Origin of the sequence: Kitasatospora humi (assembly GCF_020907985.1) — a bacterium.
Lineage (GTDB): Bacteria > Actinomycetota > Actinomycetes > Streptomycetales > Streptomycetaceae > Kitasatospora > Kitasatospora humi.
The window spans coordinates 1-113,298 of the sequence record NZ_JAJJPA010000021.1; the positions used below are offsets into that span (position 1 = coordinate 1).

General features: G+C 72.6%; 103 protein-coding genes, 5 tRNA genes, 1 pseudogene and 1 riboswitch (1 of these 110 only partly in view). Of the genes and pseudogenes, 63 read left to right on the forward strand and 46 right to left on the reverse strand.

Annotated features, from left to right (window positions below):
• Positions 1-196 (reverse strand): hypothetical protein (locus LN042_RS20250; protein WP_372495778.1); only part of this gene is annotated, 196 nt, incomplete at its 3' end.
• Between the two features lie 305 nt (positions 197-501).
• Positions 502-750, reverse strand: a complete 249-nt coding sequence (locus tag LN042_RS20255; RefSeq protein ID WP_230052692.1) for a hypothetical protein — start codon at positions 748-750, stop codon at positions 502-504.
• Positions 751-1,072: 322 nt separating this feature from the next.
• Between LN042_RS20255 and LN042_RS20260 the strand changes: the two genes are divergently transcribed.
• From LN042_RS20260 to LN042_RS20280, 5 genes are all read left to right on the forward strand, one after another.
• Entirely contained in the window at positions 1,073-1,900 is an 828-nt protein-coding gene (locus LN042_RS20260) for a helix-turn-helix domain-containing protein (protein ID WP_230052693.1), read from the forward strand.
• Positions 1,897-2,091, forward strand: coding sequence for a DUF397 domain-containing protein (locus tag LN042_RS20265; protein ID WP_230052694.1), 195 nt, complete (start codon positions 1,897-1,899; stop codon positions 2,089-2,091). The genes LN042_RS20260 and LN042_RS20265 overlap by 4 nt, the downstream gene beginning before the upstream one ends.
• A 130-nt stretch (positions 2,092-2,221) precedes the next feature.
• Positions 2,222-2,416, forward strand: coding sequence for a DUF397 domain-containing protein (locus tag LN042_RS20270; RefSeq protein WP_230052695.1), 195 nt, complete (start codon positions 2,222-2,224; stop codon positions 2,414-2,416).
• Positions 2,417-2,681: 265 nt separating this feature from the next.
• On the forward strand, positions 2,682-2,939 hold the full coding sequence (locus tag LN042_RS20275; protein WP_230052696.1) for a type II toxin-antitoxin system Phd/YefM family antitoxin: 258 nt from the start codon (positions 2,682-2,684) through the stop codon (positions 2,937-2,939).
• Positions 2,936-3,187, forward strand: coding sequence for a type II toxin-antitoxin system RelE family toxin (locus LN042_RS20280; RefSeq protein WP_230052697.1), 252 nt, complete (start codon positions 2,936-2,938; stop codon positions 3,185-3,187). The genes LN042_RS20275 and LN042_RS20280 overlap by 4 nt, the downstream gene beginning before the upstream one ends.
• Positions 3,188-3,566: 379 nt before the next feature.
• On the opposite strand, the gene LN042_RS20285 is transcribed toward LN042_RS20280, so the two are convergent.
• Positions 3,567-5,507: a galactose oxidase early set domain-containing protein gene (locus LN042_RS20285; protein WP_230052698.1), complete on the reverse strand. Its 1,941-nt coding sequence runs from the start codon at positions 5,505-5,507 to the stop codon at positions 3,567-3,569.
• 287 nt (positions 5,508-5,794) lie between these two features.
• Between LN042_RS20285 and LN042_RS20290 the strand changes: the two genes are divergently transcribed.
• The 4 genes from LN042_RS20290 to LN042_RS20305 all read left to right on the forward strand — a co-directional run bounded on the left by LN042_RS20290 (position 5,795) and on the right by LN042_RS20305 (position 10,323).
• Complete coding sequence (locus tag LN042_RS20290; RefSeq protein WP_230052699.1) at positions 5,795-8,053, forward strand: Dyp-type peroxidase; 2,259 nt, start codon at positions 5,795-5,797, stop codon at positions 8,051-8,053.
• Between the two features lie 264 nt (positions 8,054-8,317).
• Positions 8,318-9,073: a hypothetical protein gene (locus LN042_RS20295; RefSeq protein ID WP_230052700.1), complete on the forward strand. Its 756-nt coding sequence runs from the start codon at positions 8,318-8,320 to the stop codon at positions 9,071-9,073.
• A gap of 91 nt (positions 9,074-9,164) precedes the next feature.
• Positions 9,165-9,800 carry an NUDIX hydrolase gene (locus LN042_RS20300; protein ID WP_230052701.1) on the forward strand — a complete coding sequence of 212 codons (636 nt, stop codon included), beginning with the start codon at positions 9,165-9,167 and terminating at the stop codon, positions 9,798-9,800.
• On the forward strand, positions 9,775-10,323 hold the full coding sequence (locus LN042_RS20305; protein WP_230052702.1) for an NUDIX hydrolase: 549 nt from the start codon (positions 9,775-9,777) through the stop codon (positions 10,321-10,323). Before LN042_RS20300 ends, LN042_RS20305 begins: the two co-directional genes overlap by 26 nt.
• A 4-nt stretch (positions 10,324-10,327) precedes the next feature.
• Here the strand turns inward: LN042_RS20305 and LN042_RS20310 are convergent, their stop codons facing one another.
• Positions 10,328-11,311 (reverse strand): sigma-70 family RNA polymerase sigma factor, encoded by a 984-nt coding sequence (locus LN042_RS20310; protein ID WP_230052703.1) that lies wholly within the window; start codon positions 11,309-11,311, stop codon positions 10,328-10,330.
• A gap of 83 nt (positions 11,312-11,394) precedes the next feature.
• On the opposite strand from LN042_RS20310, the gene LN042_RS20315 reads away from it, so the two are divergent.
• From LN042_RS20315 to LN042_RS20365, 11 genes are all read left to right on the forward strand, one after another.
• Positions 11,395-12,717: a CoA transferase gene (locus LN042_RS20315; RefSeq protein WP_230052704.1), complete on the forward strand. Its 1,323-nt coding sequence runs from the start codon at positions 11,395-11,397 to the stop codon at positions 12,715-12,717.
• A 49-nt stretch (positions 12,718-12,766) separates the two neighbouring features.
• The gene (locus LN042_RS20320) at positions 12,767-13,297 is read left to right on the forward strand and encodes a GNAT family N-acetyltransferase (RefSeq protein ID WP_230052705.1); all 531 of its coding nucleotides are present in this window, start codon (positions 12,767-12,769) and stop codon (positions 13,295-13,297) included.
• A gap of 242 nt (positions 13,298-13,539) precedes the next feature.
• On the forward strand, positions 13,540-15,666 hold the full coding sequence (locus LN042_RS20325) for a hypothetical protein (protein WP_230052706.1): 2,127 nt from the start codon (positions 13,540-13,542) through the stop codon (positions 15,664-15,666).
• Positions 15,667-15,762: 96 nt separating this feature from the next.
• Positions 15,763-16,671, forward strand: a complete 909-nt coding sequence (locus LN042_RS20330) for a carbohydrate ABC transporter permease (protein ID WP_230052707.1) — start codon at positions 15,763-15,765, stop codon at positions 16,669-16,671.
• Complete coding sequence (locus tag LN042_RS20335; RefSeq protein ID WP_230052708.1) at positions 16,668-17,501, forward strand: carbohydrate ABC transporter permease; 834 nt, start codon at positions 16,668-16,670, stop codon at positions 17,499-17,501. The genes LN042_RS20330 and LN042_RS20335 overlap by 4 nt, the downstream gene beginning before the upstream one ends.
• A 42-nt stretch (positions 17,502-17,543) precedes the next feature.
• Positions 17,544-18,920, forward strand: a complete 1,377-nt coding sequence (locus LN042_RS20340; protein ID WP_230052709.1) for an ABC transporter substrate-binding protein — start codon at positions 17,544-17,546, stop codon at positions 18,918-18,920.
• 152 nt (positions 18,921-19,072) lie between these two features.
• On the forward strand, positions 19,073-20,434 hold the full coding sequence (locus LN042_RS20345; RefSeq protein WP_372495780.1) for a hypothetical protein: 1,362 nt from the start codon (positions 19,073-19,075) through the stop codon (positions 20,432-20,434).
• Between the two features lie 76 nt (positions 20,435-20,510).
• Positions 20,511-21,287 carry a MerR family transcriptional regulator gene (locus LN042_RS20350; RefSeq protein ID WP_230052710.1) on the forward strand — a complete coding sequence of 259 codons (777 nt, stop codon included), beginning with the start codon at positions 20,511-20,513 and terminating at the stop codon, positions 21,285-21,287.
• Positions 21,288-21,467: 180 nt separating this feature from the next.
• The gene (locus LN042_RS20355) at positions 21,468-22,829 is read left to right on the forward strand and encodes a hypothetical protein (RefSeq protein WP_230052711.1); all 1,362 of its coding nucleotides are present in this window, start codon (positions 21,468-21,470) and stop codon (positions 22,827-22,829) included.
• 88 nt (positions 22,830-22,917) lie between these two features.
• On the forward strand, positions 22,918-23,604 hold the full coding sequence (locus LN042_RS20360; protein ID WP_230052712.1) for an RNA polymerase sigma factor: 687 nt from the start codon (positions 22,918-22,920) through the stop codon (positions 23,602-23,604).
• Positions 23,601-25,004, forward strand: a complete 1,404-nt coding sequence (locus tag LN042_RS20365) for a hypothetical protein (RefSeq protein ID WP_230052713.1) — start codon at positions 23,601-23,603, stop codon at positions 25,002-25,004. The genes LN042_RS20360 and LN042_RS20365 overlap by 4 nt, the downstream gene beginning before the upstream one ends.
• Before the next feature lie 73 nt (positions 25,005-25,077).
• On the opposite strand, the gene LN042_RS20370 is transcribed toward LN042_RS20365, so the two are convergent.
• The 3 genes from LN042_RS20370 to LN042_RS20380 form a co-directional block, all read right to left on the reverse strand.
• On the reverse strand, positions 25,078-26,574 hold the full coding sequence (locus tag LN042_RS20370; RefSeq protein ID WP_372495781.1) for an aminopeptidase P family protein: 1,497 nt from the start codon (positions 26,572-26,574) through the stop codon (positions 25,078-25,080).
• Between the two features lie 143 nt (positions 26,575-26,717).
• Positions 26,718-27,629, reverse strand: coding sequence for a hypothetical protein (locus LN042_RS20375; protein WP_230052714.1), 912 nt, complete (start codon positions 27,627-27,629; stop codon positions 26,718-26,720).
• A 106-nt stretch (positions 27,630-27,735) separates the two neighbouring features.
• Complete coding sequence (locus tag LN042_RS20380) at positions 27,736-29,247, reverse strand: PP2C family protein-serine/threonine phosphatase (RefSeq protein WP_230052715.1); 1,512 nt, start codon at positions 29,245-29,247, stop codon at positions 27,736-27,738.
• A gap of 502 nt (positions 29,248-29,749) precedes the next feature.
• Here LN042_RS20380 and LN042_RS20385 point away from each other — a divergent pair.
• On the forward strand, positions 29,750-30,463 hold the full coding sequence (locus LN042_RS20385) for a bifunctional DNA primase/polymerase (protein WP_230052716.1): 714 nt from the start codon (positions 29,750-29,752) through the stop codon (positions 30,461-30,463).
• Positions 30,464-30,827: 364 nt separating this feature from the next.
• Here LN042_RS20385 and LN042_RS20390 read toward each other — a convergent pair whose 3' ends face one another.
• The 4 genes from LN042_RS20390 to LN042_RS20410 all read right to left on the reverse strand — a co-directional run bounded on the left by LN042_RS20390 (position 30,828) and on the right by LN042_RS20410 (position 34,948).
• Complete coding sequence (locus LN042_RS20390; protein ID WP_283843835.1) at positions 30,828-31,802, reverse strand: DUF5926 family protein; 975 nt, start codon at positions 31,800-31,802, stop codon at positions 30,828-30,830.
• Positions 31,803-31,902: 100 nt separating this feature from the next.
• A complete protein-coding gene (locus tag LN042_RS20400) occupies positions 31,903-32,448 on the reverse strand; it encodes an ATP-binding protein (protein ID WP_249801287.1) in 546 nt (181 codons plus the stop codon).
• Positions 32,449-32,674: 226 nt separating this feature from the next.
• A complete protein-coding gene (locus tag LN042_RS20405) occupies positions 32,675-33,517 on the reverse strand; it encodes a glycerophosphodiester phosphodiesterase family protein (RefSeq protein WP_230052718.1) in 843 nt (280 codons plus the stop codon).
• 60 nt (positions 33,518-33,577) lie between these two features.
• Positions 33,578-34,948, reverse strand: coding sequence for a purine-cytosine permease family protein (locus LN042_RS20410; RefSeq protein WP_230052719.1), 1,371 nt, complete (start codon positions 34,946-34,948; stop codon positions 33,578-33,580).
• A riboswitch (TPP riboswitch) is annotated at positions 34,940-35,087 on the reverse strand. (Overlaps the previous gene by 9 nt.)
• Before the next feature lie 237 nt (positions 35,088-35,324).
• Here LN042_RS20410 and LN042_RS20415 point away from each other — a divergent pair.
• Together LN042_RS20415 and LN042_RS20420 are read left to right on the forward strand one after the other, a co-directional pair.
• Entirely contained in the window at positions 35,325-37,250 is a 1,926-nt protein-coding gene (locus LN042_RS20415) for a trypsin-like peptidase domain-containing protein (RefSeq protein WP_230052720.1), read from the forward strand.
• 75 nt (positions 37,251-37,325) lie between these two features.
• Positions 37,326-37,413, forward strand: a tRNA-Ser gene (locus tag LN042_RS20420).
• 123 nt (positions 37,414-37,536) lie between these two features.
• On the opposite strand, the gene LN042_RS20425 is transcribed toward LN042_RS20420, so the two are convergent.
• Both LN042_RS20425 and LN042_RS20430 read right to left on the reverse strand, forming a co-directional pair.
• Positions 37,537-38,004, reverse strand: coding sequence for an NUDIX domain-containing protein (locus LN042_RS20425; protein WP_230052721.1), 468 nt, complete (start codon positions 38,002-38,004; stop codon positions 37,537-37,539).
• A complete protein-coding gene (locus tag LN042_RS20430) occupies positions 37,991-38,713 on the reverse strand; it encodes a DUF5919 domain-containing protein (RefSeq protein WP_230052722.1) in 723 nt (240 codons plus the stop codon). The genes LN042_RS20425 and LN042_RS20430 overlap by 14 nt, the downstream gene beginning before the upstream one ends.
• Before the next feature lie 159 nt (positions 38,714-38,872).
• Between LN042_RS20430 and LN042_RS20435 the strand changes: the two genes are divergently transcribed.
• Positions 38,873-39,493, forward strand: coding sequence for an ATP-binding protein (locus LN042_RS20435; RefSeq protein WP_230052723.1), 621 nt, complete (start codon positions 38,873-38,875; stop codon positions 39,491-39,493).
• 567 nt (positions 39,494-40,060) lie between these two features.
• Here the strand turns inward: LN042_RS20435 and LN042_RS20440 are convergent.
• Both LN042_RS20440 and LN042_RS20445 read right to left on the reverse strand, forming a co-directional pair.
• Positions 40,061-40,399: a hypothetical protein gene (locus tag LN042_RS20440; protein ID WP_230052724.1), complete on the reverse strand. Its 339-nt coding sequence runs from the start codon at positions 40,397-40,399 to the stop codon at positions 40,061-40,063.
• A gap of 91 nt (positions 40,400-40,490) precedes the next feature.
• Entirely contained in the window at positions 40,491-41,003 is a 513-nt protein-coding gene (locus tag LN042_RS20445) for a hypothetical protein (protein ID WP_230052725.1), read from the reverse strand.
• Between the two features lie 369 nt (positions 41,004-41,372).
• Between LN042_RS20445 and LN042_RS20450 the strand changes: the two genes are divergently transcribed.
• The gene (locus tag LN042_RS20450) at positions 41,373-42,164 is read left to right on the forward strand and encodes a COG4705 family protein (RefSeq protein WP_230052726.1); all 792 of its coding nucleotides are present in this window, start codon (positions 41,373-41,375) and stop codon (positions 42,162-42,164) included.
• 75 nt (positions 42,165-42,239) lie between these two features.
• Positions 42,240-43,604: an FAD-binding oxidoreductase gene (locus LN042_RS20455; RefSeq protein WP_230052727.1), complete on the forward strand. Its 1,365-nt coding sequence runs from the start codon at positions 42,240-42,242 to the stop codon at positions 43,602-43,604.
• A gap of 12 nt (positions 43,605-43,616) precedes the next feature.
• On the opposite strand, the gene LN042_RS37755 is transcribed toward LN042_RS20455, so the two are convergent.
• On the reverse strand, positions 43,617-44,561 hold the full coding sequence (locus LN042_RS37755; RefSeq protein WP_230052728.1) for an EamA family transporter: 945 nt from the start codon (positions 44,559-44,561) through the stop codon (positions 43,617-43,619).
• Positions 44,562-44,744: 183 nt separating this feature from the next.
• Here LN042_RS37755 and LN042_RS20465 point away from each other — a divergent pair, with 183 nt between their 5' ends.
• The gene (locus LN042_RS20465; RefSeq protein ID WP_230052729.1) at positions 44,745-45,668 is read left to right on the forward strand and encodes a glycoside hydrolase domain-containing protein; all 924 of its coding nucleotides are present in this window, start codon (positions 44,745-44,747) and stop codon (positions 45,666-45,668) included.
• Here LN042_RS20465 and LN042_RS20470 read toward each other — a convergent pair.
• Positions 45,665-46,078: a nuclear transport factor 2 family protein gene (locus LN042_RS20470; RefSeq protein ID WP_230052730.1), complete on the reverse strand. Its 414-nt coding sequence runs from the start codon at positions 46,076-46,078 to the stop codon at positions 45,665-45,667. The two genes, LN042_RS20465 and LN042_RS20470, sit on opposite strands and share 4 nt — an antisense overlap.
• A 37-nt stretch (positions 46,079-46,115) precedes the next feature.
• On the reverse strand, positions 46,116-47,051 hold the full coding sequence (locus tag LN042_RS20475) for a zinc-binding dehydrogenase (protein WP_230052731.1): 936 nt from the start codon (positions 47,049-47,051) through the stop codon (positions 46,116-46,118).
• 114 nt (positions 47,052-47,165) lie between these two features.
• Here LN042_RS20475 and LN042_RS20480 point away from each other — a divergent pair, with 114 nt between their 5' ends.
• Positions 47,166-48,119, forward strand: a complete 954-nt coding sequence (locus tag LN042_RS20480; RefSeq protein WP_230052732.1) for a LysR family transcriptional regulator — start codon at positions 47,166-47,168, stop codon at positions 48,117-48,119.
• A gap of 155 nt (positions 48,120-48,274) precedes the next feature.
• Positions 48,275-49,951: a long-chain fatty acid--CoA ligase gene (locus tag LN042_RS20485; protein ID WP_230052733.1), complete on the forward strand. Its 1,677-nt coding sequence runs from the start codon at positions 48,275-48,277 to the stop codon at positions 49,949-49,951.
• A 71-nt stretch (positions 49,952-50,022) separates the two neighbouring features.
• Here LN042_RS20485 and LN042_RS20490 read toward each other — a convergent pair whose 3' ends face one another.
• Positions 50,023-53,250: a hybrid sensor histidine kinase/response regulator gene (locus tag LN042_RS20490; protein ID WP_230052734.1), complete on the reverse strand. Its 3,228-nt coding sequence runs from the start codon at positions 53,248-53,250 to the stop codon at positions 50,023-50,025.
• Positions 53,251-53,450: 200 nt separating this feature from the next.
• Here LN042_RS20490 and LN042_RS20495 point away from each other — a divergent pair.
• From LN042_RS20495 to LN042_RS20515, 5 genes are all read left to right on the forward strand, one after another.
• Positions 53,451-53,544: transfer RNA gene (locus LN042_RS20495), tRNA-Ser, on the forward strand.
• Between the two features lie 165 nt (positions 53,545-53,709).
• Positions 53,710-53,785, forward strand: a tRNA-Arg gene (locus LN042_RS20500).
• Positions 53,786-53,816: 31 nt separating this feature from the next.
• Positions 53,817-53,892, forward strand: a tRNA-Arg gene (locus LN042_RS20505).
• 345 nt (positions 53,893-54,237) lie between these two features.
• Entirely contained in the window at positions 54,238-57,273 is a 3,036-nt protein-coding gene (locus LN042_RS20510; protein ID WP_230052735.1) for an Ig-like domain-containing protein, read from the forward strand.
• 248 nt (positions 57,274-57,521) lie between these two features.
• Positions 57,522-58,724 carry an SPFH domain-containing protein gene (locus LN042_RS20515; protein WP_230052736.1) on the forward strand — a complete coding sequence of 401 codons (1,203 nt, stop codon included), beginning with the start codon at positions 57,522-57,524 and terminating at the stop codon, positions 58,722-58,724.
• 45 nt (positions 58,725-58,769) lie between these two features.
• Here the strand turns inward: LN042_RS20515 and LN042_RS20520 are convergent, their stop codons facing one another.
• Complete coding sequence (locus LN042_RS20520; RefSeq protein ID WP_230052737.1) at positions 58,770-59,054, reverse strand: hypothetical protein; 285 nt, start codon at positions 59,052-59,054, stop codon at positions 58,770-58,772.
• A gap of 330 nt (positions 59,055-59,384) precedes the next feature.
• Between LN042_RS20520 and LN042_RS20525 the strand changes: the two genes are divergently transcribed.
• Together LN042_RS20525 and LN042_RS20530 are read left to right on the forward strand one after the other, a co-directional pair.
• Positions 59,385-59,582, forward strand: coding sequence for a hypothetical protein (locus LN042_RS20525; protein ID WP_230052738.1), 198 nt, complete (start codon positions 59,385-59,387; stop codon positions 59,580-59,582).
• Positions 59,583-59,736: 154 nt separating this feature from the next.
• Entirely contained in the window at positions 59,737-60,669 is a 933-nt protein-coding gene (locus LN042_RS20530) for a tyrosine-protein phosphatase (protein ID WP_230052739.1), read from the forward strand.
• A 106-nt stretch (positions 60,670-60,775) separates the two neighbouring features.
• On the opposite strand, the gene LN042_RS20535 is transcribed toward LN042_RS20530, so the two are convergent.
• The 10 genes from LN042_RS20535 to LN042_RS20580 all read right to left on the reverse strand — a co-directional run bounded on the left by LN042_RS20535 (position 60,776) and on the right by LN042_RS20580 (position 69,756).
• Entirely contained in the window at positions 60,776-61,633 is an 858-nt protein-coding gene (locus LN042_RS20535) for an RNA polymerase sigma factor SigF (RefSeq protein WP_230052740.1), read from the reverse strand.
• A 165-nt stretch (positions 61,634-61,798) separates the two neighbouring features.
• Positions 61,799-62,722 (reverse strand): RNA polymerase sigma factor SigF, encoded by a 924-nt coding sequence (locus LN042_RS20540; RefSeq protein WP_230052741.1) that lies wholly within the window; start codon positions 62,720-62,722, stop codon positions 61,799-61,801.
• 99 nt (positions 62,723-62,821) lie between these two features.
• Positions 62,822-63,115: a Dabb family protein gene (locus tag LN042_RS20545; protein WP_230052742.1), complete on the reverse strand. Its 294-nt coding sequence runs from the start codon at positions 63,113-63,115 to the stop codon at positions 62,822-62,824.
• A gap of 78 nt (positions 63,116-63,193) precedes the next feature.
• Positions 63,194-63,358, reverse strand: coding sequence for a hypothetical protein (locus LN042_RS20550; RefSeq protein WP_230052743.1), 165 nt, complete (start codon positions 63,356-63,358; stop codon positions 63,194-63,196).
• A 418-nt stretch (positions 63,359-63,776) separates the two neighbouring features.
• The gene (locus LN042_RS20555; RefSeq protein WP_230052744.1) at positions 63,777-64,202 is read right to left on the reverse strand and encodes a DUF6917 domain-containing protein; all 426 of its coding nucleotides are present in this window, start codon (positions 64,200-64,202) and stop codon (positions 63,777-63,779) included.
• The gene (locus LN042_RS20560) at positions 64,199-65,194 is read right to left on the reverse strand and encodes a Gfo/Idh/MocA family protein (RefSeq protein WP_230052745.1); all 996 of its coding nucleotides are present in this window, start codon (positions 65,192-65,194) and stop codon (positions 64,199-64,201) included. Before LN042_RS20560 ends, LN042_RS20555 begins: the two co-directional genes overlap by 4 nt.
• On the reverse strand, positions 65,191-66,396 hold the full coding sequence (locus LN042_RS20565; RefSeq protein WP_230052746.1) for an Ldh family oxidoreductase: 1,206 nt from the start codon (positions 66,394-66,396) through the stop codon (positions 65,191-65,193). Before LN042_RS20565 ends, LN042_RS20560 begins: the two co-directional genes overlap by 4 nt.
• A gap of 21 nt (positions 66,397-66,417) precedes the next feature.
• A complete protein-coding gene (locus tag LN042_RS20570) occupies positions 66,418-67,746 on the reverse strand; it encodes a M20/M25/M40 family metallo-hydrolase (protein ID WP_230052747.1) in 1,329 nt (442 codons plus the stop codon).
• Entirely contained in the window at positions 67,740-68,729 is a 990-nt protein-coding gene (locus LN042_RS20575) for a sugar phosphate isomerase/epimerase family protein (RefSeq protein WP_230052748.1), read from the reverse strand. The genes LN042_RS20570 and LN042_RS20575 overlap by 7 nt, the downstream gene beginning before the upstream one ends.
• Positions 68,719-69,756, reverse strand: coding sequence for a Gfo/Idh/MocA family oxidoreductase (locus tag LN042_RS20580; RefSeq protein ID WP_230052749.1), 1,038 nt, complete (start codon positions 69,754-69,756; stop codon positions 68,719-68,721). The genes LN042_RS20575 and LN042_RS20580 overlap by 11 nt, the downstream gene beginning before the upstream one ends.
• Before the next feature lie 301 nt (positions 69,757-70,057).
• On the opposite strand from LN042_RS20580, the gene LN042_RS20585 reads away from it, so the two are divergent.
• The 7 genes from LN042_RS20585 to LN042_RS20615 all read left to right on the forward strand — a co-directional run bounded on the left by LN042_RS20585 (position 70,058) and on the right by LN042_RS20615 (position 78,102).
• Positions 70,058-71,341, forward strand: a complete 1,284-nt coding sequence (locus LN042_RS20585; RefSeq protein WP_230052750.1) for a DegT/DnrJ/EryC1/StrS family aminotransferase — start codon at positions 70,058-70,060, stop codon at positions 71,339-71,341.
• Complete coding sequence (locus LN042_RS20590) at positions 71,338-72,474, forward strand: DegT/DnrJ/EryC1/StrS family aminotransferase (RefSeq protein WP_230052751.1); 1,137 nt, start codon at positions 71,338-71,340, stop codon at positions 72,472-72,474. Before LN042_RS20585 ends, LN042_RS20590 begins: the two co-directional genes overlap by 4 nt.
• 290 nt (positions 72,475-72,764) lie before the next feature.
• Positions 72,765-73,262: a hypothetical protein gene (locus LN042_RS20595; protein ID WP_230052752.1), complete on the forward strand. Its 498-nt coding sequence runs from the start codon at positions 72,765-72,767 to the stop codon at positions 73,260-73,262.
• Between the two features lie 89 nt (positions 73,263-73,351).
• The gene (locus LN042_RS20600) at positions 73,352-74,146 is read left to right on the forward strand and encodes a class I SAM-dependent methyltransferase (RefSeq protein WP_230052753.1); all 795 of its coding nucleotides are present in this window, start codon (positions 73,352-73,354) and stop codon (positions 74,144-74,146) included.
• A 39-nt stretch (positions 74,147-74,185) separates the two neighbouring features.
• A complete protein-coding gene (locus tag LN042_RS20605; RefSeq protein ID WP_230052754.1) occupies positions 74,186-75,151 on the forward strand; it encodes a UbiA family prenyltransferase in 966 nt (321 codons plus the stop codon).
• The gene (locus LN042_RS20610) at positions 75,148-76,740 is read left to right on the forward strand and encodes a class I adenylate-forming enzyme family protein (protein ID WP_230052755.1); all 1,593 of its coding nucleotides are present in this window, start codon (positions 75,148-75,150) and stop codon (positions 76,738-76,740) included. Before LN042_RS20605 ends, LN042_RS20610 begins: the two co-directional genes overlap by 4 nt.
• Positions 76,741-76,770: 30 nt before the next feature.
• Positions 76,771-78,102, forward strand: a complete 1,332-nt coding sequence (locus LN042_RS20615; RefSeq protein WP_230052756.1) for a protoporphyrinogen/coproporphyrinogen oxidase — start codon at positions 76,771-76,773, stop codon at positions 78,100-78,102.
• A 13-nt stretch (positions 78,103-78,115) separates the two neighbouring features.
• On the opposite strand, the gene LN042_RS20620 is transcribed toward LN042_RS20615, so the two are convergent.
• The 5 genes from LN042_RS20620 to LN042_RS20640 all read right to left on the reverse strand — a co-directional run bounded on the left by LN042_RS20620 (position 78,116) and on the right by LN042_RS20640 (position 80,543).
• Positions 78,116-78,736 (reverse strand): histone deacetylase, encoded by a 621-nt coding sequence (locus tag LN042_RS20620; RefSeq protein ID WP_230052757.1) that lies wholly within the window; start codon positions 78,734-78,736, stop codon positions 78,116-78,118.
• A 70-nt stretch (positions 78,737-78,806) separates the two neighbouring features.
• Positions 78,807-78,896: transfer RNA gene (locus tag LN042_RS20625), tRNA-Ser, on the reverse strand.
• Positions 78,897-78,954: 58 nt separating this feature from the next.
• The gene (gene tadA, locus LN042_RS20630) at positions 78,955-79,464 is read right to left on the reverse strand and encodes a tRNA adenosine(34) deaminase TadA (RefSeq protein WP_230052758.1); all 510 of its coding nucleotides are present in this window, start codon (positions 79,462-79,464) and stop codon (positions 78,955-78,957) included.
• Positions 79,465-79,511: 47 nt separating this feature from the next.
• Entirely contained in the window at positions 79,512-80,075 is a 564-nt protein-coding gene (locus LN042_RS20635) for a tRNA adenosine deaminase-associated protein (protein WP_308191838.1), read from the reverse strand.
• A gap of 261 nt (positions 80,076-80,336) precedes the next feature.
• Positions 80,337-80,543: a hypothetical protein gene (locus LN042_RS20640; protein ID WP_230052760.1), complete on the reverse strand. Its 207-nt coding sequence runs from the start codon at positions 80,541-80,543 to the stop codon at positions 80,337-80,339.
• A gap of 155 nt (positions 80,544-80,698) precedes the next feature.
• On the opposite strand from LN042_RS20640, the gene upp (LN042_RS20645) reads away from it, so the two are divergent.
• Entirely contained in the window at positions 80,699-81,334 is a 636-nt protein-coding gene (gene upp / locus LN042_RS20645) for a uracil phosphoribosyltransferase (RefSeq protein ID WP_230052761.1), read from the forward strand.
• A gap of 25 nt (positions 81,335-81,359) precedes the next feature.
• On the opposite strand, the gene LN042_RS20650 is transcribed toward upp (LN042_RS20645), so the two are convergent.
• Both LN042_RS20650 and LN042_RS20655 read right to left on the reverse strand, forming a co-directional pair.
• Positions 81,360-82,079, reverse strand: a complete 720-nt coding sequence (locus LN042_RS20650; protein WP_230052762.1) for a LytR C-terminal domain-containing protein — start codon at positions 82,077-82,079, stop codon at positions 81,360-81,362.
• A 305-nt stretch (positions 82,080-82,384) separates the two neighbouring features.
• The gene (locus LN042_RS20655; RefSeq protein ID WP_101380881.1) at positions 82,385-82,681 is read right to left on the reverse strand and encodes a type II toxin-antitoxin system VapB family antitoxin; all 297 of its coding nucleotides are present in this window, start codon (positions 82,679-82,681) and stop codon (positions 82,385-82,387) included.
• A gap of 253 nt (positions 82,682-82,934) precedes the next feature.
• Between LN042_RS20655 and LN042_RS20660 the strand changes: the two genes are divergently transcribed.
• Entirely contained in the window at positions 82,935-85,694 is a 2,760-nt protein-coding gene (locus LN042_RS20660; RefSeq protein WP_230052763.1) for a lectin, read from the forward strand.
• Between the two features lie 60 nt (positions 85,695-85,754).
• Here the strand turns inward: LN042_RS20660 and LN042_RS20665 are convergent, their stop codons facing one another.
• A complete protein-coding gene (locus tag LN042_RS20665) occupies positions 85,755-86,348 on the reverse strand; it encodes an HhH-GPD-type base excision DNA repair protein (RefSeq protein WP_230052764.1) in 594 nt (197 codons plus the stop codon).
• 593 nt (positions 86,349-86,941) lie between these two features.
• On the opposite strand from LN042_RS20665, the gene LN042_RS20670 reads away from it, so the two are divergent.
• On the forward strand, positions 86,942-87,133 hold the full coding sequence (locus LN042_RS20670) for a hypothetical protein (RefSeq protein WP_230052765.1): 192 nt from the start codon (positions 86,942-86,944) through the stop codon (positions 87,131-87,133).
• 336 nt (positions 87,134-87,469) lie between these two features.
• A complete protein-coding gene (locus tag LN042_RS20675; protein WP_230052766.1) occupies positions 87,470-88,903 on the forward strand; it encodes an amino acid permease in 1,434 nt (477 codons plus the stop codon).
• A 127-nt stretch (positions 88,904-89,030) separates the two neighbouring features.
• Here LN042_RS20675 and LN042_RS20680 read toward each other — a convergent pair whose 3' ends face one another.
• A complete protein-coding gene (locus LN042_RS20680; RefSeq protein ID WP_230052767.1) occupies positions 89,031-89,630 on the reverse strand; it encodes an NADPH-dependent FMN reductase in 600 nt (199 codons plus the stop codon).
• Between the two features lie 365 nt (positions 89,631-89,995).
• Here LN042_RS20680 and LN042_RS20685 point away from each other — a divergent pair, with 365 nt between their 5' ends.
• Together LN042_RS20685 and LN042_RS20690 are read left to right on the forward strand one after the other, a co-directional pair.
• Entirely contained in the window at positions 89,996-90,673 is a 678-nt protein-coding gene (locus tag LN042_RS20685; RefSeq protein WP_230052768.1) for a TetR/AcrR family transcriptional regulator, read from the forward strand.
• A 225-nt stretch (positions 90,674-90,898) separates the two neighbouring features.
• Positions 90,899-91,366 (forward strand): SRPBCC family protein, encoded by a 468-nt coding sequence (locus tag LN042_RS20690; protein WP_230052769.1) that lies wholly within the window; start codon positions 90,899-90,901, stop codon positions 91,364-91,366.
• A gap of 104 nt (positions 91,367-91,470) precedes the next feature.
• Here LN042_RS20690 and LN042_RS20695 read toward each other — a convergent pair.
• A pseudogene (locus LN042_RS20695) lies at positions 91,471-92,304 on the reverse strand (methyltransferase domain-containing protein).
• Positions 92,305-92,449: 145 nt separating this feature from the next.
• On the opposite strand from LN042_RS20695, the gene LN042_RS20700 reads away from it, so the two are divergent.
• Both LN042_RS20700 and LN042_RS20705 read left to right on the forward strand, forming a co-directional pair.
• Positions 92,450-93,700, forward strand: coding sequence for an FAD-dependent monooxygenase (locus tag LN042_RS20700; RefSeq protein ID WP_230052770.1), 1,251 nt, complete (start codon positions 92,450-92,452; stop codon positions 93,698-93,700).
• 294 nt (positions 93,701-93,994) lie between these two features.
• Positions 93,995-94,873, forward strand: coding sequence for an EamA family transporter (locus LN042_RS20705; RefSeq protein WP_230052771.1), 879 nt, complete (start codon positions 93,995-93,997; stop codon positions 94,871-94,873).
• Between the two features lie 216 nt (positions 94,874-95,089).
• Here the strand turns inward: LN042_RS20705 and LN042_RS20710 are convergent, their stop codons facing one another.
• Positions 95,090-97,465: an ABC transporter permease gene (locus LN042_RS20710; RefSeq protein ID WP_230052772.1), complete on the reverse strand. Its 2,376-nt coding sequence runs from the start codon at positions 97,463-97,465 to the stop codon at positions 95,090-95,092.
• Positions 97,462-98,151, reverse strand: a complete 690-nt coding sequence (locus LN042_RS20715) for an ABC transporter ATP-binding protein (RefSeq protein WP_230052773.1) — start codon at positions 98,149-98,151, stop codon at positions 97,462-97,464. Before LN042_RS20715 ends, LN042_RS20710 begins: the two co-directional genes overlap by 4 nt.
• Before the next feature lie 326 nt (positions 98,152-98,477).
• Between LN042_RS20715 and LN042_RS20720 the strand changes: the two genes are divergently transcribed.
• Together LN042_RS20720 and LN042_RS20725 are read left to right on the forward strand one after the other, a co-directional pair.
• Positions 98,478-99,935, forward strand: coding sequence for a sensor histidine kinase (locus tag LN042_RS20720; RefSeq protein WP_230052774.1), 1,458 nt, complete (start codon positions 98,478-98,480; stop codon positions 99,933-99,935).
• The gene (locus LN042_RS20725) at positions 99,899-100,543 is read left to right on the forward strand and encodes a response regulator transcription factor (protein ID WP_230052775.1); all 645 of its coding nucleotides are present in this window, start codon (positions 99,899-99,901) and stop codon (positions 100,541-100,543) included. The genes LN042_RS20720 and LN042_RS20725 overlap by 37 nt, the downstream gene beginning before the upstream one ends.
• A gap of 420 nt (positions 100,544-100,963) precedes the next feature.
• On the opposite strand, the gene LN042_RS20730 is transcribed toward LN042_RS20725, so the two are convergent.
• Positions 100,964-102,145: an EamA family transporter gene (locus LN042_RS20730; RefSeq protein WP_230052776.1), complete on the reverse strand. Its 1,182-nt coding sequence runs from the start codon at positions 102,143-102,145 to the stop codon at positions 100,964-100,966.
• Positions 102,146-102,305: 160 nt separating this feature from the next.
• On the opposite strand from LN042_RS20730, the gene LN042_RS20735 reads away from it, so the two are divergent.
• Both LN042_RS20735 and kilB read left to right on the forward strand, forming a co-directional pair.
• Positions 102,306-102,821: a MarR family winged helix-turn-helix transcriptional regulator gene (locus LN042_RS20735; protein ID WP_230052777.1), complete on the forward strand. Its 516-nt coding sequence runs from the start codon at positions 102,306-102,308 to the stop codon at positions 102,819-102,821.
• Positions 102,822-102,871: 50 nt separating this feature from the next.
• A complete protein-coding gene (gene kilB, locus LN042_RS20740) occupies positions 102,872-103,348 on the forward strand; it encodes a plasmid transfer protein KilB (RefSeq protein WP_230052778.1) in 477 nt (158 codons plus the stop codon).
• Between the two features lie 11 nt (positions 103,349-103,359).
• Here the strand turns inward: kilB and pdxR are convergent, their stop codons facing one another.
• Positions 103,360-104,793 (reverse strand): MocR-like pyridoxine biosynthesis transcription factor PdxR, encoded by a 1,434-nt coding sequence (gene pdxR / locus LN042_RS20745; protein WP_230052779.1) that lies wholly within the window; start codon positions 104,791-104,793, stop codon positions 103,360-103,362.
• A 47-nt stretch (positions 104,794-104,840) separates the two neighbouring features.
• On the opposite strand from pdxR, the gene LN042_RS20750 reads away from it, so the two are divergent.
• Positions 104,841-105,392: a carboxymuconolactone decarboxylase family protein gene (locus LN042_RS20750; protein WP_230052780.1), complete on the forward strand. Its 552-nt coding sequence runs from the start codon at positions 104,841-104,843 to the stop codon at positions 105,390-105,392.
• Positions 105,393-105,396: 4 nt separating this feature from the next.
• Here LN042_RS20750 and LN042_RS20755 read toward each other — a convergent pair whose 3' ends face one another.
• On the reverse strand, positions 105,397-106,491 hold the full coding sequence (locus LN042_RS20755; RefSeq protein ID WP_230052781.1) for a helix-turn-helix transcriptional regulator: 1,095 nt from the start codon (positions 106,489-106,491) through the stop codon (positions 105,397-105,399).
• 99 nt (positions 106,492-106,590) lie between these two features.
• On the opposite strand from LN042_RS20755, the gene LN042_RS20760 reads away from it, so the two are divergent.
• The 7 genes from LN042_RS20760 (at position 106,591) to LN042_RS20790 (ending at position 112,941) form a co-directional block, all read left to right on the forward strand.
• On the forward strand, positions 106,591-107,124 hold the full coding sequence (locus LN042_RS20760) for a DinB family protein (RefSeq protein WP_230052782.1): 534 nt from the start codon (positions 106,591-106,593) through the stop codon (positions 107,122-107,124).
• 445 nt (positions 107,125-107,569) lie between these two features.
• The gene (locus LN042_RS20765) at positions 107,570-108,253 is read left to right on the forward strand and encodes a phosphoribosylanthranilate isomerase (RefSeq protein ID WP_230052783.1); all 684 of its coding nucleotides are present in this window, start codon (positions 107,570-107,572) and stop codon (positions 108,251-108,253) included.
• Between the two features lie 123 nt (positions 108,254-108,376).
• Positions 108,377-108,988 carry a uracil phosphoribosyltransferase gene (gene upp / locus LN042_RS20770; RefSeq protein WP_230052804.1) on the forward strand — a complete coding sequence of 204 codons (612 nt, stop codon included), beginning with the start codon at positions 108,377-108,379 and terminating at the stop codon, positions 108,986-108,988.
• Positions 108,985-109,947: an EamA family transporter gene (locus tag LN042_RS20775; protein ID WP_230052784.1), complete on the forward strand. Its 963-nt coding sequence runs from the start codon at positions 108,985-108,987 to the stop codon at positions 109,945-109,947. Before upp (LN042_RS20770) ends, LN042_RS20775 begins: the two co-directional genes overlap by 4 nt.
• Positions 109,944-110,876, forward strand: a complete 933-nt coding sequence (locus LN042_RS20780) for a pseudouridine-5'-phosphate glycosidase (protein WP_230052785.1) — start codon at positions 109,944-109,946, stop codon at positions 110,874-110,876. The genes LN042_RS20775 and LN042_RS20780 overlap by 4 nt, the downstream gene beginning before the upstream one ends.
• A 26-nt stretch (positions 110,877-110,902) precedes the next feature.
• Positions 110,903-111,973, forward strand: coding sequence for an alkene reductase (locus LN042_RS20785; protein ID WP_230052786.1), 1,071 nt, complete (start codon positions 110,903-110,905; stop codon positions 111,971-111,973).
• On the forward strand, positions 111,970-112,941 hold the full coding sequence (locus tag LN042_RS20790) for a ribose-phosphate diphosphokinase (protein WP_230052787.1): 972 nt from the start codon (positions 111,970-111,972) through the stop codon (positions 112,939-112,941). Before LN042_RS20785 ends, LN042_RS20790 begins: the two co-directional genes overlap by 4 nt.
• 81 nt (positions 112,942-113,022) lie before the next feature.
• Here the strand turns inward: LN042_RS20790 and LN042_RS20795 are convergent, their stop codons facing one another.
• Positions 113,023-113,298 carry the 3' portion of an alpha/beta fold hydrolase domain-containing protein gene (locus LN042_RS20795; protein WP_230052788.1) on the reverse strand. The gene runs 9 nt beyond the window's last position, so only the last 276 of its 285 coding nucleotides appear in the window; its start codon lies off the right edge, out of view — the gene reads right to left on this strand; its stop codon occupies positions 113,023-113,025.

The window sequence follows — 113,298 nt, forward strand, 5'->3', positions numbered from 1 at the left end:
GCGCGTTGCCGACCAGCTCCGAGAGCACCAGACAGGCGTCATCGGGGTCCAGGCCGTGAGCGGTGAGGTGGTCGCGCAGGCGGTGGCGCGCGGTTCGCAGGGTGGAGCGGACGACCAGCGCGAGGAGGTCGAAGGAATCGGAGGAGGCATCCGGGTGCCCGTCGTGGGACGGGCTCGGCAGCGGAACAAGACGCATGAAGGTCTCCAGTCCTGTGGGATCACCCCCCCGGTGCCCCGTGTGCGGTGGCCCGCCCGCGCCGGCCGGTGTGCGCGTGACGGCCGACGGGGGCGGGCGGCCCGCGCGGCCGCTTCCCCAAGCCCAGCTGCGCGGGAGTCGTGCGGTGGCGAGCGGTCCCGCCCGCGGCGACGGGGGCGCCTGGCGGGCGGGACCGGTTCCTGTGTCAGCCAACGCCCTTTGGTCGACACAGGGTTGGCCCCTCCTCACCACTTGGGGGGCCGGGCCCGCAGAGGCACCAAGCTCTGCGGGCGTCTTCGGGGGCGCTAGGCGGCGAGTTCGGCGGCCCGAGCCCTGGCCCGGAGCGAGTGGTGGACGACGGACGACAGGCTCGCACTCAGGGACAGCTCGACCTGGCTGTGCAAGTGCTTCATCAGGCGGAGCGTGGCGTCCAGCTCGGGTGCGGTGGCGCCGGTCCGCTCGGTCACCTGGAGGTCCAGCGCACGGCCGAGGGTGCGCAGTTCGGAGAGGGCGGCGGCCTGGTCGAACGACGGGGGCGGGGTGGCGGCGTTCACGGGGGTGCCTTCCGGTCGGGGAGTTGATTGCTCAGGGTCGGGGCTGGACCCAACTTGGCTGAGCAGTGGAGTTGGTGGTGGCCGGTCACCTTTTGGTCTCACACTTTCGGGTGAAGTTGGGACCTGCCGGGCATGGAGCCCAGAGCATTGCTGCTGCCCAAATAGGGCCTCGTGCCAATGGTTTGGGAATCGATCGGGGTGCCGGGGCTCGGTCTGCCGTTGCCCGGCCACTCCTTTCCGAAGCACTCTGCTACCGGTCGCTCACACTGTGCTCTAGGCTCGAAGTGCTTTCAAACTGGCCGCTCGGAAAGAAAAGTCAGCCTTGAACATCAAGCAGCTCAATCCAGATGCCTCACCGCGTGCCGCATTCGGCGCTGAACTCCGGCGCGTGCGCGAGGAGTTGGGCATGACGCAAGATCAGCTCGCGGAGCGGACGGGCTACTCGCCGGGCCACATCTCGTCGCTGGAAACTGGCCGGAAATCCCCGACCTTGCGATTCGCCCGGAAGGCCGATCGTGCGTTCGGCACCGGTAGCAAGTTCGAGAACTTGTTCTTCGACCTGCGGGCGACCTCCCTGCTGCAGGGTTTCGGCGACTACATGGCTCATGAGGCGCGCGCGGTAGAGCTGCGCCTCTTCGACCTCGGCATCATTCCCGGCTTGCTCCAGACCCCGGAGTACGCGGAGGCGATCACGCGCGGGGCCGTGCGCCGGGGCAGCATCACCCAAATCCAGGCCAACGAGCGGCTGGAAGTCCTGGCCGGTCGTCAGGCCAAGGTCTTCCGCCAGCCCCCGCCGCTGCTCTTCGCCGTGCTTGATGAGAGCTGCCTCTGGCGGCCCGTCGGCGGGCCCAAGGTGATGCGCGCGCAACTCGACCGCCTGGTTGAAGTCTCCGAACTGCCGAACGTCACGATTCAGATCGCGCCCTATGCGATGGCCGAGAGCAGGGCGTTCGACCTTCCGATCTACCTGCTGACATTGCCGGATCACTCGGTTGCCGCCTACTCGGAATCGTCGCAGCGCGGGCACTTCGAGCGTGATCCGGACGCGGTGCGGCCGCTTCTCACCGACTACCATCACCTGCAGGTAGAGGCTCTGTCGCAGGCCGCGTCCGTGGCGCTGATCCGCAAGGCACGAGAGGAACTCCAGTGATCAACCCCGAGTGGTTCAAGTCCAGCTACAGCAGCAATGGCGGTGCCTGCGTCGAGGTGGCCGCCAACATCCCCGGTGCCGTCCCCGTCCGTGACTCCAAGGACCCCGAGGGCCCGGCCCTGACCTTCACCCCCGCCGGCTTCGCCGCCTTCGTGGCGGGCGTGAAGGGTGGCGAGTTCGGCGCTGTCTGACGAACTCCTCAACACAAGCCCCTGTGTGGCCGGTTCATGGCTTCACAGGGGCCCTGTTGGGCTGACGGCCTATCAACCTCCCTGAGCAGCACCCATCCTGGCTGAGCATTGCGACCTGAGAGGAGATCCCGTGATCAACCCCGACTGGTTCAAGTCCAGCTACAGCAGCAACGGCGGCGAGTGCGTCGAGGTGGCCGCCAACGTCCCCGGTGCCGTCCCCGTCCGTGACTCCAAGGACCCCGAGGGCCCGGCCCTGACCTTCACCCCCGCCGGCTTCGCCGCCTTCGTGGCGGGCGTGAAGGGCGGCGAGCTCGGCGCAGTCTGACGCCTCGCCATCGCGCAATCTCCTGTGTGGCCGCTCGTTGTTGCACAGGGGCTTCCGGTGCGCCGTCCTGGATGCGGGTGGCGGCCTCGGTCAGCGCCGGCGCCGTCCGTTCCTCGTCCGTGAGAACGGTGTCTCGCGCCACGCCGCCGCTTTCTGCAGCGCTCGTCCTCCCCTTCGGATGCGGCCGCCGCCGGTGTGGATGGCCGTGCCGGTTCTGCCGGCGAGGAGCCTGTAAAGAACAGGCGGGAAGTGTACAGTTTGGTACATGAGTGACACCTTGCCGATTACAGAGGCGCGGGCCTGCTTGGGGTCGCTGGTCCGGCGTGCCTCCCACGCCCGTGAGCGCATCACCATCACCGACCACGGACAGCCCGCCGCCGTCCTCATAAACCCACAGGAGCTGGCCGACCTCGAGGACGCTCTCGCGCTGGCCCAGTACCGGGTCAGGCAGGCGGCCGGCGAGACCACGGCCGTGCCGCATGAGCAGGTCCGCGCCCAGCTCGGCCTGGGACCCGCCGCTTGAGCCACGCGATCATCTGGGACGAGCCGGCCATCAATGCCGCCGCCCGGTTCCTCAAGGACGACCCCGAGGGGCTGCGCCAGGTCATGGACGCCGTCGACCTGCTCGCCGACTCCCCGCGCCCGCAGGGCACCGCGGAGTACGGCTCCCCGAACCTGCGCCGGATGCACGTCGGCCGCTACCGCATCATGTACGAGATCACCGAGGCCACCGTCACCATCGTCGTGATCCACCTCGGCCGGATCGGCTGATCACCAACACCAAGTACCAGGATGGCCGGGCCCCTTGAGCGTGAGGGGCGCGGCCATCAGCGTTGGCTGAGCCGGCAGCCACTCGGCGCCGCTTAAGCCCGCCCGGTGCCGAGACGGACCAGGACGACGTTCGGCCGTGACCGTTCGCCCGCTGAAGGATCAGCTGCCACGCCGAGGTGAAGCCGCCCGATCAGGTGAAGTGGAGGCGATCGGCCGCGGGCGAGCGGGCGGTGTGCCACGAGCGCCGGGGTCGCCTGGCGCCTGCCGCGGATCTGCGAGGGGAAGGCCATCCCGCAAGGTCCGGGCGGGTCGGTCGAATGCCAGAGCCTGCGGCGGCCCGGGGCGCGAACCCCGGGCCGCCGCACACTCGTTCACAGGGTTACGGCAGCGAGCCTGCGGAAGTCGCGTCCAGCTTCACCCACTTCGCCTCGCTCGGCACGCCCTTGGCGTCCAGCAGGAAGAGCATGTAGTACCCGGGCGGAGCGGCGTTGGCGCTGGGCGGGCTCTGCAGCGTGAGCTGGTTGCCCTGGCGCTTGGTGATCTGCAGCTCCACGTGGCGCTGGGCGGTGTCCACCGCGTGCGTCGAGGTGATCGGCGACATCAGCACCGCGCGGGTCACCTGCTTCTCGGTGGACGAGGTGACGTTGAAGCTGCGGTTGTACCGCACCCCGTTGCCCGGCACCGAGTCCAGCTTGGGCCGGGCACCGCTGTGCAGGTACCACGGTTCGTAGATCTCGATGGTGCCGCCGTTCTCCGTCTTGATGTTCGGATTGTTGGCGATCTGCTGCAGCTCGTCACCGGTGATCATCACCCGGCCGTCCGGCAGGATGACGGCGTTGGAGTGGTAGCCGCGCGGCAGCCGCTGCACCGGGCCGAGCTTCCAGGTGCCCTCCTTGTCGCGCATCTCGACCTGGCGGTACTTCAGGTCCGCGTTGGGGTTGTACAGCCCGTTGCCGTAGTCGCGGATGTCGTAGGAGCCGTTGATGGTGAAGAGGTTGCCGTCGGGGAAGATCAGGGTGTCGTCCTGGGTGCGGCCGAAGGCGCGCGGGGTGTCCTTGCTCCACTTGCCGCCGGAGAGCTTGTAGGTGTTGGGGTCGGCGTTGTTGCCGCCGAGGATCAGCACCGAGTCGGGCCCCTTGGGGCCGTTGGGCAGCGCCACCGCCGAGCCGTAGTTGCGGTTCATCACGCCGGGGGCCAGGTTGTCCGGGCGGGTGGGCAGGTCGGCGCGGGTCTCGGTCTTGGGGTCGAACACCCACTGCTGGTTGGGCACCCGGCCGAGGCCGTAGATCTTGCCGTCGTTGAGCGAGAAGAGCTGCGGGTAGTCGGTGGTGAACGGGGCGTCCGCGCCGAACCGGTCGACCGGGCCCTTCGGCACCTTCTTGGAGTCGAAGACCACCGGGTCCTTCTTGGCCGGGAACCGCTCCACGATCGGGGTCGGGGTGCCCCAGCCGATCTCGGACTGGCCGGACATGATCAGCTGCCGTCCGTCCGCGCCGGTGACCACCGACGGGTACCAGCGGCCGACGGACATGTCCGGGTTGCGGGTCCAGGACTCCGTCCACGGGTCGAAGATCAGCGACAGCTTGGCGCCCGCACCGCCGTTGCCGCCCAGGTTGCCGCCGAAGATGCCGACCATCCCGTTGGCCAGGTAGGAGTGCCCGGCGCAGAAGAACGGCGCGGGCCGGTTGGCCGCGGTGCCGTCGTCGAGCGTCACGTTGGGCGGCGGCACCGGCTTGAAGGCGCCCGGCCCGGTGCCCTGCGACGGGTCCCAGAGGTAGGCGCGGCCCTTGTTGGCCGAGCCGATGATGTTGGTGGGCGCGGGCTCCTGGGTCGGGTCGGTCTCCACCGGCTCGAACGAGAAGAGCAGCACCTTGCCGGTCGGCAGCAGCGCGACGTGGTCGCCGTACTCGGGGGAGGTGAAGTAGTCGGTGAACTTGCCGAAGACGGACGGGTCGAACTTCTTGTTGATCTCAGCCTGGGTCTTGGTGAGCATCTCCAGCCGGTGCACCCGGATCGGGAGGGGGTATCCGTTGTCCGGCCCGCCCTCGGCCCTGGTGTGGGCGGCCTCCCGGAGGGCCGCCCGGCGCTCCAGGCGCTGCCAGGCCAGGTAGCCGGCCTCCTCCGGGCCGAACGCGCGCACCTCGTCGGCGCGGGTCTCGGCCCGCACCTGGGCGGCGGTGATGGGCTGATCGTCGGGGGTGGTGGCGGCGCCGGCGCTGAGCGGGACGGCCAAGGCGGTGGAGGCGGCCACGGCGGCCACGGTGCAGGCGCGCAGCAGCGCGGCCAGCCGGCGTCCGGGCGGCACGGTGGTACGGGACATGGAGTTCCTTCGCAGTGAGGGGTGAATGGCGGTCCTGGCTACGGTCGGTGATCGGCGAGTAGGGGTGGCGCCGACGTCCTCGGGCGACCTGACGAGCCGGCGGCGGTGCGGTGACGCGGCCGTTAGCGAACCGGTTTCAGTCTTATGAGCGAACCGAGTTGCTGTCGCGTCAGGTGCCGCCAACCCGGTGGCTCCACCACCCGGATGACGGCCACCGAATCACATCGTTCGCATGCGTCGCATACGGTCATGACTACTGACCGCTATCGAGTAATCATGGAGGCCCCATGGCCGTCGACCTGCCGCTGCGGGAGAACGAGAACATCCAGGGCGATGTGCTCGCCGGTTTCAAGAAGGACCAGATGGTGCTGCTGATGCTCACCTTCGAGGACGGCATCAGGGCCCGCAGCTGGCTGCGGCGGGTCATCCCGCGGATCGCGACCACCAGGCAAGTGGCCGAGTTCAACCGGGCGTTCAGCGCGGCCCGCAAACTGTCCGGCGGCGACCCCACCGCGCTCAAGGCGACCTGGATGGGCCTCAGCTTCACCTACTCCGGCCTGGAGAGGCTGCTCGGCAAGGCGCCGTACCCGTCCGCCGACCCGACCACCACGCTGGGCGCCTTCCAGCAGGGCCCGGTGCCCCGGGCCAACGACCTCGGCGACCGGGACGACAGCAACCCCAGTCACTGGCTGTTCGGCAACAACAAGACCGAGGGGCAGCTCCACGCGGTGCTCACCATCGCCTCCGACACCGCCAAGGACCTGGAGAACACCGTCACCGAGCAGCGCGAGCTGGCGGCCCAGTACGGCATCTCGATCGCGTTCCAGCAGGTCGGCGCCACCCTGGAGGGCTCCCGGCGCGGCAAGGAGCACTTCGGCTTCAAGGACGGCGTCAGCGAGCCGGGGGTGCGCGGCTTCGACGAGCCCGACCCGCTGCGCCCGGAGTGGGTCAAGGACCACCCCGGCACCCGGCTGATTCCGGCCGGCGAGTTCGTGGTCGGCCACCAGCGGGTCGGCAACGCCCCCAATCCGCTGCCCGCCTGGGCGTTCGAGGGCTCGTTCCAGGTGGTCCGCCGGCTCGCCCAGGACGTGCCCGGCTGGTGGGCGCAGATCGCCCGGCAACTGCCGGTCCTCAAGGAGGCCAAGGCGATTCCGGCGGACGCCACGATGGAGTGGGTGGCCGCCCGGGTGGTCGGCCGCTGGCGCTCCGGCACCCCGGTGGCCAAGTGCCCGCACGCCGACCAGCCGTTCAACACCGTGGCCGCCAACGACAACGACATCAGCTTCCTGAACGACCTGGAGGGCCACACCACCCCGCTCTTCTCGCACCTGCGCAAGACCAACCCGCGCGACGGGCTGCAGGAGCGGCCGGGCGCCGATCCGTTCCCCGAGGACCCGGTCATGGACCGGCGCCGGATCATGCGCCGCGGCAGCCCCTACGGTGCGCCGTTCGACCCCACCTCCGAGGGGCCGGGCGGGCCGGACGCGGCGCGCGGGCTGCTCTTCGTCTGCTACCAGAGCGACCTCGTCCAGCAGTTCGAGTTCATCCAGAAGGCGTGGATCGACAGCCCCGCGTTCCCGCCGAACCGGCCGGAGCAACCGGGGCCGGACGCCATGGTGGGGTTCACCGGCGCGGTCAACTGGGAGCACGAAGGCGGTGAGCCGGTCAACCTGAGCTTCCAGCGGTTCGTCCGCACCGAGGGCGCGGTCTACGCGTTCCTGCCGTCGATCACCATGCTCAAGGCGCTCGCCGACGGGCGGCTGCCGGGGGAGGAGCCGGCGACCGGGCAGCCGGTGGACACCTTCCTGCCGGTGCCCGACCGCCAGCCCAAGGATGGCAAGAGCTGGTACTGGGCGTTCCGCACGGTCGCCGGCGAACAGCGGTACCGGGCGATCTCGATCGCCCACGGCAACGATCACACCGACCGCAAGGAGACGGACGACCAACCGGTCGACACCTGGGACTCGTTCACCGGGGTCACCCAGGTGGACTGCCTGCTGCCGTTCCCGGACCGGCAGAACGTCGACGGCAAGACGTTCTACTGGCTGTTCCACAGCACCGCCACCCAGCAGCGCTACCGGGTGGTCTCGATCGCCAACGGCGACGACCACCGGGACGCCAAGGAGCACGACGACGCCCCCCTGAGCACCTGGCCCGCGCTCGACGGGGTGGCCCGGGTCGACTTCGTGCTGCCGGTGCCCGACCGGCAGCGGGTGAACGGGGTCAGCCTCTACTGGGTGTTCCACACCCTGAACGGCGTGCAGCGGCACCGCGTGATCAGCATCGCCGACGGTGAGCAGCACGCCAACGGGATCGTCCGCGGCGACCGCCGGCTGGCCGCCTGGAGCTCCTTCGCCGGGATCGACAAGGTCACCGCGGTGCTGCCGATCCCGGACATGAAGCAGGTGGGGGGCAGGTCCTGGTACTGGGTCTTCCACCGGGACCGCTACCGGGTGGTCTCGATGCTGAACTCCGGCGACCACGACGACCAGATCGAGGTGCCGGACCGGCCGACCGGTCTGTGGACCTCGCTGACCGTCAACTGACCTGCGTCCGGCGGGAAGCGCGCCCAGCGCCGAGGGCGACGGAGGCCCGGCTCCCCGAGCCCTCGGCGGTGGCGCGCCGGAATGCGCTGACCAGCAGTACGAAACGGGACATTCACGGCCCATCAGGAGCTTTTCCGCCGGCCCTCGGTGTCGATTCGGCAGCGGGGGCCCGGGGCTGTTCGATATGTCATCCGGGCCTGTTAGTGTCTGCCTCTTTCCGCCGCATCAGCGCTGGCGCACAAGACGGGGTAAGAGGGAAAGAACATGGCAATCCGCCGGGCAAAGCAGAAGGCACAGGTCATCGAGAAGCTCTCCCAGATGGCACCGCCCGGAGAGCAGTTCATCGCGTGCGTGCACGTGGAGACCGGCCCGAGCCCCTGGCTCAACGCAGTCTTCGAGGAGATCCCGGGCCTCGTCCTGATCATCGCGCTGACCCGGAACCAGTACTTCCTGACGCTGACCAACACCTCGGTGGTGGTCAACGCCGCCAGCCGCTGGACCAACCGGCCCGGCGACGTGCTCGCGGTCTTCCCCCGTCACGCCTTCCCGATCAGCCGGGTCAAGCGCCGCAGCATCTGGAGCTCGGCGTACCTGCAGCTGCCCACCGACAGCAAGCCGAAGCGCATCAACATCCACCGCTACTGGCGCAACGAGCTGGACATGCTGAGCGCGGCGTTCCCGCCCGGAGCGATCGACCCGAGCTCGCAGCCGTTCGAGAACGTCCCGCAGGACCAGCCGTTCCCGCCGCAGGGCGCGCCGATGGGCCAGCCGTTCCCGCCGCAGGGCGCGCCGATGGGTCAGCCGCCGTTCCCGCCGCAGGGCGCGCCGATGCCGCCGATGGGCGCGCCGCAGGGCCAGCCGCCGTTCCCGCCCCAGGGTGCCCCGGTGCCGCCGCCGTTCCCGCAGCAGGGTGCCCCGGTGCCCCCGCCGATGGGCGCGCCGATGCCGCCGCAGGGCGCCAACCCGTACGCCGGGCAGCCGGGCCAGCCGGGGTACGCGCCGCACCCGGACCAGATGTGACACGGCACCGCTGACACCCACCGTCGGGCCCGCACCCTTCCCAGGGGCGGGCCCGACGGCTTCTGTCAGGGTGTGTTGGGACGATGCGCGGATGAGTTCAACGCACGCGCAATCGCGCAGCACCCTCCTGGAGTCGGTCGGCGCCGTCCAACCGTGGGACGAACTGGAGCGGGCCCACCTGACCGCGGTCACGGAGTGGATCGCCGGCGGCGCCCCGCTGTACCGGGTGCGCAAGCCGGACGGGCCGCCGATGCACCTGGTGAGCTACTTCGTGGTGCGTGACGAGGCACGCGGGCAACTGCTGCTGGTCGACCACCGCAAGGCGGGCCTGTGGCTGCCGGCCGGCGGGCACGTCGAGCCGGGGGAGGACCCGTGGGCGACCGTGGTCCGGGAGTGCCACGAGGAGTTGGGCATCACGGCCGTGGCCTCGCCCCTCACCGGCGAGCGGCCCTTCTTCGTCACCGTCACCCGCACCCGGGGGCAGGGCGCGCACACCGATGTCTCGCTGTGGTTCCTCCTCGACGCCGACGCCGACTCCGTGACCTCCTACGACGAGGGCGAGTTCAGTGCCGTCCGCTGGCTCACCGAGGCCCAGGTGCTCGCGGAACCGACAGAGCTGCTCGACCCCCACATGCACCGCTTCATCCGCAAGCTGCAGCGCGCCGGAGGCAGTGCGCCGGCGGACGCGGATACTGGGGCTCATGACCGAGCCGGAATCTCCGCCTGACTTCAGCCGCATCAAGATCCGTGTCGGCGCGCTCGTCCTCTGCGGTGACGAGGTGGCCCTCATCCGTCGTGAACGCGCCGGTGGCGTGCGGTTCTTCACCCCGCCCGGCGGCAACGTCGAGCCGGGCGAGGACCTGGAAGCCGCGCTGTGGCGCGAGCTGGCGGAGGAGTTGGGCCTCAGCCGCGGGCAAGTGGCAGGCCACCCCGAGCTGTTGTGGGTGGTCGACCAGCGCGTCAACCGCCCGGGGCCGACTCCGCCGCCGCGCAAGCTGCACCTGCTCTACCGGTTGCACATCGGCGAGGCGGTCCGCGGGCGGCTCGCCGCCGAGGAGTACGACGAACTCCCCGACGGCACCCACGAGGTGGGCCACATCGACTGGCTCGACTACCGCAGTACCGCCGAGCTGCCGATCTTCCCGCCGGTCGGCCGCGCCCTCGCCGCCCTCCCCGCCGCCGACGCCCCGGTCGGCAACGCCGCCCTGCCCGCCGTCACCGACGCCGACTACACCTGGATCGAGCGGTGAGCGGTCAGTCCAGCAGCGTCAGGTCCAGCTGCGCCAGCCTGGCCCGGTCGGCCAGGATGTTGAGCTCGACCACGCGGTCGTCCGCGACCGTGAACGACAGCAGCGACACCACCTTCTCGCCATCGCTCGACACCATGCCGTAGGCGCCGTTGATCAGCGCCGGCCGGCTCTGGTGGGCGAACTGGCGGAAGAACAGCGCCTGCGAGGCCACGGCCGCCGCGCCGCGGACCAGGCGGCCGCCCACGCCCACGTCGGCGCGGAGCAGGACGTCGGGGTCGAGCACGGCGACCAGGGCGTCGAAGTCGCCGGCCTGGGAGGCGGCCATGAAGGCGTCGACCACCGCGCGCTGACGGCCGGCGTCGGGCTCCTGGGCCGGGGCCGAGCCCTGGACACGGCGGCGTGCGCGGCTCGCGAGTTGGCGGGTGGCGGCCGGGGACTTGCCGACGATCGGGGCGATCTCCTCGAACGGCACGGCGAACATGTCGTGCAGCACGAAGGCGAGCCGCTCCGCGGGGGTCAGGTGCTCCAGCACCACCAGCAGGGCCAGTCCGACCGAGTCGGCCATCAGGGCCTGCTGCTCCGGGTCGGCGGTGTCGGAGGCGGCGGAGGTGACGACCGGGTCCGGCACGAAGGTGTCGTCGAGGGTGTCCTCCCGGCGGGCCTTGCGGGAGCGCAGCAGGTCCAGGCAGACCCGGCCGACCACGGTGGTGAGCCAGGCGCTCAGGTTGTCGATCCGCCCGGCGTCGGAGCGGCTCAGCCGCAGCCAGGCCTCCTGCACCGCGTCCTCGGCCTCGGAGACCGAGCCGAGCATCCGGTACGCCACCGCGCGCAGCTGCCCCCGGTCGGCCTCGAAGCGGTCGGCCAGCCAGTCGTGCCCGCCCGCGCCGTGCCCGCCCGCGCCGGGCCAGCCGGTGCCCTGCCCGCCGGTGCCGTGCCCGCCCGTCTCGTGCCCGTCCGTGCCGTGCGCGTTCGTGTCGTGTCCGTCCATGATGATCTCTCCTCCCCGTCGGGTCGTTCCTATCACCGACGAACGCCGGCCGGGAGATGTGACGGGCGAGGAGAATGTGGCAGATGACGACTGACGAGTTCACCGCCGCCGCCTGGTCCGCCCTCGGCGGCGAACCAGGGCCCGCCGCCGCCGTGGAGTACCGCGAGGTGCCCGGCGCCCTGCCCAGCGTGCTGCCCGTCCGGCAGCTGGCCCGCGCCACCGTGGCCGCCTGCTCGCTGGCCGCCGCCGAGCTGCTGGCCGAGCGCAACGGCACCGGGGCTCCCCGGGTGCGGATCGACGAGGGGGCGGTGGCCACCGCGTTCACCAGTGAGCGGCAGCTGCGGATCGACGGCCGGGCGCTGACCACCTTCGCCCCGCACTCGGGCTTCTGGCCGACCGCGGACGGCTGGGTGCGCACCCACGCCAACTACCCGCACCACCGGGCCCGGTTGCTGGCCGCGCTGGGGCTGCCCGAGGACGCGTCGGCGGAGCAGCTGGCCGAGCTGCTGACCACCCGGACGGCCACCGAGGTGCAGGAGACCGCCTACGCGGCCGGTGCCCTCGCGGTGGCGGTCGCCGACCCGGCGCCCGCCGACCACCCGCTCGTCGAGCACCTCCCGTCCACTCCCAGCGACCGCGGGCTGGCCCCCGACCGGCTGCCCGCCGCCGGGGTGCGGGTGCTCGACCTGACCCGGGTGATCGCCGGCCCGGTCGCCACCCGCACGCTCGGCCTGCTCGGCGCGGACGTGCTGCGGATCGACTCGCCGCGGCTGCCGGAGAGCGAGGACGCGCACGCCGACACCGGTTTCGGCAAGCGCTCGGCGCGGCTCGACCTGGCCGACCCGGCCGACCTCACCGTGCTGCGCGAGCTGGCCGCGACCGCCGACGTGGTGGTGACCGGCTACCGGCCCGGTGCGCTCGACCGCTTCGGACTGGCACCCGAGGCCCTGCCGGGCACGATCGTGGTGCAGCTCAACGCCTGGGGCTGGCACGGGCCGTGGGCCGGGCGGCGGGGCTTCGACAGCCTGGTGCAGGCGGCCTGCGGAATCGCCCGGCTGACGGCGGACGACAACGGACCGGGCGTGCTCCCAGCCCAGGCACTGGACCACGGCACCGGTTACCTCATCGCGGCCGGCGTGCTGCGCGCGCTGACCGGGCGCCAGCGCGACGGCCGGGCGGCACGGCTGCGCTACTCGCTCGCCGGCACCGCGCACTGGCTGCTCGGCACCTCCGCCGGAGCCACCGACCAGGTGCCCTTCGACCCGACCCCGTACCTGGTGGACACCCCCTCGCCCTACGGCCTGCTGCGCCACGCCCGCCCGCCGCTCGGCCACCAGGGCGCCCCGGCCACCTGGGTGCACGGCCCGACCCGCTGGGGCACCGACCGCCCGCAGTGGCGCGGCTGACTCCGCGATCCGCCGGCCGCTCCCGCGCCACCGTGCCTACACTCCCCGGATGAGCCCGAATCGCGACCTCACCCGACTCGCCACCGCCCGCCTGGACCTGCGGGCGGTGGCGCCGGCCGACCTCGACGCGCTGTACGAGATCAACTCCGATCCCCGGGTGTGGGAGCACCGCCCGCAGGGGCGCCATGCCGGCCCGGTCACCACCCGGGAGTGGATCGCGCGGGCGGTGGCCGGTTGGGAGGACGGCCTCGGTTACTGGACCGCGCGGCTGGTCGGCACCGACACGGTGGTCGGGGTCGGCGGAGTGCAGTTGCAGGGCCGCGGTCACTGGAACCTCTACTACCGGTTGGCACCCGCCCGTTGGGGCCGCGGCTATGCCACCGAGCTGGCCAGGGCGGCCCTCGGGGCCGCCCTGGAGCGCCACCCCGAGGTGCCGGTGTTCGCCTGGATCCATGCCGGCAACACCGCCTCCCGGGCCGTGGCGACCAGGCTCGGCCTGATCGACCACGGCCTGCGTCTGGACCCTTTCTACCGCGAGCAGTTGCACGTCTACGCGGACAGCCGGATGCCCGGTCTCTGAATCCGGCGCTCAAACCTGCCGGATCGAAAGAGAACTGACTTTCGGTCAATCTCCACTCGTTCACTCCCGCGTAACCAGCCGACCGCGCACGCCTCCTGTTGCGTTCAGGTCGGCTGTGGCAGCCTGTGGCACGCGTGGCGGGGGGTGGCTGGTGCTGCCCTCCGCTCGGCGATCTACGCGCGTTCCCGTCGTGGACCAGCGGGCGCGCGAACGTGCCCGCAGGTGCCCAGAGAGGGAGCAGGATGCGCAGGAGCAAATGGCTGGCGCTGTCGCTGACGGCAGGACTGGGGCTGGGGATGGTGACCGCCGGTGCGGCGACCGCCGATCCGGGCCACCGCCCGCCTCAGCCGAACGGCTGTCAGATCTCGGCCGACGGCCGGAACGTGCAGCACGTGATCTACCTCCAGTTCGACAACGTGCACTTCACCCGGGACAACCCGAACGTGCCTTCCGACCTCGAGCAGATGCCCCACCTGCTCGACTTCCTCAAGGACAACGGCACCCTCGACACCGACCACCACACGCCGCTGATCGCCCACACCGGGGACGACATCCTCACGTCGATCACCGGCCTCTACGGTGACAAGCACGGCCAGTCGGTCTCCAACTCGTACCGGTACTACAACCCGGACGGCACCACCAACTCGGCCAGCACCTTCGCCTACTGGACCGACGGCGTGGCCGACACCTCGGTGGCGCAGCCGTCCGACAGCGCCCCGACCATGGTGGGCCCGGACGGCAAGATGGCGCCGGCGCCGTGGGCCGCCTACACCAAGGCGGGCTGCGACTTCGGCTCGGTCTCCACGGCCAACACCGTGCTGGAGAACACCACCGTCGACATCAACAAGGTGTTCGGCACCGACGGCCCGCAGTACGCCGAGGCCAAGGCCGACCCGGCCAAGGCGCAGGCCGACTACGTGGGCATCGGCGTGCACTGCGCCCAGGACTCCAAGATCTGCGCCAAGGGCAACCCCAGCCCCGACCTGCTGCCGGACGAGCCGGGCGGCTACAACGGCTACCAGGCGCTGTTCGGCGCCAAGTACGTGGATCCGGCGATCAGTTCGGACGGCGTGGTGCGCAGCACCGCCGGCACCCCGATCACCGACCCCAAGGGCAACCCGGGCTTCCCGGGCTTCGACGCGATGACTGCCGACAACTCGCTCGGCTACGTCGCGCAGATGCAGGAGGCCGGTGTGCCGGTCACCTACGCCTACATCTCCGACGCGCACGACCAGCACGGCGCCGGCGCCGGCGCGATGGGCCCGGGCGCGGCCAACTACACGGCGCAGCTGAAGTCGTACGACAACGCCTTCGCGAACTTCTTCGCCCGGCTCGGCAAGGACGGCATCAACAAGAGCAACACGCTCTTCGTCGTCACCTCGGACGAGAACGACCACTTCGTGGGCGGCCAGCCGACCCCGGCGAACTGCGACGGCGTCACCGTGCCGTGCAGCTACCAGCAGATCGGCGAGGTGAACGCCAACGCCCGCGGCCTGCTGGCCACCCAGCAGGGCGTCACCACCCCCTTCCAGGTGCACGCCGACTCGGCGCCGAACTTCTACCTGAACGGCCGGCCCGGCCCGAACGACCCGACCACCAGGGCGTTCGAGCAGGCCTGGTCCAAGGTGACGGCGGTCAACCCGATCACCGGCAAGACCGACGTGGTCTCCAACTACCTGGCCGACCAGGCGGAGCAGAAGATCCTGCACATGCAGACCGGCGACCCGCTGCGGACGCCGACCTTCACCTCGTTCGCCGACCCGGACTACTTCGTCTACGCGGCCGGCAGCAGCTGCACCCCGACCTGTGTGGCGCTCGGCCCGGCGTACGCCTGGAACCACGGTGACTTCTCGCCCGACATCAACACCACCTGGCTGGGCCTGGTCGGTCCGGGCGTGCGGCACGACGGGGAGACCGGCAAGGTCTGGTCGGACCACACCGACATCCGGCCGACCATGTTCGCGCTGCTCGGCCTGACCGACCCGTACACCCACGACGGCCGGGTGCTCACCGAGTTCCTCGACAACAACGCGCGCCCGGGCAACCTGCGCGGGCAGCACGGTCAGGACTACCAGAAGCTCGCCGCGGCCTACAAGCAGCTGAACGCGGGCGTCGGCGCCTTCGACTCGGCGACCCTGAAGGCCTCCACCCGCAACATCGAGTCGACCAGTGCCGGTGACCAGCAGTACCAGCAGGGCACCGCGCAGCTGACCGCGCTCGGCAACCAGCGCGACGCGCTGGCCGGGCAGATCGCCAAGGTGCTGGACCAGGACGCCTTCGGAGGGAAGCGGCTGGACGCACCGCAGGCCGACCGGCTGACCGCCCAGGCGAACGCCCTGGTCAAGCAGGCCCAGCAGCTGGCCGGTTGACCCCAGCCGCCTGATCGACCGGCAACCTGCCGTCCTGGGGCTCCTGTTCCCAGGGCGGCAGGTTCGCATCCGAGTGGTTGTGGGCATGACATTCAGGTGCCGACCTCGCCTCGACCACCTTCGTCCGCCCGGCCCGCCGAGAAGGCGCTGGCCTGGGCCTTCCTGCTGCCCTCGGTGGCCGTCTTCGCGCTCTTCCTGGGCTATCCTCTCTACCGCACCTGCTACCTGAGCACCCACGCCAACGACCTGTTCGGGGCGCCCACCCGGTACGTCGGGTTACAGCACTACGCGGACCTGCTGGGCTCCGCCGAGTTCGCCCGCACCCTGGCCACCACCGGGCTGTTCGTGCTCCTCACCGTGGTGCCGGGGGTGCTGGGCGCGCTGCTGCTGGTGCTGCTGCTGGAGGGCCGGATCCGCGGGGTGCGGCTGCTCCGGTCGGCGTTCGCGCTGCCGTTCGCCTTCTCGGTGGCCGGCGCCTCGGTCGTGTTCGGAGTCTTCTACAACCCGGCCACCGGAGTGATCAACGGGCTGCTCTCGCACGTCGGCGCGGGCCCGGTGAACTGGCTGACCGACTCCGGGGTCGCGCTGGTCTCGGTCTCGCTGGTGACGATCTGGCTGAACCTCGGCTACAACGTGCTGGTGCTCTCGGCCGGAATCGGCTCGATACCGCCGGAGATCAGCGAGGCGGCCCGGCTGGACGGCGCCGGCGGGTGGCGGCTGGCCCGCTCGATCACCGTGCCGCTGCTCGGACCGCACCTCTTCTTCCTCGTCGTGGTCTCCACCATCAACGCCCTGCAGACCCTGGGGCAGATCAACATCCTCACCAAGGGCGGCCCGGACCACTCCACCACCACCCTCAACTACTCGATCTACCAGAAGGCCTTCGCCTTCGGCTCCAGCGACTTCGGAACGGCCAGCGCCCAGGCCGTGGTGCTGCTGCTGGTCGTGCTCGCCTGCACCGCCGTGCAGTTCGGGGTCATCGAGCGGAAGGTGCACTACGCATGACCAGGGCGCCGCTGACCAGGGTGCTGGGCCGTGCCGCGGCCCACCTGCTGCTGGCGTCGGCCGCGCTGGCGGTCTGCTTCCCGGTCTACTACGTGCTGGTCGGCTCCTTCATGACCAACGCCGACCTGGCCGTCTACCCGCCCGCGCTGGTGCCGCACCACCTGACGCTGGGCAACTTCGCCGGGGCGGCCCGCTCGGTGCCGCTGGCCCGGCAGTACCTCAACTCCGCGCTGGTGGCCGGCGTGATCACCACCGCCCAGCTGCTCACCTCCATCCTGGCCGCCTACGCCCTGGTCTTCCTGCCGCTGCGGTTCCGCGGCGCCGTCTTCGGGGTCTTCCTGGCCACCCTGATGGTGCCGGGAGAGGCCGTGATCATCCCCAACTACCTGACCCTGTCCGGCTGGGGGCTGGCCGACAGCTACCCCGCGCTGGTCCTGCCGTTCCTGGCCTCGGCGTTCGGCACCTTCATGCTGCGCCAGGCGTTCCGGCAGTTCCCGCAGGAGCTGCGGGACGCGGCCCGGCTCGACGGCGCGGGGCACTGGCGGTTCCTCTGGCGGATCCTGGTGCCGCTCAACAAGCCGACGCTGGCGGCGGTCGCCGTCTACGTCTTCCTGTCGGCCTGGAACCAGTACTTCTGGCCGCTGATCATCACCCGCAGCGCGCAGATGCAGACCCTGCAGATCGGCCTGGCCGGTCTGCACGACGCCGATGTGGCCGATCCCGGGCTGATCCTGGCCGGCGTGCTCCTCTCGGTGCTGCCGACGCTGCTGCTGGTGGTCTTCGGGCAGCGCTTCATCGTCCGCGGACTGACTGCCGGTGCGGTCCGCTGATCCACCGAACCGGGCTCCCTGGGCCCAGAAGGAGACAGTGACGTGCGCAAGCTGCTGGCAGCGACGGTGGTGGCGGGCCTCGCCCTGACCGCGTGCAGCTCGTCGACGGGGAGCGGCGCCGGCCCGGCCGGTTCGGCGCCGGGCGCCCAGGCGCTCACCGATGCCAAGGGGGTGACCACCGTCACCTTCTGGCACGCCATGACCGGGCAGAACGCCACCGTGCTGAACGGGCTGGTCGACGAGTTCAACCAGGAGCACCAGGGCAAGGTCCAGGTCAAGGCGGTCTTCCAGGGCACCTACGACGACCTGATCGCCAAGTACAAGGCGTCGGTGCAGCAGAAGGGCACCCCGTCGCTGGTGCAGGTCTACGACATAGGCACCCGATTCATGATCGATTCCAAGCAGACCGTGCCGGTCCAGGCGTTCGCCGACAAGGACGGCTACTCGCTGGACGACATCCAGCCGGCCATCCGCAGCTACTACACCGCCGGCGGCACCCTGGAGTCGATGCCGTTCAACTCCTCCATGCCACTGCTCTACCTGAACGCCGACGCGTTCCACGCGGCCGGGCTGGACCCGAGCAAGCCGCCGCGGACCCTGGCCGAGCTCGGCGAGGACGCCAAGAAGCTGACCGTCAAGGACGCCAACGGGCAGACCACCCGGTACGGCTTCGGCGCGGCCGTCTACGGCTGGTTCGTCGAGGAGCTGCTGGCCGAGTCCGGCACCCTCTACTGCGACCGGGACAACGGCCGGGACGGCAAGGCGAGCAAGGTGGTCTACGACTCGGCGCAGGGCGCCCAGGCCCTGCAGTGGTGGGCCGACCTGGTCAGGAACGGCTACGCGGTCAACACCGGCCGGGTCACCGCGGACGCCCAGGCGGCCTTCAAGTCGGGCCGGGTGGCGATGAACCTGGAGTCCACCGGCGTGCTCGGCAGCTACGTCAAGGCGGCGAAGTTCCAGGTCGCCACCGCGCCCTACCCGAAGATCGACGACGGTGACCCGGGCGGCCCGGCGATCGGCGGCGCCTCGCTCTGGATCGACGGCCCCGGCCACTCGGCGGCCGAGCAGCGCGCCGCCTGGGAGTTCGTCCGGTTCCTCGCCGATCCGGCCCAGCAGGTCGCCTGGCACACCGGCACCGGCTACTTCCCGATCGTCAAGAAGGCCCTGGACGACCCGACCGACCAGGCCTGGGTGGCCAAGAACCCGCAGTTCCGGACGGCGATCGACGAACTGACCGCCACCAAGCCGTCGACCGCCGACTCGGGCTGCCTGCTCGGCGTGATGCCGCAGGCGCGCCAGGGCGTGGAGGACGCCATCGAACAGACCATCAGCGGCGCCAAGACCGCCCAGCAGGCGCTCGCGGACGCCGCCAGGGCGATCCAGCCGGCCATCGACGACTACAACAACTCGGTGGGCTGACTTCCCGCGCCCGTTCGGACCGCCCTCAGCCGGCCATCGGCAGGGCTCTGACCTGCGGTGTCACCCAATGGTCCCGGATGTTTGGTTCGGTGTTCCCACTGATCGCATAGGATGTCCGGCCAGTAGGGCACGGTCCGGGGAAGAGGAACCAGGTGCGCGGAGCAAGCGCAGAGCAGGGTGCGACTGACTACGGGTCGACGACCGGCCGGATCGGGGGTTTCCCGGTCCGGCGGCACCACGTGCTGCTGTTCGCCTGGACGGTGCTCTGGTTCGTGATCGTCGAGCCGAGCGGCGGCTTCTCCTGGCACTACCTGCGGCAGGGCGAGCAGCTGCTGTTCAGCCACGCCGGCGACGGCGGGCTCTCGCTCTACGCGCACCACCCGGAGCTGCAGATCGGCCCGGTCAGCCTGGCGGTCGCCCGGCTCTTCGGTTCGCCCTGGCCGGCGCACCTCGGGCAGGTGCTGGCCGAGGGCTTCATGTCCATCCTCGGCCTGATCATGCTGGTCATGGTCGGGCGCACGGCCGCCTGGTACTACCGGGGCACCGGCACCAACCACCGCCGGCTGCAGCAGCGGATCCTGATCGCCGGCCTGGCCTTCATCCCCATGTGGGTCGAGGTCTCGGTGCGCTTCGGCCACATGGACGACGTGCTGGCGCTCTTCTTCACGGTGCTGGCCGTGCACGCGATGGTCCGCAACCAGGCGGCCGCGACCGGCATCTACCTGGCGCTGGCGGTGGACTCCAAGCCCTGGGCGGTCGCCTTCCTGCCGCTGATCCTGGCGTTGCCCAAGGCGGACTGGAAGCGCGCCGCCATGTGGTGCGTCGGCCTGGTGGCGATCGCCTGGCTGCCGTTCTACCTGAGCAACCTGGGGTCGCTGTCGGCGGCCAAGTTCACCATCCCCAACCAGCCGGCCTCCTCGCTGCGCTGGCTGGGCGTCTCCGACCCGTCCACCCCGGTGTGGGACCGGCCGGCCCAGTTCGCCATCGGCATGGGCCTGGGCGCCCTGGCGGTCTGGCGCGGGCGCTGGCCGGCCGTGGTGCTGGTCGGGTGCAACGCCCGGATCCTGCTCGACCCGAGCGTCTACACCTACTACACCGCCTCGATCCTGCTCGGCACCCTGCTCTGGGACGCGGTCGGGCAGCGCCGGCTGGTGCCGTGGTGGAGCTGGATCGCGCTGGTCACGCTCTACGGCAGCGCGCTGGCCGTGCCCTCCGACTCGGCCAAGGGCATGATCCGGTTGGCCTTCGTGGTGGTCTCCACCGCCTACGTGCTGCTCTGGCCGACCAAGCGGCCCCGCCGGCGCGGCGGCAGCGGCGGCTCCCGCTCCCGGCGCCCGGTCGGCGCGGAGCGGCCCACCCTGGCGCTCACCCCGATCACGGCCCCGATCGGCGGCGGCAGCGCCGCGGCCGGCGGTCCCGGGCCCAGCGGCGGCGGCCGCCGGGGCAGGGGACGCGGCGGGGTGCCCCGCCAGCCGGGCGGCGAGTACCGCACCCCGGCCACCTCGCGCGGCTGACGCCTCCCGCGGTCGGCTTGACCCTCCCGCTACGTCAGGCTCCAGGGTGGTGCCCAAGCGAGGAGGGGAGACCCCGATGAGCGGTGGGACCGACGGCTACTCGGTCGGCGACGTGGCCAGGATCGCCAAGGTGACGGTGCGCACCCTGCACCACTACGACCGGATCGGCCTGCTGTCGCCGGTCGGCCGCACCCCGGCCGGCTACCGGCTGTACCAGGACCGCGATCTGGACCGGCTGCAGCGGATCCTGTTCTACCGCGCGCTCGGGTTCTCCCTGGACGAGGTCGCGGCCATTCTCGACGACCCGCAGAGCAGTCCGCGTGACCATCTGCGTCGCCAGCACGCCCTGCTCAAGGAGCGGATCCGGCAGCTGGAGGAGTTGGCCGAGGCCGTGGAGCACGCCATGGAGGCGGAGAAGATGGGCATACAGCTGACGCCCGAGGAGAAGTTCGAGCTCTTCGGTCCGGACTACGACGAGGCCTGGGAGCAGGAGGCCGAGCAGCGCTGGGGCGACACCGACGCCTGGAAGGAGTCGCAGCGCCGCACCGGCTCCTACTCCAAGGAGGACTGGCGGCGGATCCAGCTCGAGGCCGACGCGCTGAACGAGCGGATCGCCGCCGCCATGGCGGCCGGCGAGGCGCCCGACGGGGAGGCCGGCATGGACCTCGCCGAGCAGCACCGGCAGCACATCTGCGAGAACTTCTACGACTGCACCTTCGAGATCCACCGGGGGATCGCCTCGCTCTACGTCGGCGACCCGCGGTTCACCGCCAACCTGGACAAGGTCGCCCCCGGTCTGGCCCAGTGGCTGCACGACGCGATGCTGGCCAACGCCACCCGGGCCGGTCACTGACCCTCGGCGCCACGGGCCGAACGGGGCTCGAAAAGTTTTTTGAAGACACCTGCAACCCCCCTCGGGGATGGACGTCTATCAGGGTGAGAGCAAGGGGAACGGGACCGGCCGAGTGGCCAGCACCGCTCGGTCGAAGGCTCTCGAACACCGGAGACTTCTGTGCCCTTGGGGGGTTGCGCCATGCGTGCGTCCGTTATCAACCGAATTGCGAAGATTGCCACCCCGGCCGCGCGCCGTGCCGACACCGCCTGGGTCCGCCGACTGGCCGCCACCGTTCCGCTGGCGGCCGTGGTGGCGGTCGGCGTGGCCGGCTGCAACGGCCCGCAGAGCGGCGGCAGCACGCCGGCCGCCGCCGCCAAGGCAGCCACCCCGTCCGCCGCCACCCCGTCCGCCGCCATCCCGGGTGCCGGGGTCGCGGTCACCCCCACGGCCGCCGCCACGCCCACGGCGCCGAGCACCTCGGCCGCCCCGGCGGACCCGGCGAGCCAGGTGGCTCCCGCCGCCCCGGCCGACAACGGCGGCGCGGGCACCCCGGCGGCGCCGCGCGGCACCGCCGACCAGCCCAAGGCCCCGGCCGCTCCCGCGCCGCAGAGCAAGGCCCCGGCTGTTGCCCCCGGCGCGCCGGCCGGCGGCACCTCGGGTGACCCGGTCGCCGTGCAGTTCGACGGATTGCCGGAGGGCGGCAAGCTGACCGCCGGCGGCGACCAGGTCGACTTCTCGGTGACCTTCACCAACGTCTCCGGCCACCGCCTCGACGGCGTCGCGCCGGTGACCACCGCCCAGCCCTTCGGGGGTGCCCGCTGCCGGATGATCGCCTCGGCGCTCGAGGGCACCATGCAGCGCAAGGACGGGAACGGCTGGACCGACACCCCGATCGCCGAGGGCACCGGCATGGACTACGCCCTCAGCGGCAACGGCGCGGCCTTCCCGCTTGCGCCGAACGAGAGCCGCACGGTGCAGTACCGGATCAAGCTCGGCGCGGACAACGGCCCGGCCCCGCTGGTCCTGGATGCCGAGGCGTTCGTCCCGTCGAACACCTCCTTCGTGCGGCTCGGCAAGGGGCTGCGGCACCTCGCCGTGGTCGACCCGCACCGGCCGACGGCGAGCATGCCATCGATGACCCCGATCCCGACCAAGGTGACGGCAGGCGGCCCGGCCGTCGAGGTGGAGGTGTCGCCCGGGAACTTCACCAACGCGCCGTTCGCCTCGCTCGCCCCGCAGCTGACCCTGGGCGTCACCCAGGAGAACGCCTACACCTTCGAGGGGCTGAACCCCGAGGACGTCACCGCGGAGGTGTTCACCGGCGGCGCCTGGAAGAAGCTCCCGGTCAGCCAGGACTGCGGCAAGGTGACCGTGGGCACCAGCTCGCTGGCGGCAGCGCTGCAGAACGGCCCGGACGGGCACGTGGTCAACTACCTCTTCCGCTTCTCGGTGGCCAAGAACCTGCCGTCGGACATCACCTCCCTGGACGTTTCCGCCGGTGCGGTCGGCGACGGCCACTACGCGGCGCCGGTGACCGTCCCGGTGACCGTGGTCCGCTGACCGAACGCCAACTGCCACAATCGCTCTTCCAAGATCAAATAGCCTGGACGGCGGCCTGCCGCCGTCCCTGGGGGAAGGCAGTACGCACATGTCACTGGCAGTCGGCCTGCCGTCCGCTGTGCTCCCGCACCGCGGACGGCGGGCCTGGGCACCTGCGGGTGTGCTGAAGGCGTTCTTCGGCGCACTGAGCCCCGCCGCGAGCCTGAGGGAGGCGCCCGAGGAGGCGGTCGCCACCCGCCGCTCCAGGTTCCGGCTGCTGCGCGGCGGCCAGGAGCCCGAGCAGGAGTCCCGCCCGACCCTGACCGAGCTCTACCACGCCCAGCGGCTCGGCCTGGTCCGGCTGGCGGTGCTGCTGGTGGACCGCCAGGACGTCGCCGAGGACGTGGTGCAGGACGCGTTCACCGCGCTCTTCCAGAAGCACGGCGAGCGGCTGGACGACCTCGACAACGCGCTCGGCTACCTGCGCACCTCGGTGGTCAACGGCGCCCGCTCGGTGCTGCGCCGGCGCAAGACCGCGCGCGAGTACGTGCCGCCGCACGAGACCGACGCCCCGTCGGCCGAGGAGCACGCCGTGCTCAACGACGAGCACCGCCGGGTGGTGGCCGCCCTGCAGCAGCTGACCGAGCGCCAGCGCGAGGTGCTGGTGCTGCGCTACTGGTCCGATCTGTCGGAGGCGCAGATCGCAGAGACCCTCGGACTCTCCCGAGGAGCCGTGAAGTCCACCGCGAGCCGGGCCCTGGACGCCCTGGAGAAGCAGCTGGAGAAGACCCGATGACGACTGATCAGAAGCATCCGGACGGTGACGGGGCCGGTGGTGGCCCGCTGGAGCAGCTGGTGCGCGAGGCGCTGGCCGCCCGGGCCCAGCAGATCGGCGTGCACGACCTGCGCCCGGCCGCGCCCCCGAACCGCCGGCCGCGCCGGCTGAAGCCGGTCTACGCGGCGGTGCTGCCGCTCGGCCTGGCCGCCGCCGTCACCATCGGGTTCGTGGGCTTCCGGTCCAGCACGGTGGCCGACCGCGCCAAGCCGGTTCCCGCCGCCTCGATCACCGAGAGCAGCAGTGCCAAGGCGACGCCGAGTTCGAGCCCGAGCCCGAGCCCGAGCGGCAGCACGTCGCCGAGCTCCAGCACCTCGACGAGCGCGAGCCCTGACGCGGCGGGCGGCCCGCCCAGCGGCACGGCGAGCGGGTCGTCCTCGGCGACGGCGACGTCGTCCGCCGGCGACGCACCGGCGCAGGTTCCGGTCAGCCTCGGTGCGGTGCAGTCCTACCGCGGCGTCAAGTTCCAACCGCCGAGCGGCTGGACGGTCCATGCCGGGAGCGCGGGGGGCAACAGCGTCTGCCTGGCGGCACCCGATCCCCGTGCCGCCGCCGGCCTCGGCGGCTGCGGCCCCGACGGCATCGCGCTCACCGTCTACACCACCACGGACGAGGCCGGCCAGGCCTACTACCCGCGGATCGACTCCGTGGGCAGCAGCCAGGGGTGGGACCAGCAGTCGTACTGCTACGACCCGCAGAACCCGCACGACGACTCGGTGACCGTGGAGTCCCACGACACGTCGTCGGTCAGCCTGCCGGCCGGCTCGGCCGAACAGGCCACCTGGAAGCTCGACTGCTCCAGCGGCGCGAAGTTCACGGCGCAGATGTGGGGCTTCCGCCAGGCACAGGTGCTGGTCGCCGCCCGGGGCCTGGACCAGAAGTACCAGGGCACCCTCCAGGCGTTCTTGAACAGCCTCGACCTCGGCGGCCACCAGGCGCCGGTCTCCTCCAGCGCGGTCGCTTTCACCGTCTCGGGCCTGGGCCAGCCGGTCCCGTTGGACGGCACCAAGGTGCCGTTCTCGGTGACCTTCACCAACGGCGGCAGCGTGGCGCTGCCACAGGTGTCGCCACAGGTCGGTCTCGTCCAGAACACGGGCTCGCTGGAGGAGCAGCTGGACGACGGCTCCTGGATCAGCCTGCCGGCGCCGACCGACTTCGCCGGGTTCACCCCGAACCCGGCGGTCCCGGTCTTCCCGCTCGCCGCCGGAGCCGGCAAGACGGTCAACTACCGTGTCGCGCTCGGCCAGTCCACCAACGGCAGCCAGCCGAGCCTGGTCGAGCGGGCCTGGCTGGTGTTCCCGGAAGGCAACTACAGCAAGCTGGGCACCACCACCGTGCCGGTGCCCACCGCCGCCAAGTGAGGCGTGGCTCGGCACGCCGCAGGGGGCCCCGGACTTCCGGGTGCCCCCTGCGCGCGTCGAGCCACCGGCCGGATCAGCCGTTCAGCGACGCCATCCACGCCTCGACGTCCGCCGAGGTGCGCGGCAGGGCGGCCGAGAGGTTCTCGTTGCCGGTCTCGGTGACCAGGATGTCGTCCTCGATCCGGACGCCGATGCCCCGGTACTCCTCGGGCACCGTCAGGTCGTCGAGCTGGAAGTACAGGCCCGGCTCGACGGTCAGGCACATGCCCGGCACCAGCTCGGCGTCCACGTACTGCTCGCGGCGGGCGTGGGCGCAGTCGTGCACGTCCATGCCGAGCATGTGGCCGGTGCCGTGCAGGGTCCAGCGGCGCTGCAGGCCCAGCTCCAGCACCTTCTCGACGTCGTAGGCCGCGGGGTCGAGCAGGCCCCAGGCGAGCAGGTGCTCGGCCAGCACCCGCTGGGCGGCGTCGTGGAAGTCGCGGAACCGGGCGCCCGGCTTCACCGCGGCGATGCCGGCCTGCTGGGCCTCGTAGACCGCGTCGTAGATCTTGCGCTGCAGCGGGGTGAAGGTCCCGTTGATCGGCAGCGTGCGGGTGACGTCGGCGGTGTAGAGGGTGCTGGTCTCCACGCCGGCGTCGAGCAGCAGCAGCTCGCCCGGGCGGACGTCGCCGTCGTTGCGCACCCAGTGCAGGGTGGTCGCGTGCGGACCGGCGGCGGCGATGGTGCCGTAGCCCACGTCGTTGCCCTCGACCCGGGCGCGGCGCCAGAAGGTGCCCTCGATCCAGCGCTCCGAGGTGGCCCGGGCGCGGTCCAGCTCGCGCACCACGTCGGTGAAGCCCTTGACGGTGGCGTCGCAGGCGGCCCGCAGCTGCTCGACCTCCCAGGCGTCCTTGACCAGGCGCAGACCGCTCAGGAAGACCCGCAGCTCCTCGTCGCGCTCCGGGTCGGTGCCGAGCGCGCCCTCCAGCGCGGCGTCGTAGCCGCGCACCAGGCGGGTCGGCACGTCGGTGTCGGCCGTCAGCTCCTCGACGGCCTTGCGCACGTCGCGGGCCGGCAGGCCGAGCAGCCGCTCCGACTCGGCCAGGCTGTGGCGGCGGCCGACCCAGAGCTCGCCCTGGCCGTCCAGCCAGAACTCGCCGTTCTCCCGGTCGGAGCGCGGCAGCAGGTAGAGCACCGCGTCATGGCCGCCGGCGGCGAGCGGGTTCAGCACCAGCACGGCGTCCTGGGTCTGGTCGCCGGTGAGGTGGACGTACTCGCTGGCCGCGCGGAACGCGTACTCGGTGTCGTTGGCCCGGGTGCGCAGGTTGCCGGCCGGGACCACCAGGCGCTCGCCGGGGAAGGCGGCGGACAGCGCGGCGCGCCGGGTGACGGTGTAGGAGGCCTGCTCGACGGGCTCCAGGTCGCGCAGCTCGGTGTCGGCCCAGCCGGACTTCATCGAGTCGGCAAGCTCGTCGGACACGCCGTCGTACAGGCCGTTCTTGCGGGCCTTGATCGGCTGCTCCGCGGCTTCCTCGTCGGTGCCGGTGCCCTCGGGGTTCTCCGCCACTGCCGGGGTGCGGTCCTCGGTCACGTTCGTCGCCTCCTTGCGATTCCCTCCGCCTCGGGACGCGTCGGATCGCGACACGACACGGGCGGCTGTGGGTCCCATGGTACGGAGACTCCCCAGGTCACCCGCCCGGCAGGGGCGCCGGGCCGCTGCCGGGCGGGGTGGGCTCAGCCCTGCCCGTAGGTGCCGGTGGCCCACAGGGCGCCGCCGCCGGGCCCGTAGACCACCGCGTTGGCGTCGTCCTGGACCAGCAGGTGCGCGCCGGGCTGGTTCCAGGTCCCGGAGGACCACAGCGCGCCGCCGCCGGGCCCGTAGACCACCAGGTTGCCGTCCTGCTGCTGGACGGCGTAGGCGCCCGGATTGCCCCAGGTGCGGCTGGACCAGAGCGCGGCGCCGTCCCGCTTGCGGTGGACGACCAGGTTGCCGTCCGGCTGCATGACCAGCCAGACCGACCCGGAGGCCAGCCACTGGCCGGGCAGCAGCCGCATGCCGGGGTCGAGCCGGTCGGTGACCGCCTGGGAGCCGTTGTCCGGGTTGCCGCCGCCGCTGCTCCAGACGTCGCGGTACCACGTCCCGTTGGTGTAGACCTCGAACTGGCCCAGGCAGTTCACCACGGCGCCGGTGCCGGCGGGGGCGCGCCAGGTGCCGGTGGCCCAGAGGGCGCCGGCCGGCCCGCTGCGGCCCTTCTCGTAGACCACGAAGTTGCCGTCGGTCTGCATGACGGCGTAGGCACCGAGGTGGCCCCAGGTGCCGGAGGACCAGAGCACCGGGCCGGTCGGGGTCCGCGGGTCGGTCAGGTAGAGCACCAGGTTGCCGTCACCCTGCATGACCAGCTTCTCGTTGCCGTAGGCGCCGCCGCCGTAGGTGGTGTCCGGCTCGATGACGGTTCCGGGAGGGATGTCGGCGCTGAACCCGCTCGGGTCGCTGTGGTTCATGCAGAGGTAGGGGATCACCTTCGGCGGCGCCGCGCCCGCCGGGGCCGCCGCCGCCAGGGCGGAGCCGGCCAGCAGGCCGGCGGTGAGCAGGGCGGCCGCGAGCCGGCCGGGCGTCCTGGTGCTGCGTGGTCCTGCGCTGTGCATCGTCCCCCCAGAGGAGCGTCCGCGGAAGCCGGTCTGATGGATCGTCGGCTGCTCCCAGTCTGCGGCCCCCGCGCGGCGGCGTCACCCCCGGCGGGGCGTGGGCCTCCTACTCGAAGCGGGCGGCGAGCATGACGAGGTCGTCCCTCGGCCGGGTGAGGTCACCCGCGCACGTCGACAGCAGGTAGGCGCACAACTGGTCCGGATCGTGCCGCAGTTCAGCGGGCGCGTCGGCGGCGGCCTTGCGCAGGCGGGCCTGGCCGGCGTGCAGGGTGGCGCCGCAGCGGCGGGCCAGGCCCTCGGTGTAGAGCAGCAGCAGGTCACCGCGCTCGGCGTTCAGCTCCACGCCGGGCGCCTCCCAGCAGCTCAACATGCCGAGCGGCGCGGAGAGCGAGGTCTCCACGAAGTTGGCGCCGTACCGGGTGACCAGGACCGGCGGGCAGTGGCCGGCCCCGGCCAGGGCGATCTGCCGCTCCACCGGGTCCACGCAGGCGTAGACGGCGGTCGCGGTGCGGGTCGGCTCGGTTGTCTTGAGCAGCAGCTCCAGGTCGCCCAGCACGGCCACCGGATCCTCGCCCTCCAGCACCGCGTAGGCGCGCAGCGCGGCCCGGATCCGGCCCATCGCGCTGGCCGCCCCGGAGGCGGAGCCGGGCCCGGCGCCCGGACCGTCACCGGTGACCGAGCCGACGGTCAGCCCGACCGAGCCGTCCGGCAGCCCGATCGCGTCGTACCAGTCGCTGCCGCCCGCCTGCTCGAGACCGGCCGGCACCCAGCGGGCGGCCAGCCGCAGGCCGGCCAGTCGGGGCAGGTGGTCCGGGAGCAACCCGCGGCGCAGCGCCTCGGCGGCGCGCCGCCCGCGCTCGGCGGCCGCCCGGCCGGCCAGCAGCGGGGCGGCGAAGGCGGCGTAGCGGCGGGCCAGCTCCTGGCGGTCGGCGGCGGGGCGGGTCGGCTCCGGGAAGAACCAGGCGGCGGCGGCCAGCGGCCCGTCCTCCTCGGTGGCCAGCGGCAGCGCGTAGCTGGCGGCCAGTCCCAGGCCGGCCGCCACCTCGCGGAACCGGGGGGCCACCTCGTGGCCGTCGGCAAGGTCGGGGTGGACCAGCTGGTCCGGGCGGTCGGCCGGGTCGAGCAGCCCGGCGAACGGGCCCTGGCGGACCGGCACCGTCTCCAGCGCGCCGATCGCCGCCCGGTCCAGCGCCAGGCCGACCATCGGGCCGTGGCCCGCGTGGTCCTGCCAGCCGGCGTCGGCCGGGCCGCGCAGCCCGCAGGGGTCGTCCGGCTCGCAGCCGTCGGCGCCGCGGGCCAGGGTGACCAGCAGTCCGCAGCGGGCGCCGAGCAGTTCGGCGCCGGAGTCGAGCAGGGCGGTGAGGGCCGCGGGCAGGTCGCGGGCCCGGGCCAGCCGCTCGGTGTGGTGCTGCAGCCAGTCGAGCGCGGCCGGCGGTTCCAGCGGGCCGAGCGCCGCGGGGGCCGGCCAGGAGCCGACGGCGGGGCGCTGGGGCAGGTCGAGCAGGCTGGTCAGGCGTCCGCCAGGCGTTGACGGCCCGTCGGTCGGCTGGTCGCCGCCGGTGCCGTCCTCCCGCTCGGGCGTGGTTCCACTGGCACCGGACGGACGCTTGTCACTCATGCCGCGACTCCCAGCGCGGTGGCCCGGACCGCCCGGACCCCCATGGCCCAGGCCCGGCCAAACCACTCTTTAATGCCCCGTTTCTACACAGGTCGGTCGGCACGTGTCCAGGATCGGGCCAGAGCCGGATGGCTGGTTCTTCCTCGGCGCTCCTCCGCGTTCGGCGCGGCCACCGGGGCTTCCCGGGATCCGCCGCGGGAGTGGAGCGCCCCGGGAGCGGGCAGAAGCTGACCAGGAGGCTGCCGGAACCCTGCCCGGAGCGTAGGGGCCCGCCCACCCGGCAACCGCGCTGACCAGAAGTCACTCACTCGTACGGTGGAACCGGACGGCACCGAACGGCGTCCATCCGGTCGCATCAGGGATTCTCGAAGCATGACCCCGGCCGATGACGTTCGGCCGCGGCCCCTTCCCCGAACACCTCCTGCGGCTGTCCGGCCGCGCGTCAGGTCGTGATCCACCCGCTCGCCTTGATCCACCCGGTCACGGAGAGGAACGAGTGCCCATGCGTGAGACGCGGGAGTCGTCCGGCAGACACCGCCGGACCAGGCAGGCCCTGCTGCAGGCGGCGTTGACCTGCACCCAGCGGTGGCGCTGGCCGGTGGTGCCCGGCGCGGTGCCGGTGCTGCGGGGCGGTGCCGGCACCGGTTCCCCCCTGTGCTGCGGCTGCGCCGATCCGCACTGCCCGGTGCCGGCCGCGCACCCGTACGGCCAGTCGCTGCTGGCCGCCACCACCGACGCCCGGATGGTGCGCTGGTGGTGGGAGCGGCACAGCCCGCAGGCCCCGGTGCTGGTGGCCACCGGCACCGCGGTGGCGGCGGTCAGCCTGCCCGCGGCGGCGGGTGCCCGGCTGCTCGGCTACCTGGACGCGCTGCGGATCCCCTGCGGACCGGTGCTGGTCGGGCCGACCAGGTGCGCGCTGCTGGTCGCGCCGTACGGCTACCCGGAGTTGGGCGAGCTGCTGGCCGCCCAGGAGGCGACGCTGCGCCCCGGTGGTGCGCCCGGGCAGGTGCCGAGCTGCGTGCGCTACCACGGGCCGGGCGGGTTCCTGGTGCTGCCGCCCTCGCGGGTCGGGCTGGGGCAGGCGGCGGTGCGCTGGGTGCGGCGGCCGGTGCCGCGGCCCGGTGGCGGGGTGCTACTGCCGCCGGTGGCACAGCTGTTGGAGGGGCTGCTGGCGGCGGGTTCGGCGGTGCCGGACGGCAGCCGGCCGGCCCACTGACAGCGGGTCGGCCTTCGCGCCCGGGGGCTACTCCGGCGTGGCGCCCGGCCTTCGGTGGCCGCGCTGACTCCGGCCTGACGCCCCGACTTCGGTGTGGCCGCGCTGACTCCGGCGTGGCGCCCGGGCTCTGGCCCGACACGCCCCAACTCCGGCCCGGCGCAGCAACGTTGGCCCGGACATAGAAAAGTCCGGCCGCTGGCGACGGGGGATGCACCAGCGACCGGACTTTTCAACAGTAACAAGGATTGGCGCCATAGCCAAAGCCCCTGGCGGGTTTGGTCCCGAGATTTCCCCGACCGAGCAGCTGGATGTGACCGGTTTCACGCCCTTTGGGTCGGATGCGATCACATGGCGCCAGCTCCGGTCAGTTGAGCGTGACCTGACGGCTCACCAGGTTGGCCCGGGCCCGGCGCTCCTCGGCGCTGAGCGGCGCCTCCTCGGCCAGTGCGCCGGCCAGTCGCTCGGCGAAGGTGGCGGCCGGCTTCTCGCAGTCGGCGGCCGACATCTCCACCGGCAGGTCCCAGACCGGCACGGTCAGGCCGTGCGCGCGGAACGAGCCGACCAGCTTGGTGCCCTCGCCCAGCGAGGCGTTGCCGGCCGCGGCGAGCCGCGCCAGCGCGTCCAGCAGCTGCTCCTCCGGCACCGTCATGACCCAGCGCAGGTGGTTCTTGTCCGGGGTGCCGCACCAGTAGGCGCTGTCCACGCCGGACAGCTTCTCGGTCGGGATCGCCGAGGCGTTGGCCCGCTCCAGCGACGCGGCCACCTCACCGGAGGCCGACTCGGCGTCCTCCAGCCAGAATTCGAAACCGGTGTGCACGGTCGGCGCGAACGGCGCGTCCAGGTCCAGCAGGTCCTGCAGGCGCGGGCCGTCGGCCGGCGCCCGGCGGGTCGGCACCGGGGTGCCCGGCTCGATGGTGAGCGCCTGGGTGAGCGCGTCGGCCAGGTCCCGGCTCAGGTCACCGGAGGAGGACTGGGTCTGCAGGCCGAGCAGGATCGAACCGTCCGGGCGGCGCAGCGCGGGCCAGGCCAGCGGCAGCACGGTGGCCAGGGTGACCGACGGGACCTCGCCGGCGGCACCGGCGGCCGCCGCGGCGGTCAGGGCCAGCGGGGCGGTGGCGGCCGGCACCAGCTCGCGCAGTGCCACCCAGTCCGCCTCGCCGGGCAGTCCCTCGAACGGGCGCTGCACCAGCTCCTGCTCGGCGTGCGCGGCCTGCCGGCCGTGGCAGGCCTTGTAGCGGCGGCCGGAACCGCACGGGCAGGCCTCGCGGGCGCCGACCACGGGGACGGTGCCGGTCGCGGTGGTGGACTGGGCGGACTTCTTGGCGGCCTTCTTGGCCATGGCGCGGCTCTCCCGGAGGTGGTGGTCAGTGTCTCCGGGGCAGCCTACTGAGATTCCGCGGTCGGCTACCGGTGCCCGCCCGGGGTGGCCGCGGCCCGCGCTACGGCTGCACCCGCTGCGGCTCCGGAGCGGGGTCGTGGGCGGGCAGTGCGGCCCACACCGTCACCTCGCCCGGCGCGTCGCGCACCCCCCAGTCGGCGGCCAGCCGGCCCACGATGCTCAGCCCGCGCCCGCCCCTGGCGGTCAGCGAGGGCCGGGCCGGCAGCGGCCGGGTGGTCGCGCCACCGTCGGTGACCTCCAGGGTCAGGGTGCCGTCGCCGTGCATCTGCCAGCGCACCAGGATGCCGCCGAGATCTTCGGTCGCGGAATCCGTGACTTCTTGGCGCCACGTCAAATTGCTGCCATTGCCCGGGAATTCCGCGGCGATGTCCCGTTCCGTGAGGTCCAGCAATGGACCGAGAGGCCGGGCGTAGCGACAGGAATTGCTGAGCAGTTCGGAAAGGATCAGTACCGCGTCATCGATGACGGTGTCGGGCACCTCGTGGTCGCCCAGATCACGGCGCAACCGGCGCCGGGCTGCCCCGACGCTGGCCGGACCGTGCGGCACCGCCATGGTCGATGAAGTCGGCACTTCACGTGCCACCATCAACGCCACCCCCGGACCTCCTTCAGCGTTTGCCGAGGGATGGATGCCCCGGTGGAATGCGACGGAAACGGATGCGGGTGCACGGGGTGCGTCAATTGTGAAGTCGACGCGACACTCATCAAGTTTCGCGACCCAGCGTACGCAAAAGGTGATTATCTGCTCACGCTGCGTCGACCGGGGAGTGGGATTCCGTCAGCACCGGTAATGCTTTGCGCCCGGCGCACGCTCAGCGCCCGAGCTGGTCCAGCACCGCGCGGGGGCGGTTGGTGATGATCGCCGAGACGCCGAGTTCCAGGCACAGCTCGACGTCGGCCGGCTCGTCCACCGTCCACACGTGCACCCGGTGCCCGGCCGCCCGCAGTGCCCGGACCAGGTCCGGACGGCGCCGGACCAGCTCGATGCCCGGCCCCGCCACCACCGAGCCGCCGGGCAGCCCCGCGCCCGGCCAGAGCCGCAGCGTCGCCGGGTGCTCGAAGAGGAAGACCCGGGGGAACTCCGGCGCGGCCTTGCGCACCCGGGCCAGCGCCATCCCGGAGAAGCTCATGATCCGGGCGTGCGGCCGCCCCGCGGCGCGGTCGCCGTCGGCGTCGTACGGCCCGACCGCGCCGGCGATCCCGAACCGGCGCAACATCGCCACCAGCTCGTTCTCCACCCGGCCCCGGAACCGCACCGGATGCTTGGTCTCGATCGCCAGGTCGACCCGGCGGCCGGCGTCGGCGACCAGCTCCAGCAGGCTCTCCAGGGTCAGCACCGGGTGCGGCTGGGGCTGGTCGGGGTGCTTCCAGGAGCCGAAGTCGTACGTCTGCAGCTGCTCCAGGGTGAGCGTGGAGACCACCCGGCGGCCGCCGTCGGAGACCCGGGCGATGGTCCGGTCGTGCACGCAGACCAGCTGCCCGTCGGCGGTCACCCGCACGTCGCACTCCAGCGCGTCCGCGCCCTCGGTCAGGGCGCGCTGGTAGGCCGCCAGGGTGTGCTCGGGCAGGGCGGCGGAGGAGCCGCGGTGGGCCACCACCTGCACCGCCCGGGTGTCCCGGGCGGCGTCGGGGGCCGTCAGATCGGTGGTCGTCACGCATTCCACCCTAGAGCCGGCAGGTGACGCCAACACGGCGGCCACCCCAACAGAGGACTCTCACGCCTTGGGAACGGCCCTGCTCAGCGCCCAGGTGGCGAGCCCGGCGACCAGGAACGAGTAGAGCGAGGCCGAGGTCCACTCGCCCGGGACGAAGTGCAGCAGCGACTGCAGCTTCGTCCAGAACGCCGTCCAGCCGGCGGTGATCGGGGTGGGCGACAGGTACTGGTAGGCCGCGAAGCCCAGCGCCCAGGGGAGCAGCAGCAGCGGCCGGGACGGCGCGTCCTGGTCGAGCGCCCAGCCCTGCCGGCGGCCGCGGCCGAGGAAGAAGTCCACCGCCAGCACCGCCAGCAGCGGCACGAAGACCGAGCCGATCAGGTAGAGGAAGTTGGAGTACCAGTCGGCGAACTGGTTGATCCGGATCGCGATCGCGGTCACCAGCACGCCGATGCCGCCGGTGAGCCAGCGCCGGTCCACCCTCGGGAAGAGGTTGTGCAGCGACATCGCGGTCGAGTAGACGTTGGCGAACGACTGGTCCGCCTCGCGCAGCACCAGCACCAGCAGGAACGCCCAGCCGGCCGCCACCCCGGTGAACGAGGTCAGCAGGTTGTCCACGTCGCCCTTCGCCTGCAGCAGCGCGACCAGGCCCAGCAGGTAGCACCAGATCTGGGCGATGGTGTAGCCCGAGAAGGTGCCCCAGAACGAGGCGCGCGGGGTGCGCGCGTGCCGGGTGTAGTCGGCGGCCATCGGCACGAAGGAGACCGAGACGGCGATGATCGCGTCGGTGGCCTTCGGGAAGCCGTGCCAGTTGCCCGCGCCCGGGTCCGGGACGTGGTGCCGGCCGAGCTGCACGGTGAAGTAGACCATCGCCACGGCCACGGCGACCGCCACGTACTTGCGCAGCGCCGTGATCGAGCCGAGCGGCCAGATCGTCAGCACCGTGGTCAGCGCCCCGGCCACCAGCACGAAGAGCCAGTGCCAGCCCTGGGTGCCGACCACGGTCTGGGCGCCGCTGGAGATCACCAGCAGCTCGTAGATGCCCCAGCCGACGCACTGCAGCACGTTGAGCACGGTCGGCAGGTAGGAGAGCCGGGTGCCGAACAGGCCGCGCAGCACCGCCATCGCCGGCGCGCCGGTGCGGGCGCCGATCAGCGCGGCCACCGCCAGCATCGCGGTGCCGATCACGGTGCCCAGCACGATCGCCGTGGTCGCCGCGGTGATCGACAGCTGCTGCCCGGGGGCGCCCAGCACGGTGGCCGCGCTGGTGAAGCCGATCAGGCTGATCCCGAGGTTGGCCCAGAGCGCGAACTGGTCCCGGAACCCCAGCGTGCGCGGCGGCGCGGTGTCCAGCACCAGCGGCGCCTCGGCGCGGACGGGCGGTGCGTCCTGCGGCACCGCGGTGGTGGCAGGGGAGGGTGAAGCAGCCGTCATGGCGAAACTCCCTACGCCGGCATTACCCGGACAGGTTCCGGCGGTCTGCGCTCCCTCGCCGCGCCGGCGGAATCGCCATGGCGTACGGTCGACCAGCGCACTCTCAGCCTGGTGGGTCCAAGCTCCCGCGTGTCAGTTTTGGCCCGGAAAGGGTAGCCCGGCGCACGGAATACGCCAAGGATGGGGGAATGCGCCGTCCGGATCGCGGGACACCACGTTCGGTCGAGGCCGATCGAGTGGTCCCGGGGGCGGACGATCGCGGGCCGTCGGGCACGCCTAAGGATTCTTAGCAGTTCTTCAGGCAGGCCCTTACGGCAACCAGATCGGGCATGGGAAAAACTATGGGCCAAGGTCCTGTCAGCGATGGAGGTCGTCCGTGAGCACCGAGCACGAGAGTGGTTCCACCGGACCGCAGGGGGAGCAGCTCTCCAGCGGTCACGGCGAGCCGGGGGGCACTCCGGCGGTCGGTGGGGCGACGGTGTCGGCCCTGGAGGCAACTCCCAGCGGCCGGGCCGGCGAGTCGGCACCGACGGTGTCGTTCGGCAAGGTGCCGGCTCAGGCGGCGGAGCCGGCCGCGCCGGCCGACAGGACCATGGCGTTCGGCCGGGTGCCGGCCCCTGGGGCGGCTGCCGCCGACACCCCGGCCGCCGAGGTCCCCGCTGCCGAGCCCACCATCGCCGAGGCCTTGGGCAGGCCCGAGTACGTCGACGCGCCGCCGCCGCTGCTGCCGTCCACCGCGCCGGCCGCCGGTTCCGGCTACGTCGACGCGCCGCCGCCGGTGCTGCCGTCCACCGCGCCGGCGCCCGAGCCCGTCGCCGAGGCCACGGCCGTCGAGCTGCCGGTCATCGAGCTGCCGGCGGTGGAGTCCCCGGCCGTGGAGCCCCAGGTCAACCCGTACGCGGCCCCGACGACCGCCGTCGACCCCCGGATCGCCCAGCAGATCACCGCCGGGGTGCCGGCCGGCCCGCCGCAGGAGCCGCACCACCCGTTCGGCGCCGGCCAGCCGGCCGGTTCCCCGCAGGAGCCGCACCACCCGTTCGGCGCCGGCCAGCCGGCCGGCGAGGGCTGGGGCGGCGCGCCCACCGCGCCGGGCGGTCCCGGCTACCCCGGCGACCCCGGTCACCCCGGCGGCCCGGGCGCCGAGTACCCCGGTGGCTACGGCCAGCCGGCGCCGCGGAAGAAGGGCAAGGGCGGGCTGGTCGCGCTGATCGCCGCGATCGCCCTGGTGGCGGGCGTGGCCGGCGGCGTGGCGGGTGCCGCGTTCCAGGGCGGTTCGTCGAGCGCCGCGGGCAGCAGCCACAACAGCACCACGGTCTCGCTGAACAGCGGCAGCCAGGCGTCCAACCGGGCGCCCGACTCGGTCGCCGGGATCGCCAACAAGGCGCTGCCCAGCACCGTCACCATCAAGGCGGAGGGCAGCAGCGAGTCCGGCACCGGCACCGGCTTCGTCTTCGACACCGAGGGCCACATCCTGACCAACAACCACGTGGTCGCCCCGGCCCAGGGCGGCGGCAAGCTGACCGTCAAGTTCTCCGACGGCACCACCTACCCCGCCTCCGTGGTCGGCCAGGCCAAGGGCTACGACATCGCCGTGGTCAAGCTGGACAACCCGCCGGCCGGCAAGCTGGTCCCGCTCCCGCTGGGCGACTCCGACCAGGTGCAGGTGGGCGACCCGACCATCGCCATCGGCGCCCCCTACGACCTGGAGGGCACCGTCACCTCCGGCATCGTCAGCGCCAAGAACCGCCCGGTGCAGTCCGGTGACCAGGCCAGCAACCAGACCTCGTACATGATGGCGCTGCAGACCGACGCCTCGATCAACCCCGGCAACTCCGGCGGCCCGCTGCTCAACGGCCAGGGCGCGGTGATCGGCGTCAACTCGGCGATCCAGTCCAACTCCAGCGGCAGCGGCCAGGCCGGCAGCATCGGGCTCGGCTTCGCCATCCCGATCAACCAGGCCAAGCGGGTCGCCCAGATGCTGATCAAGACCGGCACCCCGGTCTACGCCACCCTCGGCATCCTGCGCAACGACGACTACCAGAACGGCGACGGCGCCCAGGTGCAGACCCAGTCCATCCAGGGCACCCCGCCGGTCACCCCCGGCGGCCCCGCCGACCAGGCCGGCATCAAGCCGGGCGACGTGATCACCAAGCTCGGCGGCGTGCAGATCGACGGCAGCCCGGCGCTGGTCGCCACCATCTGGACGCACTCCCCGGGTGACAAGGTCCAGGTGGAGTACACCCGCAACGGCCAGACCAGCACCACCACCGTCACCCTCGGCAGCCGCTCCGGCGACAACTGACCCCATCCGGCGCACCGGGTCCCGCAAACCCGGTGCACCACACCCCCTCGGACCCGTTAGGCTGACCTCCGCCTGGGAGAGCTGCCCGAGCGGCCTAAGGGAACAGTCTTGAAAACTGTCGTGCGGTGACCCCGTACCGTGGGTTCGAATCCCACGCTCTCCGCATCGAACGGCCCCTGACCTGCACGTCGGGTCAGGGGCCGTCGGCATTTCGGGTGGCCGCCACGATCCGTGAGTGCCGCCCGTGGACCACACGTTCCGGCATGGCCCACGGCATCCGGTCCAACTAACGGATGACTGGTCCCTTCCCGGCTCGCCAGTCGTTGATCCGCTTTCGGATGCTCGGGACCATGGGCAAGCCGTCCACGTCGGCCGGCTCGAACCACGCGACCTCGAACGACTCGTCGGACACACGAAGGTCTCCACCCACGGGCCGGGCCAGTAGGCAGATGGAGAACTCCTGGCGCACTTCACCGTCGTCGTAGGCGAAGACGTGGCTGGGGTTGGTGTAGGTCCCCACGATGCCCGTGATCTCCACCTCGATGCCGGTCTCTTCGAGGGTCTCCCGGATGCCGCACCCCGCCAGTGATTCGCCCAGCTCCATCTTCCCGCCGGGTAGCGCCCACATCCCGTTGTCGGTGCGCCGCTGGAGCAGGATGCGGCCGGACTCGTCCGCGACGACCACCGAAGCGGCCGGGACGAGGCTGTTGGGCTTCGGTGCCTTCGGGTCGTCCTCGTAGTCACGCCTGGCCATGCTGCGCTGCCTCCCGGATGTTGCGCCCACGGCTCCAGAGTTCTTCGACGTGATCGGCGAACCGGTCGAACATGCCGTCGTCCTGGGCGCGCCTCAAGTGCATCATCGGCGAGTCATGACCGACTCTGCGGGCAAGGATCGGCGTCACGATCATCTCGTCGTCGAAGCGGAACACGGACAGGTTGACGTGGCCGGTTTCGAAGCGTCCCTCGATGTCCCCGACGTCCCGCAGCCGTTGCAGTTCACTCATCGTCACGGCGATGCGGGTGGACAGGGTGAGTGGGACGCCTTCCTCGGCCTCGCGGGCCCGGGTGACCGGGCTGTCCGGATCGCCGATCAGGAACCTGACCCGGCACCCGGTCTGAGCCTTCCGGCGGAGCGCGCCGGCCAGGTTCGCCTGCTCCAGCCACAGGAAGTAGTTGGTGTATCCCGCGAAGGTCAGCTCGCGCTGCGCCTTGGTGATGAGCGACCGCCAGAGCGAGGCCGGTGCCGCTGATCGATAGGGGAACACCTGGATGACCTCGCGGTCAGGTCCTGTCTTGAGTGCCGAGCGGACGGCAGTTGGCCACAAGGTGGATTCCTCCTCTCCCAGCGCCTCGCAGGCCGCCCATCGGTGTCGAGCGTGGGGGATGCGGGTGGGGGTGGCGATCCATCGGCCAACCGTTTTGGCGTCAACGCCACATGCCTCTGCGAGCTGCGCTTCGGTCATCCCTTGGGGGACGGGACGAACCGTATCGGGGAAGCGTCCCAAACGTCCCGCAAACGCGGTAGCAACACCCCGGCGCCCAGCGGGAACATCGGAGCATTACAGGGCGTTGACTCTCCGTGATCACCGATAGTGCCAACGTGCTCGAAAGAGGGCTCGGCTATGTCAGACACCGCGTCATTCCCGATCCCGCAGGAGTGGGATGTCGGGCCGGACGTGGCAGCTGTTCCGGCGGCTCGGCGCCTGGTGATCGACATCGCGCGGTTCTGGCGGGTGCCGCTCTCGGACGACGCCTTGAGCGATGTCGAGTTGTGCGCGGGCGAGTTGCTGGCGAACGCGATGGAGCACACGAAGGCGCGGTGCCGGGTTACGGTGCGCTGGACGGGTCTTCGGCTGCGGGTGGAGGTCGCGGACAGCAGTCCCTACCCGCCGGACCCGGCCATAGCGGAGGACACCGTGATGGGTGGCCGGGGCCTGATGGTGGTCGCGGGCCTGGCGCACTCGTGGGGCTGGGGCCTGGCGCACTCGTGGGGCTGGGAACCCTCCGAGGTCGGGAAGGTCGTGTGGTTCGAGTACGCCGCCGACCAACTTCCGGGCAGCGATGATCGGTTGACCGTTCGGATGACCGGCACGTCGTTTGAGTTCGCAAGCCGTTTGGGTGCGTCGGCACCACGCGCGCCGGCACGGTCGAGATCGAACTCGTCGACGACCTCGACGACCTGGCGGAGTCCACGAAGTGCTCGTGCAACGCCGGTGACGACAACCCGTACTGATCCTGAGTGACCACAAAGCCGCAGGCCCCGACCGTATTTCACGTCGGGGTCTGCGGCACCTGGCGCCCCTGGGTAGGGTGCCGTCATGCGACTGCGCTGGGACTGGCTGAGCCCTGTGGTGTCCGTGCCCTACGTGCCGACCATCGGTCCCGTTCACCCTGACGTGTTCGGCCCTGAGCTGTTCGCCGACGTGCTCGCGGTGGCCTGCACCGGCCGGTTCCTGCCGTACGACAAGGACCAGCGCTGGGCGGCCACCAAGGACGAGACCGTCCTCGTGGACGGGATCGACCACCGGCCCGGCCGCACGGTGATCCCGACGCTCACCAGGCGCGGTCGCCGCACGGTCAAGCTGCACCACTACGCGTCCACTGCACCAGACCTCGCGGAGCTGCGGGACCTGGCGGCCAAGCTGCGAGCTGAGCACGGTACCGAGACGGCCCGGGTCATCTGGTTCCGGACCGAGGTTTCCGATCGCGGAGCGACCTCGGGAACGAACCCCGGGCGAAGGCGGGGTCCGGACGAGCCCCCGCCGGCGCTTCCGCACGGCTGGAAGGCACGCCGTTCCGCGGAAGGGCAGTCAACGTGCCGCCCGACCAGACGCAACGAAGCGGGCGCGGTACTGCCGGATCGGCCGGCGGCACATCACCGGCTCGGCCTCGTCCCGCCACGCGATGCCGGCCAGCCAGGCAGGCTTCGCGATGCCGCTCAGCGCCTCGGCGGAAGGCGTGCCGTCCCCGCCCTGGACGCCGATCCGGTCCAACCCGCGCCGCTCGATCCGCACCCACGTGCCGCGCTCGGAGCGGGCACCCACGGACCGGCGCTTGCGGATCACCGTCGCCCGGTCAAGCGGTGTCCCCAACGCGACCTCGACTCGTTCGAGCACCTCGTCCAGCGGCACCCGGCGCAGATCCGTCATGGGACAACGGTAGTGGTGCCCAGTGGAGTTGGGAGTCCTCACGATTGGCCACCAGTCACGTGACTCGGCCTGTCCGGCGCTCCGGCCGACCTCACGCATCGGGCGACTCGGGCCACAGGACCCTGGCGCGGGAGGCGGCCGTCCTCAGCTCCTGCCCGTCCAGAACGAAGCTCGCCTCCGGGACGTTCTCGGCGAGCCATGAGTAGACCACGGTGATCGACCCTTCTTGCGGGAGGCCCCAGATCCACACGTCCTGGTCCCAGCGCCCTTCGCCGCCTCCTCCGCTGCCGTAGGTGACCAGAGGCGGCTCCATGCTCGACCCGAGGCGGTGGAAGCGGTCGGCTTGCGCGCGGCGGCCGTCGGCGTACTGGACCCCGAAGCGCAGGTACCGGTCGGCGCCTCGGCCGTCCGCACCGTCCGCGAAGGGCGCGTGGCGTTCGAACGGACTGGCCAGCCATGGGGGGTGGGCGAGGCCGGCGTCACGAGACCGGCGGACGTGCACGGCGAACTCGACACCGTCGGGGTACGCCCGGAGGTTGTTCACGAACACGGCGAGGTTCTCCGTGTGGACCAGCAGGTGCTCGAAGGACAGGCACGCCGGCATCACGTCCTCCGGGCAGGCCCACGCCGGGGGCTTCGGGCGCCGAGGACGGGGTGCCGGCTCCGGACGCGGCAGCGAGTCGAAGAATCCCATGCCTCAGGCTGACACGATCGACGTCCCAAGCGTGGGCGTTCCCGGAATTCGGCGGAGGAACGGACTGGAGCAGGTGATGACGTGGCGGCACGACACCGGACGTCGCTGCCACTACCGTTCCCGGTGGCTGCCAAGACGGCGCGGTGGGGGCTCCAGGACCTGTCTGAGCTGCGGAAACGTGGGGTGGTCCGGCGTGCGGTGACCGCGTACGACCGGTGCCGGCCCTTCCGCATGGTGGCCTTCAGGTGGTCTTCAGGTCGGGCTGACATATTGGCCGCCATGACGACTGCTCAAACCCGGCCGAGCGGGCCGGCGACATCCGCGCGGGCCGTGCTGAGCAAGGTGCCCGAGGTCACGGGGCTGTTCTGGGTGGCCAAGGTGCTGACCACCGGCATGGGTGAGACCGCGTCGGACACCCTGGCGAACTCGCTGGGACCGATCCCGGCGGTGGCGCTGGGCGGGCTGGGCCTGCTGGTGGCCCTGGTGCTGCAGTTCCGGGTGAAGCGCTACGTGCCGGTGGTGTACTGGTTCGCGATCGTCATGGTCAGCGTCTTCGGCACGATGGCGGCCGACGGACTGCACGTGGTGGTCGGGGTGCCGTACCCGGCGTCGGCGTCGCTCTTCCTGGTGTCGCTGGTGGTGATCTTCGCCTGGTGGCGGAAGGCCGAGGGCACGCTGGCCATCGACAGCGTCCGGACGACCCGCCGGGAGCTCTTCTACTGGGCCGCGGTGCTGGCCACCTTCGCCATGGGCACCGCCGTCGGCGACCTGACCGCGTACGGCTTCGACCTCGGCTGGCTGCAGGGCGCGCTGCTGTTCGCGGTGGCGATCGCGCTGCCGGCACTGGCGCACCGGCTGCTGCGGCTGAACGCGGTGGCGGCCTTCTGGCTGGCGTACATCCTGACCCGGCCGCTGGGCGCCTCGCTCGCCGACTGGCTGGGCGCGCCCAAGGCGCACCACGGCCTGGGCTTCGGCTACGGCCCGGTGAGCGCCGTGCTGACCGTCGTGATCGTGCTGGTGGTGGCCTACCTGCAGGCGACCCACGGCCGGAAGAACCGCGAGCACGCCTGACCCACCTGCGCCGCAGGGCGCGTAGGCTCCGTTCCGTCCTCGGATCCGGCACGACCGAACCGAACGGAGCCCGTGATGAGCGAGTTGACCACCCGGCTGCTGGCCGGCCTCCCGGAGTCCGCGGTGGTCGTGGACCCGGCCGTGACCGCCGCCTACCGGCAGGACATGGCCGGGTTCTGCACGTCCGGGGAGCCCGCGGTGCTGGTCTTCCCGAGCACCGTGGAGCAGGTCCAGCACGTGCTGCGCACCGCGAGCGGGCTGCGGGTCCCGGTGGTGCCGCAGGGCGCCCGCACCGGGCTGTCCGGCGCGGCCAACGCGGTGGCCGGCTGCATCCTGCTGTCGCTGGTGAAGATGGACCGGATCCTGGAGCTGGACCCGGTGAACCGGCTGGCGGTGGTGGAGCCCGGCGTGGTGAACGCGGTGCTCTCCCGGGCGGCCGAGGAGGTCGGCCTGAGCTACCCGCCGGACCCGTCCAGCTGGGAGTCGTGCACCATCGGCGGCAACATCGGCACCGGCGCCGGTGGGCTGTGCTGCGTCAAGTACGGGGTGACCAGCGAATACGTCCTCGGCCTCGACGTGGTGCTGGCCGACGGGCGGCTGCTGCGGACCGGCCGGCGCACCGCCAAGGGGGTGGCCGGCTACGACCTGACCCGGCTGTTCGTCGGCTCCGAGGGCACCCTCGGGGTGGTGGTCGGCGCGGTGCTGGCGCTGCGGCCGAAGCCGGCCCCGCAGTTGGCGCTGGCGGCCGAGTTCGCGGATCCCGCGGCGGCCTGTGCGGCGGTCAACGCGGTGGTCGAGGCCGGCCTCACCCCGTCGCTGATGGAGCTGATGGACGGGGTGGTGGTGCGGGCGGTCAACAAGCTGGGCCGGATGGGCCTGCCGGAGTCCACCCGGGCGCTGCTGCTGGTGGCGTTCGACGGGGCCGAGCCGCAGCGGGAGCTGGCGGCGGTGGCCGAGCTCTGCCGCGGGGCGGGGGCCACCGAGGTGGTGCCGGCCGCGGACCGGGCCGAGTCGGAGCTGCTGCTGGCGGCCCGCCGGTTGGCGTTGCCCGCGCTGGACACCCTGGGCACCACGATGGTGGACGACGTGGCGGTGCCGCGCTCCCGGCTGGCCGACATGCTGGCGGGGGTGGCCGGGATCGCCGAGCGGTGCGGGCTGACCATCGGCGTGGTGAGCCACGCGGGCGACGGCAACACCCATCCGGTGGTGGTCTTCGACGCCGACGACGCCGATCAGACCGCCCGGGCCCGGGAGTCGTTCGACGAGATCATGGCGCTGGGGCTGGAGTTGGGCGGCACCATCACCGGGGAGCACGGCGTCGGGTTGCTGAAGAAGGAGTGGCTGGCCCGGGAACTGGGGCCGGTCGGGCTGGACCTGCAGCGGCAGCTGAAGGGCGTGTTCGACCCGCTGGGGATCCTGAATCCGGGAAAGCTCTTCTAGCCGTGCGGGCCGTCAGTCGTGGCGGCTGGTCAGCGTTGCTCCGGCACTCGCGCCGACCACGCAGGCGATGCCCAGCAGCTGGACCCAGCCGAGCAGTTGGCCGAGCACCAGGAACCCGACCAGGGTGCTGACGGCCGGCTCCAGGCTGAGCAGGATGCTGAACACGCGCTCCGGCAACCGGCGCAGCGCCGTCATCTCCAGCACGTAGGGGATCACCGGCAGCAGCATCGCCACCCCGGCGGCGGCCAGCAGCAGCCGACCGGGGTGGGCGGAGGCGGCCATCCCGTGCCAGACCTCGGTGAGCCCGAACGGCGCCAGCGCCACCGCGCCCACGGTCATCGAGACGGCCAGCCCCTGGAAGCCGGGGAAGACCGCGCCCACCTTGTTGGTGGCCACGATGTAGCAGCCGTAGCAGCCGGCCGCGGCGCCGCCGAAGGCCAGGCCGAGCGGATCGAGGGCGCGCCCGCCGCCACCGCCGACCAGGGTGAGCAGCGCGACCCCGCCGGCCGCCAGCACGGCCCACGCCAGGTGGCTCACCCGCCGTGCGTGCATCAGCGCCACGGTGAGCGGCCCGAGGAACTCCAGGGTGGCCGACGTGCCCAGCGGCAGCCGGGAGGTGGTCAGCGCGAAGAACAGGGTCATCCCGGCCGAGGCGGTGCCGAGCAGCGCCGCGGCGGCCAGGTCGCGGGCGCTGCGGCCGCGCAGCCGGGGGCGGGTGACGGCCAGCAGCACCGCCGCGGCGCAGCACAGCCGCAGGAAGGAGGTGCCCATCACCCCGAGCGAGCCGAACAGGTGGGTGGCCAGGGCCAGTCCGGTCTGAACGGTGACCATGGCCAGCACGCAGAGCAGCGGAGCCGGTGCCCGGCCGAGCATGCCCCCGCCGCCGGCCGGGCGGGCGACGGCGGCGATCGGCGGGGCGGCGGGGACGGCTGGGGCGCAAGGTTCGGTGCTGGACACCAGCAGAGTCTGACGTCAGGACCGTAAGCCTGGCAAGCCACTGTCTTAGAACGTGATACAAAGACATGGCCCGTTCACCTGACTGACCGTCATCGTGTGTCTGACTAGCCCGGACGGGTGGACATCGGGCGCGTCCACGTGTCGCTCGGCGTGCCGGCGGTTGCCGGGGGCCAGCATCGGAGGATGCTGCGCTATCTGCGTCCGGCGGCCGTGTCCGCCGCCGTCCTGGTGCTGCTGGTGGCCAACGACGCCAGCGCCCACCGCCTGCCCGCCGCCCTGGCCACCGGGGTCCACCCCGCCGGCCTACCCGCCGCCGGCGCCCCGGCCGCGGGCGCGACCAGGCGGGAGGTCACCGTCCTCGACGATCCCGGCCAGGACCGACTGGCCCACGTGCCGCGCACGGTGTTCACCGGCAGCGGCTTCGACGCCTGCTCCGCCCCGCCGCTGGACGCGATGCGGGCCTGGCGCGGCGCCTCGCCGTTCGGCGCGGTGGGCATCTACATCAGTGGCAGTCAACGCGCCTGCGCACAACCGGAGTTGTCCAGGGAATGGGTGCGCGAGGTGCGAGCCCTCGGCTGGCGGATGCTGCCCACCCATGTCGGCCGCCAGGCGCCCTGCGCGGACCGGCCGGACAAGCCCGACCGGATCGACCCGGACAACGCGGTGGCGCAGGGGCAGGACGAGGCGGTCGAGGCGGTGCAGGACGCCCGGGCGCTCGGACTGGGCCGGGGCACGCCGATCTACCTGGACATGGAGGCCTACCAGCCGGGCGACGCCGACTGCGCCAGGGCGGTGATCGACTTCACCGAGGGCTGGACCCAGGCACTGCACCTGGCGGGCTACTTCTCGGGCTTCTACTCCAGCCTGGACTCCGGCATCACCGACCTGGCCGCCGCCGCCCGGGCCGGCGCGGAGCCGCTGCCGGACGCCGTCTGGTACGCGCGCTGGGACAGCCGCAACTCCACCGACGGCTCCGGCGCCCTGGACCCCGACCAGTGGTCCAGGCACCGCCGGGTGCACCAGATGAGCGGCGAGCAGGCGCAGGAGTGGGGCGGTGTGGAGCTGGGAGTCGACAGCGACCAGGTCGACGCCCTGGTGGCGCGTTAGCCCTGCTGCGGGAAGAGCACTTCGCCGGCGTGCTTGGTGTCCAGGTACTCCTTGACGCTGGTGATCCGGCCCTGTGCGACGGTGAAGACGCCCAGGCAGCGGTTGGCGTAGTGCCCGCCGCCGGCCGCGGTGCCGTCGGCCTCCCACTCGGCGACCACCCGGTCGCCGTCGGCCAGCACGCTGACCAGGGTCACCTTGGGCGCGCCGCCCGGGGCGAACAGGCTGCCGGAGCCGATCAGGAAGTCGTCCACGATGGCGTCGCGGCCCGTCCACACCCGGCTGAGCGGCAGGTCGCCCGGGTAGTGCCAGGTGGCGTCCTCGGCGAAGCTCTCCCGGATCACGTCCAGGTCGCCGTCGATGACGGCGTTGACGTACCGGATCACGACGGCCTTGGGGTCGAGCTCGGTCATTGGTCCAACTCCTCTGTCACGAAAGCCAAGTGGATGGTCAGTTGATGGTCAGTACGGCGTTGCCGCGGATCTGCCGGCCGCGCAGCTCGGTGAGCACGTGCGGGGTGTCGTGCCAGTCCCGCACGCTACCCAGCTCGGGGTGCAGCCGGCCCTCGGCGGCCAGGCGGACCAGGGTGGCCAGGTCGGCGGCGTCCGGTTCGTCCACGTCGGCGTAGCTGAACTGCCGGATGGTGGCGCTGGTCGGGCCGTTCAGCAGGGCGAAGAAGTCCAGCGTGACGGGCTGCCGGCTGGCCTGGCCGAACCAGAGCAGCAAACCGCGCTTGGCCAGCCGGTCCAGCGCGACCGGCAGCTCGGTGCCGCCGGTGGACTCCAGCACCAGGTCGAACGGGCCCTCGGCGTCGGCCACTTGGTGAACCACCCGGGCCGCGCCCAATTCGCCCAGCCGGCGGCCGCGTTCGGCCGAGGCGGTCACCGCGGTCAGCTCGGCGCCGGCCGCGGCGGCCAGTTCGGTCAGGTAGTGGCCGACGCCACCGGATGCGCCGGTGAGCAGGATCCGCTGCCCGGCCAGGTGTCCGACCTGGCGGGCCGCGGTGCGCAGCAGCCGCAGGGCGGTCAGGCCGGCCAGCGGCAGTGCGGCCGCCTGGACCGTGCCCAACTGCTCCGGCAGCACCGCCAGTCGGCCGGTCGGCACCGCCACGTACTCGGCCCAGCCGAACGCCGGGGGGTGGCCCACCACCCGGGAGCCGACCGGCGGCCCCGATCCGTCCGGCGCGGCCTGCACCACCAGGCCCGCGACGTCCTTGCCGGGCCGCCAACCGCCGCCGGGCGGGCGTTCCAGCTGGAAGGTCTCGCCGCGGTTGACCGAGTAGGCCTCGACCTTGACCAGGGCCTGGTCGGGGTGCGGCACCGGCTCGGCGACCTCGGTGAGGCGCACGGTGGCCGCGGCGTCGCCGGTGGCGGTGAAGGCCTTCATCTCTCGCTCCCTCGTTCGGTGTTGATGTGACCACCCTCCCGCCACGGGGCGCGGCCGGTCCAACAACCGCCGGGCAGCTTTGACAACCATTGGTTGTCGGCGAGGATGGGCGGCGTGGATCTCGATCCGGCCCAGTTGCGGGCCTTCCTGGCCGTCACCGAACGGCGCCACTTCGGCCGTGCCGCCGAAGAGTTGGCGATCACCCAGCAGGCGCTCTCGAAGCGGATCGCGCGCCTGGAGGAGGTGCTGGGCGAGCGGCTGCTCGACCGGGACGGCCGGGGTGCGCGGCCAACGGCCGCCGGAGAGCGGCTCATCGAGCCCGCCCGAGCCGTGCTGGCAGCCTGCGCCGCGGCCGTCACCGCGGTGCGCGGCGCGGCCCGCCCGCTGCGACTGGACGTCTGGGGCCACCTGTTCGCCCCGCTGCGCACGGTGGGTGCGGTGGCCGTCGAGCCGGGCGCGGTGGAGATCGGGCACGGCCGCGACCTGCCCTCGGTGCTGGCCGCCCTGCTGCGCGGCGAGATAGACGCCGGCTTCGGCCGCCACCACGCCCTGCCCGACGGCCGTCACCGCGAACTCGCCCACCGCCTGGTCAGGTTGGAGCCGGTCGACGTCGTGGTCGGCCCGGACCACCCGCTGGCGGGCGCCACCGAGCTGCGCCCCTGCGACCTGCGGACGAGTCAACTCCTGCTCCCCACCGCGCCGGCCCGCCTGGAGTTCCTGCGGCGCTTCGCCGAGCGTTTCGAACTCACCTCATCGGCCGTCGGATCCAACCTCGGCGCGGAGCACTTCCTGGCCCGCCTCGCCGCCACCCCGACCGCCGTCACCCTGCTCCCCGCCGACCTCCCACTGCCTGACGCGCCGGGCCTGCGCGGCATCCCCCTGGTCGAGCCCACCCCGCTCTACGCCTGGTCCCTGGTCTGGCCGAAGCGCGCCCCCCACCCCGGCATCCCCGCCCTGCTGCGCGCCTTCACCGAGGCGGGCCGGCGGCGCCGCTGGCTGGAGTACCACCCCGAGCGCGACTGGCTACCCGAGGCGGAGGCCGCCCAGTTGGGGGAGGCCGTCCGTTGAGCCGCACGTCTCATTTGAGCCGCACGTCTCATTCCGCCCGTACCTGCTGACACCGGGCGCCCGGCAGGTCCAGAATCGGCACTTGGGCCGTGCGGCTACCGGCGGGTAGCAAGCGCGGCGCCTGGTAGAGCAGCCCGGTCAAGGAGGCCCACCGCGTGTTCAGCACCATGCAGGACGTACCGCTCACCGTTGCCCGCATCCTGGAGCACGGATCAACCCTCCACGGGCGGGCCACCGTGACCACCTGGGACGGCACCGGCCCCCGGGTCCGCACCTTCGCCGAGGTCGGCGCCCGGGCCGCGCAGCTCGCCCACGCGCTGCGCGACGAGCTGGACGTCACGCCGGAGCGCGTGGTCGGCACCCTGATGTGGAACAACGCCGACCACCTGGAGGCGTACCTCGCCGTCCCGTCGATGGGCGGCGTGCTGCACACGCTCAACCTGCGGCTGCCGGCCGCGCAGTTGGCGTTCATCATCAACCACGCCGCCGACCACGCGATCATCGTCAGCGGCAGCGTGCTGCCACTGCTCGCCGGGGTGCTGCCGCACCTCGGCTCGCTCAAGCACATCGTGATCAGCGGCGAAGCCGACCGCTCGCTGCTGGCCGGCTTCGCCGGCGCCGTGCACGACTACGAGGAGCTGATCGCCGGGCGGCCCACCGACTACCCGTGGCAGAGCGAGATCGACGAGCGCGCTCCGGCGATGATCTGCTACACCTCCGGCACCACCGGCGACCCCAAGGGCGTGGTCTACAGCCACCGTTCGATCTTCCTGCACTGCATGCAGGGCAACGCCGCCGCCGCCTTCGGCCTGACCCCGGCCGATGTCGCGCTGCCCGTGGTCCCGATGTTCCACGTGGCCGCCTGGGGCATCCCGTACGCCGCCTTCATGTCCGGCGCCGGCCTGCTGATGCCGGACCGGTTCCTCCAGCCGCAGCCGCTGGCCGCGATGATCGACCAGGTCAAGCCCACCGTCAGCGCCGCCGTGCCGACCATCTGGAACGGCCTGCTGGAGGAGCTGGACCACCCGACCGGCCGTCAGCAGCCCTACGACGTCTCCTCACTGCGCCAGGTGGTGATCGGCGGCTCGGCCTGCCCGCCGGCCCTGATGCGCGCCTTCCAGGAGCGCCACGGCATCCGGGTGGTGCACGCCTGGGGCATGACCGAGACCTCGCCGCTGGGCACCTTCGGCCTGCCGCCGGCCGGCCTGGACGAGGAGCAGGAGTGGCACTACCGCGCGATGCAGGGCGTCTTCCCCGCCGGGGTGCAGGCCCGGCTGATCGGCCCGGGCGGCGAGCGGGTGCCGCACGACGGGCACAGCGCCGGTGAGCTGGAGGTGCGCGGGCCGTGGATCGCCGGCGCCTACTACGGCGGCGCGGGCAACGAGCCGGAGCGCCCGGCGGACAAGTTCACCGAGGACGGCTGGCTGCGCACCGGCGACGTCGGCACCATCACCCCGGACGGCTTCCTCACCCTCACCGACCGCGCCAAGGACGTGATCAAGTCCGGCGGCGAGTGGATCTCCTCGGTCGAGCTGGAGAACCACCTGATGGCCCACCCGGAGGTGGTCGAAGCCGCCGTGGTCGCGGTGCCGGACGAGAGGTGGGGCGAACGCCCGCTGGCCACCGTGGTGCTGCGCCCGGACGCCACCGTGGACCTGGCCGGCCTGCGGGCCTTCCTCGGCGGCCGGGTGGCCTCCTGGCAGCTGCCGGAGCGCTGGGCGCTGGTGGAGTCGGTGCCCAAGACCAGTGTCGGCAAGTTCGACAAGAAGGCGATCCGGGCCGACTACGCGGCCGGGCGCCTGGACGTCGTCCGGGAAGACGGCAAGAGCTGAACCGGCGGCCCCGGCAACCCCCCGCCCCCGGGGGGTGCCGGGGCCGGGGGGCGCCGGGGGCCGACCGAAGGTCAGACCGCGTGCTGGTGCCGCCCGTGGACCTCGCCCAGGGAACCGATCCGGCCCAGCAGGTCGACGATCCGCTCCTGCACGTCCGGGCTGGTGGAGCGCTCGGCCAGGAAGAGCACGGTCTCCCCGGTGCGCAGGCGGGGCAGCTCGGCCGGGTCCAGGTCCACCGAGGTGTAGACCACCAGCGGGGTGCGGTGCAGCCGGTCGTTGGCCCGCAGCCAGTCCAGCAGGCCCAGCCGGCGCCGCTGGATCCGCAGCAGGTCCATCACCACCAGGTTGGGCTGCAGGTTGCCGGCCTTGGAGACCGCGTCGTCCTCCGAGACCGCGTGCTCCACGTGCATGCCGCGCCGCTCCAGGCTGGCCGTCAGCGCCGCCGCGATGTCCGGGTCGCCCTCCACCAGCAGCACCCGGGCCGCCTGGTTCTCGCTGTCCTTGGGCGCCAGCGCGCGCAGCAGCACCGCCGGGTCCGCGCCGTAGGCGGCGTCCCGGGTGGCCTGGCCCAGACCGGCCGTGACCAGCACCGGCACCCGGCTGTTCAGCGCGGCGGTGCGCAGCGACTGCAGCGCGGTACGGGTGATCGGGCCGGTCAGCGGGTCGACGAAGAGCGCGGCCGGGTAGGCGGCGACCTGGGCGTCCACCTCCTCGCGGGAGCGCACTATCACCGGGCGGTAGCCGCGCTCCTGGAGCGCCTGCTTGGTCGACGGGTCGGGCTCCGGCCAGACCAGCAGCCGCCGCGGCCGGCCGTCCGCCGCCGGGCTGACCATGGCGGGGAAGTCCGGGTACTCCGGCATGCGCGGGGCGGTGGCCGGGGCGGTGCCCTCGTCCTCGCCGGTCAGCCGGGGCAGCTCGCTCTGGCCGGGCGCGGGCAGGGCGGGGGCCAGGGCGGCGACCGGGCGGGGCGGGGTGCGCTGCTCCAGCGGGGCGGCCGGAGCCGGGAAGGCGGCCGGGAACCCACCGGGGAAAGCACCGGCCGGCCGGGGCGGGGTCAGCTCGGCCAGGCCGCTGCCGACCGGCACCGCGGGGGTCGCGGACGGCATCGGCGGCACGGGCGGCGCCGGCAGTTCGGTACGGACCGGCGGCGGGACGGGGGCCACCGCGGCCTCGGCCGGGCGGGCCGGCTCCAGCGCCATCGGGCCGGGGCTGCCGTGCTGCCCGGCGCCGTGCTGCCCGGAGCTGCTGTGCTGCCCGGAGCTGCCGTGCTGTCCGGCGCCGGCCGACTGCTCCCCGCCCGGCAGGCCGAGCCGGCGCCGGCGACCGGTCGGGACCGGTGGCTCGGCGAGCGGAGCGGGCGCCTCGGTCGGCAGCGCGTGCTCCAGGCCGGGGTACACCGGACCGGCGGAGTCACCGCCGGTCAGCGACTGCTCCAGCCCCGGGTACGGCTGCGCGACGGGCCGGGCGGGCGGTTCGGCGGCGGGCGCCCGCTCGGGCAGGGCCCGGCGACGGCGCGGGCTGCTCGGCGCGGGCTGCTCGGCAGGCGGTCGCGGCTTGGTCAGGTCGACGGGGGCGGAGTCCGCGCCGGCCAGGGGGGCGCTTCCGGCCGCGGGCTGGGGGAGGCCGGGCGGTGCCGCCGCTCCTGCGGAGCCCGCCGCCTCGGCGGGTCCGGCCTCGGCGGCCGGACCGCCCTTCGCGCCGGCGGAACCGACCAGGGCGTCGACCATCTCCGGGGGCAGGTCGGGCAGGACCGCGGTGTCGGTCTCGCGCGGCACCTGGTGCCCGCCGTTCGCGGAGCGGGCCGCGGCCGCCTCGGCGGCGGCGTCGTCCAGCGGCAGTTCGACCACGTAGGTGGTGCCGCCGCCGGGCAGCTCGTGCGGCTGGAGCACGCCGCCGTGCCGCTCCACCAGGGCCCGGGCGATCGGCACGTACACCTTGCTGCCGCCCTTGCCCGGACCGCGGATCTCGACCCGGGCCATGTCCGCCCGCTGCGCGGCGGCCAGCACCACCATCGGCGCCTCGCCGGCGTCGGTCAGCGAGCCGGTCAGCGCGAGCCCGCTGACGTCCGCCACCAGGTAGGCCAGCGCCTGGGCCAGCCGCTCGTGGTCGGCGGTCAGCTCGACGGTTCCGGCGTGCACCGAGAAGCGCAGTCGGCCGGGGCCGACCAGCCGACCCGCCTGCTCGACGGCGCCGGTCACCAACTTCTCCAGCGACGTCTGCGCCCGGTGCAACTCCTGCTCGGGACAGTCGGCCCGGTCGTGCGCCAGCACGCCCTCGATCAGCATCCCGAACCGCCGGCAGTCGTCGGCCAGCGCCCGCAGCATCCAGTTGGCCTCCGGCCACAGCTGCCCGGCGGGGTCGGCGGCCAGCGCGTCGATCCGGCCGCGCAGTGCCTGCAGGGCGTCGCTGACCTCGGTCTCCAGCACCGCGCTCAGGTGCTCGGCGCGGGCAGTCAGGGCCAGCTCGTGGGTCCGGTCGGTGAACGTCATCACGGCGCCGACCAGCTGGTCGCCGTCCCGCACCGGGGCGGTGGTCAGGTCGACCGTGACCGGGCGGCCGTCCTTGCGCCACAGCGTCGCGCCGCGCACCCGGTGCTTGCGGCCCGACGACAGGGTGTCGAGCAGGGCCGACTCATCGGCGGCCAGTGGGGTGCCGTCCGCCCGGGAGTGCTGTACCAGGGGGTGCAGCTCGCGGCCGCCCAGCTCGCTGGCCCGGAAGTCCAGGATGTGCGCGGCGGCCGGGTTGACCAGCACCACCCGGCCTTCGAGGTCCACGCCGAGCACGCCCTCGGCGGCGGCCCGCAGGATCATCTCGGTCTGCTTGTGCTGGCGGCGCAGCTCCGCCTCCACGCCGAGCCGGCCGCTCAGGTCGCGGACCAGCAGGAGCAGCAGGTCGTTGGCGCTGGAGGCGGAGCGGTACGGGTCGTACGGCGCCGGCGGGGAGAACGGGTGGCCGCGGCCCTCGGAGGCGCCGTCGTCGGCGAAGTCGTTGCCGAGCACCTCGCACGGGAAGCTGCTGCCGTCGGTGCGGCGGGCGGTCATCCGGACCGGTTTGGCGGCCTCGTCGCCTTCCTTGGGGGCCGGGCGCATCGAGCCGGGGATCCGGCTGGGGTCGAAGTCCGGCAGCAGGTCGAGCACGCCGCGGCCGATCAGCGAGGTACCGGGGGTCTGCATCGCCTGCACGGCCGCCTGGTTGGCGTCCACCACGGTGCCGTTGCTGTTCACCAGCAGCAGGGCATCGGGCAACGCGTCGAGTATCGCGGCGAGGCGAGCAGCGCCTCGGATCGGCCTGCTGCTCACGTCGACAGGTCTCCTCACGACTTACGACTTGCGCTCCGGCCGCTGCGGACCGGGTGCCTGGCGGGGTTTGGAGTATCCCATTGTTTTTGCCGAGAGGACGACCCGCCTAGTAACGTAACCAACGGTTGGTGTCGGAGCCCCGAGCTGTGGCATCATCGCATGCACGCGGTCGCAACCGGAGACGGTTCGGCCGGGTGGATGGAGGCTTCGCCTAGTCCGGTCTATGGCGCCGCACTGCTAATGCGGTTTCGGGGTTATTCCTGATCGAGGGTTCAAATCCCTCAGCCTCCGCCAGAAGGGCCCCGCCGACTTCGGTCGGCGGGGCCCTTGGCGTTCCAGGGGGCTCCTGGGGGCCGTCCGGCGCCTTCGGGCGTCCCGGAACAACCGATTTCGCCCCAGGTCGGCGTTCATGTAATGTTGTCCCCGCACCGCCCCGGTGGCCACAAAGCGCCGGGGCGAGCGCTCATAGCTCAACGGATAGAGCACTTGACTACGGATCAAGAGGTTGCAGGTTCGAATCCTGCTGAGCGCACCAACCTCCGCTCGCGGCCCCCGTGGCCGTCCGAGCGCTCATAGCTCAACGGATAGAGCACTTGACTACGGATCAAGAGGTTGCAGGTTCGAATCCTGCTGAGCGCACCAACCCGAAGGCCCCTCGCCACCGCGAGGGGCCTTCGGCGTTCGGGCGCAGCGCCGGGGTGCGCGCCGGGGCGCTGTCGGCTGAGGTGCGCTCGGTGGGAGGGGAAGCCTGAGGTGTGCCGGCCGGGAGGGGAAGCCTGAGGTCTGCTGGGCGGGTGGGGGAGTCGGCGGGATCGACTCTGCGGGTGGCGGCGGGTCCGACCGCACCGGGCTCTTCACACTGCCGGCCACCGCGCAGCCTCAGCGCGGCCGTACGGGTGGTTCGCGGACGCCGCCAGTGAGTGGCACGGCCGGCTGGATGGTAGATCGTGCTTCCTTCTTGTCACATCGTGTGCACAGGAGGGTCCCATGACCGCGAGCTCGCCACGGACCGGCCGCCCCAACCGCCACCGGCGCAGTCGTCGGCGCCGCCGGACCGCCGTGGTCGCGGCCGCGCTGACCACCGGCCTGGGTCTCGGGTTCGGCTGGCTGCAGACCGTGTCCCACGCCCAGCAGACCCCGCAGGCCTGGACCGACGGCCACCACGCCGTGCTGCGCTCCGGGCTGACCGTGGACCTGACGTTCGCCCCCGCGCCCGGGGTCACCAGCGGCGCGAGCACGGGGACGCTGGGCAGCGCCGCGCCGTACGCCGACGGCGTCGACGCCACCACGGCCGCCGAGGTGCTCCGGATCGCCGAGGACCACCCCCCGTCCGACGGCACCTGGCACACTCTGGGCACCCTGCGGCTCACCTTCTCCCGCCCGGTGCGCAACCCCCGCCTGCACCTCAGCGGGCTGGCCGGGAGCGCCGGCGGCACTTCCTCGGCGCTGCGGCTGACCGTCACCGGCGGCACCCCGAGCGCCCCCACGCTGACCGCCCGCTCGCCCTGGCACGGCTGGACGGCGGCCGGGAGCACGTTCGGCCCGACGGGCGAGCAGGGCACCGCGGAATCCACTGCGGCGAGCCCCGCGGGCAGCCCCGCGAGCACCCCTGCGGCCGGTACCGCGGCCGGCGCCCCGGACGGTCGGCTCGACCCGGCCGGCAGCCTGGAACTCGACGGCACCTTCACCACCGCCACCCTGTGCGTCGAACGCCGCGACACCGCGGCGCCCGGCAGCAGCGCCGCACCGCCGGTGCTGCGGCCCGCCGCCGCCGTGACCGTGGACGAGGCGCTGGGCAGCGCGCCCGCCGGTTACGGCGACGCCTCGCACGTGCTCTCCGACCTTTTCCTGGGCAGCGACGCCATCGGCCCCGCCCCGCGCAACGGCCTGGCCAACCGCAGTCGGCACCCGCAGCCGGCGCCCGCGCAGCGGGTGGCGGACCTCCGGCCGGGCCGCGCCGAGCACGCCGCCAACGACCCGGCACTCGCCTTCCCGGACTCCGTGCAGGCCGGCCGCTACTACGACGTCACGGTGCCGGTCAGTCCCGGGCAGAGCCCCGCCACCCTGGCCGGCTGGATCGACTTCCGCCGCAAGGGCAGCTTCGACAGCGACGAGCGGGCCCAAGTGGAGGTGCCTCCCGGCGCGGGCAGCGCCACCCTGGAGTGGCTGGTGCCGCCGGACGCGTCCTCCGGCGACACCTGGGCCCGGCTGCGGATCGCCCGCGACCCGGCCCAGCTGGTGGCGCCGGGCGGGTCCGCCGACGCGGGCGAGGTCGAGGACCAGGCCGTCCACCTCAGTGTCAGCGCCGCCAAGCCGGAGATCATCAGCCCGGTGGCCGACGCGCGGACCGGCGACCAGAAGCCCGACGTCAAGGGCGACAGCGGGGTTCCGGGCAGCTCCGTGACGGTGCGCGACGGCACGACGCCGGTCTGCCAGGCGCCGGTCGCCGAGGACGGCAGCTGGGACTGCCGCCCCGACGCGCCGCTGGCCCCCGGCGCCCACCGACTGGCGCCCGCCGAGAGCGGCGGTACCGGGACGGCCGAGACCGGCCCGCCGGTGAGGCTCGCGGTCGAAACGGCGGCGCCGTCCGCGCCCACGCTCAACGTGCCGGGTTACACCAACGACCCGGACCAGCCGATGACCGGCACCGGCAACCCCGGCGCGATGATCGCGGTCACCGACGGCGGGAACGGCAACGAGGTGTGCCGCACGGCGGTCCGGCCCGACCGGACCTGGAACTGCCTGCCGGTGGAGGACTTCGGCGAGGGGCCGCACCAGCTCGCCGTCACCGCGTCGGACTTCGCCGGCCACACCACTCCGGGCAGCACGACCACCATGATCGTCAAGACCACGGCGCCGACGAAGCCGCTGATCACCGCGCCCGCTCCGGGCCAGGAGCTGCACGAGCCGCGCCCCCAGCTGGCCGGCCGCGCGGACGCCGGGACTTCGGTGGCGGTGACCGACGGCGGCACCGGTCCGCTCTGCTCGGCGGTCGCCGCGGTGGACGGCAGCTGGAGCTGCCGCGCCCAGCGGGACGTGGGCCAGGGCGACCAGTTGCTCACGGCCACGGCCACCGACCAGGCCGGGAACGCGACGGTGGGCGACCCGGTGCGGGTGCACCTGGTCCCGGCGCCGAGCACGGGCGGTAACCCGCCGGGCGGCGCGGGGGGCGGCTCGCCGACCGCGGTGGCCTCACCGGGTGCGGGCAACGGTTCGCCGAGTGCGGACAGCTGGGCGACTTCGGGCGCGGGCGGGGGCGCCGCTACCACCTCGGCCGGCGCGCAGTCGCCGAGTGCGGTGCTGTCCCCCGGCGCGGCCGGCGGCCCGGCGACGGCGACCCCGAGCTTCGTGATCACCCTTCCGGTCGTCGGGGGTTCCGTGAGCGTGAGCCTGACGCCCAGCGCGACCGCCTCGCCGAGCGCTGACGCTTCGGCGAGCCCGGACGCCGTGCCCGGCGGCGGTACGAGCCCGGCGCTGAGCGGCGCGCGGAGCGGCAAGGTGCCGGGGAGTGCCGCCGAGCCCCCCGCCGCCGAGCCCCCGGCGGCGCCCGGTGCGCCTGCCGGCTCCCGGCCGGCCGCTGCCCAGGAGCCGCCCGTGCCGCCCACGCCGCCCGCTTCGGCCGGGTCGCCCGGGTCGGCGGGGTCGGTCGCGTCGATCGTCCCGGTGCAGGTCCCGACGGCGCAGCCCGGCGCCGTGGCGGCGTCGCCGCCCCGGGTGACCCCGTCAGCGGCCTCCGCCGCCGCGTCCGCCGCGTCCTCCCCTTCCGCCGTGTCCGTCCCGTCCGCCGTCGGCTCGTCGTCGCCCGGCGCGGTCGACCAGAGCGCGCCGGTCTCCTCGTCCGGTGCGGTGGAACCGTTGGCGCAGTCCGAGGCGCTGCCGCCGCCCGCCGACCGGTGGACGGGGCGCCACGCCACGCTCGGCGGCTGGCGTGCGGCGATCTGTGGGGCGTTCCTGATCCTGGCCGGTCTGACCCTGATCACCCGGCGCGTCGCGTCCCGCACGCCGTGGGACCGGCGCGGCTGAACGCCGATGGCTTCCGCTGTCCGCCGAAGGGGTGGGCGGAGCGCCCGGTCCGGGCGGGCAGCGGGAGCCGCCGGCACGTCAGCGCCGCGAGGGCGTCGGCACTTCGCCAGTCGATGTTGAGCCGGTACCTTTTGACGCGCTGTCACCCAAATGTCGTGTTTGCTGACCTATGTACCCAAGCTGAGCTTCGCACTGCCCGTCAGCTCCGGTCGACAGTGCAGGCCGCACCGACCCCGAGGACCACCTGCATGGACGTCCCCCGCGATTCCGCCCGCCACTCCCTCGGCGGGGCGACCTCGCTGCCCCGGGAGGCGCCTCCGACCACCGCCGCCGAGGCCCCCGCCCCCGTCCCCGCCCCTGCTCCCGTCTCCCTTCCCGCCGTCGCCCAGCCGCAGCCCACCGCTCGTCCACAGCTTGTGGATACCCGCGCCGAGGTGGCCGCCCGCCGCTCGCCGAAGGTGGTACCGGAACTGCGGGAGCGGCCGGCGCTGGCGCTGCCGGGCTGGGTGGCGCTGCTCGCCGTGCTGCTGGCGCTGGGCTCCGCCGGGTTGGTGCTGGTCCGGGCCGGGGTGCTCCCCCGCCTCGCGGAGCTGCCAGACCTGCGCAGCCCCGCCCTGCGCGGCTCCGACGCCACGGCGGCCGACGCCGCGGTGCTGACCACCCCCGCGCTGGTCGCGGTGACCGTCGCCGGCCTGGTGGCCCTGGTCTCGCTGACCGGCCTGCTGGCCAACGGCGGCGGTGAGACCCGGGTGCTCAGCCGGTGGGGCCGCTACCGGGGCACCGTGCGGCGGACCGGTCTGCTGTGGGTCAATCCGATGCTGCGGCGGCGCCGGCTGGACGTCCGGCTGCGGCACTGGCGCAGCGACCCGGTGCCGGTGACCGACCGGGCCGGCATGCCGCTGGTGGTCCAGGTGCTGGTGGTCTGGCGGATCAAGGACACCGCACGGGCGGTCTACGCGGTCGGCGACCACGAGGCGTACCTGCGCGAGCAGATCCACGCGGTGCTCACCCGCACCGCGAGCACGCTGCCCTGCGACAGCGACTGCGCCGCCGGCCCCGCGCTGCGCGACGGGCAGTGGTTCGCCGATGAGCTCAGCCGGGGGCTGACCGCCCAGGTGGCGCCCGCCGGCCTGGAGGTCTTCTCGGTGCAGCCGGTCGCCCTGGACTACGCGCCCGAGGTGGCCGAGTCGATGCGCCGCCGCCGGCTGGCCGAGCTGGACGCCGGCCTGCGCACGGTGCTGGTGGACGACGCGGTGGAGGCGGCGGCGCTCGCGGTCCGCCGGCTGGAGCGGGCCACCGCCCAGGAGCTCGACGAGGCGGCCCGCAGCGCGCTGATGGAGCAGCTGCTGGTGGCGTTCGTCGCACCCGCGGGCGTGCCCGGCACGCTGCTCGGCACCGTCCCGCCACCGGCCGCCCGGGCAGCCGCCCACCAGGGTGGGAACCGCGCGTGAAGACGGCCCCGGCCGCGGTTCCGTGACGGGCCGCCGCGCAGGCCGCTACCCGGCAGCCACGACCTGGCCGGCGGTGACCTGGGCAGGATTGGGGAGCAGTGACGCGAGGTTGTCCCGCACGAAGTCCGCCGCCCGCCCGATCGATTCCTCGGCCCCGGCCCGGTCTTGGAAGACGCTGGTGGAGACCATCACCCCGTCCCCGGCATCGACCCAGTAGTAGGCCACGAATCCGGGAACCCGGCGGAGGAGGGGCACGAACCCCTCGGCCACTCGGCGTCCTGCCTCCGCGGGATCGGTCACCCCTTCGTACCGCCGCACCGATGCGTACACGTTGGTCTCCTCATGGGTCCCGGGGTCATCTGGTGCGGGACGACATACCCCTCGCCGGGCGTCGCTCGCTCTCGAGGCGTCCGGAAGCCACCCGGATAGCCGCAGGGGCGGCCGCGGAAGGCCGTTCACCGAAGCTGCGGCCAGCGCCGTGAAGCCGACCACCGGTCCGCGCCCGGACCGATCGGCCGCGCGGGGCACCGGTCCGGTGGAACGCCTCGCCGAGCGCCCGGCGAACGGCGGGTGACCGGTACCCGTCCGGGGACGGTGAGTCACCCCACCGAGGGGTCCGGGCTGTTCCGCGGCCCCGGCCATTGGTTAGAGTCCCGTCCCATGGCTGAGAACAACTACGAAGACAACGCCGGCAGCACCCAGATGTTCCGGGCCTTTGTGGAGACCCCGCCGGCCCAGGAGCGGGCCAATGTCTCCGTGCACCGCAGCAGCGGCGGCGGCCGGACCGGGATGATCGCGATCGGTGCGATCGTCGCGCTGGTGGTCGTGGTCGCGGTGGTCTGGCTCGCCGTCAAGTAGGCCGCGGGGCGTCGGACGGGAGTCACCGTCCCGGGCCGTCCGCGGAACGTCCGATGGGTCACCACGCCGAACGCTGTTCGGGTGCGGGCCGGGTTCGTACTCTTGGTCGGACGCGGCGCTACCGAACCGCCGCGGCCGACCCAGGAGGACCCAGGTGATCGAGCAGTCCGCGCAGTCCCAGCAGCCCGCGCCGCCGGCGGCCGAGCTGGCCGCCCGGAGCCTGGGCCTGTCCGGGGCGGTCAACGCCCGCGACCTGGGTGGCTACCGCACCGTGGACGGACGGGTGCTGCGCTGCGGGGTCGCGCTGCGCAGTGACGGGCTGCACCGGTTGCAGGCCGGGGACCACGAGGTCTTCGCCACGCTGGGGGTGCGGCACGTGGTCGACCTGCGCAGCCTGGACGAGGTGCGGGAGGCCGGTCCGGACGTGGTGCCCGGCCTGCCGGTGGCGGACGTCTCCGCGGTCGAACTCTCCGCCGAGCCGCTGAGCGTCACCGCGGACGGTCCTGGCGGCATCACGCTGCACCACCTGCCGGTCTTCGCCGCCGACTTCGACATCTACGTGGCGCTGCGCGACGCCCTGGCCGACCGCGACCCGGAGGCCCAGCGGGCGCTGCTCGGCGACGGCCGGATGGCCGGCATGATGACCGCGCTCTACCGCTGGTTCGTCACCGACCCGGTGGCCCGGGAGCGGTTCGCCGCGGTGCTGCGGCTGCTGGCCACCCCGGACGCCCCGCCGGTGCTGTTCCACTGCACGGCGGGCAAGGACCGGACCGGTTGGGCGGCCGCGCTGGTGCTCACCGCGCTGGGCGTGGACCGGGCCACGGTGGTGGCGGACTACCTGCTGACCAACGTCCGCTCCGGTGCGATCGTCGACCAGGTGATGGACAGCTTCTACCAGCGCGGCCTGATGGAGGACCCGTCGCTGCTGCTGCCGATGTTCCGGGCCGACCCGGCCTATTTGGCGGCCTCCTTCGAGGAGGTGGCCGCCGGCTGGTCGAGCTTCGAGGAGTTCTGGCGGGCCGGCCTCGGGCTGGACGACGCCGTGCTGGCCGGCCTGCGCAGGAACCTGCTGACGGACGAGGACTGACTGCCCATCGCCCGAGCGGCCGTCAGCCCTCGCTCGTCGGCCCTGGCGGGTCAGCTCTCACCGGCCGGCCCTGGCGGGTCAGCTCTCACCGACCGGCCCTGGCGGGTCAGCCCTCGCTGGTCAGCCCGTCGCGCAGCTGGGTGAGGGTCTTGGTGAGCAGCCGGGAGACGTGCATCTGGGAGATCCCGATCTCCTCGCCGATCTGGGACTGGGTCAGGTTGCCGAAGAACCGCAGCATGATGATCCGGCGCTCCCGGGCCGGCAGTTTGGCCAGCAGCGGCTTCAGCGACTCGCGGTACTCGACCCCCTCCAGGGCGAGGTCCTCGTAGCCCAGCCGGTCGGCCAGCGGTCCGTCGCCGTCCTCCTCGCCGGGGCCGGAGTCCAGGGAGCTGGCGGTGTAGGCGTTGCCGACGGCCAGCCCCTCGACCACCTCCTCCTCGCTGACCCCGAGGCTGGCGGCCAGCTCGGCGACGGTCGGCGAGCGGTCCAGCCGCTGGGCGAGCTCGTCACCCGCCTTGGTCAGCGCGAGCCGCAGCTCCTGCAGCCGCCGGGGCACCCGCACCGACCAGCTGGTGTCCCGGAAGAAGCGCTTGATCTCGCCGACCACGGTGGGCATGGCGAAGGTGGGGAACTCCACCCCGCGCTCCGGGTCGAACCGGTCGATCGCCTTGATCAGGCCGATGGTGCCGACCTGGACGATGTCCTCCATCGGCTCGTTGCGGCTGCGGAACCGGGCCGCGGCGTACCGCACCAGCGGCAGGTTGAGCTCGATCAGGGTGTCGCGGACGTAGCCGTGCTCGGCGCTGCCCGGGGTGACCGTGGCAAGCCGCCGGAAGAGGGAACGGGAGAGGGTGCGGGTGTCCAGGGACGGCTCCTGCGGCGGCGGCACCGGCGTCCGCGCAGGAGTGTGCTCGGCAACCGCCGTACCACCGTGGATCTTCGCGCTGTCCAGCTCCGCGGACATGCACCCACCCCCTCGTGACAGGTCGGACCGGAACCGCCGCTCGGTCCCGGATGCGCCGAGTGATCGGCGCCCCCCAATCGCTTGCTTACCGGACCAGCGCGCGCGGCAAACCCGAACGTCACCAGATGTCACTCGGCGGAAACACCACGCCTTGCGTCCTGAGGCTCACTCGTCCCAGGAGTTTCCGGTCCTGAGCCTGGTCAAGATCCTGGAGAGCAACCGGGAGACGTGCATCTGCGACATGCCCAGCTCATTGGAGATCTGCGACTGCGTCAGGTTGGCGAAGAACCGCAGCATGACGATCCGGCGCTCCCGCTCGGGCAGCTGAACCAGCAGGTGGCGCACCATGTCCCGGTGTTCGACGTCGGTGAGCGCCGTGTCCTCGTAGCCGAGCCGGTCCAGCAGGGCCAGGCCGCCCTCGTGCTCCTGGGCGGCCTCCAGCGAGGCGGCGTTGTAGGCCCGGCCGGCGTCCAGGCAGGCCCGTACGTCCTCCTCCGGGATCCGCAGGCTGGCGGCGATCTCCGGCACCTTGGGGGTGCGGCCCTGGGTGACCGTCAGCTCCTCCATGGCTCCGCTGACCTGGACCCAGAGTTCCTGGAGCCGCCGGGGCACGTGCATGGTCCGCACGTTGTCCCGGAAGTAACGTTTGATCTCCCCGAGGATGGTGGGCAGGGCATAGGTGGGGAACTGCACGCCGCGGCTGGGGTCGAAGCGGTCGATGGCGTTGATCAGGCCGATGGTGCCGACCTGGACCACGTCCTCCATCGGCTCGTTGCGGCTGCGGAACCGGGTGGCGGCGTAGCGCACCAGGGGGATGTTGATCTCGATCAGCGCGGCCCGCACCTGCTCGCGCTCGGGGGCGTCGGCGGGCAGCTCGGCGAGCCGCTCGAAGAGCACCCGGGTCAGGGTGCGGACGTCGATCGGGCCGCCGGCCTCGGTCGGATCGTCCGCCGCGGCACCGCCGTCCCGCTCGGCCGCGCGCTCCAGGTCGGGGTCCGCGCCGGTGTCCGGCTGGCTCTCCTGGATCGGCACCGGACGCGCCACCCCCTCTTCGTTCACCGCCTCGCCCTGCCCGGCCAAATCGGTCATAGCATCACAAGCCGGGCGTGCTCCGATCAAGCACCCCGCTGAGGTGTGTTGACGACCCGTCGGCCGGGTGGGAGCGGCGGTGAACGGAGGGTGGGCGGGTCAGACCTCGAAGTCGGCGACGACCAGGGTCGCGATCGCCCGCCACTGCTCGGCGACCGCCACGTGGGCCGGGTGGGTGGCGTAGGCCTTCAGGGCGTCCTGGTCGGCGAACAGGCTGTTGAGCGCGTAGTCGTAGGCGACGTCGCGCGGGCTGACGTTCCAGCCGCACTGCCACTCCAGCAGCTCGGGGATCTGCCGGTCGAGGCCGTCGAAGCCCGCGGCGGCGGCCTGGGCGCGCGGGTCGTCCTTGGCGACGCCCTCGTTGAGCTTGAACAGGACGAGGTGGCGGATCACGGGACGCTCCTTGCGGACATGCGGGTAACGGACCTGGTCACGCTACTCGACGTCCGCGGCGGCCGGCCGCCCCGGCGGCTAGTTGATCAGCCCGGTCATGAAGTCGCCGATCGACTTCGCGGCCTCGGAGACCCCTTCGAATCCCGACTGGACCAGCTCGGCCGCGCGGGTGGGGGAGTGGATGATCGTGTACCCCACGAAAATCAGCAGCAGGTACATGCCGATCTTTCTTGCCTGTGCCATCGAACCGCCCACCTCCACCGTCTGCCCCGGCCCCGCGCACCCGTGAACACTGGCGTTCGCACGGCGACCCCTCCGCGCAGCTTATCCACCGATCGGCGCAATGGGATGGGCAACGCGTTCACTCGCCCGGGCGAAGGTCCCACGGACCTGGGCCCTTGTGCGGATGCCCGGGACCGGCGGGCGGGGCAGGATGGTTGACGTACCGAGGATCTGGCAGGAATCCGGGTACGTGGGGCCGGAGGTCCCCGCTGTGGGATCGCGCGCCGCGGCTCCCCCCGCACGGCGCCGGTCGGGGGCCTCCGCACGGGGAGCCGTCCGACCCCCCGGGACGGCTCCCCCTCCCCCCGCTTCCACGGGAGGTCAGCGCTTCCACGGGAGGTCAGCGCTTTCGCAGGAGCGTCAGTGCTTCGCGGGAGCGTCAGCGCTGGGTGAAGCGCACCTCGGCCTCCGGAGCGAGCCCCAGCTCCTCGCCGGTGATCGGCTCACCGGTGCTGATCAGGATGTTGTAGTGGTTCGGGAAGTGGCAGGCGTCGAAACCCAGCACGGTGCCGACCGGTCGGCCGCCGATCCAGACCGTGTCGCCCCGGTCGATCACCCCCGCCCGGGAGATCTCGGTGAAGCCCAGGAACCCGACCCGGTCCACCCGGGTGCCGGGGGTGCCGTCCGCGACGTCCGTGGTGACCAGCTCGTGCAGCTCGCCGGCCCGGACGCAGCGGCTGGCGTACGGCTCCACCGTCATGCCGCGGTCCTCCCGGCGGTGGACCAGCACCTTCACCAGCTCACCGGCGACCGGGCGCTTGGCACCGTCCTCCTGGCGTTCCGTCATCATCGAGCCGGCGGTCATCGGGAAGCCTCCTGGGGGACGCGGAGTGCGAGGTGGGTGGCGGCGGTGTCGGCCGTCCGGTAGGCGGCGTGCACCAGGTCGAGGGCGTGCGCGCCGCCGTCCCGGTGGGCCGCCGGGGCGTCGAGGGCGGCGCCGAAGGCGGTCAGGATGCCGCGGTACTCGTGCCAGAGCGACTCCTTGAAGCCCGGATGACCGGCCAGCAGGTCGGCCTGGCGGACCGTGCCGTCGGCCAGGACGAGCCGGACGTCCTTCAGCTCGCCCGGGTAGGACCAGTCCAGTTCGACCCGGGCCCGCGCCGGGTGCGGGCCGTCGGTGACCAGGTCGATCACCGCCGCGCGGTCCAGCCCGGCCCGGTCCCGCTCGATCGCGGCCCGGGTGACGGTCAGCTCCGCCTCGCCCAGGCAGCGCCGGACCAGGTCGAAGGCGTTCGGGCCGTTGTCCGCGACGCAGCCGCCGCCGCAGCGGGCCGGGTCCAGGTACCAGCGGTCCCGGCCGACGTGCTCCTCGATCCGCTCCAGGTAGCGCACCCGCACCTGCCGGACCGGCTGGTCGAGGCCGGCCAGCAGTTCCAGCAGCCGGGTGTTGTAGCGGCGGTGGAAGGCGGTGAACAGCAGGGTGCCCCGCTCGGCGGCGAGCCGGGCCAGCCGCGGCCCGTCGGCCGGGTCGGTCGCCAGCGGCTTCTCCACGCAGACCGGCACCCCGGCGGTCAGCAGGTCGCGGCAGAGCGGGGCGTGGGCGTCGTTGGGCACGGTGAGCACCGCGCCGGCCAGCCCCGGGTGGGCGGCCAGCAGGGCGCGGTGGTCGCGGTAGGCGGGCGTCCCGGCAGCGCGGTGGGGGGCCAGCGCGGCCTCGTCCAGGTCGCAGACGGCGGCCAGTTCGACCGTCGGGTCGGCTTCGATCGCGGCCAGGTAGAACCGGGAGATGACGCCCAGTCCGATCACGGCCACCTGGCGCGCGGTCACCCGGCGTGCCGTCATTCGTCGTGCGGTCATTCGGCGGCCGCCCGCCCGGTGGCGCCGATCGGCCGCGGCGGGGTCAGTCCGCTGGCCGCGGCCAGCTCGGTCAGCTCCTGGAACCGGGCCGGTGCCAGGTGCACCCCGCTGATCAGCTGGCGCTCGGCCAGCTCGCCCTCCGGGTGGCCCGGGTAGCCGACCGGGTTGGCCGGATCCACCGGCGGGCAGTCCAGCAGGGTGCCGAACAGCTCGTCGGCCTGCCGGGCGAAGTCCCGGCCGTCCCGGAGGGCGCCGGGGGCGACCGCCAGGGCCAGGTAGCCGATGTCGTCGTCGCGGCCGCCGGGGCGCCCGTCGCCGGCCAGCGCCGCCCGCTCCGGGCCGAGCCCCGCACCGGCCAGCAGGGCGCCCAGCACCTCCACCACCAGCCCCAGGCCGTAGCCCTTGTAGGCACCGGTCCGGGGGCTGCCGCCGAGCCAGAGCAGATGGGCCTCGCCGCGGTCGAAGGCGGCCGGGTCGGTCACCGGATCGCCCTGCTGATCGGCCAGCCAGCCCACCGGGACCTGCTGCCCGGCCCGGGCCGCGGCCCGGACCCGCCCGGTCGGCACCACCGTGGTGCTCATGTCCAGCACGAACGGGTGGAGCCGTCCGCCCGCCGGAGCGGCGACGCTCAGCGGATTGGTGCCGAGCAGCGCGGTGCGGCCACCCGGCGGCCGGGCGATCCGCTGGCGTCCGCAGTTGGCCGCGAGCAGTCCGATCATGCCGCGCCGGGCCGCCCGCAGGGTGTGGAAGCCGGCGCAGCCCAGGTGGGTCGCGCCGCGCACCGGGACCAGGGCGACACCGTGCCGCTCGGCCCGCTCGACGGCCAGGTCCATCGCCGCCGACGCCGCCCACAGGCCGAGCGCCCGCCGGTCGTCCAGCAGCACCGCCGCACCGAGGTCGGCCAGCACCTCGGGCTCGGCGGCCGGGTCGGCTCGGCCCTCGTCGAGCAGCGGCAGGTACAGCCGGGTCAGATTGGTCAGGCCGTGCGAGGTCAGTCCGGTCAGATCACCGTGGAGCAGTGCCTCGGCGGCGGTCCTGGCCCGGGCGGCGGGCAGGCCGCGGGTGGCGAACACCTCGGCGGTGAACCGCAGCAGTTCCGGGTAGCGCACGGTCACCCCGGGCCGGGGGCCCGGTGGCACGGTGCCCAGCCGGGCGCCGTCGCCCTCGGCGTGGTGGGTGTCGAGCGTGGGTGTCAGCGACATGCGGTGCTGGCCTCCTGAGTCTCAATGAGCGGGACTGGTGGTGCGGCGGGCTGCGCGCGGCGGTGGGACGGGACCGGCGCAGTCGGTGTCGAAGGCGGCCAGCAGGTCGCGCACCGACCGGGCGAAGGCGGCCAGCTCGGCGGTGTGCACGAACTCGCCCTCCGCGTGGGCGTTGTTGCCGGCCAGGGTGCCCGGGCCGAGCACCGCGGTGTGGGCGCCCGGCTGGCCGGCCAGCCAGATCGCGTCGCAGGTGAAACCGGGCTCGTCGGCCGGCCAGGCGGCGATTCCGGCGCCGGCCAGCAGCTCGGTCAGCCAGGGGTCGCCGGCCGCCGGGGTCAGTGCGGGCAGGCCGCGCTTGAGCCACTCCAGGCGGGTGATCTCCGCGGCGTCCACGGCGGTGCGGGCCAGCACCGGGTTGGCGGCGAACCGGTCGGCGAACGCCCGCAGCCCCTCGGCCAGCCCGTCGGTGACCGCTCGCTCCAGGCGGGCGGCGGTGGCCGGGTCGGGGTAGGCGAGGTTGAGCAGCAGCTCGCCGCCGCCGTAGACCCGGTTGTGCAGCCGGCCGGTGTGCAGGCCGGCGATGCACAGCCGCCCGTCGCCCGGGGTGATCGCGCCGGCCAGGTGCTGGGCCAGGAAGCCGAGCAGCACGGTGGCGTTGTGGCCGGCGGCCGGCCGGTCGTCCACCGCGTCCTGGCCGTGCGCGGTGATCCGGGCGGTCATCGCGGCCGTGCACCGGGTCAGGGCCCGGTTGCCGGTGGGCTCGCAGAAGACGTTGAGCCGGCCGTAGTGCCCGGCGGCCACCAGCGGCCGGGTGCCGAAGGTGCCCAGCGCCCCGCCCTCCTCGCCGGCCACCGCCTGCACCAGCACGGCGATCCGGTCGGCCAGCCCGGGCCGGGCGGCCAGTGCCGCCCGCACCCCGGCCAGCAGGGCCACGGCCGGTCCCTTGGCGTCCACCGCGCCGCGGCCGTGGAAGGTGCCGCCGGTCGGCCCGTCGACGAAGCGCACCGGCTGTTCGCCGGCCACGGTGTCCAGGTGCACGTTGAACATCACGGTGCGCTCGCGCGGGGTGTCCGGCGCGCCGAGCCGCAGCAGCAGCGAGGGCTGGGCGGCCAGGAACGCGGGGTCGGCGGCCGCGGCGCGCACCGGCAGCGGCACGTCCGGGAGTTCGGTCCAGGTGCGGCCCGGCGCCTGGTGCCGCAGCACGGTGAAGCCGCACTCGGCGGCGGCCGCGGCGGCGTACCCGCGCTGGGCGTCCCAGAGCCGCGGGGTGCCGGCCGGGTCCTCCAGCGGGCCGGCGGTGGGCAGGGTCAGCAGCTCCAGCAGCAGCCGGCGGTCGGTCGGGGTCAGCACGGCGGTGTCCACTCCAGCCCGGCGGCGCTGCCCTGCCAGCCGCCGCCCGCCCCGGCCGCCGCGGTCTCGGCCAGCTCGCGCAACGCCCGGCCGCACCGGGTGAAGGCGGCCCGGCAGGCGGCGGGTTCGTCCCGGTGGCCCTCGTGCGGGCGGACCGCGACGTGCGGCTCGATCGACCAGTGGCCCCGGTAGCCGGCGGACAGCAGCAGCCGCAGGCAGGCGGCCACCTCGGCGTCGCCCTCGCCCGGCGTGCGGTAGACCACCGCGCCGCCGGCCGACCGCACCGCGTCCTTCACCTGCACGTGCCGCACGTGCGGGGCGAGTTCGCGCAGCAGGTCCAGTGGGCGGTAGCCGTGGGCCGCGCCGTTGCCGGTGTCGAAGAGCAGCCCCAAGGCGTCGCTCCCGGCCGCGTCCAGCAGGCGCAGCGCCCGGTCGGCGTGCCGCCCGGCCCACCCCGAGCAGTTCTCGTGCAGCAGCACCACGCCGTGCCGCTCGGCGCTGCGGGCCAGCAGCCGGATCCGCCGCAGCACCTCGCGTTCCCAATCAGCCTGGGACAGGCCGTCGTTGGGATAGGACATGATCCGCAGGAACCGGGTGCCGAGCGCCGCGCAGCGGTCCGCCAGCAGCGCCAGCTCGTCCAGCTCGCGGCCGAAGTCGCAGGAGACCGGGCGGGTCCAGCCGCCGATCCGGGAGGCGACCACCGGCACCCGCAGGCCGGCCTCGGCGATCCGGGCCGCGGCCCGGGCGAACGCCGGGCCGCTCAGCAGGTCCAGCGGCCGGCCGTCGACGGAGCGCAACTCGATGGCGCGCCAGCCGAGTTCGTCGGCGGCGGCGAGCTGGCCGGTCAGGTCGGCGGCCGCCTCGTCGGTGATCCCGCAGTAGCCGATCCTCCACCGGCCCGCGGCCGGGGGTGCCCCCGCGACCGGACCTGCCGACGGGGAGCCGCCGGTGGCCCGCTTTCCGGGCGACAGCTCAGTGGACACAGGTCAACTCCCGTTCGGTCGGTTCGGCCGGTGTGCTGCTCGGGTCCGCGCCGCTGAGCCGCTTGGCGTCGCTCAGCAGCCGGACCGCCCTGACCTGCGGATCGAACTCGGCCCGCGGCGGCAGTGGTCCGGCCAGGAAACGGGCGTAGGCGCGGCGCAGATAGCTGCTCAGCGCGTCGTCGGGAAAGACGTCATGGCTGTTCAGGTTCCTTCCGTGCAACCGGAGTTGGGCGTACTCGTCATCGGCGCTGCCGGGGTAGTGGCCGATCGCGGTGCCCCGGGTGAAGCGCAGTGCGATCCGGCGTTCGCGCACCGGTGACATCAGGTCCGAGACGATCTCGGTGCGCACGCCGCCGTGGTGGGCCAGCACCAACCGGGCGCTGCCGAGCGCCGGGCGGAGCTGGTCGCCGACCCGCAGGTCCCGCCGGTCGGCGCCCAGCACCTCCGCGTCGCCGGCCAACTGCAGGGCCACGCCCAGCGCGTGCGGGATCTCGACGTCGAAGGCGGTGGGGTGGCCGCTGGTGGTCAGCGAGCGGCGGAACCGCGGCTTGTGCTGGCGCACCGAGATGCGCCGCAGCTCGCCGAGTTCACCGCCGCGCACCAGCGCGGTGAGCCGCTCGGTGAGGGTGCTGGCCAGCCACGGCGCCACCACCGCGACCTCCAGGCCGAGATGGTGCACCAGGTCGGCGAGGGCCTCCAGGTCGTCCGGGTGGGCCGCCAGCGGCTTCTCGATGATCAGCCGGCGGAAACCCAGTGCGGCGAGCTCCGCCACCAGTTCGGCCCGGCGCTGGGGCGGGGTGCAGATGTGCGCCACGGTGCGCTCCGGGTCGAGCACCGTGCGGGCGGCGCCGAGCGAGGGCAGCAGCCGCAGGTCGGGGGAGTCGGGTAACGCGGCCGGGCTGGGATCGACGGCGAGCAGCGGCGCATCGGCGAACAGCCGTGCGGGTTCGTGCCGCAGTCGTAGCAGCACCGGCAGGTGCAGCCCGGCACCCGCTCGGCCGAGGCCGACGATGAGGGTGCGGAACATCGCGCGGTGCCACCTCCTGGGCGGTTCTTGGCCGCATGGGTCAGGCCGGATCGGAACGGCGACAGGGTGCCGATCGGCCTGATGGCAAGTCAACTCGCTCTGGGTGGTTACCTTCACTAAAGAGTGGTTTATGAGTAATCAGCACTCTTTTGACGGTATGCCGCTGGACAGCCGACGTAGCCTCGGTCCCCACATCCGAGCCTTCGCCCCCGCGGGGACGGGGCACGCCTCCGGCCTGGCGGCCGGGAGTCGCCCCCACCCGGCCGCCGGGCGGGAAGGCCTCGCCCTGAGAGGGGGAGTGTTGCAGCCATCCACCGCCAACGCCGGCGCGCTGCCCAGGCAGCCGGCCGGCCGCCGACCGGTGCCGTTCTTCACCCAGGCCCGCACCTTCGAGGAGCTGTGGCCGCTGATCGAGCGCCGGGCCGTGGAGGTGCTCGACGACGGCAAGTTCTCGCACGGCAACCAAGTCGCCCAGCTGGAACGGGCGCTGGCCGAGTACACCGGCGCCCGCCAGGTGATCGGCGTCAACAGCGGCACCGACGCGCTGGTGCTGCTGCTGCGGGCGGCCGGACTGCGGCCCGGTGACGAGGTGGTGGTGCCCGCGTTCAGCTTCTTCGCCTCGGCGAGTTCCGTGGTGCTGGCCGGCGGCCGGCCGGTCTTCGCCGACATCGACCCGCAGACCTACGCGCTGGACCCGGCGGCGCTGGAGGCCGTCCTCGCCGAGCGTGACGGTGCGGAGCGGACCAGGTTCGTGATGCCGGTGCACCTGTTCCACCGGCTCGCCGACCTTCCCGCGCTCTGCGCGGTGGCCGACCGGTACGGCCTGACCGTGCTGGAGGACAGCGCCGAGGCGATCGGGATGCGCCTGGGCGGCCGGCACGCCGGACTGTTCGGCGTCGGCGGGGTGCTGTCCTTCTTCCCGACCAAGACACTGGGTGCGATCGGGGACGCCGGCGCGGTGCTCACCGACGACGACGAGGTCGCCGCGACGGTGGCCGCGCTGCGCCACCACGGGCGGTTCGGGCGGACCATCGGCGACTTCTCGACGATCAACACCAGTACCTCGCTGCCGGGTTGCAACAGCAAGATGGACGATCTGCAGGCGGCCGTGCTGCTGGCCAAACTGACCAGGCTGGACGCCGACATCGCCCGCCGGGCCGAGCTGGCGGCCGCCTACGACGAGCGGCTGGCCGACGTGCCGGAGGTGCTGCGCCGCCCGCCGGTGGGCGGCGTGGAGGGCCAGGTCTTCTACGTCTACCTGATCGAGACCGAACGCCGCGACGAGCTCGCCGCCTACCTGGCGCTGCACGGCGTGGAGACCGAGGTCTACTACCCCTCGCCGCTGCCGCTGCAGCCCTGCTTCGCCGAACTCGGCCACCGGCCGGGCGAGTTCCCGGTCGCCGAGGCCGCCTGCGGCCGCACCCTGGCGCTGCCGCTCTACCCGGAGCTGGAGTTCGACCAGGTCGACACCGTCTGCGAACTGATCCGCGCCTTCCACCGGAAGCCGACGAACACCGGCCACCGGGAGCCGACGAACACCGGCCACCGGGAGCCGACGACCACCGCCCACCGGGAGAGCGAGTGAAGACCGCCCAGTCGACCGAGATCCCGTTCTTTCCGCCGGACCTCTTCGAGGGCGACCGGGACGAACTGCTGCGCCTGCTGCGCGAGATCGGCACCGGTGCGAGCCAGCGGTTCATCCTGGGCGAGCAGACCGCGCTGCTGGAGCGGGAGTTGGCCGAGCAGCTGGGCGCCGCCGACGTCGTCGCCTGCTCCAGCGGCAGCACCGCGCTGACCATGGTGCTGGCGGCGCTGGAGGTCGGGCCGGGTGACGAGGTGGTGGTGCCGGCCTTCGGCTGCGCCCCGCTGGCAGCCGGCGTGCTGCAGTTGGGGGCCCGGCCGGTCTTCGCCGACATCGACCCGTGGACCATGGTGGCCGACCCGGCCGCGGTGGAGCAGCGGATCACCGAGCGGACCAAGGCGCTGATGCCGGCGCACGTGTTCTCGGTGATGGCCGACATGCCGGCCTTCCGGGCGCTGGCCCGGCGGCACGGGCTGCGGCTGGTGGAGGACTCCGCGGTGGCCCAGGGCGGGGTGCTGGCGGGACGGCCGGCCGGGCTGTGGGGCGAGGCCGGGGTCTACTCCTTCGTCCAGGTGAAGACCTTCGGCATGCCCGGGGAGGGCGGCGTGGTGGTCACCGGGGACGCCGGGATCGGCCGCACGGTGCGGATGCTGCGCAACCACGGGCAGGACGGCAGGACCAGGTTCCGGCACCACCGGATCGGCTGGAACAGCCGGTTCGACGAACTGCAGGCCGCCTTCCAGCGCTACCGGTTGCCCGGACTGCCGGCCCGGCTGGCCCGGCGGGCCGAGATCGCGGCGTACTACACCGAGCGCTTCACGCCGCTGGTCGCCCGAGGGGTGCAACCGCCGCCGCCCGGCACCGAGGGCCGCTGCTACTACGTGTACACGGTGCTGGCCGAGCGGCGCGACGCACTGGCCGACCACCTGGGGGCGCGCGGCATTGCGTCGCACGCCTACTACCCGCAGATCCTGCCCCGGCAGGAGGCGTTCGCGCCGTACGCCCGCGCGGGGGACAGCTGGCCCGCCGCCGACCGGGCCGCCGAGCGGGCGCTGTCGATCCCCGTCTACCCCCATCTGACTGACCGACAGGTGGAGCGCATCGCCGACGCCGTATGCGACTTTGCCGTCGTTTGATCGAAGGCGACCGGTAGTCATGGGTTTCCAGCCCCGACGGGTGACACTTCGTTCACACTCGTCGGGGCCGCCTTATGGGTGAAGAACGTTGACCGTCCGAGTGAAGTCCAGGACCGGTCATGCGGGACTTTTTCGGATCGGCTCCGAGCCGGCGCCCAAGCGCCGCAAGGGTTCGCGGCATTCCGGAGCCAACGACCCGCCGATGACACGGAGAGTGACGGATTTCTGCCTCACTGTGATCCACTTGCGCCGAGCTCGGGCATCCGGCCCGACATGTCCTAGGAGGACCCATGCAATTCACGACCAAGCGCTCCGTCGCCCTTGCGGTCGCCGGTCTGGTCGTGGGCACGCTCGGCGCGCTGAGCGTTCCGGCTCTCGCGGACAACGCGCCCGCGCCCCAGAACGCCAGCCGGATCCCGGCGATGACCCTGGACTTCGCCGGCAGCAACAGCGAGGCCAGCAGCCCGCAGCAGGTCGGCGTCGCCTTCGGTGGCCGCGGCATCGTCAAGGACACCGAGGGCAACAAGATCGGTACGGTCTACGACGTCTGTGCCAAGGACGCGATCGAGGCCAAGGCGGACATCGTGTTCTGCACCGGCATGATCGAGACCGAGCGGGGCAAGATCTCGTTCAGCGCCACGCTGCCGATCAGCGACGACGCGGCCAAGCCGGAGCACGAGGCCTTCACCGGTGTGGTCAACGGCGGCACCAAGGACTACGAGGGCGTCAGCGGCGAGGTCCGCTTCAAGCCGCAGGCCCAGGGCGTGTTCGACGCCACCTTCAGCTGATCCCAGCGTAGCCCGACCGGGGAGCCGTCGATCCGTCGACGGCTCCCCGTCTGCTGCCACCCCGCCGTTCGTGACCGGAGTACCGACCGATGAACACCACCCCCGCGCCGGGATACGCCTTCGCCGAGCTGGGCGAGCTGGTCCAGGACCACGCCGCCAGCCGGTCCGCCGCCTATGACCCGTTCACCGTCGAGCGGTTGGCCGCGACCGGCGTCGGCGCCGGCTGGTCCTGCCTCGAAGTCGGCGCCGGCGAGGGCGAGATCGCGCACTGGCTGGTCCGGCGGGTCGCGCCCGGCGGCCGGGTGCTGGCCGTCGACCTGGCGCCCGAGCGGGTGCCCGCGGCTGCCGGGCTGCGGATCGAGCGGCATGACATCGGCCACGACCCGCTGCCCACCGCGGAGTTCGACCTGATCCACGCCCGGCTGGTGCTCCAGCACGTGCCGGAGCGGCAGGCCGCGCTGGACCGGCTGCGCACCGCGCTGCGGCCCGGCGGCTGGATCCAGATCGACGAGTTCGACGTCTCCTACGGCCCGGTGCTGATGGCGCCCTCCGCCGAGGCGGCCCGGCTGTACGAGACCTTCCTGGCGGCCAAGAACCGCGCGCTCGCGGCCACCGGTGCCCGGCCCACCTGGGGCCGCGAGGTCGCCGCCGACCTCGCCGCCGCCGGCTTCGAGGCAGTCGACCCGCAACCGCGCATCGTGCTCTGGCAGGCCGGCCACCCGGGCCTGGAACTGCTGGTCAGCCACACCCGGACGCTGCGGGACCGGCTGCTGGAGCAAGGGATGACCGACAGCCAGCTGGAGCAGGTGCGGGCGGTGATGCGGCATCCGGGGTTCCGGGCCGCCTCCTGCGTCCGCTACTGCGTGCAGGCCCGCCGCCCCTGAACGACCCATTCGACAACCTCACGAAGAGGATTCCCCACCGTGCTGGACACCCTCGCGCCAGTCCGACGGTACCGGCCCACCGCCGTGTCCTGGCGGGCCTACGTCCGCCTCGCCAAGCTGGACGTCTACGACTACTACCTGGCCACCCCGCTGCTGCTGGCCATGCTGCTGCCCGCCCGGCCGCTCACCCTGCGGGGCTGGGCGGTCCTCGGTCTCTTCCTGGTCGGCGGCATCGCCATGTTCGCCGGGCTGTGCTCCTTCGACGACGTGACCGGCTACCGGGACGGCAGCGACGCCGCCAACTACGGGCCCGACGCGCCGGCCCGCCGACTGGCCCGCAAGCCGCTGATCGCCGGCGCGCTGACCGAGCGGCGGGCCGTCCGGTTCGCCTGGTGGGCGACCGCCGCGCAGTTCGGCTGCTGGGGAGTGGCGCTGGCGATCGCGCCGCACCGGCCCTGGTGGGCCGTCGCCAGCACGCTCGGCTGCCTGTTCGCCGGTTTCCAGTACTCCTGGTGGCTGCGGCTGAGCTACCGCGGCTGGCAGGAGTTCCTGCTCGCCTTCTACGGCTGGGTCTTCGTGCTCGTGCCCTACGGGCTGATCACCGGCCGGATGGGCGGCTTCGCGGCGGTACTGGGACTGGTCTTCGGGCTCGGCCCGCTGCTCTTCGGCGTCTACTCCAACGTCAACGACATCGCGGGCGACCGGGCGGTGGGCCGGCGCACGGTGGCGGTGCTCGCCCCGCCGGCCGGCAACACCGCGTTCATCGCGGCACTCTGCGCGGTGGAGGCGGCGCTGCTCCTGGTGCCCGCTCAACTCGGCTACGCCCCGGGCTGGTTCGCTGCCCTGGTGATGCCGGTGATCGCGCTGCGGGCCGGCCAGTTCACGCTCGGCCTGGTGGCCGGCTCCCGGGAGATCCTGCGGGCCCGCCGGCTGGGCATCCACACCCACCGGGTCTGCACCGCACTGCTGGTGGCCGCCTGCCTGCTCAACGGCGGTGCGGCATGAGGCTTTTGCGCCCGCTTCCGCTCGACTTCGGCCCGTACTTCGAAACCCTGGCCGACCGCGGCTGCCCGACGACCGTGCGGCTGAGCCGCCCGCTGGACCTCGCGCCGGACCGCGGCTGCGTCTGGACCATTCCCCAACTCGCCGAGCTGGTGCGGGAGATGTCGGGCGTGCTGGCCGCCGCCAAGGTGCGGCCCGGCGACCGGGTGGCGATCCACAAGACGAACCACTGGGACTACGCGCTGCTGGCCGCCGCCACCGCGCGGATCGGCGCGGTGCCCGCGCTGCTCTCGGGGGGTCTGCCGCCGGAGGCACTGGGCGTCCTGCTCGCGCGGCTGCGGCCCGAGTTGCTGCTCTCCGACCGGGCCACCCTGGCGCTCGCGGCCGACCGGCCGGCCGTCCGCACGCTCTGCCTGGACGGGGCGGCGCCCGGCTGCACCGATCTGGCCGACCTGCTCGGCGGCGCGGTCCCCGCCGTCCACCGGCGCACGGACGACCAACCGCTGGTGATCATGCACACCTCCGGCACCACCGGGGTGCCGAAGCTGGTGGTGCACTCCACCCGCAGCCTGGTCCGCCGGATCACCGGGTTCGAGGCCCGCCGCTGGCCGGTCGTCTCGGTGCGGCCCGAGGACACCGCGGCCAGCGCGGTCTCCTTCGCGCACGGCCGGGCGGTCTCCTGGACCATCTCCGCGTTCTGGGGCCGACCGCGCACCGCGCTGCTGCTGGCCGACTCCGGACCCGCCGCCGTCCAGCTGCTGCGCGAGCACCCGCCCACCCTCATGGAGGCACTGCCCGCCACCTACCAGCAGTGGCAGTCGCTGGCCGCCGGACCCGACGGCCCGTTCACCGCGATGCGCCTGTTCATCAGCACCTTCGACGCGGTGCACCCGCCCACCGTGCGGACCTTCCTCCAGGCCAGCAGCCGGCGGCACCCCGTCTGGCTGCAGGGTTGGGGCCAGAGCGAGACCGGACCGCTGAGCTTCCGGTTCCTCACCCGCCGCTCGCTGGCGCGGCACGAGGAGCGCCACCCCACCACCCGCGACCTGGGCCGGCCGGTGCCCGGCTGGGTGGGCCTGCGGGTGGTCGACCCGGTCACCGGCCGGCCGCTGCCGCGCGGGCGGGTCGGACTGCTGCAGGCCCGGGTGCCCGGACTCTGCCAGGGCTACGTCGGCGAACCCGAGCGCTGGGCGGCGAAGCTCGACGGGCGCTGGTTCAGCACCGGCGACACCGGGTTGCGCACCCGCACCGGCCGGGTGCGGCTGCTGGACCGCGAGGTCGACATGATGCCGGGTGGCAGCTGCGTGGAGCTGGAGGACGTGCTGCACGACCGACTGCCGGAGGTCGAGGAGGCGGTGGTGCTGGCCGCCGGTCCCGGACGCTCGGCGGTGCCGCTGCTGGTCACCAGGGACGGCCTGCTCGACCCGGGCCGCTGGCAGCACGCGGTGCGCGACCTGCCGCCGCTGACCGATCCGGTGCTGGTCGGCCCGGAGGCGCTGCCCCGCACCGGCACCGGCAAGGTGCGGCGTCACCTGCTGCACGACCGCTACCTGGCGGGCGCGGCGCGCTACGGGAGCGGGCGGTGGACCTGATGAGCCGTCCCTCTCCGGCAGGAGGCCGCTGTGACCGCCCCTGACCTCGACGTGGCCGTCATCGGCGCCGGACTCGCGGGCCTGGCCACCGCCTACCGCCTGAACCGGGCCGGCCGCTCGGTGCAGGTCTTCGAGGCCGCCGGACGGGTCGGCGGGCGGATGGCCGCCGGCCTGTACGACGGCTACCGGATCGACGAGGGCGCGGAGACCATCGCCGCCCGCGGCTACCCCGCCACCTGGCAGCTGATCCGCGCCGCCGGCCTGACCCCCGCCGACGTGCCGGCCGTCCCGCACTCGCTCGCCCTGTGGCGGCACGACCGGCCCCACGCCCACCTGGGCCACCCCCGCGGCCTGCTCGGCGGGGCGGGGATGTCACCGCGCGGCCGCCTGGACTGGCTGCGGTTCGCCGCCGCGCTCGGCCGCGACACCGACCTGGACCGCCCCGAGGCCACCGCGTTCCACGACCTGACGATCGCCCAGGCCGCCGACCGCTACCACCCCGACCTGCACGACGCCCTGCTGCAACCACTGGCCGGCTGCTTCTTCGGCTGGGACACCAGCCGTTCGGCCCTCGGCCCGATGGCCGTCATGCTGGCCGCGACCGGGATCGGCTCCCGCTGGCTGGTCTACCGGGACGGCATGGACACCCTCGCCCGCGCCCTGGCCCGGCAGCTGCTCGTCACCCTGGACAGCCCGCTGGCCGAGGCCACCGCAGGTCCCGGCGGCGTCCGGCTCGCCTTCACCGACGGCCGCACCCTGACCGCCCGGCAGGCCGTGCTGGCCCTGCCCGCACCGCTGATCCGCACACTGCGCCCCGACCTGCCCGAACACGAGCGGCCCTACCTCACGGCCGCCGGGTACACCCCGATGCTCAAGGTGGCCTGCCTGCTGGACCGCCCGCTGCCCTCGCCCACCCGCAGCCCCAGCTACGGCCTGATCGTGCCGGAGACCGAGAGCCGGCTGGTCTCCGGAGTGATCCTGGACCACCTGAAGGCCCCCGGCCGGGCGCCGCTCGGCCGCGGCCTGGTCTCGGTGCTCATCTCCCGGCACGCGCTGCCCGAACTGCTCGACGCGCCCGACGCCGAGGTGATCGCCGCCGCCACCACCGAGGCCGGCCGCTTCCTGCCCGGGCTGCCCGGCGCGCTGCAGACGGCGCACGTCTTCCGCCACCCGCTCGGCCTGCCCGAGGCCACCCCCGAGGCGCTGCGGCTGCGGCCCGGCTTCCTCGGCCGCCCGCGGCAGGCCATCGAGTACGCCGGCGACTGGCTGCCGCTGCGGCCCAACTCCGAGTCGGCCGCCCGCTCGGCGGTGCTGGCGGCCGAGCGGGTGCTGGCCGCCGAGCCGCAGCGGGTGCCGGCCTGACCCGGCGGGTGGGTCAGCTGAGGAGCTCCGTCACGGACGCGGCCGACCAGTGGCCGGCCGCGCCCGGGCGGCTCGCCAGGTAGGCGGCGATCCGCCCGGTGCCCCAGCCGTGCGCCTCGGCGAGCCCGGTGGCCAGCTGCCGCAGGTACGCCGCAGCCGGCGCGTTCAGCCGCGCCTCGGCCAGCGACCAGGGTGCGGTGAAGGTCAGCATCGGCTCGCCCTCGACCTCGCCGACCAGCAGCAGGGTCTCGTAGCGGCCCGGGCCGAGCTCGGCCCGTCCGGTGGCCAGCACGGCGGTCAGGTCCAGGTCGGTCCCCGGCGGGTGGTACATCTCCTGCGCCGCGATGTCGGAGAACTGGCCCACCGTCACCCGGTAGGCCCGGGCCGGCACCACCCCCGCACCCGCCTCGTAGAACCCCATCCCGCCGCCCCACTGCCACGACTGCTCCGCGAAGTACAGCCGCCCCGGCAGCTCCACCCGTCGCGCCGCCCCCGGCATCCCCCGCTCCCGGCACCCCGGATACGTCCGCACCCCACCCACCGCCCGCCCGCCCTGCACGTAGCAGCGCAGCCGCTCGACGGCCATGTTCGACCCGTACGCCGCGTACCAGACCCACCGCGGCCTGCTGCTCATCACCCGGGCTCCCTACTCCGCCAGGCAACGGCGAAGGGCACCCCCGAAACTTCGAGGGTGCCCTTCGTTCTGGCGGTAGCGGTGGGATTCGAACCCACGGTGGAGTTGCCCCCACACACGCTTTCGAGGCGTGCTCCTTTGGCCGCTCGGACACGCTACCGAGAGGAGACTCTACCGGACGGGGTGGCCTGCGACGAAATCCGTTCCCGGCCCGGTGATCAGCGGTGGGCGTCGAACCAGGCGCGCAGCTGGGCGGCGCAGGTGTCGGCGAGGACACCGGGGACGACCTCGGGGCGGTGGTTGAGCCGCGGGTCGCGCAGGGCGTCGAAGAGCGAGCCGGCGGCGCCGGTCTTGGGTTCGAGCGCGCCGTAGACGACGCGGTCCAGGCGGGCCAGCACGATGGCGCCCGCGCACATGGTGCAGGGCTCCAGGGTGACCACCAGGGTGCAGCCGCTCAGCCGCCACTCCCCGAGGGCCTGCGCGGCCTGCCGGATGGCCACGATCTCCGCGTGCCCGGTCGGGTCGCCGACCGCCTCGCGCACGTTGTGCCCGCGGCCGATGACGGCGCCGTCGGGGCCGAGCACCAGCGCGCCGACCGGCACGTCGCCGGTCGCGGGGGCCAGTGCGGCCTCGGCGACGGCCTGCCGCATCGACGGCTCCCAGCGGTCCCGCACCGGATCGGGGCGGACCGGTGCGGGCAGGGGGGCGAGGTCGAGGTGGGGCTGCATCCCTCCAGTGTCGGGCACCGGCAGCCGCACCCCGACCACCGGCCCGATCAGCGCACCGCTTCCAGCACCTCGCCGCAGCCCAGCGCCTCGGCGAGCTCGGCCAGGGCGTCGCCGGGTTCGGCGCCGTCGCCGCTGAGCTCCAGCAGGTCCGCGGCCGGCACGCCGAACTCGGCGAGCAGCTCGGAGTCGCCGAGCGGGCCGACCGGCACCCCGCCGGGGCCGGTCAGCGGACGCTCGTCGTCGTCCTCCTCGTCGTCGGAGAGCTCGGCGTCGCCGTCCTCCAGGTCGGTCACCAGACTGTCGAGGTCGTCGAACTCGCTGTCCCCGGCGCGGCCGACCAGCTCCTCGGTGAGGACCACGTCCCCGTAGGAGCTGCGGGCCGCCGCCGCGGCGTCGGAGACGAAGATCCGCGGGTCGTCCTCACCGTCCACCCGGACGACGGCGAACCATGTGTCCTCCTGCTCGATGAACACCAGCACCGTGTCGTCGTCCTGTGCCGACTCGCGTGCCAGATCGGCAAGGTCGGCCAGGGTCTCGACGTTGTCCAACTCGGTCTCGCTCACATCCCACCCGTCCTCGGTGCGAGCAAGCACTGCAGCGAAGTACGCCACCAGGGACACTCCCAAATGGTCTCGGCCGTAGGCGGACTCGGGCGAACGCGGTCTGGCCGCCCCCGCACCAGAGGCGGTCCGCTGTTCGGACCGTCCCATCGGCATCGTGACAGATAGCCAGGCCTCGCGGGGAGTGTTCGGCAGCGCGTCTTCGCAGGTCGTGTCGGATTGGGTGGGCGAACGGGCGTCAGATGGCTCGGATTCGCCGCCGTACGGCCGATGACCGCCCTCTGATCATGTGCGAACCGGCTGTTGCTCGTGTCAGATCCGGAAGGTGCGCATGCGGAGTGCTTCACGCATTCGGCGCTCCTTGGTCTTGCGCGGCTGCACCCGGGCGCGCAGCTCGCGTGCCTCGGCGAGTTCGCGCAGGAAGACGGCGCGGCGTCGGCGCCGTTCGGCCTCGGGCTCCGGTGCGTTGCCGACTGGTCCGTCCGGGGCGGCGGCGGAGTCCTCCGGGTTCGTCTCCATACTGTGCGACTTTCCCAGAAGTCCTGAATCGACACCATCGGAGGGGACGGCGCCGGGGGCGGGGGCCACGGCGAACCCCGGCCCCCGGTGGTCGTGACCGGGCCCCCGGCCCCCAGTGGTCGTGACCGGGCCCGGACCGCGGTTAAGGTCCCTGTATGCGGATCCACGTCGTCGACCACCCCCTGGTGGCCCACAAGCTCTCCACGCTGCGCGATGAGCGCACCGACTCCCCGACCTTCCGTCGCCTCACCGACGAGCTGGTCACCCTGCTGGCCTACGAGGCCACCCGGGACGTGCGGACCGACGAGGTCGAGCTCACCACCCCGGTCGCGGTGACCACCGGCACCCGGCTCAGCTACCCGCGGCCGCTCGTGGTGCCGATCCTGCGCGCCGGTCTGGGCATGCTCGACGGCATGACCCGGCTGCTGCCCACCGCCGAGGTCGGCTTCCTGGGCATGGTCCGCAACGAGGAGACCCTGGAGGCGTCCACCTACGCCACCCGGATGCCCGACGACCTGTCGGGCCGTCAGGTCTACGTGCTGGACCCGATGCTGGCCACCGGTGGCACCCTGGTGGCGGCGATCCGGCTGCTGATCGACCGCGGCGCGACCGATGTGACGGCCGTGGTGCTGCTGGCCGCGCCGGAGGGCGTCGCCGTGATGGAGGAGGAGCTGGCCGGGCAGCCGGTCACCGTGGTCACCGCCGCGGTCGACCAGCGGCTGAACGAGCACGGCTACATCGTCCCCGGCCTGGGCGACGCGGGCGACCGGCTGTACGGCACGGCCGGCTGAGCGGCCGCCCCCGCGCGGGGGCGGCTCAGCAGCTGCTCGGCCGCGGGGAGGGGCTCGGCGACGGCTTGATGGCGGCGGCCAGTGCGGTGGCCGCCGCGTTCTGGTCGAGCAGCTGGGAGAAGCCGGCGCCGATCACCAGGTCCACGCTGCCGTCGCTGCGGCCGTCGTTCATCGTGGCGGCCCCGGCGACCTGGGCGCCGAGCAGCGCCGCAGCCCCGGCCCCGGACTGGCCGCCGACCACCTCGGCGGTGCCGGGCACCTTGTTCTGCAGCGGGCCCGGCGCGTTGCCGACCTTGCCCACGGTGAAGCCGCGCTTCTTCAGCTCGTCGGCGGTGCGCGCCGCCAGCCCGTTCTTGTCGGTGGCGTTGAGCACGTTGACCGTGACGGTCTGGGGCTGCGGGACCGCGGTCACGGACGGCAGCGGGGTGCCGAGCGCGCCGGGGGAGCCGGAGGCGGCGGGCGAGGCGGAGGCGGCGGGTGAGGCGGAGGAGGCGCCCGAGGCGGGGGCGGCCAGCGGCTTGCCGGAGGCGTGGGCGCTGGCGCAGGCCTGGGCGAGGCCGTGCTTGGCCTTGCCGGTGAAGATGTTCACCAGCTGGACTCCACCGAGGGCGATCAGCGCGAGTGCGAGCAGTGAGCCCACCAGCATCAGCACCTTGCGCCCGCGCCGCGGCGGTGGTCCGAGCCGCGGGTAGCTGGTGCCAGTGATCCGGAACTGCTTCCCCTTCATGCCGTGGGGAGTCAACATGCTCACAGTCTGTCTCCCCTTGGTGGAAGGGCAGCCTTGCCGATGGGTGGCGGGCGCGTCGCGTGCGATCGGCCGCAGCGCTGGGCGCCGGGGCCGCAGTACCGGGCGACCGTGGTCAGCAGCCTAGTCCGGTTCCTCGGATGAAGGTAATAAATGATCATCCTTTGGCGGCACCCGGGCACTCGAAAGGGTGTACTGACGATCATTCGGCGGCCAGGCCCGAGCGGAATCCCGGGCCCACGAACGTGACAACGCACGGGGGCCCGCCAACGTTGCGGGCGGAACGCGCCGGCGTGCGGGAACCGTCAGTCGAGTTCCAGCACCCGGGCGTGCAGCACCTGGCGCTGCTGCAGCGCGGCCCGCACCGCGCGGTGCAGCCCGTCCTCCAGGTACAGGTCGCCGTGCCATTTGACCACGTGGGCGAACAGGTCGCCGTAGAACGTGGAGTCCTCGGCCAGCAGGGTCTCCAGGTCCAACTGGCCCTTGGTGGTCACCAACTGGTCGAGTCGCACCGGACGAGGGGCGACGTCCGCCCACTGACGGGTGCTGGTCCGGCCGTGATCCGGGTACGGCCGCCCGTTGCCGATGCGCTTGAAGATCACACGGAAAGCCTACCCGCACCGGCGCGACTGGTGCAGCAAACGCGCGGCCCGGGAAGTGGTCTCGGCCACGCGGGTGCCGGAGGTGCCCGCCGGCCCCGGGAAATCCGCCGGAGATCCCGACCCCGACCCCCGGTCCACCGGTCCCCGCTCCGGCGTTGGTCTAGACCTGGCAGGCGCAGACGGGCTCACACGTCCGGGTGACCGGGGCCTGTCGCAGCGCCGGGCGCCAGACCGGCGGCTTGACGATGAACGGATGAGAGACCGTCAGTTCTTCGCCGCGGCCCGGGCCCCGCTCGCCGTGGCCGCCGCTCTGCTGGTCGCCGGAGCCGCCCCGCCGGCCGTCGCGCACCGAGCCGCCAGCCATCAGACCACCGTCAGCGACCCCGCGCAGTACGTCAATCCGTTCGTCGGGACCAAGCCGGGCGGCATCGACTACGGCACCGGCGGCGGCGCCGGCGACACCTTCCCCGGTGCCACCGCCCCGCTCGGCATGATGCAGTGGAGCCCCGACACCGTGACCTACCAGCACGGCGGCTACTACTACGACGACCAGCGGATCCGCGGCTTCAGCCTGACGCACATCTCGGGCGCGGGCTGCGGCGACTACGGGAACATCCCGTTCCTGCCGTTCCTGGGCGACACGCCGGTGGCCCACGAGACCTTCTCGCACGACCGCGAGAGCGCCGCACCCGGCAGCTACGCCGTCACCTTCGACAACGGGCTGCGCACCGAGCTGACCGCCACCCAGCGCTCCGGGATGGCGCGGTTCAGCTACCCGGCCGGGCAGACCGCCTCGCTGCTGGTGGACGCCGGGCGCGGCTTCAACAAGGCCTCCGGCTCGGTGACGGTCGGCACCGACACCATCTCCGGCTACACCGACGGCGGCGGCTTCTGCGGCACGGGCAACCGCTACCGGATCTACTTCACGGCGCACTTCGACCGGCCGTTCGCCGAGGCCGGGACCGTGCGCGACGGCCAGCTGGACACCTCCCGGCACACCGCCACCGGTGAGAGCGAGGGCATCGCCCCGCAGCCGCCCCGCACCGCCGAGGCCCAGGCCCAGGCCCAGCGCACGCGGCAGCCGGCGCAGCCGGTCCACCCCGACGCACCGGCCGCCGGCTCGTCCGCCCAGGCCATGGTCACGTTCGCGCCGGGCAGCACGGTGACCGCCCGGGTCGGCATCTCCTTCACCAGCGCCGAGGGCGCCGAGGCCAACCTGGAGCACGAGCAGGCCGGCGCCGCCTTCGAGCGGGTGCGCGACGGCGCCCGGACGCGCTGGAACGACATGCTGGGCCGGATCGCGGTCAGCGGCGGCACCGCCCAGCAGAAGCGCACCTTCTACACCGCGCTCTACCACTCGCTGCTGGCCCCCTGCGTGCTCAGCGACGTGAACGGCCAGTACCCCGGCATGGACGGCCAGGTGCACCAGAACCCGGCCGGCAGGGTCCAGTACTCCGACTTCTCGGGCTGGGACGTCTACCGCTCGCAGATCCAGCTGCTCGCGCTGCTGGCGCCCAAGGAGGCCTCCGACATCGCCGAGTCGGTGCTCCACCAGGGCGCCCAGGCCGGCTACTTCGACCGGTGGACGCTGGCCAACGGCGGCACCGGTGTGATGATCGGCGATCCGCTGCCGATGATCGCCGCCGAGATCCACGCCTTCGGCGGTACCGACTTCGACGCCGAGGCCCTGCTGAACCGGGCCCTGGAAGGCCGGAGCAACGACCGGGAGCGGCCCGGCCACGCGGCCTACGACAGCGAGGGCTTCCTGCCGGTCAACACGCCGGGCGAGTGGGGACCGGCCTCCGGCACCCTGGAGTACGCCACCGCCGACTTCGCGCTCAGCCAGCTCGCCCAGCGGCTCGGCGACCGCGAGAACCATGACGCCCTGCTGCGGGCCTCGGCCAACTGGCGCAACGTCTTCAACGCCGACAACAAGTACGTCCAGCCGCGCACCGCCGACCACACCTGGTCGACCTTCGACCCGGCCTCCGGCGACGGCTTCGCGGAGGGCAACGGCGCCCAGTACACCTGGATGGTTCCGTACAACCAGCGCGGACTGTTCGACGCGATGGGCGGCAACGAAGCCGTGACCGGCCGGCTGGACAACTTCTTCCAGCAGCTCAGCGCCGGTCCGGGACAGCCCTACGCCTTCCTGGGCAACGAGCCCAGCCTCAACGCTCCCTGGGCCTACGACTACGCCGGCCGTCCGGACCGGACCGACGACGTGGTGCGCCGCGCGGTCACCACGCTGTTCGGCGACACCCCCAACGGCGAGGTCGGCAACGACGACCTCGGCGAGCTGAGCTCCTGGGCGGTCTGGGGCATGGTCGGCCTCTACCCGATGGTCCCGGGCCGGGCCGAGCTGGCGCTGGGCAGTCCGCTCTTCACGGACACCACCATCACCCGGGGCAACGGCGCCAGCATCAACCTCCGGGCGCAGAACGCCTCGACCGACGCCCGCTACGTGCACGGCCTGCGGGTCAACGGCCACTCCAGCACCCGTCCGTGGGTGGGCGCCGAACTGGTCCACCGGGGCGGCTCCCTCGACTTCGACCTGGGCACCACCGCGGATCCGACCTGGGGCCACGACCCGAAGGACGCCCCGCCCTCCTTCGACGTCGGACCGGCCAAGCCGGTCAGCGGACCGATCACCGGCCTTGACGGCAAGTGCCTGGACGTCGACCACAGCACCGGCCCCGCCGTCCAGCTGTGGGACTGCAACGGGACCGACGCCCAGCAGTGGACCATGGCGGGCGACGGCACCCTGCGGGCGGTCGGCAAGTGCCTGGACGTCGACCACTCCGGCACCGCCGCCGGCACCGCCGTGCAGGCCTGGACCTGCAACGGCACCGGCGCCCAGCAGTGGTGGCCGCGCTCCGACGGCTCCCTGTACAACCCGCCGTCCGGCCGCTGCCTGGACGACCCGCAGAGCCGCACCGACAGCGGCACCACGGTGCAGCTGTGGGACTGCAACGGCACCGGCGCCCAGCGCTGGGAGTTGCTGAGCCACTGAGCCACTGAGCCACTGAGCCACTGAGCGACTGACGGCAACCGCCGGGTCCTGGCCCCCGTGTCAGGACCCGGCCTGTTTCTTCGCCCTGGCGGCTCGCTTCAGCTGCTGCTTGTGGGCCCGGACCTGGAGCAGTGTCTCGGCGCCGGTGATGTCCGCGACCGAGCGGTGGCTGCCCTCCTCGCCGTACGGGCCGGCCGCCTCCCGCCACCCCGGCGGCCGCACCCCGAGCTGCTTGCCCAGCAGCGCGAGGAAGATCTGCGACTTCTGCGCCCCGAACCCGGGCAGCTCGTTCAACCGGCGCAGCAGCTCCGCCCCGCTCGGCGCGTCCTGCCACACCGCCTCGGCCCGGCCGCCGTACCGCTCCACCAGGAACCGGCACAGCTGCTGCACCCGGCCCGCCATCGAGCCCGGATACCGGTGGACGGCGGGCTTCGCGGCGAACAGCGCCGCGAACTCCTCCGGGTCCCAGCTCGCGATCGCCGCCGCGTCCGGCTCCGCCACCCCCATCCGCTGCGCGACCGTGTACGGCCCGGTGAACGCCAGCTCCATGGGCACCTGCTGGTCCAGCAGCATCCCGATCATCAGGGCGAGCGGACTGCGGCTGAGCAGCGCATCGGCATCAGCCTGCTGCGCGAGACGAAGCGTGACGGCCATGCCCCCATGATGGCGGCCGGTCGGTGGCGGGCAACTCGGCGTGCCGGTCGGTTGGGCCTCGCGAGATCGGGACCGCCGGGGGCTGTGGGGGGCCTGTGGGTGGGGGTGCCCGGTGTTGCGAGGGGCTCGTGTGGGCGGTGCTTTCCGGTGCGCCTGTGGGCGGGGGTGCGCGGTGCTGGTCGAGGACCTCTCCCAGGTGTCCGCCGGCGGCGAGGTGCCGCTGGCCGCGCTCGATGAGGGGAGCTGGCGGTGGGAACGCTGTCGACCACGTTCTGGGCCGGGCTGCGGATCGGCCGGCTGCGGGATCCCGCTCCGCGGCACGAGCGGTTGCCGCGGTTGCCGGGGCCGGCCGACCTCGCCCCGTCCGTGCCCGCGCAGCTGCCGGCCCGGGAACTGCTGGCCGCCGCCGATCCGAGCTGGTACCGGGAACTGGACGGGCCCAGGCGGAGCGCCGGGAGCTGCTGCTGCGCCTGCTCGCTGACCAGCTGCCCGGCTGGCGGGCGCAGCCGTCACCGGCCGGGCCGGCGCTCTGGTCCTGGTCACCGGTCGCCGACAGCACCACCTTCGCCCACCTGGCCGCCGCCCGGTTCGGGGTGCTGACCACCCCCGGCGCCACGGCCTGCGCGGACGGCCGCCATCCGGGCGGCCTGCGGCTCGGCTGTGCGCAGGCTCCGGAGACCCTGGAGGTCGCCGTCGACCGGCTGCGGGCGGCGTGGGAGGAGCAGCACAGCCGGCGGTCGGCAGCCGGCGGCCAGCCGCTGACGTCGCGGTCGTGGCCGTGGTGACCGGCCGCTCCGCAGCGGACGGCTGGTCGAGCCATGCGGCGGACGGCTGGTCGAGCCATGCGGCGGACGGCTGGTCGAGCCATGCGGCGGACGGCTGGTCGAGCCATGCGGCGGACCGCTGATCTTGGATGCAGCGGACTGCTGATCAAAGTGTCAGGGATCTCAGGCCGCCGTGTGGGAATTGTCATAATCTCGATATCTACTTAGCAGTATCCTCAGATGATCCTCAATAAACGGGGGGGATTGCTCACAGAGGCTTTCTGTTTATGACATTTCCGGGTTACGTTTCCTGCCGTTGCGTGGCCGAACGCCCGCCGCGCAGGAGAGGCAGTAACCATGAGCACGGACACCCCGAAGCGCTCAGCGGCCACGGCCGAGTCCGGTGGGATCCCGGGCCAGCAGCTGAAGGCCGGACTGAAGAACCGCCATTTGTCCATGATCGCCATCGGTGGGGTGATCGGCGCCGGCCTGTTCGTGGGCTCCGGCGCCGGCATCGCCGCCACCGGCCCGGGCATCCTGCTGTCCTATGCGCTGGCCGGCGTGCTGGTGGTCCTGGTGATGCGGATGCTCGGGGAGATGGCCGCGGCCGACCCGCAGAGCGGCTCGTTCTCCGCGTACGCGGACCGGGCACTGGGCCGCTGGGCCGGTTTCACCATCGGCTGGTTGTACTGGTTCTTCTGGGTGGTCGTGCTGGCGGTGGAGGCCACGGCCGGCGCCAAGATCCTCAACGGCTGGCTACCCGCCGTGCCGCAGTGGGCGTTCGCCCTGCTGGTGATGGCGGTGCTCACCGGGACCAACCTGTTCTCCGTCTCGTCCTACGGTGAGTTCGAGTTCTGGTTCGCCGGGATCAAGGTGGTGGCGATCGCCGCCTTCATCGTGATCGGCGTGCTGGCCATGTTCGGTCTGATGCCCGGCACCCACGCCGTCGGCACCGCCAACCTGGTCGGCCACGGCGGGTTCCTGCCGCACGGCGTCGGGGCGATCTTCACCGGCATGCTCACCGTGGTCTTCGCCTTCATGGGCAGCGAGATCGTCACGCTGGCGGCGGGCGAGTCCGAGGACCCGGAGAAGGCCGTCACCAAGGCCACCAACAGCGTGATCTGGCGGATCGGCGTCTTCTACCTCGGCTCGATCTTCATCGTGGTCACCCTGCTGCCGTGGAACTCCGCCTCGGTCAAGAGCAGTCCCTACGTGGCGGTGCTGGAGCACGTCGGCATCCCCGGGGCGGCCCAGGTGATGAACGTCATCGTTTTGACCGCCGTGCTCTCCTGCCTCAACTCCGGCCTCTACACGGCGTCCCGGATGGCCTTCTCGCTCGGCCGACGCGGGGACGCGCCGGCCGCCTTCGCCCGGGTCACCGGCCGGGGCGTGCCGCGGACCGCGATCCTGGCGTCGGTGGTCTTCGGCTTCATCGCAGTGTTCTTCAACTACACCTCGCCCAACACCGTCTTCCAGTTCCTGCTGAACTCCTCGGGCGCGGTGGCCCTCTTCGTCTGGTTGGTGATCTGCTTCTCGCAGCTGCGGATGCGGCGGATCATCGAGCGCGAGACGCCGGAACGGCTGAGCGTGCGGATGTGGCTCTTCCCCTACCTGACCTGGGTGGCGATCGGTCTGATCGCCTTCGTGGTGATCTACATGTTCACCACCCACGACGGCCGGGTGCAGATGATCCTCTCGCTGGTGGCCGCCGCGGTGGTGCTGATCGCCGCGCAGGTGGTGCAGCGCCGCCGAAAGGCCGTCGTCGCCGACCAGGCGGAGCAGGCCCAGTAGGGCGGGCAGGGCAGGGCAGGCGCGTCCGGGAGAGCGTTCTGCGAGGCGTGGCCTGGCGCGCGCGGGTTGGCGCGTGTTCTGGGGGCCGTCGCTTCTCGAACCGCTCGTGCGTGAGCCGGCCAAACAGTCAGCTCCCGTACGGGCGGATCGCCTTCGCCTCCTTCAGGGCCAGCGCCCACCAGGTCAGCTGGTCCAGCATCGACTTGGCCGCGCCGGCGGCGGCCGGGTCGACGGCCTCGCCCTCGGCGTCGAACTTCTCCCAGGCCGACGCGAAGCTGACGGTCTCGCGGATGCCGACCGCGTGCAGCTCGGCGAAGACCAGGCGCAGCTGCTCGACGGCGCGCAGGCCGCCGGAGATGCCGCCGTAGCTGACGAAGCCCACCGGCTTGGCGTGCCACTCGCCGTTGTGCCAGTCGATGGCGTTCTTCAGCGGCGCCGGGAAGCTGTGGTTGTACTCCGGCGTGACCACGATGAAGGCGTCTGCTGCGGCGATCCGGGGCTTCACGGCGGCGAGCAGCGCGGCGTCCGCGTCGGGCAGGGACTGGCCGAACGCCGGGAAGGTTGTGGGCAGCGGCGTCTCGACGAGATCGATCAGGTCCAGCTCCAGCTCCGGGCGCTCGGCGGCCTGGCGCCGGATCCACTCGGCCACGGTCGGGCCGAACCGCCCGTCCCGGGTGCTTCCGGTGATGATCGCAATGCGCAGCGGCGTGGTCGTGGGCGCGCTCATGATGGGTCCCCCTCGATGGCGTGTACGTCGTATCGATCGAGATACAACGTACACGGGTGGTGTGTACGTTGTCTACGGCGGATACGCTGTACGCGACGGCAGTGCCTGCGAGCCGTTGGCAGCCGCGGTCGATTGGGCCGAGCCGGCGAGGTCGGTGAGCCGGTGAGTCCGGTCGGTGAGCCGGTGGGCCGGTGAGGCCGGCGAGGACAGCAAGCCCGGTGCGGGTGCCGGTGGCGTCGAGGGCACTGAGGGGATCGAGGAGGTCGGTTGTGAGTCCGCGTAAGGAAGCAGCACGTCCCGGCGGTGCCGAGGAGCGGCCGGTCTCGCTTTGGGAAAGGGTCGCGCGACCAGCGCCGGCTGCCCGGGTGGCGCTGACGCCGGAACGGATCGCCGTCGCGGCTGTGGCCGTTGCCGATGCGGAGGGGTTGGACGCGATCACCATGCGCCGACTCGCCGCCGAGCTGGGCGTCGCCCCGATGGCGGCTTACCGGTACGTCTCCGGCAAGAGCGAGTTGCTGGACCTGATGGTCGACCTGGTGCACGGGGAGCTGGAGCTGCCCGAGGTGGAGCTCGGCTGGCGCGAGGCGTTGCGGCTGCTCGCGCTGCGCAATCGCGAGCTGCTGCTCGACCACCCGTGGCTGGTCCGGATCGCCGGGGGCGAGGGGGCGCTGGCCCTGACCCCGAACCGGCTGGCGATCACCGAGCGGGGGCTCGCGGTGCTGGACGGGCTCGGGCTGGATGCCGACACCGCGCTGGCGATCACCCGCTCGGTGGCCACCTATGCGCGTGGGATGGCGGGGAACGAGATTCTGCTCCGCGAGCTGATGGCGGAGCAGAACTGGGGGAGCGGGGAGGAGCTGCGCAGCGGCCTGGCACCGCAGATGACGTACCTGATGAGTACCGGCCGCTACCCGCTCTACAACCGGAGCCTGCTGACCCAACGGCGGAAGGACGATGCGCTGTGGCAGTTCGAGCTCGGCTTGGAGCTACTGCTGGACGGGGTGGCGGCCCGGCTGGCGGGGGCGGGATTCCAGGACGGGTGATGGCTGTTCGTGCTGGTGCTGGTGCTGGTGCTGGTGCTGGGGTTGGGATTGGGGTGGGGTTGGGGTTGGGGCGGGCGTCGCGGTGGCGGTGGGGGTGGGGGCGTTCGGGGCGTGCGGAGCGGCGATGGGGTCCGTTGACATGTGACCATGGGGAGAGGCGGCCTGGTGGTCACCCTCCTTGGGGGCCGCTCGGCTCAGCGACCTGGGCATCGACTGGAGAGTCCGATGGAGAAGGTCTTCGAGATCTACATCCGCACCACGCCCGAGCGCCTCTGGCAGGCGATCATCGATCCCGATATCCGTGCCAAGTACAACTTCGGGGCGCGGGTCAGCTCGGACTACACCCCGGGCGCTCGCTATGAGATGAGCGCCACCGCCCGTGATGGCAGCCCGATGCCGCTGGGCGAGGGCGAGATCCTGGAGGTCGATCCGCCGCGTCGGCTCGTGCAGAGCATGCAGGCGCTGTGGAGCGACGAGGTGAAGCGGGAGGGCATCTCCCGGGTCACCTGGGAGATCGAACCGGTCAGCGATGACTCCTGCCGTCTGCTCGTCGTCCATGACCACCTGCTTGAGGGGGCCAACGACGAGCTCTACGGCGGTTGGCCGATGATCCTCTCAGGGCTGAAGACCTGGCTGGAAACCGGCGAACTGCTCACCACCCCAGGCTCGTTGAGGTACGGCAGTGGAAGCTGAGATTGCTGGTAGCAGGGCGTTCGGCTCCAGGTACGGGATCGCGTCGGCGACCGCGTCGTGGCCGCCCTGCGGGTAGGGCTCCTGAGCCGCGCGGCGGACCACCGTCAGCGGCTCGCAGGCTTGCGGGCTTCGATCAGGAAGCGGGTGGTGGCGGCGGTGAACGGACCGTCCCGGCGGATCTGCTGGTCCAACTCGGGTAGCGGTCCCATTACTGGTCGGCCGTGAAGCCCGGAACCATCCAGATCACCTTGCGCAGGAAGTAGAGCACGGCGCCGATGTCCAGGAACTCAGGAACTCGGTGCGCAGCTTCTCCAACCGCAGGTCGACCACCTCCAGGCCTACTGCCTCGGCTTCGCGCCGTGCTCGCTCGGGATCCCGGGCCTGCATGACCGCGGCGGGCAGCGGGCCGTGGAAGTATTCGACCGGTTCGAAGACGTCGGCCGGGCCGACCTGTTGGGAGAAATAGGCTGCCGCCGGGCCGCAGTACCCGGGCGATCTCCGCCCACCAGGTCGTCACCGGATGGCGGCTGCACACCAGGTTGAAGGCGTTCTCGCCGAACGGCAGCGGCGGTTCGGCGACGGCCACCACCACGGCGGCGCCGCGGGGGTGCTCCCGGCCGGGGACCGGGGGAGGGTGGAGCAGCGATGTCGCCTTGGCCACGTTTTGGTGGCCAGCCCTCGGTGGCCACCGTGAGCGGCGCCAGTTCCGGTAGGCCGGCCAGCAGTTCGCCGCCGCCGGTCTGCAGGTCCAGCGCCGCATTGACCTGCGCCATCCGCTTGCCCAGGAGCCGCTGGTGACCCCAGGACGGGCGCTGCTCGGTGGCGCGCCCGTCCAGCCAGGAGAAGTCCCAGCCCTCCAACGGCACTTGCTCAGCCTCGGCGACCAGTTCCTCGAAGCTCCGCTCGTTCCCGCCGCCCAAGACATCAGAGCATGCCATCAGGCTGGCTGTGATCGCCCGGCTTTGAGGCATGCCATAACGGGTGCTTCTGAGGATGAGACAAACCAGCTCTTGGACGTATGATTCGCGACCCCGCAGGCTGGTGGTCAGAGCCGGAACGAGCAAGCCGAGAGGGTGGAAGCTGATGAAGGTGCTGATCGCAGGAGCGGGGATCGGTGGACTTACCGCGGCACTCAGCCTGGCGGAGGCGGGGATCGAGGTGACCGTACTGGAGAGCGTGCGTGAGATCCGCCCGCTCGGCGTCGGCATCAACCTGCAGCCGCACGCGGTGAGGGAGTTGATCGAGCTGGGGCTCGGCGAGGCGCTGGCCGCGACCGGCATCGCCACCGCTGAGCACGTCTACACGGACGAGCACGGCGGCATCTTGTTCCGCGAGCCGCGTGGTGCGGCGGCCGGGTACCACTGGCCGCAGTACTCGATCCACCGGGGCGAGTTGCAGCTCCTGCTGTTGGCGGCGGTACGGGAGCGGCTGGGCGGGGCGGCGGTGCGAACCAGCACCCGGGTGGTCGACTTCACCGTCGAGTCCGATGCGGTGCGCGTCCAGGTGGTGGACCGGGACTCCGGCGCACGCTCCGAGTTGACCGCCGACCTGCTGGTGGGAGCCGACGGACTGCACTCGGCGGTGCGCGCCCGACTGCATCCGGCTGAAGGGCCGATGCTCTGGTCGGGGGTGCGGATGTACCGGGGGACGGCCGAGGCCGCACCGTTCCTGACGGGCCGCTCGATGGTGATCGCGCAGGGAGCCGGGGGCCTGTCCTTCCTCGCCTACCCCATCTCCCAGCGGGCGGCCGAGCGGGGGCGGGCGCTGGTCAACTGGGTCTTCCAGGTGCCCATGGCCGAGCCCGGGCCGCTGACCGGCCAGGCGGACTGGAACAGTCCCGCCGATCCGGCCGAACTGCTGGGCCGTCTGGCGCAGTTCGACGGCTGGCGGGATCACTGGCTCGACCTGCCCGCGCTGATCGGAAGTGGCGGACCGATCCTGCGGTTCCCGATGGTCGACCGCGACCCACTGCCGGCTTGGGGTGCCGAACGGGTCACCCTCCTCGGCGACGCGGCGCACCCGATGTACCCCGTCGGTGCCAACGGCGCCTCGCAGGCGATCGTCGACGCCCGGGTGCTGACCTATTACTTGGCGGGCGGTGGGGGCGAACCTCGCGATGGACAACTGGACGGTGTCCGTGCTGCGTTGACCACCTACGAGCAGGAGAGGGCCGCCGCCACCGCTGCCGTGGTCGAGGCCAACCGGACCATGCTGAGCGCCGGTGGTGCCCCCAGTGCGGTGACGGCCGACTACCGCCGGGCGACCGGTGCGGAGGTGGAGCAGCTGAACAAGCGGGCGTCGTTGACGCCGAGGAGCGTGCGCACCGCGGTCTGAGCAGCACGGGGGCAGGGGACGCACACGGGGCGGGGCGGAGGGGTGGCGCGCGTCACGGGGGCGCTGGCGCGCGCCTCGGGGGCGGTGGCGCCGGCGGAGCCGATGGCGGCGGTGCAGCCAATCGCGCCGATGGCGCCGACGGTGGCGGGGCGGCTGGAGAAGCATCCGGCTCTGGCGGGCGGATGTTCGTCACGGCGCGTCGGAAATTGAAAAGTTGTCTAGCCAACTCTCGACTGTTTGGCATGTGAGTGCATAGGGTTCAGTTCGGTGGGGCTCTCGAAAGAGCCGTCAACGGTGCTGCCCGGCAGCCTTGTTCCGGACCGGAAGTTGGCGATGTCACTTAGCGTTGCAGGACTGGTGCTTTGTGCAGCGATGCTGCACGCGACCTGGAATGCGCTGCTGCGAACGCAGGCCGACCGGCTGTGGCTGGTCACGGTGATGAGCTTCGTATCGACGGTGATCGGCCTGCCATTCGCGATCGCTATGCCCTTGCCGCCGTCGGCCGCCTGGCCGTATCTGCTGGTCTCGGCGGCGGTGCAGGTGATCTACACGCTCTTCCTGCTGCTCTGCTACCGGGTGGCCGATCTCGGCTCGGTGTATCCCGTGATCCGGGGGAGTGTGCCGCTGCTGGTCAGTCTGGGGGCGGCCGTCTTCGCCGGGGAGCGCCCGGGGTTGCCCTCGCTGCTGGGGATCGGCCTGGTGTCCTTCGGGATCATGGCGATGGTGCTCGGCCAGCAGAACGGCGGTGCCAAGGCGCTGATGCCGGCGTTCGCCACTGGTGCCGTCATCGCCACCTATACGGTGCTCGACGGGGTGGGTGTGCGTCTGACGGGCAACTCGATCTCCTACACGGCGTGGATCTTCGTGGTGTACGGGACATTGGTGCCGGTGGTCTACCTGGTGGCCCGGGGGCGGTTGGTGGTGCGGGGCAGGGCCTCCGAGGCGCGGGTGGCGACACTGGCCGGTGCTGGCCAACTGGCCACCTATGCCATCGTGTTGTGGGCGTACCGGCTCAGTCCGCTGGGCCCGGTCTCGGCGCTGCGCGAGACCAGCGTGGTGTTCGCGGCGCTGATCGGGTGGCGGTTCCTGGGGGAGAGGCTGACCGCCGCGCGACTGGGAGCCTGCGCGGCGATAGCCACGGGTGCCTGCTGCCTGAGCTACTTCGCGACCTGACCGGGCACTTGGGTTGCCTGCGTGGCCAGTTGACCGGGCCGGGCTGGGGTCGAGCTGGGGTCGGGCTGGATGTCCGGTGGGGTCGTGCTGGATGTCCGGCCGGACTGGACGTTCGCAGGGGCTGGATGTCGGCCCGAGGCTGGGACGTTCGGCCCGGTCTTCCAGGTGATCGGGCGCGGCCTGCCGTGGCAGGGCGCCGATCGGGTGGGGGCTCGGCTACTCGGTCCGCAGGGCTCCGGCTGTGCTGGTGCGGGCGGCCCATCCGGCGGGGAGCACGGCACCTGCGATGGCGATCGCCAGGCCGCCCAGGAGGAGCGGCACCAGGACGGCCGGTTGGTAGACCGCGAGGTCGGCATGCGGTATTCGGGTGCCCGCAGCGGTGCCCATGGCAGGCAACACGTAGTCGTGCAGGGCGATGCCTATCGGTACGCCGATCAGACCGGCGACCAGGCCGAGGCCGGAGACCGACCAGAGCACCATGGTGACGGTCTGCCGCGGTGACATGCCCAAGGCCCTGAACACGCCCAGGTCATGCACGCGTTCGCGGGTGTCGAGCAACACGGTGTTGAGGACACCGAGCCCGGCCACTGCGACCACCATCAGGGTGAGCATCAGGGCCAGCGCGTCCATGGAGACGACAACGCCGCTCAGCCCGGTGGATCCCGGTACTGCCGGGACACCGTAGGGAGCCAGGGTCTGGGTCAGCGAGTCCAGGTAGGCCTGCCGGTTCGTCCCGGGATTCAGGTCGATGTCGATCTCGATGCTTTCGGGCAGAGGCTTGGCGCTCAGGCCGTTGAGCGATGACTCGTCGGTCATGATGACCATGCCCGACTCCTGCGTGCTGAAGGCCTCGCCGACGATCCGCACCTGGGTCCGGTGGTTGTCGTTGGCCAGGGTGAGGGTGTCGCCGAGGTGGGTGCGGGTGGCAGTCAGGAAGCCCGACGGGACCACCGCTTCGCCGGGACCGCGGAACCAGCGGCCGGACACCATCTGGTAGGCGCCCCAGGAGTAATCGCCCCGGTAGGCGAGCACGCTGGTCTCGCCGGCCCGGCCGACCACGCTCACGCTGGTCTGACCGAAGCTGAACATCCTTCGGGTGCCGGGCTGAGCGGTGATCAGCGCCTCGATCGCAGGGACATTGGCGATGTCCGGCTTGTGTGTCATGCCGGGCATGGAGGTGTCGGGCGGCGGGACGGGATTGACCTGCACCGCGCCGGGTGACTTTCGGTGCAGCCCGTCCTGGACTGCGCTGAGGGAGACGGCCAGCCCGGCGCCGAAGGTGACTCCGGTCGCGCCCAGTACCACCGCGGCGACCATGGCCGCGGAGCGGCCGGGTTTGGCGAACGGACCGGCCAGGCCGAGGATCGCCGGCCGGGAGAGTGGCAGTCGGCCGAGCACCTGGCGGGCCCTCCGACCGCGCCCGCCGCTCGGGGTCCGGCCGACGGTGAGTGCCTGGGTGGTGCGCAGACGACCGGCGCGCAGCGCGGGCGGCAGGGCGGCGCCGGCGACGGCGGTCAGTGCGACCAGCGCGACGACGACGTCCAGCCAGGGTGCGATCGTGGTGCTGCCGACCACCTGTGCCTCGTCGGCTCGGTTGAGGATCGGGATGGCTGCCAGGTTGCCGAGGAGCAGCCCCAGCACGGTGCCGACCGTCGACGGGGCCAGCGCCAACCCCAGGTAGGCACGTACGACCTGCTCCGGCGTGAAACCCACTGCCTTGAGGATGCCGATCCGTCGGCTCGCGGAGCTCACCGCTCCGCTGACCACCACGCCAATGATCAGAACCGACATGCAGAGGCCGAGGATGCCGAAGCTGACCAGGAAGGGCACGTAGGTAGCCGAGCTCTTGTCCGCAGCCAGCTTGATCGTCAGATAGGAGTCCGCGCTGGTGAGCGAACCGCTGGGCATGGAGGAAGCGACCTCGTCCCGGTCGGCCGCCAGTTGCTGATCGGTCGCGGCGCTCGCGAAGCGGTACAGCATCTGCTGATCGGGCACGGTGCCGGCTTTGGCCAGGGCCGGCAGCTGGGCGGGGGAGACCCAGGCGTCCGCGCTGCGGCCGACCGAGCGAGCCAGCCCCACCACGGTCAGCACCGGACTGCCCGGCGCGTCCGGGAGGGTGAGTTGGTCACCGAGACCCGCGATCGCCATCTGCTCGTTCACCACCACTTGGCCCGGGCCGTTCGCCCAGGTGCCGGAGGTGATGATCAGGTCGTCGACCGGCCCCCCGGGGCCGGCGCGGCCCACGAACACGGCGGGCGGAGTCTGGTAGCCCACCGGCAACTGGGACTTGTTGGCACCGAAGCGTGGGCGCAGTACCAGCGCCGGGTACGGGCCGGCGGCGGCGGTCACTCCGGAAAGGTGGGCGGTGGCGGAGAGTTGGCCGCCAGTCACCATCGTGCCGTCGAACCGGGCGGTCAGGTGAGCACCGCGTTGGCTGGCGAAGGCGTGGTCGAACGGGGCCTGGGAAGCGGTCAGCAATCCGGCCGCGAGCAGCGAGGCAGTGACCGCCATCATCGTGGTCATGGCCATCACCAGGCTCTGGAGCCGGCGGCGGCCGACCCCGGAGCGGATCACCTTCGTCAGTGCGCTCACCGGGTCACCGCCTGGACGTCACGTGCGATCCGGCCGTCGAGCAGCTCGACCGTCCTGGTCGCGCAGGAGGCGGCGAGCTCCGTGTCGTGAGTGACCAGGACCAGCGTCTGGCCATTGGCGTTGAGCTGGGCCAGCAGATCACGCACGTCCGCGGCGGAGGAGCTGTCGAGCGCTCCGGTGGGCTCGTCGGCGAGCAGCAGCGGGGGCCGGTTCATCAGCGCCCTGGCCACCGCGACCCGCTGACGCTGCCCTCCGGACAGGTGGCCGGGGAAGGCATTGGCGTGCTGACCCATACCCAACTGCTCCAGCAACTCGGCTGCCCGGGCGGAGGCCTTCACCGCCGGCATTCCGGCCAGCTGCGCCGGCAGCACCACATTGTCGTGAACCGACATGTCGTCCAGGAGGTTGAAGAACTGGAAGACCATGCCGATCCGGTCCCGACGGTACTTCGCCAGGGCCGTCTCGCCGAGCTGGTCGATTCGCATGCCGGCGATCCGGACCGTGCCCCCGCTCGGCTTGTCCAGGCCGGCCATGAGGTTCAGCAGCGTTGATTTGCCGCTGCCCGAGCGGCCGAGCACCGCCAGCGCCTCACCGGCGCGAACGTCCAGGCTCAGCCCGGTGAGCGCGGGCCGGGCTTCGCCGTAGGACTTGCTCACTTCGTGGATCTGGATGATCGGTGTGGACAACGGAGCCTCCGGAAAACCCAATGACGGGGGGAATGGTTGTGCGCGCGGCTGATCGGTCATCAGTTCGTCGGACAGATGGGCGGAAGAGTGTGTTGGCGCGACCGAAGGGGGCGCTCGCAGGTAGCCGACCTGACGCGATGTCGACTGCGATGAGTTCGATCAACAACGCTACGGGGAAGGCCGCGTGAGTCGACATGGCCTTGGACGGTGTCCTGAAGGTGTACCTAGGTACACCTGGTCTTCGGGGTCCACGCCCCCTGCGCCGAGCTGGTGCTGGGCGCCAGACTTGATGTGAATCTTCCGACCGGCGTCCGAGGAGCGTAACCATGAGCGTCATGCGGACCGACCCAGCAGAAGGGCAGCACGCGTGGTCGATCGAGAGCCCGCGTGCTCTGGCCGGCCTGGCGGCGCTCCTGGGGCTCGCCGTGCTGGGCCTGGTGACCTTGGCGGCCCCCGTGGCCCTGCTGCTCGCGAACCTGTTGGTCCGTCGCGATCCGGGGTCGGACTACCTGGGCCTCTGGGCACTCACGGTCTTCTCGCTGGTGCCCTGTGCCGTGGTGGGGCTGCGCTGGGTGGCCGGGCAGCGGGTGTGGGCCTCAGGGGCCGTCTTGGCCTTCCCTCCGGCCACGGCGCTTGCCGCGGTGGTGCTCTACCAGAGGCGCCCGCCCGGGGCCGACCACGGCGCCGTCTGGTTGGCGCTGCCTCTGCTGCTCAACACGGTCGCCGGTTCGCGCTGGATCGCCGACCGTGCCAGGCGCCTGTTCGGGGCTTGCCTTGGGGTGCCCATAGCCTCGCCCTACCGGCCGGCCCCCGCGTCCGGCACGGCTGTCAGCCACGGGCAGCGCGCCGTGGCGCGGGCCGAGTGGCTGCTGACCGATCCGGCGACCTGGCGGGACGTGTTGTGGGTGGCGCTCAACTCGGGTGTCGGTGCGGTACTGGTGGCCGCCGTGAGCCGCTTGGTGGCCTTCGGTGCGCGGTGGCACGTCCTCGATTTCCGGCCTGGGCTGCTGATCGTGCCGCTCCTGGTTGGCGCGGCGGCCCGGTTCCGGTTCGGCTGGCGCCTGCTGCGGAGCTACGGGTTGCTGACAGCGGCGGTCCTGGGGCCGAGCAAGCAGGCCGAACTGGCGCAGCGAGTCGACCACTTGGCCCAGACCAGGGCCGCCACGATCGACAGCGGGGCAGCCGAGATGCGTCGGATCGAGCGCGACCTGCACGACGGCGCCCAGGCCCGTCTGGTCGCACTGGGCATGACGTTGAACGCGGCGGAGCAACTCTTCGAGAGCAGCCCCGAGGCGGCGCGGTCGCTGCTGACCGAGGCGAAGGACTCCTCGGTCAGGGCCCTGAACGAGCTGCGTGCCCTGGTGCGAGGGATCCACCCGCCGGTCCTGGCGGACCGGGGACTGGTGGATGCGGTGCACGCGCTGGCGCTCGATCTGCCGCTACGGATCCACTTCACTGGTGATCTGGCGGAGCGACCGCCGACCGCGCTGGAGTCGGCCGCCTACTTCGCGGTCAGCGAGCTATTGGCCAACGTCACCAAACACGCTGCGGCGAGTCAGGTCTGGATCGAGGTCGGCCATACTGATGGGATGCTACGCGTCGTGGTGACCGACGACGGCCGAGGCGGGGCGGATCCGGCTCTGGGCACCGGGCTGCGCGGCGTCGAACGGCGGCTGGCGGCATTCGACGGCGTGCTCGCCATCAGCAGCCCGTCAGGTGGCCCGACCATAGCGACCCTGGAGATCCCATGCGAGTTGTCATCGCTGAAGACCTCTTTCTACTGAGAGACGGCCTGACCAGACTGCTCCAGGCGCATGGCATGGAAGTCATGGCCGCGGTGGAGACCGGAACGGAACTGCTGGCCGCCGTCACCGCCGACCCGCCGGACGTCGTGCTGGTGGACGTGCGGCTCCCACCCACCTTCACCGACGAGGGGCTGCGAGCCGCCCTGGAGGCCCGTCGGGTGGTTCCTGGCTTGCCGGTCCTGGTCCTCTCCCAGTACGTCGAGCAACTGTATGCCCGTGAGCTCCTGGCCGGCGCGGACGGGGGGATCGGCTATCTGCTCAAGGACCGGGTGATGGACGGCGTGCAGTTCGTCGACGCCCTGCGGCGGGTGGCGGGGGGCGGCACGGCGATGGATCCCGAGGTGATCTCCCGGCTGCTGACGCACAACGCGGGCAACAGCGCGATCGCCGCGCTCAGTCCACGGGAGCGCGAGGTGCTGGGATTGATGGCGGAGGGGCGCTCCAATGCGGCGATCGCACAGCGCCTGGTGATCACCGAGCGCGCGGTGGCCAAGCACACGGCGTCCATCTTCCTCAGGCTCGCCCTGCAGCCTTCCGATGACGACAACCGCAGAGTCCTCGCGGTGCTGGCCTACCTCAACGGGTGAGGCAGCCGAGAGACACCGCGCCCAGGCCGGCCAGGGTCCGAGCTCGTCGCACCGGACTCTCCACGCGTGGGCAACTGCGCCGCCCGCACCTCGCGGCCCCGCCGTGCTCCGCCCTGGCTCATCTCACCGTCGGTACTGTCAGCGCCACCAGCACCGTCTTGCCCCTGGCGACCTGACGGTCAGCCGCAGCGCCGAGCGCACGGGTCTTGGGAGCGCCGCGCCGTTGCTCCAGCGCCTGCGGGCGCCCATCGGCCTCTCGCCGTGGGCGTACCGGCGCACATTCCGAGGATGACCGACGGCCCGACCGGCCGCTGTCGAGCGGACCGGCCGAGTCGGGAGCGGTCGTTGGTGCACCCGGGCCCACCGACCAGGGGAGTTGTCAGTGGGCCCGGGGCGCTTGGCGGGGCGGCGACCAGTCGATCAGGCCTCAGCCGCCACCTTGACCGGGCCGGTGACCCCGGTCTGCTCGAGCGTGGCCGCCGGGTCCGAGAGCTCGGCGGACGCCAGGGTGTTCGAGGGCGCGGACGCCGTCTCGTCGCCGTCAGCGGCAGCGCTCATGGCGGCCTTCGCATCGCTCGCGCTCGCACTCGGGGACTCGCCGGCGGTCGCACTCGCGGTCGCACTCGCGGTCGCACTCTTGGTCTCGCTCGCGGTCTCGGGCTCGCCCGCGGCCCCGGCCGCCGCAGCCGCGGGCTTGGCCGCCTTGCCCTGGCCGGCGACCATCGCGCCGAGGGCGAGCACCAGGCCGAGCACCTGCCAGCCGGTCAGGGTCTGGTTCAGCACCAGGATGCCGCCCACGGTCGCCACCAGCGGGTTGATCAGACCGAGGAAGGAGGCCGGTCCGGCGCCCAGCTTCTGGATGCCGCGGAACCAGAGGAAGTAGGCCAGCGCGGTGCCGATCAGGACGAGGTAGGCGAAGCCGATCACGTTGCGCCCGGTTAGTGACGGCGGCATGCCCTCGGTGAAGGCGGCCAGCGGAGCCAGGAAGATGCCACCGACGGTCAGCTGCCACGCCGTCATGTCGACCAGGCCGACCCCCTCGGGGCGCCCCCAGCGCCGGGTGAGCACCGTGCCCAGCGACATCAGCACGGTCGCGGCGACCATGGCGGCGATGCCCGTGGTGTCGAGCCTGGCCCCCGCCTTGAGCACCAGCAGCGCGACGCCCGCCGCACCGATCACGCCGGCCGTGATCGGCCGCAGTCCCGGCCGCACGCCCAGCAGACCGATCGAGAAGCCGGTGACCAGCAGCGGTTGCAGCGCCCCGATGGTCGCCGCCACGCCACCGGGCAGGTGGTAGGCGCCTATGAAGATCAGCGGGGAGAAGAATCCGATGTTGAGCATCCCGAGCACGATGGCCCGCCACCACCAGATCCCCTTGGGCAGCTTGCGACCCAGGGCCAGCAGCAGCAGACCGGCCGGGAGCACCCGGATCGCGGCCGCCAGCATCGGGCGCCCCTCGGGCAGCAGTTGAGTGGTCACCAGATAGGTGGTGCCCCAGGACGCCGGCGCCACGGCCGCCGCGGCGGCGATCCCGGCCCGACCGATCCAGCCCCCACCCCGTCCGGCCGCCCCGTTCAGTCCGTTCACGCGCTCCCCGCCCATGACCCCTGCCACCTCTCAGCGTTGACTATCTGAACGTTGAGATAGTTCTACGCCGCACCACGTGCTTCGTCAAGTCTCTGAACGTTGAGATAATGAAGGCCGTGCACGTCCCTCGGACGAGTGGACGAGGCTGGGAGCACGGCACCTCAGGAGGCAGGTCATGGAGCAGCAGCGCGACGCCGTTGATGACATCGTCGACCAGTGGGCCCAGGAGCGCCCCGAGCTGGACACCACGTCGATGGCGCTGGTCGGACGGCTCAACCGGTTCCAGAACCACGCCGAGCTGGTGCTCCGCGAGTACTTCGCCCAACACGGCTTGGACTTCTCCGAGTTCGACGTGCTGGCCACGCTGCGCCGGTCGGGCGAGCCGTACGAGCTGAACGCCCGGGCACTGCTCAAGTCGGCCATGGTCACGTCCGGTGCGATCACCAACCGGGTGGACCGGCTGTCCGCCAAGGGCCTGGTCGAGCGCCGGCCCAGCACCACCGACCGGCGCGCCGTGCTGATCAGGCTCACGCCGGCCGGCCGGGAGCTGATCGACCGGATCGTGGAGGGCCACATCGCCAACGAGCGGGAGCTGGTCGCAGCGCTCAGCCCCCAGGAGCAGGCGCAGCTCGACGGCTTGCTGCGCAAGCTGCTGGCGGCTCGGGGCGACACCGCACTCGACGCCCGCTGAGCAAAACACAGCCCTGGTGGGCCGCTTCCCTGCTGTGATCGACTTGGGTCGTGGACGCCATTCTGACGAGCCTGATCGCGGTCCTCGGCACATTGCTGGGATCGACCGCCACGCATGTGTTCCAGCAGCGCACCGCGCGCCGCGCTGAACTGCTGGCCCGTCAGGAACGGTTGCGGCGCGAGCGGCTGGACGCCTACAGCGGGTACGCCGGGCTACTGGTGACCTTCCGGCAGGCGATGCTGCACCACTGGTTCTGCGTGCACGAGGACACCGACGCCGAGGACGAGGTGGCGCTGCGCCGGCGTTCCTTCGAGACCCGATCCGAGACCCAGCACGCCTTGTTCCAAGTGCAGTTGATCACCGAGGACGGACCGCTGGCCGACCTCGCCGCCGAGGCGTTCCGGCAGATCGGCAAGATCGATCGGGCGTGCGACCGCGACGACGTGACCCAACGGCGTGATCTGACCCAGACGTTGATCAGCGATTTCGTCAACACGGCCCGCCGGTACGTCGGGTCGACGCAGTAGCAGTGGTTCTTTCAGGCGTCCCCAGCTGCCAAGTCCGGTGGCAGTACTCGGCAGAGCGCTTCCAGGGCGGCGCGCCAGGCGTGATCGGGTGGGGTGGCGTAGCCCACCACCAGGCCGTCGGGGGCCGGCCCGGTCGCGTCCGGGTGGCGGAACGGACCCAGGCCGTCGAGTGCGACCCCTTGCCAGGCGGCGGCCTTGAGGGTGGCCCGCTCGGTGCCGGGCGGCAGTCGCAGTACGGCGTGCAGTCCGGCGGCGATCCCGCTGACCCCGATGTGCGGTGCTTGCGCGGCCAACGCGGCCACCAACTGGTCGCGGCGCCGCCGGTAGCGCTGCCGCATCCGGCGCAGGTGGCGGTCATAGGCGCCGGAGTCCAGGAACGCGGCGAGCGTCAACTGGTCGACCACGCTGGTGAATCCCTCGCGCTCGCCCTTCACGGCCAGCACGGGCTCCACCAGCTGGGCCGGCAGGACCAGCCAGCCGATCCGCAGCGCCGGGGAGAGGCTCTTGCTGACCGAGCCCATGTAGATCACCCGCTCCGGGTCCAACCCCTGGAGCGCACCCAAGGGTTGGCGGTCATACCGGAAGTCGCCGTCATAGTCGTCCTCCAGGACCAGAGTGCCCCGGGCCCGTGCCCAGTCGACTGCGGCCACCCGGCGCTCCGGGTGCAGCGGTCCGCCGGTGGGGAACTGGTGCGCCGGGGTGAGCAGCGCCGCGCGAACGTCGTCCAGTGAGCCCAACACGGCGGTGTCGGCGCCCTGTTCGTCCACGGGTAGCGGCCGGGTCGGCACCCCGGTGGCAGTCAGCAGCTCCCGGTGGAACGGCAGGCCGTACGCCTCCACCGCCAGCGGGCCACGCTGCAGCGCACTACCGCTGAACAGCAGCCGCAGCCCGGCAGCGAACCCCGCAGTCACCACGATCCGCTCCGGCTCGGTGCGCACACCGCGGGCCCGGGCCAGGTAGTCGGCCAACGCGCGCCGCAGCTCGGTCCGGCCGTGCGGATCACCCGGCCCGAACGCCTCGTTGGGCGCAGCGCCAACGGCTCGCCGGGCGGCCGCCAGCCAGGCGGTGCGCGGGAACGCGGCGGCGTCCGGCTGCCCTTGGGCCAGGTTGTGCACGGGCGCCCGACCGGTCACCCGCCGCGGCACCCGCGCGGCGGCCGGTGCCCCGACCCGCTGGGCGACCCGAGTGCCGGAGCCCTGGCGTGCCGTCAACCAGCCCTCCGCCACCAGCTCGGCGTAGGCCTCGGCCACGGTGTTGCGAGCCAGCCCGAGGTCGGCCGCCAACGACCGGTACGGCGGTAGCCGACTGCCCGACGCCAGCCGACCGTCCCGCACCGCGTCCCGCAGCGCCCGGGTCAGCGCAGCACGCCGGCTGCCGGTCGCGGCCAGCTCGAGGTGCAGGTCGCTGCCGGTCCGCCGCCCCGAATTGACCCACGATTCGCTCATGGAATTGCACCCTACGCGAGGTCGATCAGCCCCGTAATTTCGTCGGCATGACGAACACCACGGAGACGAACACCCCCACGACCACGGCGAAGACCTGCACGACGAACCAGCGCGGTACGACGAACCAGGTCGGCACGACGAGCCGGACCGGTACCCCGCGGATCAACTTCGCCCAGCTCGCCCCGAAGGCCTTCAAGGCCCAGATCGGCTTCGACGCCGCGGCCCGCGAGGGGCTGGACCCGGCCCTCGTCGAACTGGTCCTGATCCGCTGCTCCCAGCTCAATGGCTGCGCCTACTGCCTGCACATGCACACCTCCGACGCGCGCAAGGCGGGCGAGAGCGAGGAGCGCCTGCACATGGTCTCGGTCTGGCGCGACGCCACCCACTTCTTCACCCCCGCCGAGCAGGCCGCCCTGGCCCTCGCCGAGGCCGTCACCCGGATCTCGGGGGGCGTCCCCGACGACGTCTACGCCCGGGCCGCCGAGCACTTCGACGACACCCGCCTGGCCAACCTGATCGCCCTGATCCTCGCCATCAACACCTGGAACCGCCTCGCCATCACCACCGCCAAGCTCGCGGGCACCGACGAGCGCGGCTGAGAGGTCACTCGCCCCGCTGCCCCGGCGCCGGCTCCCCCGCCGCTCGCTCCCCCGCCGCCGGCGCCCCCGCCGCTCGCTCCCCCGCCGCGGGCTCCCCCGCCGCTGGCGCCCCCGCCGCGGGCTCCCCCACCGCCGGCTCCCCCGTCGCGCGGTGGAAGCGGTCGGCCCAGTCCCGCAGGTGGGGGAGCAGGGCGGGCGGCTGCAGGACCCGGAAGTCGGCGCCGAGGACGCCGAGGGCCATGCAGGCCCAGTCCAGGCTGTCGGCGGTCATCCGGATGCGACAGCGCCCGGCATCCACCTCCTCGACGGTGCACCAGTGGCCGATGAGTCGGTGGGCGGTGGCGGCCGGGGTGTCGGCGAGCACCTCGATGCGGTGGGGCTGGGCGTGGAAGCGCCGACTGGCGCGGACGAACTCGGCGGCGTCGGCAGCGGGGAGGCCGCGTGGGCGGAACCGGGCACCGGTGCCCTGCGGGCCGGTGAGCCGGTCGACCCGGAAGCTGCGCCAGTCGTGCCGGCCGAGGTCGTAGGCGACCAGGTACCAGCGGCGGTCGAGGCAGACCAGCCGGTACGGCTCCACCTGCCGCTCGGTGCGTCGGCCGTCGGCGGCCCTGTAGCCGAAGCGGAGCTGTTCGGCGTCGCGGCAGGCCAGCGCGACCACGGTGAGCGCACCGGGATCGACGCCCGCCTGCCCGGCCGCGGCGCCCCATCCGGCCGGCACGGTCATGGTGCGCAGCGCCTCCACCCGGTGCCGCAGCCGGGCCGGCATCACCTGCACCACCTTGGCCAGCACACGCACCGAGGACTCGGCCAGCCCCGCCACCGCCCCCTCCGCGGCGGCCTGGAGCCCGACGGCGAGCGCGACGGCCTCGTCGTCGTCGATCACCAGTGGTGGCAGCGCCGCACCGGCGGCGAGCTGGTAGCCGCCGTCCACCCCGCGCTGTGCCTCCACGGGGTAGCCGAGTTCGCGCAGCCGGTCGACGTCCCGGCGCAGGGTGCGCACCGACACGCCCAGCCGTTCGGCCAGTTCGGTGCCGGGCCAGTAGCGGTGGGTCTGCAGCAGAGAGAGCAGACGCAGGGTTCGAGTGCTGGTGTTCGCCACGCCGGAGATCCTTCCCGCCATTGAGGACAGAAACTGGCCGCTATGGCTCCTAGCCTGGTTGTCGAGCAAGGGACACCGAGAGCGAAGGCGGCTGCAGTCATGACCGAGACCACCACCACCCAGTTGTCCGGCGAGCGGGCCGACCTGCTGGAGGTGCTGACCAAGGCGCGGCACTTCCTGCGGTTCACCACCCGTGACCTCACCGACGACCAGGCCCGGCAGCGGACCACCGTGAGCGAGCTCTGCCTGGGCGGCCTGGTCAAGCACGTGGCGTCGACCGAGCGGTTCTGGACGTCGTTCATCGTCGAGGGCCCGTCGGCGATGCCCGACTTCTCGGCCATGACGGAAGCCGACTACGCCAAGCGCGCCGACAACTTCAAGCTGCTGCCCGGCGAGACCCTGGCCGGCGTGCTGGCGGAGTACGACGAGGTGGCCCGTCGCACCGACGAACTGCTGGCCACGCTGCCCAGCCTGGACGCCGCCCAGCCGCTGCCCAAGGCGCCCTGGTTCGAGGCCGACGCGTCCTGGACGGCCCGCCGCACCCTGCTGCACATCGCCGCCGAGACCGCCCAACACGCGGGCCACGCCGACATCATCCGTGAGGCCCTGGACGGCGCCAAGAGCATGGGCTGACGCGGAGGCGCGGCGCGTCCAGCCCCTGCGGCGTGTCCAGCCCCTGCGGCGCGGGCCGCCTGGCCGGCCGCGGAACCGCCCGAGAACCGAACCGAACTGATGGGCCATCAACCACGCGGGTGGTGATGGCCCATCAGCACGTTCGCACGCCGTCCGGTCGCGCTCCCGTTCGGTGCATGGTGTACCAACGTGGCGTAGTCGGGGCGGGGTTGCGGCAGAAGGCTGAGATCCACGATCCGACTCCGTAGGCTGCCGATGTCGGAAGGTTTGCCGTCGAATCGGGGCGTGGCCGAGGTCCCGATCGGCCGTGTCCGGCACCACCGTGTCCGCCGGGACGGTGGACCGAGTCGGCTCAGAGGCCTGCGGGAGTTGGAGCGCTCCGAAGCACCGGGGGTGGCTTCCGCCTGCCCGCAGTCGTTGGCACATCTCAGTGAGGGGGAACTCCATGACCACCGTGAACAAACTGGTCCAGGTCGCGGGCTGCATCGATGCCGCGGAAGCCGACATGATCATCGACGAGGGGGCGGACTGGATCGGCTTCGGGCTGCGCCTGCCGTCCGGCAAGGACGACATCTCCGAGCAGGACGCCGCCGCGATCATCAAGGGCTTCGAGCCGCCGCACGCCGGCGTGCTGATCAGCTACTTGACGGACGCTCGGGAGGTCAGCGACTTCTGCACCCAGCTCGGCGTGGTCGCCGTCCAGCTGCACGGGGACGTGGCGACCGACCAGCTCCGCCTGCTGAAGGAGCTCCGTCCGGAGCTGTTCGTGCTGAAGTCGCTGGTGGTCAAGGCCGACAACGCCGAAGAGCTGCTCCAACTCGTCGACGACACCCACCCGTTCGTCGACATGTACATCACCGACACCTTCGATCCGAAGACCGGCGCCAAGGGCGCGACCGGACTCACCCACGACTGGAACGTCTCCGCCGAACTGGTCCGCCGCTCCCCGAAGCCGCTGATGATGGCGGGCGGGCTCAACCCGGAGAACGTCGGGGACGCGATCCGCGCCGTCCGTCCGGCCGCCGTCGACGCCCACACCGGCCTGGAGGGCCCGGACGGCCGCAAGGACCGGACCAAGGTCGCCAAGTTCGTCGCCGAAGCCCGTCGAGCCTTCGACGAGGTCGGCTGATCCGCCTTACCCCGACCCCTCCCCGGCGCACCGTCGACTCCGCCTTTCCCCAACCACCGTGGAGGCCCAGCCGTGCCCACCGAACACGTCCACCTGTTGCCGCAGACGGACCAGCTCCGCGCCATGCACACCATCGTCCGGGACCGGGACTGCTCGCAGGAGGACTTCCGGTTCTACACGCGGCGCATCATCCACCGTCTGCTGGACACCGCACTCGACCTGCTGCCGTACGTCAAGCGGGAGGTCACCACCCCGGTCGGCGTCACCTACCTCGGGATGGAGCTCGAGGAGAAGGTGTGCGCCGTGCCGGTGATCCGGGCCGGTGAGGCGATGGAGGTCGAGCTGCTGGAGGTGCAGCCCGACATCCCGATCGGCAAGATCCTGATCCAGCGCGACAAGCAGACCAAGCTGCCGGAGCTCTACTACAAGCAGTTCCCCGCGGACATCGCCGAAGGCCATGTGCTGCTGCTGGAGCCGATGTTGGCCACCGGCGGATCGGCCCTAGCGGCCATCGACGTGCTGCTGGACTCGGGGGTCCGGGAGGAGAAGATCATCATGATCAACTTCCTCTCGTCGCCCGAGGGGCTCGAGCGCTTCGCCCGGGAGCGGCCGGGCCTGCAGATCGTCACCAGCGCCGTCGAGGAGCGGCTCAACGAGCACGCTTTCATGATCCCCGGCATCGGGGACTTCGGCGACCGGTTCTTCGGCACCACCGACTCCGGAGCACGGAAATGAGCAATCAACGCACGGGTGGCGGCGGCCTCGCCGCCACCTCCCTGATCACGGTGCTCGCGCCGATGGTCTGGGGCTCGACCTATCTGATCACCACCGAGCTGCTGCCCCCGGAGAAGCCGCTGCTGGCCTCCACCCTGCGGGCGCTGCCGGCCGGCCTGATCCTGCTGCTGATCACCCGGCAGCTGCCCAGGGGCATCTGGTGGTGGCGCGCCGTGGTGCTCGGCGTGCTGAACATCGGCGCGTTCTTCTACTTCCTCTTCCTCGCCGCCTACCACCTGCCCGGTGGCGTGGCGGCGCTGATGGGAAGCGTCCAGCCGATGATCGTGCTGCTGCTCGGGGCGGTGCTGCTGCGCGAGAAGGTCCTGCCGCAGCACATCGCCTCGTGCGTGCTGGGCGCCGCGGGCATCGCGCTGCTGGTGCTCGGGCCGAAGGCCGGTCTGGACGGCATCGGGGTGGTCGCCGGTCTGCTCGGCGCGCTCTGCATGGCCTCCGGCATCGTGCTGGTCAAACGCTGGGGCCGTCCCGACGGGGTCTCCTTGCTGACCTTCACCGGTTGGCAGCTCACCGTCGGCGGACTCCTGCTGCTGCCGATCTGCCTGGGCACCGAGACGCTGCCCGACCACCTGACCTGGAAGAACATCGGCGGCTTCGCCTACCTGGGCCTCATCGGGGCGCTGATCGCCTATGTGCTCTGGTTCCGCGGCCTGTCGCGGCTGCCCGCCCTGGCGGCGTCGTTCCTCTCCTTCGCCTCGCCGCTGTGCGCGACCGTCCTGGGCTACGTCTTCCTCCACCAGTCGTTGAACGCCGTTCAGCTGGTCGGCGCCGTGGCGGTGATCGCCGCGGTGGTCATCGGCCAGCCGCGCCAGAAGAAGGCCACGGCGACGGTGGCACAGAGCAGCCCGGCGGCCGCCGCGACCGGGGCGGAGCCGTCGACCAGCCCGAGCGAGGGAGTGAGATGAGCACGACCATCCCGATCGTCCACAGCGAAGAGGTCCGCGAGGCCCTGCACGAGCACCGGCCGGTGGTCGCGCTGGAGTCCAACGTCATCACGCACGGCCTCAGCTACCCGCACAACGCCGAGACCGCGCACCAGGTCGAGGCCGCCGTCCGCAAGGGCGGCTCGGTGCCGGCCACGATCTGCATCGAGGACGGCGCGATCCGGGTCGGCATGACCGCGGCGGACATCGAGCGGTTCGCCTCCGAGGGCGGCATCCCGAAGGTCTCCAGCCGCGACCTGCCGGTGGTGCTGGCCCGCGGCGGCCGGGGCGCGACCACGGTGGCGTCCTCCCTGGTGGCCGCCGAGCTCGCCGGGATCCCGTTCTTCTCCTCGGCCGGGCTCGGCGGGGTGCACCGCGGCGCCCAGACCACCATGGACATCTCCTCCGACCTGATCCAGCTCACCCGCTCCAAGGTGGCGGTGGTCTGCGCGGGCGCCAAGATGATCCTCGACCTGGCACTGACCATGGAGTACCTGGAGACCCAGTGCGTGCCGGTGATCGCGCACGGCTCGGACGACTTCCCGGCGTTCTACTGCGCCTCCAGCGGCATCCGCGCCCCGCACCGGATCGACGACGAGGACCTGATCGCCAAGGTGGTCGCCACCCACTGGGCCGCCGGGCACCCCGGCGGCGTGGTCATCACCACGCCGCCGCGTGACGAGGACGCGGTCGACCCGGCCGTCGCCGAGGCGGCCATCAACGACGCGCTGGTCCAGGCCGAACGTGACGGCGTCACCGGCCAGGGCCTGACCAAGTACCTGATGCACGCGGTCGATCGGGCCACCGGTGGCCGCACCGCGCAGGCCAACATGGCGGTCCTCATCTCCACGGCCGAGGTCGGTGGCCAGATGGCCGCCGCCTACGCCCGCTACCAGTCCGACCACTCCTGACCCATCGCTCGAAGAGGCAACAAGACATGACTTCGCTGTTCGAACCCGTCACCGTCGGCAAGTTCGCCCTGAAGAACCGGCTCGCCATGGCACCGATGTCGCGCAACCGGGCGCTGCCGTCCGGGGACGCCACCGAGCTGATGGCCGAGTACTACAGCCAGCGCGCCGCCGCCGGCCTGATCATCACCGAGGGCATCCAGCCCTCCCAGGTGGGCCAGGGCTTCATCAACTCGCCCGGCCTGCACACGCCCGAGCACGCCCGCAGCTGGCGGGTCGTCACCGACGCGGTGCACGCCGAGGGCGGCACCATCGTCGCCCAGCTGATGCACTCCGGACGGATCGGCCACCCCTCGCTGTACCCGAGCGCGCACCAGTCGGTGGCTCCCTCCGCGATCGCCGCCGGCGGCCAGTGCTTCACCCCGGACGGGATGCAGGACTACCTCGAGCCGCACGAGCTGACGGCCGACGAGATCGAAGCCACCATCCAGGACTTCGTCGCCTCGGCGCGCTACGCGGTGGACGCCGGCTTCGACGCGGTGCAGCTGCACGCCGGCAACGGCTTCCTGCTGCACCAGTTCATGGCCGAGAACACCAACACCCGCACCGACGGCTACGGCGGCTCGCTGGGCAACCGGATCCGGTTCGCCGTCGAGGTCACCGAAGCCGTCGCCGCCGCGATCGGCAACGACCGCACCAGCGTGCGGATCTCCCCGGCCAACCCCTACAACGACATCGTCGAGGGCGACACCCAGGCCCTCTACCAGGCGCTGGTGCCGGCCCTGCCGGAGCTGGCCTTCCTGGAGGTCTGCGAGATCGTCACCCGCCCGATGACCAAGATGATCCGCGAGCTGTGGCAGGGCAGCCTCATCGTCAACCCGCACGCCACCCCGGACTCCTTCCCCGCGACCCCGAAGACGGCGCAGGAGGTCCTGGACGAGAACCTGGCCGACGTCGTCTCGGTGGGTGCGCTCTGGCTGGCCAACCCCGACCTGCTGGACCGGATCAAGGCCGGCGGGCCGTTCAACGAGGTGGACCAGTCGACCTTCTACGGCGGTGACCAGCACGGCTACACCGACTATTCGGTGCTCGGCCGGTGAGGGCGGTGGTCCGGGGCACCGAGCGGGACCTGCTGGTGTTCTCCGGCCGGGCCCACCTGGAGCTCAGCGAGCGGATCGCCGAGGAGCTGGGCACCGAACTGGTGCCGACGCAGGCGCGGGACTTCGCCAACGGCGAGATCTACGTCCGCTTCGAGAAGTCGGTGCGCGGCGCGGACTGCTTCGTGGTGCAGTCCCACACCGCCCCGATCAACGACTGGATCATGGAACAGCTCATCATGGTCGACGCGCTGAAGCGGGCCTCCGCCAACAGCATCACCGTGGTGGCGCCGTTCTACGGCTACTCGCGGCAGGACAAGAAGCACAAGGGCCGGGAGCCGATCTCGGCCCGGCTGGTCGCCGACCTGCTGACCGCCGCCGGGGCGGACCGGATCATCACCGTCGACCTGCACACCGACCAGATCGTGGGCTTCTTCGACGGGCCGGTGGACCACCTGTTCGCGCTCCCGCTGCTCGCCGACCACATCGCCGCGCACACCGACCAGTCCCGGCTGACCGTGGTCTCCCCGGACGCCGGGCGGGTGCGGGTCGCGGACCGCTGGTGCGACCGGCTGGGCGCGCCGCTGGCGATCGTCCACAAGAAGCGGGACAAGGACGTCGCGCACCAGGTCACCGCGCACGAGGTGGTCGGTGAGGTCGCCGGGCGGGTCTGCGTGCTGGTGGACGACATGGTCGACACCGCGGGCACCATCTGCGCGGCCGCCGACGTGCTCTACGCGAACGGCGCCTCGGACGTGATCGTGGCGGCCACCCACGGCATCCTCTCCGGCCCCGCGGTGGACCGCCTGAAGAACTCCAGGGTCAGCCGGTTCGTCTTCACCGATTCCCTGCCGAGCGCCGCGGCGGTCGACCTGGACAAGGTGGAGGTGCTCTCCATCGCCCCGGTGGTCGCCCAGGCGATCAAGGAGATCTTCGAGAACGGCTCGGTGACCAGGCTCTTCGAGCAGTAGACCGGACACCGCGACCGCCGTGCTCGGCAATCCCGTTCGGGAGTGCCGGGCACGGCGGTCGGCGCTTGGGGGAGCCCCGGATCAGACGGCGAGCGGCTGACCGGTGATCACCGGGCGCACCTTGGTGAGCATGAGGTCGAGGAACTGCTCGGGGCGCCGGAAGCTCGCGAAGTGGCTGGCGTTCCGGATCAGCGCGAACTCCTTGACCGGGGCGCTCACTTCGTCGAAGAACCGCTTGGCGGGCTGCGGCGGGGTCAGCACGTCGCCGTCGCCCTGGAAGACGAAGAACGGAATCGGGAAGTCGGTGCCCTCGGCCCGCTCGTCGATGGTCGCGGCCTGCAGTTGGAGCCGCTCCGA

Bases quoted from the DNA above. Each gene is read 5' to 3' on its own strand.
- LN042_RS20275 (WP_230052696.1), top strand. From the start codon at position 2,682: ATGAGTGACACCTTGCCGATTACAGAGGCGCGGGCCTGCTTGGGGTCG.
- LN042_RS20285 (WP_230052698.1), bottom strand. From the start codon at position 5,507: ATGTCCCGTACCACCGTGCCGCCCGGACGCCGGCTGGCCGCGCTGCTG.
- LN042_RS20290 (WP_230052699.1), top strand. From the start codon at position 5,795: ATGGCCGTCGACCTGCCGCTGCGGGAGAACGAGAACATCCAGGGCGAT.
- LN042_RS20295 (WP_230052700.1), top strand. From the start codon at position 8,318: ATGGCAATCCGCCGGGCAAAGCAGAAGGCACAGGTCATCGAGAAGCTC.
- LN042_RS20300 (WP_230052701.1), top strand. From the start codon at position 9,165: ATGAGTTCAACGCACGCGCAATCGCGCAGCACCCTCCTGGAGTCGGTC.
- LN042_RS20305 (WP_230052702.1), top strand. From the start codon at position 9,775: ATGACCGAGCCGGAATCTCCGCCTGACTTCAGCCGCATCAAGATCCGT.
- LN042_RS20310 (WP_230052703.1), bottom strand. From the start codon at position 11,311: ATGGACGGACACGACACGAACGCGCACGGCACGGACGGGCACGAGACG.
- LN042_RS20315 (WP_230052704.1), top strand. From the start codon at position 11,395: ATGACGACTGACGAGTTCACCGCCGCCGCCTGGTCCGCCCTCGGCGGC.
- LN042_RS20320 (WP_230052705.1), top strand. From the start codon at position 12,767: ATGAGCCCGAATCGCGACCTCACCCGACTCGCCACCGCCCGCCTGGAC.
- LN042_RS20325 (WP_230052706.1), top strand. From the start codon at position 13,540: ATGCGCAGGAGCAAATGGCTGGCGCTGTCGCTGACGGCAGGACTGGGG.
- LN042_RS20335 (WP_230052708.1), top strand. From the start codon at position 16,668: ATGACCAGGGCGCCGCTGACCAGGGTGCTGGGCCGTGCCGCGGCCCAC.
- LN042_RS20350 (WP_230052710.1), top strand. From the start codon at position 20,511: ATGAGCGGTGGGACCGACGGCTACTCGGTCGGCGACGTGGCCAGGATC.
- LN042_RS20355 (WP_230052711.1), top strand. From the start codon at position 21,468: ATGCGTGCGTCCGTTATCAACCGAATTGCGAAGATTGCCACCCCGGCC.
- LN042_RS20360 (WP_230052712.1), top strand. From the start codon at position 22,918: ATGTCACTGGCAGTCGGCCTGCCGTCCGCTGTGCTCCCGCACCGCGGA.
- LN042_RS20365 (WP_230052713.1), top strand. From the start codon at position 23,601: ATGACGACTGATCAGAAGCATCCGGACGGTGACGGGGCCGGTGGTGGC.
- LN042_RS20375 (WP_230052714.1), bottom strand. From the start codon at position 27,629: ATGCACAGCGCAGGACCACGCAGCACCAGGACGCCCGGCCGGCTCGCG.
- LN042_RS20380 (WP_230052715.1), bottom strand. From the start codon at position 29,247: ATGAGTGACAAGCGTCCGTCCGGTGCCAGTGGAACCACGCCCGAGCGG.
- LN042_RS20385 (WP_230052716.1), top strand. From the start codon at position 29,750: ATGCGTGAGACGCGGGAGTCGTCCGGCAGACACCGCCGGACCAGGCAG.
- LN042_RS20390 (WP_283843835.1), bottom strand. From the start codon at position 31,802: ATGGCCAAGAAGGCCGCCAAGAAGTCCGCCCAGTCCACCACCGCGACC.
- LN042_RS20400 (WP_249801287.1), bottom strand. From the start codon at position 32,448: ATGGTGGCACGTGAAGTGCCGACTTCATCGACCATGGCGGTGCCGCAC.
- LN042_RS20410 (WP_230052719.1), bottom strand. From the start codon at position 34,948: ATGACGGCTGCTTCACCCTCCCCTGCCACCACCGCGGTGCCGCAGGAC.
- LN042_RS20425 (WP_230052721.1), bottom strand. From the start codon at position 38,004: ATGGCCAGGCGTGACTACGAGGACGACCCGAAGGCACCGAAGCCCAAC.
- LN042_RS20430 (WP_230052722.1), bottom strand. From the start codon at position 38,713: ATGACCGAAGCGCAGCTCGCAGAGGCATGTGGCGTTGACGCCAAAACG.
- LN042_RS20435 (WP_230052723.1), top strand. From the start codon at position 38,873: ATGTCAGACACCGCGTCATTCCCGATCCCGCAGGAGTGGGATGTCGGG.
- LN042_RS20440 (WP_230052724.1), bottom strand. From the start codon at position 40,399: ATGACGGATCTGCGCCGGGTGCCGCTGGACGAGGTGCTCGAACGAGTC.
- LN042_RS20445 (WP_230052725.1), bottom strand. From the start codon at position 41,003: ATGCCGGCGTGCCTGTCCTTCGAGCACCTGCTGGTCCACACGGAGAAC.
- LN042_RS20450 (WP_230052726.1), top strand. From the start codon at position 41,373: ATGACGACTGCTCAAACCCGGCCGAGCGGGCCGGCGACATCCGCGCGG.
- LN042_RS20455 (WP_230052727.1), top strand. From the start codon at position 42,240: ATGAGCGAGTTGACCACCCGGCTGCTGGCCGGCCTCCCGGAGTCCGCG.
- LN042_RS20465 (WP_230052729.1), top strand. From the start codon at position 44,745: ATGCTGCGCTATCTGCGTCCGGCGGCCGTGTCCGCCGCCGTCCTGGTG.
- LN042_RS20470 (WP_230052730.1), bottom strand. From the start codon at position 46,078: ATGACCGAGCTCGACCCCAAGGCCGTCGTGATCCGGTACGTCAACGCC.
- LN042_RS20475 (WP_230052731.1), bottom strand. From the start codon at position 47,051: ATGAAGGCCTTCACCGCCACCGGCGACGCCGCGGCCACCGTGCGCCTC.
- LN042_RS20510 (WP_230052735.1), top strand. From the start codon at position 54,238: ATGACCGCGAGCTCGCCACGGACCGGCCGCCCCAACCGCCACCGGCGC.
- LN042_RS20515 (WP_230052736.1), top strand. From the start codon at position 57,522: ATGGACGTCCCCCGCGATTCCGCCCGCCACTCCCTCGGCGGGGCGACC.
- LN042_RS20525 (WP_230052738.1), top strand. From the start codon at position 59,385: ATGGCTGAGAACAACTACGAAGACAACGCCGGCAGCACCCAGATGTTC.
- LN042_RS20535 (WP_230052740.1), bottom strand. From the start codon at position 61,633: ATGTCCGCGGAGCTGGACAGCGCGAAGATCCACGGTGGTACGGCGGTT.
- LN042_RS20540 (WP_230052741.1), bottom strand. From the start codon at position 62,722: ATGACCGATTTGGCCGGGCAGGGCGAGGCGGTGAACGAAGAGGGGGTG.
- LN042_RS20550 (WP_230052743.1), bottom strand. From the start codon at position 63,358: ATGGCACAGGCAAGAAAGATCGGCATGTACCTGCTGCTGATTTTCGTG.
- LN042_RS20555 (WP_230052744.1), bottom strand. From the start codon at position 64,202: ATGACCGCCGGCTCGATGATGACGGAACGCCAGGAGGACGGTGCCAAG.
- LN042_RS20560 (WP_230052745.1), bottom strand. From the start codon at position 65,194: ATGACCGCACGACGAATGACGGCACGCCGGGTGACCGCGCGCCAGGTG.
- LN042_RS20565 (WP_230052746.1), bottom strand. From the start codon at position 66,396: ATGTCGCTGACACCCACGCTCGACACCCACCACGCCGAGGGCGACGGC.
- LN042_RS20580 (WP_230052749.1), bottom strand. From the start codon at position 69,756: ATGTTCCGCACCCTCATCGTCGGCCTCGGCCGAGCGGGTGCCGGGCTG.
- LN042_RS20595 (WP_230052752.1), top strand. From the start codon at position 72,765: ATGCAATTCACGACCAAGCGCTCCGTCGCCCTTGCGGTCGCCGGTCTG.
- LN042_RS20600 (WP_230052753.1), top strand. From the start codon at position 73,352: ATGAACACCACCCCCGCGCCGGGATACGCCTTCGCCGAGCTGGGCGAG.
- LN042_RS20610 (WP_230052755.1), top strand. From the start codon at position 75,148: ATGAGGCTTTTGCGCCCGCTTCCGCTCGACTTCGGCCCGTACTTCGAA.
- LN042_RS20620 (WP_230052757.1), bottom strand. From the start codon at position 78,736: ATGAGCAGCAGGCCGCGGTGGGTCTGGTACGCGGCGTACGGGTCGAAC.
- tadA (WP_230052758.1), bottom strand. From the start codon at position 79,464: ATGCAGCCCCACCTCGACCTCGCCCCCCTGCCCGCACCGGTCCGCCCC.
- LN042_RS20640 (WP_230052760.1), bottom strand. From the start codon at position 80,543: ATGGAGACGAACCCGGAGGACTCCGCCGCCGCCCCGGACGGACCAGTC.
- upp (WP_230052761.1), top strand. From the start codon at position 80,699: ATGCGGATCCACGTCGTCGACCACCCCCTGGTGGCCCACAAGCTCTCC.
- LN042_RS20650 (WP_230052762.1), bottom strand. From the start codon at position 82,079: ATGTTGACTCCCCACGGCATGAAGGGGAAGCAGTTCCGGATCACTGGC.
- LN042_RS20660 (WP_230052763.1), top strand. From the start codon at position 82,935: ATGAGAGACCGTCAGTTCTTCGCCGCGGCCCGGGCCCCGCTCGCCGTG.
- LN042_RS20665 (WP_230052764.1), bottom strand. From the start codon at position 86,348: ATGGCCGTCACGCTTCGTCTCGCGCAGCAGGCTGATGCCGATGCGCTG.
- LN042_RS20675 (WP_230052766.1), top strand. From the start codon at position 87,470: ATGAGCACGGACACCCCGAAGCGCTCAGCGGCCACGGCCGAGTCCGGT.
- LN042_RS20680 (WP_230052767.1), bottom strand. From the start codon at position 89,630: ATGAGCGCGCCCACGACCACGCCGCTGCGCATTGCGATCATCACCGGA.
- LN042_RS20690 (WP_230052769.1), top strand. From the start codon at position 90,899: ATGGAGAAGGTCTTCGAGATCTACATCCGCACCACGCCCGAGCGCCTC.
- LN042_RS20700 (WP_230052770.1), top strand. From the start codon at position 92,450: ATGAAGGTGCTGATCGCAGGAGCGGGGATCGGTGGACTTACCGCGGCA.
- LN042_RS20720 (WP_230052774.1), top strand. From the start codon at position 98,478: ATGAGCGTCATGCGGACCGACCCAGCAGAAGGGCAGCACGCGTGGTCG.
- LN042_RS20725 (WP_230052775.1), top strand. From the start codon at position 99,899: ATGCGAGTTGTCATCGCTGAAGACCTCTTTCTACTGAGAGACGGCCTG.
- LN042_RS20730 (WP_230052776.1), bottom strand. From the start codon at position 102,145: ATGGGCGGGGAGCGCGTGAACGGACTGAACGGGGCGGCCGGACGGGGT.
- LN042_RS20735 (WP_230052777.1), top strand. From the start codon at position 102,306: ATGGAGCAGCAGCGCGACGCCGTTGATGACATCGTCGACCAGTGGGCC.
- pdxR (WP_230052779.1), bottom strand. From the start codon at position 104,793: ATGAGCGAATCGTGGGTCAATTCGGGGCGGCGGACCGGCAGCGACCTG.
- LN042_RS20750 (WP_230052780.1), top strand. From the start codon at position 104,841: ATGACGAACACCACGGAGACGAACACCCCCACGACCACGGCGAAGACC.
- LN042_RS20760 (WP_230052782.1), top strand. From the start codon at position 106,591: ATGACCGAGACCACCACCACCCAGTTGTCCGGCGAGCGGGCCGACCTG.
- LN042_RS20765 (WP_230052783.1), top strand. From the start codon at position 107,570: ATGACCACCGTGAACAAACTGGTCCAGGTCGCGGGCTGCATCGATGCC.
- upp (WP_230052804.1), top strand. From the start codon at position 108,377: ATGCACACCATCGTCCGGGACCGGGACTGCTCGCAGGAGGACTTCCGG.
- LN042_RS20775 (WP_230052784.1), top strand. From the start codon at position 108,985: ATGAGCAATCAACGCACGGGTGGCGGCGGCCTCGCCGCCACCTCCCTG.
- LN042_RS20780 (WP_230052785.1), top strand. From the start codon at position 109,944: ATGAGCACGACCATCCCGATCGTCCACAGCGAAGAGGTCCGCGAGGCC.
- LN042_RS20785 (WP_230052786.1), top strand. From the start codon at position 110,903: ATGACTTCGCTGTTCGAACCCGTCACCGTCGGCAAGTTCGCCCTGAAG.